The organism is Robiginitalea sp. (genome assembly GCF_982776155.1).
In genome coordinates this window covers 312,464-425,719 of record NZ_CEXZKX010000003.1, presented here as the reverse complement: position 1 = coordinate 425,719, position 113,256 = coordinate 312,464, and the positions used below count along the sequence as shown (strand labels likewise).

The 113,256-nt window shown below is 56.1% G+C and carries 109 protein-coding genes and 2 tRNA genes (1 of these 111 running past the window's edge); 61 read left to right on the top strand and 50 right to left on the bottom strand.

Features of this window, described 5'->3' with window-relative positions:
- Positions 1–77 precede the first annotated feature (77 nt).
- From AC3DKS_RS07705 to AC3DKS_RS07645, 13 genes are all read right to left on the bottom strand, one after another.
- Positions 78–160, bottom strand: a tRNA-Tyr gene (locus tag AC3DKS_RS07705).
- 26 nt (positions 161–186) lie between these two features.
- Positions 187–260: transfer RNA gene (locus AC3DKS_RS07700), tRNA-Thr, on the bottom strand.
- Between the two features lie 87 nt (positions 261–347).
- Entirely contained in the window at positions 348–665 is a 318-nt protein-coding gene (gene hpf, locus AC3DKS_RS07695; RefSeq protein WP_041327308.1) for a ribosome hibernation-promoting factor, HPF/YfiA family, read from the bottom strand.
- A 21-nt stretch (positions 666–686) separates the two neighbouring features.
- Positions 687–1,580, bottom strand: a complete 894-nt coding sequence (locus AC3DKS_RS07690; protein WP_272607448.1) for a tyrosine-type recombinase/integrase — start codon at positions 1,578–1,580, stop codon at positions 687–689.
- 84 nt (positions 1,581–1,664) lie between these two features.
- Entirely contained in the window at positions 1,665–1,859 is a 195-nt protein-coding gene (rpsU, locus tag AC3DKS_RS07685; RefSeq protein WP_015755621.1) for a 30S ribosomal protein S21, read from the bottom strand.
- 68 nt (positions 1,860–1,927) lie between these two features.
- Positions 1,928–3,067: an acyl-CoA dehydrogenase family protein gene (locus AC3DKS_RS07680; RefSeq protein ID WP_041327912.1), complete on the bottom strand. Its 1,140-nt coding sequence runs from the start codon at positions 3,065–3,067 to the stop codon at positions 1,928–1,930.
- A 30-nt stretch (positions 3,068–3,097) separates the two neighbouring features.
- A complete protein-coding gene (locus tag AC3DKS_RS07675; protein ID WP_272607449.1) occupies positions 3,098–3,856 on the bottom strand; it encodes a ComEA family DNA-binding protein in 759 nt (252 codons plus the stop codon).
- 28 nt (positions 3,857–3,884) lie between these two features.
- Positions 3,885–5,951, bottom strand: a complete 2,067-nt coding sequence (locus AC3DKS_RS07670) for an amino acid carrier protein (RefSeq protein ID WP_272607450.1) — start codon at positions 5,949–5,951, stop codon at positions 3,885–3,887.
- A gap of 91 nt (positions 5,952–6,042) precedes the next feature.
- Positions 6,043–7,053, bottom strand: a complete 1,011-nt coding sequence (locus AC3DKS_RS07665) for a potassium channel family protein (protein ID WP_015755625.1) — start codon at positions 7,051–7,053, stop codon at positions 6,043–6,045.
- Positions 7,054–7,055: 2 nt separating this feature from the next.
- Positions 7,056–7,283, bottom strand: a complete 228-nt coding sequence (locus AC3DKS_RS07660; RefSeq protein ID WP_015755626.1) for a PspC domain-containing protein — start codon at positions 7,281–7,283, stop codon at positions 7,056–7,058.
- A gap of 27 nt (positions 7,284–7,310) precedes the next feature.
- Complete coding sequence (locus AC3DKS_RS07655; protein ID WP_041327914.1) at positions 7,311–7,622, bottom strand: rhodanese-like domain-containing protein; 312 nt, start codon at positions 7,620–7,622, stop codon at positions 7,311–7,313.
- A 141-nt stretch (positions 7,623–7,763) separates the two neighbouring features.
- The gene (locus tag AC3DKS_RS07650) at positions 7,764–8,369 is read right to left on the bottom strand and encodes a thioredoxin family protein (RefSeq protein WP_272607452.1); all 606 of its coding nucleotides are present in this window, start codon (positions 8,367–8,369) and stop codon (positions 7,764–7,766) included.
- Positions 8,370–8,379: 10 nt separating this feature from the next.
- A complete protein-coding gene (locus AC3DKS_RS07645; RefSeq protein WP_272607453.1) occupies positions 8,380–8,925 on the bottom strand; it encodes a TlpA family protein disulfide reductase in 546 nt (181 codons plus the stop codon).
- Between the two features lie 132 nt (positions 8,926–9,057).
- Here AC3DKS_RS07645 and AC3DKS_RS07640 point away from each other — a divergent pair, with 132 nt between their 5' ends.
- The 12 genes from AC3DKS_RS07640 to AC3DKS_RS07585 all read left to right on the top strand — a co-directional run bounded on the left by AC3DKS_RS07640 (position 9,058) and on the right by AC3DKS_RS07585 (position 19,328).
- Entirely contained in the window at positions 9,058–9,504 is a 447-nt protein-coding gene (locus tag AC3DKS_RS07640; RefSeq protein WP_015755630.1) for a MarR family winged helix-turn-helix transcriptional regulator, read from the top strand.
- Between the two features lie 4 nt (positions 9,505–9,508).
- Positions 9,509–10,165 (top strand): NAD(P)H-dependent oxidoreductase, encoded by a 657-nt coding sequence (locus AC3DKS_RS07635; protein WP_015755631.1) that lies wholly within the window; start codon positions 9,509–9,511, stop codon positions 10,163–10,165.
- A gap of 47 nt (positions 10,166–10,212) precedes the next feature.
- Positions 10,213–10,803, top strand: coding sequence for a YceI family protein (locus AC3DKS_RS07630; protein ID WP_015755632.1), 591 nt, complete (start codon positions 10,213–10,215; stop codon positions 10,801–10,803).
- A gap of 259 nt (positions 10,804–11,062) precedes the next feature.
- On the top strand, positions 11,063–12,460 hold the full coding sequence (locus tag AC3DKS_RS07625; protein ID WP_272607455.1) for an anthranilate synthase component I family protein: 1,398 nt from the start codon (positions 11,063–11,065) through the stop codon (positions 12,458–12,460).
- A gap of 1 nt (position 12,461) precedes the next feature.
- Positions 12,462–13,031, top strand: a complete 570-nt coding sequence (locus AC3DKS_RS07620) for an anthranilate synthase component II (RefSeq protein WP_015755634.1) — start codon at positions 12,462–12,464, stop codon at positions 13,029–13,031.
- The gene (gene trpD, locus AC3DKS_RS07615) at positions 13,028–14,029 is read left to right on the top strand and encodes an anthranilate phosphoribosyltransferase (protein WP_272607456.1); all 1,002 of its coding nucleotides are present in this window, start codon (positions 13,028–13,030) and stop codon (positions 14,027–14,029) included. The genes AC3DKS_RS07620 and trpD overlap by 4 nt, the downstream gene beginning before the upstream one ends.
- Positions 14,026–14,811: an indole-3-glycerol phosphate synthase TrpC gene (trpC, locus tag AC3DKS_RS07610; protein WP_272607457.1), complete on the top strand. Its 786-nt coding sequence runs from the start codon at positions 14,026–14,028 to the stop codon at positions 14,809–14,811. The genes trpD and trpC overlap by 4 nt, the downstream gene beginning before the upstream one ends.
- Entirely contained in the window at positions 14,808–15,470 is a 663-nt protein-coding gene (locus tag AC3DKS_RS07605; protein ID WP_272607458.1) for a phosphoribosylanthranilate isomerase, read from the top strand. The genes trpC and AC3DKS_RS07605 overlap by 4 nt, the downstream gene beginning before the upstream one ends.
- A 50-nt stretch (positions 15,471–15,520) precedes the next feature.
- Complete coding sequence (gene trpB / locus AC3DKS_RS07600; protein WP_272607459.1) at positions 15,521–16,714, top strand: tryptophan synthase subunit beta; 1,194 nt, start codon at positions 15,521–15,523, stop codon at positions 16,712–16,714.
- Between the two features lie 10 nt (positions 16,715–16,724).
- Positions 16,725–17,513 (top strand): tryptophan synthase subunit alpha, encoded by a 789-nt coding sequence (trpA, locus tag AC3DKS_RS07595; protein WP_272607460.1) that lies wholly within the window; start codon positions 16,725–16,727, stop codon positions 17,511–17,513.
- 103 nt (positions 17,514–17,616) lie between these two features.
- Complete coding sequence (locus AC3DKS_RS07590; protein ID WP_272607461.1) at positions 17,617–19,122, top strand: M20/M25/M40 family metallo-hydrolase; 1,506 nt, start codon at positions 17,617–17,619, stop codon at positions 19,120–19,122.
- Positions 19,123–19,193: 71 nt separating this feature from the next.
- Positions 19,194–19,328: a hypothetical protein gene (locus AC3DKS_RS07585; RefSeq protein WP_015755641.1), complete on the top strand. Its 135-nt coding sequence runs from the start codon at positions 19,194–19,196 to the stop codon at positions 19,326–19,328.
- A 112-nt stretch (positions 19,329–19,440) separates the two neighbouring features.
- Here AC3DKS_RS07585 and AC3DKS_RS07580 read toward each other — a convergent pair whose 3' ends face one another.
- The gene (locus AC3DKS_RS07580) at positions 19,441–21,987 is read right to left on the bottom strand and encodes a phosphoenolpyruvate carboxylase (RefSeq protein ID WP_015755642.1); all 2,547 of its coding nucleotides are present in this window, start codon (positions 21,985–21,987) and stop codon (positions 19,441–19,443) included.
- A 149-nt stretch (positions 21,988–22,136) separates the two neighbouring features.
- Entirely contained in the window at positions 22,137–22,805 is a 669-nt protein-coding gene (locus AC3DKS_RS07575; RefSeq protein ID WP_272607462.1) for a uracil-DNA glycosylase family protein, read from the bottom strand.
- 240 nt (positions 22,806–23,045) lie between these two features.
- Here AC3DKS_RS07575 and AC3DKS_RS07570 point away from each other — a divergent pair, with 240 nt between their 5' ends.
- Positions 23,046–23,174 (top strand): 30S ribosomal protein THX, encoded by a 129-nt coding sequence (locus AC3DKS_RS07570; protein WP_015755644.1) that lies wholly within the window; start codon positions 23,046–23,048, stop codon positions 23,172–23,174.
- A 79-nt stretch (positions 23,175–23,253) separates the two neighbouring features.
- On the opposite strand, the gene yaaA is transcribed toward AC3DKS_RS07570, so the two are convergent.
- From yaaA to AC3DKS_RS07555, 3 genes are all read right to left on the bottom strand, one after another.
- On the bottom strand, positions 23,254–24,015 hold the full coding sequence (gene yaaA / locus AC3DKS_RS07565) for a peroxide stress protein YaaA (RefSeq protein ID WP_015755645.1): 762 nt from the start codon (positions 24,013–24,015) through the stop codon (positions 23,254–23,256).
- Between the two features lie 91 nt (positions 24,016–24,106).
- The gene (locus tag AC3DKS_RS07560) at positions 24,107–25,138 is read right to left on the bottom strand and encodes an RluA family pseudouridine synthase (RefSeq protein WP_015755646.1); all 1,032 of its coding nucleotides are present in this window, start codon (positions 25,136–25,138) and stop codon (positions 24,107–24,109) included.
- A 2-nt stretch (positions 25,139–25,140) separates the two neighbouring features.
- Positions 25,141–25,728: a PASTA domain-containing protein gene (locus AC3DKS_RS07555; RefSeq protein WP_015755647.1), complete on the bottom strand. Its 588-nt coding sequence runs from the start codon at positions 25,726–25,728 to the stop codon at positions 25,141–25,143.
- 92 nt (positions 25,729–25,820) lie between these two features.
- Here AC3DKS_RS07555 and AC3DKS_RS07550 point away from each other — a divergent pair, with 92 nt between their 5' ends.
- The 5 genes from AC3DKS_RS07550 (at position 25,821) to AC3DKS_RS07530 (ending at position 31,520) form a co-directional block, all read left to right on the top strand.
- On the top strand, positions 25,821–26,810 hold the full coding sequence (locus AC3DKS_RS07550; protein ID WP_272607463.1) for a D-alanine--D-alanine ligase: 990 nt from the start codon (positions 25,821–25,823) through the stop codon (positions 26,808–26,810).
- Between the two features lie 27 nt (positions 26,811–26,837).
- On the top strand, positions 26,838–27,290 hold the full coding sequence (gene coaD / locus AC3DKS_RS07545; RefSeq protein ID WP_015755649.1) for a pantetheine-phosphate adenylyltransferase: 453 nt from the start codon (positions 26,838–26,840) through the stop codon (positions 27,288–27,290).
- Between the two features lie 187 nt (positions 27,291–27,477).
- On the top strand, positions 27,478–29,325 hold the full coding sequence (locus tag AC3DKS_RS07540) for a PAS domain-containing sensor histidine kinase (RefSeq protein ID WP_474732456.1): 1,848 nt from the start codon (positions 27,478–27,480) through the stop codon (positions 29,323–29,325).
- Positions 29,312–29,716, top strand: coding sequence for a response regulator (locus AC3DKS_RS07535; protein WP_015755651.1), 405 nt, complete (start codon positions 29,312–29,314; stop codon positions 29,714–29,716). Before AC3DKS_RS07540 ends, AC3DKS_RS07535 begins: the two co-directional genes overlap by 14 nt.
- A gap of 58 nt (positions 29,717–29,774) precedes the next feature.
- Positions 29,775–31,520, top strand: a complete 1,746-nt coding sequence (locus AC3DKS_RS07530; RefSeq protein ID WP_015755652.1) for a M14 family metallopeptidase — start codon at positions 29,775–29,777, stop codon at positions 31,518–31,520.
- Positions 31,521–31,606: 86 nt separating this feature from the next.
- Here AC3DKS_RS07530 and AC3DKS_RS07525 read toward each other — a convergent pair whose 3' ends face one another.
- Positions 31,607–32,209, bottom strand: a complete 603-nt coding sequence (locus AC3DKS_RS07525; RefSeq protein WP_272607465.1) for an NUDIX domain-containing protein — start codon at positions 32,207–32,209, stop codon at positions 31,607–31,609.
- 7 nt (positions 32,210–32,216) lie between these two features.
- Here AC3DKS_RS07525 and pyrE point away from each other — a divergent pair, with 7 nt between their 5' ends.
- On the top strand, positions 32,217–32,858 hold the full coding sequence (gene pyrE / locus AC3DKS_RS07520) for an orotate phosphoribosyltransferase (protein ID WP_015755654.1): 642 nt from the start codon (positions 32,217–32,219) through the stop codon (positions 32,856–32,858).
- Between the two features lies 1 nt (position 32,859).
- Positions 32,860–33,252, top strand: a complete 393-nt coding sequence (locus AC3DKS_RS07515) for an SRPBCC family protein (protein WP_015755655.1) — start codon at positions 32,860–32,862, stop codon at positions 33,250–33,252.
- A gap of 21 nt (positions 33,253–33,273) precedes the next feature.
- On the opposite strand, the gene AC3DKS_RS07510 is transcribed toward AC3DKS_RS07515, so the two are convergent.
- Positions 33,274–34,041 (bottom strand): biotin--[acetyl-CoA-carboxylase] ligase, encoded by a 768-nt coding sequence (locus AC3DKS_RS07510; protein WP_015755656.1) that lies wholly within the window; start codon positions 34,039–34,041, stop codon positions 33,274–33,276.
- An 89-nt stretch (positions 34,042–34,130) separates the two neighbouring features.
- Here AC3DKS_RS07510 and rsfS point away from each other — a divergent pair, with 89 nt between their 5' ends.
- From rsfS to AC3DKS_RS07480, 6 genes are read left to right on the top strand one after another with little or no spacing between them, the layout of a single operon-like run.
- Positions 34,131–34,505, top strand: coding sequence for a ribosome silencing factor (gene rsfS, locus AC3DKS_RS07505; RefSeq protein WP_015755657.1), 375 nt, complete (start codon positions 34,131–34,133; stop codon positions 34,503–34,505).
- 6 nt (positions 34,506–34,511) lie between these two features.
- Positions 34,512–36,602 (top strand): ATP-dependent zinc metalloprotease FtsH, encoded by a 2,091-nt coding sequence (gene ftsH, locus AC3DKS_RS07500; protein WP_272607466.1) that lies wholly within the window; start codon positions 34,512–34,514, stop codon positions 36,600–36,602.
- A gap of 50 nt (positions 36,603–36,652) precedes the next feature.
- Positions 36,653–37,267 carry an LUD domain-containing protein gene (locus AC3DKS_RS07495; protein WP_474731552.1) on the top strand — a complete coding sequence of 205 codons (615 nt, stop codon included), beginning with the start codon at positions 36,653–36,655 and terminating at the stop codon, positions 37,265–37,267.
- 2 nt (positions 37,268–37,269) lie between these two features.
- Entirely contained in the window at positions 37,270–38,073 is an 804-nt protein-coding gene (locus AC3DKS_RS07490; RefSeq protein WP_015755660.1) for a phosphatidate cytidylyltransferase, read from the top strand.
- Positions 38,063–38,734, top strand: a complete 672-nt coding sequence (locus tag AC3DKS_RS07485; RefSeq protein WP_015755661.1) for a phosphatidylserine decarboxylase family protein — start codon at positions 38,063–38,065, stop codon at positions 38,732–38,734. Before AC3DKS_RS07490 ends, AC3DKS_RS07485 begins: the two co-directional genes overlap by 11 nt.
- Positions 38,724–38,987 (top strand): acyl-CoA-binding protein, encoded by a 264-nt coding sequence (locus AC3DKS_RS07480; protein WP_015755662.1) that lies wholly within the window; start codon positions 38,724–38,726, stop codon positions 38,985–38,987. Before AC3DKS_RS07485 ends, AC3DKS_RS07480 begins: the two co-directional genes overlap by 11 nt.
- Positions 38,988–38,989: 2 nt before the next feature.
- Here the strand turns inward: AC3DKS_RS07480 and AC3DKS_RS07475 are convergent, their stop codons facing one another.
- The 5 genes from AC3DKS_RS07475 to AC3DKS_RS07455 form a co-directional block, all read right to left on the bottom strand.
- The gene (locus AC3DKS_RS07475) at positions 38,990–39,751 is read right to left on the bottom strand and encodes a creatininase family protein (protein WP_015755663.1); all 762 of its coding nucleotides are present in this window, start codon (positions 39,749–39,751) and stop codon (positions 38,990–38,992) included.
- Between the two features lie 87 nt (positions 39,752–39,838).
- Positions 39,839–41,107: a sterol desaturase family protein gene (locus AC3DKS_RS07470; RefSeq protein ID WP_015755664.1), complete on the bottom strand. Its 1,269-nt coding sequence runs from the start codon at positions 41,105–41,107 to the stop codon at positions 39,839–39,841.
- A gap of 211 nt (positions 41,108–41,318) precedes the next feature.
- Complete coding sequence (locus AC3DKS_RS07465; RefSeq protein ID WP_148214398.1) at positions 41,319–41,954, bottom strand: leucine-rich repeat domain-containing protein; 636 nt, start codon at positions 41,952–41,954, stop codon at positions 41,319–41,321.
- Positions 41,955–42,043: 89 nt separating this feature from the next.
- On the bottom strand, positions 42,044–42,754 hold the full coding sequence (locus AC3DKS_RS07460) for a response regulator transcription factor (RefSeq protein ID WP_015755666.1): 711 nt from the start codon (positions 42,752–42,754) through the stop codon (positions 42,044–42,046).
- Positions 42,735–44,018: a sensor histidine kinase gene (locus AC3DKS_RS07455; protein ID WP_431170874.1), complete on the bottom strand. Its 1,284-nt coding sequence runs from the start codon at positions 44,016–44,018 to the stop codon at positions 42,735–42,737. The genes AC3DKS_RS07460 and AC3DKS_RS07455 overlap by 20 nt, the downstream gene beginning before the upstream one ends.
- A 281-nt stretch (positions 44,019–44,299) precedes the next feature.
- Here AC3DKS_RS07455 and AC3DKS_RS07450 point away from each other — a divergent pair, with 281 nt between their 5' ends.
- Complete coding sequence (locus tag AC3DKS_RS07450) at positions 44,300–45,472, top strand: hypothetical protein (RefSeq protein WP_202944102.1); 1,173 nt, start codon at positions 44,300–44,302, stop codon at positions 45,470–45,472.
- A gap of 100 nt (positions 45,473–45,572) precedes the next feature.
- Here AC3DKS_RS07450 and AC3DKS_RS07445 read toward each other — a convergent pair whose 3' ends face one another.
- The gene (locus AC3DKS_RS07445) at positions 45,573–48,203 is read right to left on the bottom strand and encodes a valine--tRNA ligase (protein WP_015755670.1); all 2,631 of its coding nucleotides are present in this window, start codon (positions 48,201–48,203) and stop codon (positions 45,573–45,575) included.
- A gap of 199 nt (positions 48,204–48,402) precedes the next feature.
- On the opposite strand from AC3DKS_RS07445, the gene AC3DKS_RS07440 reads away from it, so the two are divergent.
- Entirely contained in the window at positions 48,403–48,789 is a 387-nt protein-coding gene (locus AC3DKS_RS07440) for a DUF1573 domain-containing protein (RefSeq protein WP_015755671.1), read from the top strand.
- A gap of 152 nt (positions 48,790–48,941) precedes the next feature.
- Here the strand turns inward: AC3DKS_RS07440 and AC3DKS_RS07435 are convergent, their stop codons facing one another.
- A complete protein-coding gene (locus AC3DKS_RS07435) occupies positions 48,942–50,291 on the bottom strand; it encodes an aspartyl protease family protein (protein WP_015755672.1) in 1,350 nt (449 codons plus the stop codon).
- A 158-nt stretch (positions 50,292–50,449) separates the two neighbouring features.
- Between AC3DKS_RS07435 and AC3DKS_RS07430 the strand changes: the two genes are divergently transcribed.
- The 9 genes from AC3DKS_RS07430 to AC3DKS_RS07390 all read left to right on the top strand — a co-directional run bounded on the left by AC3DKS_RS07430 (position 50,450) and on the right by AC3DKS_RS07390 (position 59,306).
- Positions 50,450–51,649, top strand: coding sequence for a pyridoxal phosphate-dependent aminotransferase (locus AC3DKS_RS07430; RefSeq protein ID WP_015755673.1), 1,200 nt, complete (start codon positions 50,450–50,452; stop codon positions 51,647–51,649).
- Positions 51,639–52,652, top strand: a complete 1,014-nt coding sequence (gene murB, locus AC3DKS_RS07425; protein WP_015755674.1) for a UDP-N-acetylmuramate dehydrogenase — start codon at positions 51,639–51,641, stop codon at positions 52,650–52,652. The genes AC3DKS_RS07430 and murB overlap by 11 nt, the downstream gene beginning before the upstream one ends.
- Positions 52,653–52,877: 225 nt before the next feature.
- Positions 52,878–53,444 carry an RNA polymerase sigma factor gene (locus tag AC3DKS_RS07420; protein WP_015755675.1) on the top strand — a complete coding sequence of 189 codons (567 nt, stop codon included), beginning with the start codon at positions 52,878–52,880 and terminating at the stop codon, positions 53,442–53,444.
- On the top strand, positions 53,441–54,199 hold the full coding sequence (locus AC3DKS_RS07415; RefSeq protein WP_015755676.1) for an anti-sigma factor: 759 nt from the start codon (positions 53,441–53,443) through the stop codon (positions 54,197–54,199). The genes AC3DKS_RS07420 and AC3DKS_RS07415 overlap by 4 nt, the downstream gene beginning before the upstream one ends.
- Before the next feature lie 74 nt (positions 54,200–54,273).
- Positions 54,274–54,474 (top strand): hypothetical protein, encoded by a 201-nt coding sequence (locus tag AC3DKS_RS07410; protein ID WP_015755677.1) that lies wholly within the window; start codon positions 54,274–54,276, stop codon positions 54,472–54,474.
- A gap of 47 nt (positions 54,475–54,521) precedes the next feature.
- Positions 54,522–55,097, top strand: a complete 576-nt coding sequence (locus AC3DKS_RS07405; protein ID WP_041327314.1) for an RNA polymerase sigma factor — start codon at positions 54,522–54,524, stop codon at positions 55,095–55,097.
- A 53-nt stretch (positions 55,098–55,150) separates the two neighbouring features.
- Entirely contained in the window at positions 55,151–56,029 is an 879-nt protein-coding gene (lipA, locus tag AC3DKS_RS07400; protein WP_272607467.1) for a lipoyl synthase, read from the top strand.
- 53 nt (positions 56,030–56,082) lie between these two features.
- Positions 56,083–57,093, top strand: coding sequence for a type I glyceraldehyde-3-phosphate dehydrogenase (locus AC3DKS_RS07395; RefSeq protein WP_272607468.1), 1,011 nt, complete (start codon positions 56,083–56,085; stop codon positions 57,091–57,093).
- Positions 57,090–59,306, top strand: a complete 2,217-nt coding sequence (locus tag AC3DKS_RS07390) for a hybrid sensor histidine kinase/response regulator (protein WP_272607469.1) — start codon at positions 57,090–57,092, stop codon at positions 59,304–59,306. The genes AC3DKS_RS07395 and AC3DKS_RS07390 overlap by 4 nt, the downstream gene beginning before the upstream one ends.
- 58 nt (positions 59,307–59,364) lie before the next feature.
- On the opposite strand, the gene lpxK is transcribed toward AC3DKS_RS07390, so the two are convergent.
- Positions 59,365–60,354: a tetraacyldisaccharide 4'-kinase gene (gene lpxK / locus AC3DKS_RS07385; RefSeq protein ID WP_272607470.1), complete on the bottom strand. Its 990-nt coding sequence runs from the start codon at positions 60,352–60,354 to the stop codon at positions 59,365–59,367.
- A 53-nt stretch (positions 60,355–60,407) separates the two neighbouring features.
- On the opposite strand from lpxK, the gene AC3DKS_RS07380 reads away from it, so the two are divergent.
- Complete coding sequence (locus AC3DKS_RS07380; protein WP_272607471.1) at positions 60,408–61,502, top strand: Nif3-like dinuclear metal center hexameric protein; 1,095 nt, start codon at positions 60,408–60,410, stop codon at positions 61,500–61,502.
- Positions 61,503–61,507: 5 nt separating this feature from the next.
- Entirely contained in the window at positions 61,508–62,290 is a 783-nt protein-coding gene (locus tag AC3DKS_RS07375) for a zinc ribbon domain-containing protein (protein ID WP_272607473.1), read from the top strand.
- A gap of 54 nt (positions 62,291–62,344) precedes the next feature.
- Here the strand turns inward: AC3DKS_RS07375 and AC3DKS_RS07370 are convergent, their stop codons facing one another.
- Entirely contained in the window at positions 62,345–63,712 is a 1,368-nt protein-coding gene (locus tag AC3DKS_RS07370) for an FAD-dependent oxidoreductase (protein ID WP_272607474.1), read from the bottom strand.
- 129 nt (positions 63,713–63,841) lie between these two features.
- Between AC3DKS_RS07370 and AC3DKS_RS07365 the strand changes: the two genes are divergently transcribed.
- Genes AC3DKS_RS07365 through AC3DKS_RS07355 form a run of 3 tightly spaced genes read left to right on the top strand, consistent with a single transcriptional unit; the run spans position 63,842 to position 67,052 of the window.
- Entirely contained in the window at positions 63,842–64,126 is a 285-nt protein-coding gene (locus AC3DKS_RS07365; protein WP_336298660.1) for a DUF2256 domain-containing protein, read from the top strand.
- Positions 64,123–65,523 carry a DASH family cryptochrome gene (locus AC3DKS_RS07360; protein ID WP_272607475.1) on the top strand — a complete coding sequence of 467 codons (1,401 nt, stop codon included), beginning with the start codon at positions 64,123–64,125 and terminating at the stop codon, positions 65,521–65,523. The genes AC3DKS_RS07365 and AC3DKS_RS07360 overlap by 4 nt, the downstream gene beginning before the upstream one ends.
- Positions 65,520–67,052, top strand: a complete 1,533-nt coding sequence (locus AC3DKS_RS07355; protein WP_272607476.1) for a cryptochrome/photolyase family protein — start codon at positions 65,520–65,522, stop codon at positions 67,050–67,052. Before AC3DKS_RS07360 ends, AC3DKS_RS07355 begins: the two co-directional genes overlap by 4 nt.
- 188 nt (positions 67,053–67,240) lie before the next feature.
- On the opposite strand, the gene AC3DKS_RS07350 is transcribed toward AC3DKS_RS07355, so the two are convergent.
- Positions 67,241–67,789, bottom strand: coding sequence for a ClpP family protease (locus AC3DKS_RS07350; RefSeq protein ID WP_272607477.1), 549 nt, complete (start codon positions 67,787–67,789; stop codon positions 67,241–67,243).
- Between the two features lie 111 nt (positions 67,790–67,900).
- Between AC3DKS_RS07350 and AC3DKS_RS07345 the strand changes: the two genes are divergently transcribed.
- The gene (locus AC3DKS_RS07345; protein ID WP_272607478.1) at positions 67,901–68,581 is read left to right on the top strand and encodes a hypothetical protein; all 681 of its coding nucleotides are present in this window, start codon (positions 67,901–67,903) and stop codon (positions 68,579–68,581) included.
- A gap of 71 nt (positions 68,582–68,652) precedes the next feature.
- Here AC3DKS_RS07345 and AC3DKS_RS07340 read toward each other — a convergent pair whose 3' ends face one another.
- Both AC3DKS_RS07340 and kynU read right to left on the bottom strand, forming a co-directional pair.
- Positions 68,653–69,822 (bottom strand): MFS transporter, encoded by a 1,170-nt coding sequence (locus tag AC3DKS_RS07340; protein WP_272607479.1) that lies wholly within the window; start codon positions 69,820–69,822, stop codon positions 68,653–68,655.
- Positions 69,823–69,874: 52 nt separating this feature from the next.
- Positions 69,875–71,170 (bottom strand): kynureninase, encoded by a 1,296-nt coding sequence (gene kynU / locus AC3DKS_RS07335; protein WP_272607480.1) that lies wholly within the window; start codon positions 71,168–71,170, stop codon positions 69,875–69,877.
- Between the two features lie 175 nt (positions 71,171–71,345).
- On the opposite strand from kynU, the gene AC3DKS_RS07330 reads away from it, so the two are divergent.
- Complete coding sequence (locus AC3DKS_RS07330) at positions 71,346–71,987, top strand: O-methyltransferase (RefSeq protein ID WP_272607481.1); 642 nt, start codon at positions 71,346–71,348, stop codon at positions 71,985–71,987.
- Here AC3DKS_RS07330 and AC3DKS_RS07325 read toward each other — a convergent pair.
- The 6 genes from AC3DKS_RS07325 to AC3DKS_RS07300 all read right to left on the bottom strand — a co-directional run bounded on the left by AC3DKS_RS07325 (position 71,941) and on the right by AC3DKS_RS07300 (position 77,573).
- Positions 71,941–72,522, bottom strand: coding sequence for a phosphatase PAP2 family protein (locus AC3DKS_RS07325; protein WP_272607482.1), 582 nt, complete (start codon positions 72,520–72,522; stop codon positions 71,941–71,943). The genes AC3DKS_RS07330 and AC3DKS_RS07325 overlap by 47 nt on opposite strands.
- Before the next feature lie 5 nt (positions 72,523–72,527).
- Positions 72,528–72,800, bottom strand: a complete 273-nt coding sequence (locus AC3DKS_RS07320; RefSeq protein WP_272607663.1) for a Sec-independent protein translocase subunit TatA/TatB — start codon at positions 72,798–72,800, stop codon at positions 72,528–72,530.
- A gap of 92 nt (positions 72,801–72,892) precedes the next feature.
- Positions 72,893–75,202, bottom strand: a complete 2,310-nt coding sequence (locus tag AC3DKS_RS07315) for a M1 family metallopeptidase (protein ID WP_272607483.1) — start codon at positions 75,200–75,202, stop codon at positions 72,893–72,895.
- A gap of 62 nt (positions 75,203–75,264) precedes the next feature.
- Positions 75,265–75,786 carry a DUF6702 family protein gene (locus AC3DKS_RS07310; protein WP_272607484.1) on the bottom strand — a complete coding sequence of 174 codons (522 nt, stop codon included), beginning with the start codon at positions 75,784–75,786 and terminating at the stop codon, positions 75,265–75,267.
- A gap of 232 nt (positions 75,787–76,018) precedes the next feature.
- On the bottom strand, positions 76,019–76,759 hold the full coding sequence (locus AC3DKS_RS07305; protein ID WP_238528079.1) for a carboxypeptidase-like regulatory domain-containing protein: 741 nt from the start codon (positions 76,757–76,759) through the stop codon (positions 76,019–76,021).
- Between the two features lie 61 nt (positions 76,760–76,820).
- Positions 76,821–77,573, bottom strand: a complete 753-nt coding sequence (locus AC3DKS_RS07300) for a carboxypeptidase-like regulatory domain-containing protein (protein WP_272607485.1) — start codon at positions 77,571–77,573, stop codon at positions 76,821–76,823.
- A gap of 317 nt (positions 77,574–77,890) precedes the next feature.
- Here AC3DKS_RS07300 and AC3DKS_RS07295 point away from each other — a divergent pair, with 317 nt between their 5' ends.
- From AC3DKS_RS07295 to AC3DKS_RS07265, 7 genes are all read left to right on the top strand, one after another.
- Entirely contained in the window at positions 77,891–81,820 is a 3,930-nt protein-coding gene (locus tag AC3DKS_RS07295) for a beta strand repeat-containing protein (RefSeq protein ID WP_474731570.1), read from the top strand.
- A 1-nt stretch (position 81,821) separates the two neighbouring features.
- Positions 81,822–82,967, top strand: a complete 1,146-nt coding sequence (locus tag AC3DKS_RS07290) for a T9SS type B sorting domain-containing protein (RefSeq protein ID WP_041327317.1) — start codon at positions 81,822–81,824, stop codon at positions 82,965–82,967.
- Between the two features lie 160 nt (positions 82,968–83,127).
- A complete protein-coding gene (locus tag AC3DKS_RS07285) occupies positions 83,128–86,985 on the top strand; it encodes a beta strand repeat-containing protein (RefSeq protein ID WP_474731572.1) in 3,858 nt (1,285 codons plus the stop codon).
- Positions 86,986–86,989: 4 nt separating this feature from the next.
- The gene (locus AC3DKS_RS07280; protein ID WP_015755704.1) at positions 86,990–88,159 is read left to right on the top strand and encodes a T9SS type B sorting domain-containing protein; all 1,170 of its coding nucleotides are present in this window, start codon (positions 86,990–86,992) and stop codon (positions 88,157–88,159) included.
- Positions 88,160–88,282: 123 nt separating this feature from the next.
- Entirely contained in the window at positions 88,283–89,026 is a 744-nt protein-coding gene (locus AC3DKS_RS07275; RefSeq protein WP_272607488.1) for a M15 family metallopeptidase, read from the top strand.
- Positions 89,027–89,067: 41 nt separating this feature from the next.
- Entirely contained in the window at positions 89,068–89,829 is a 762-nt protein-coding gene (locus AC3DKS_RS07270) for a M48 family metalloprotease (RefSeq protein ID WP_272607489.1), read from the top strand.
- A gap of 176 nt (positions 89,830–90,005) precedes the next feature.
- Positions 90,006–90,173: a DUF6747 family protein gene (locus AC3DKS_RS07265; RefSeq protein ID WP_187289176.1), complete on the top strand. Its 168-nt coding sequence runs from the start codon at positions 90,006–90,008 to the stop codon at positions 90,171–90,173.
- Positions 90,174–90,285: 112 nt separating this feature from the next.
- Here AC3DKS_RS07265 and AC3DKS_RS07260 read toward each other — a convergent pair whose 3' ends face one another.
- Positions 90,286–90,681 carry an ankyrin repeat domain-containing protein gene (locus AC3DKS_RS07260; RefSeq protein ID WP_272607491.1) on the bottom strand — a complete coding sequence of 132 codons (396 nt, stop codon included), beginning with the start codon at positions 90,679–90,681 and terminating at the stop codon, positions 90,286–90,288.
- A gap of 258 nt (positions 90,682–90,939) precedes the next feature.
- Between AC3DKS_RS07260 and gpmI the strand changes: the two genes are divergently transcribed.
- From gpmI to AC3DKS_RS07240, 4 genes are read left to right on the top strand one after another with little or no spacing between them, the layout of a single operon-like run.
- Positions 90,940–92,463 (top strand): 2,3-bisphosphoglycerate-independent phosphoglycerate mutase, encoded by a 1,524-nt coding sequence (gene gpmI / locus AC3DKS_RS07255; RefSeq protein ID WP_272607492.1) that lies wholly within the window; start codon positions 90,940–90,942, stop codon positions 92,461–92,463.
- Positions 92,460–93,068, top strand: coding sequence for a thioredoxin family protein (locus AC3DKS_RS07250; protein ID WP_272607493.1), 609 nt, complete (start codon positions 92,460–92,462; stop codon positions 93,066–93,068). Before gpmI ends, AC3DKS_RS07250 begins: the two co-directional genes overlap by 4 nt.
- Positions 93,069–93,096: 28 nt before the next feature.
- A complete protein-coding gene (map, locus tag AC3DKS_RS07245) occupies positions 93,097–93,921 on the top strand; it encodes a type I methionyl aminopeptidase (protein ID WP_272607495.1) in 825 nt (274 codons plus the stop codon).
- 5 nt (positions 93,922–93,926) lie between these two features.
- Entirely contained in the window at positions 93,927–94,724 is a 798-nt protein-coding gene (locus AC3DKS_RS07240; RefSeq protein WP_272607496.1) for a class I SAM-dependent methyltransferase, read from the top strand.
- Between the two features lie 32 nt (positions 94,725–94,756).
- Here AC3DKS_RS07240 and AC3DKS_RS07235 read toward each other — a convergent pair whose 3' ends face one another.
- The 8 genes from AC3DKS_RS07235 to AC3DKS_RS07200 all read right to left on the bottom strand — a co-directional run bounded on the left by AC3DKS_RS07235 (position 94,757) and on the right by AC3DKS_RS07200 (position 102,373).
- Positions 94,757–95,731: an FAD:protein FMN transferase gene (locus AC3DKS_RS07235; protein WP_272607497.1), complete on the bottom strand. Its 975-nt coding sequence runs from the start codon at positions 95,729–95,731 to the stop codon at positions 94,757–94,759.
- A gap of 70 nt (positions 95,732–95,801) precedes the next feature.
- Entirely contained in the window at positions 95,802–96,158 is a 357-nt protein-coding gene (locus tag AC3DKS_RS07230; protein ID WP_272607498.1) for a Na(+)-translocating NADH-quinone reductase subunit F, read from the bottom strand.
- A 61-nt stretch (positions 96,159–96,219) separates the two neighbouring features.
- Positions 96,220–97,527: an NADH:ubiquinone reductase (Na(+)-transporting) subunit F gene (gene nqrF / locus AC3DKS_RS07225; RefSeq protein WP_015755715.1), complete on the bottom strand. Its 1,308-nt coding sequence runs from the start codon at positions 97,525–97,527 to the stop codon at positions 96,220–96,222.
- A complete protein-coding gene (gene nqrE, locus AC3DKS_RS07220) occupies positions 97,528–98,310 on the bottom strand; it encodes an NADH:ubiquinone reductase (Na(+)-transporting) subunit E (RefSeq protein ID WP_015755716.1) in 783 nt (260 codons plus the stop codon).
- A gap of 26 nt (positions 98,311–98,336) precedes the next feature.
- The gene (locus tag AC3DKS_RS07215) at positions 98,337–98,984 is read right to left on the bottom strand and encodes an NADH:ubiquinone reductase (Na(+)-transporting) subunit D (protein ID WP_015755717.1); all 648 of its coding nucleotides are present in this window, start codon (positions 98,982–98,984) and stop codon (positions 98,337–98,339) included.
- A 1-nt stretch (position 98,985) separates the two neighbouring features.
- Complete coding sequence (locus AC3DKS_RS07210; RefSeq protein ID WP_015755718.1) at positions 98,986–99,735, bottom strand: Na(+)-translocating NADH-quinone reductase subunit C; 750 nt, start codon at positions 99,733–99,735, stop codon at positions 98,986–98,988.
- A 3-nt stretch (positions 99,736–99,738) separates the two neighbouring features.
- Entirely contained in the window at positions 99,739–101,016 is a 1,278-nt protein-coding gene (locus tag AC3DKS_RS07205; RefSeq protein WP_272607499.1) for an NADH:ubiquinone reductase (Na(+)-transporting) subunit B, read from the bottom strand.
- A 4-nt stretch (positions 101,017–101,020) separates the two neighbouring features.
- On the bottom strand, positions 101,021–102,373 hold the full coding sequence (locus tag AC3DKS_RS07200) for a Na(+)-translocating NADH-quinone reductase subunit A (protein WP_272607500.1): 1,353 nt from the start codon (positions 102,371–102,373) through the stop codon (positions 101,021–101,023).
- Positions 102,374–102,526: 153 nt separating this feature from the next.
- Between AC3DKS_RS07200 and AC3DKS_RS07195 the strand changes: the two genes are divergently transcribed.
- The 4 genes from AC3DKS_RS07195 (at position 102,527) to pruA (ending at position 107,050) form a co-directional block, all read left to right on the top strand.
- Positions 102,527–103,771, top strand: coding sequence for a type IX secretion system plug protein (locus AC3DKS_RS07195; protein ID WP_049764905.1), 1,245 nt, complete (start codon positions 102,527–102,529; stop codon positions 103,769–103,771).
- A 30-nt stretch (positions 103,772–103,801) separates the two neighbouring features.
- Positions 103,802–104,941: a DUF3667 domain-containing protein gene (locus AC3DKS_RS07190; protein ID WP_041327929.1), complete on the top strand. Its 1,140-nt coding sequence runs from the start codon at positions 103,802–103,804 to the stop codon at positions 104,939–104,941.
- 5 nt (positions 104,942–104,946) lie between these two features.
- A complete protein-coding gene (gene apaG, locus AC3DKS_RS07185; protein ID WP_015755723.1) occupies positions 104,947–105,333 on the top strand; it encodes a Co2+/Mg2+ efflux protein ApaG in 387 nt (128 codons plus the stop codon).
- An 88-nt stretch (positions 105,334–105,421) separates the two neighbouring features.
- A complete protein-coding gene (gene pruA, locus AC3DKS_RS07180; protein ID WP_015755724.1) occupies positions 105,422–107,050 on the top strand; it encodes an L-glutamate gamma-semialdehyde dehydrogenase in 1,629 nt (542 codons plus the stop codon).
- 431 nt (positions 107,051–107,481) lie between these two features.
- On the opposite strand, the gene rsmG is transcribed toward pruA, so the two are convergent.
- Positions 107,482–108,120: a 16S rRNA (guanine(527)-N(7))-methyltransferase RsmG gene (gene rsmG, locus AC3DKS_RS07175; protein WP_015755727.1), complete on the bottom strand. Its 639-nt coding sequence runs from the start codon at positions 108,118–108,120 to the stop codon at positions 107,482–107,484.
- Between the two features lie 102 nt (positions 108,121–108,222).
- Between rsmG and AC3DKS_RS07170 the strand changes: the two genes are divergently transcribed.
- Both AC3DKS_RS07170 and AC3DKS_RS07165 read left to right on the top strand, forming a co-directional pair.
- Positions 108,223–109,326, top strand: coding sequence for a fatty acid desaturase family protein (locus AC3DKS_RS07170; RefSeq protein WP_015755728.1), 1,104 nt, complete (start codon positions 108,223–108,225; stop codon positions 109,324–109,326).
- A gap of 15 nt (positions 109,327–109,341) precedes the next feature.
- Complete coding sequence (locus AC3DKS_RS07165; protein ID WP_015755729.1) at positions 109,342–110,529, top strand: pyridoxal phosphate-dependent aminotransferase; 1,188 nt, start codon at positions 109,342–109,344, stop codon at positions 110,527–110,529.
- A 233-nt stretch (positions 110,530–110,762) separates the two neighbouring features.
- Here the strand turns inward: AC3DKS_RS07165 and AC3DKS_RS07160 are convergent, their stop codons facing one another.
- Entirely contained in the window at positions 110,763–112,253 is a 1,491-nt protein-coding gene (locus AC3DKS_RS07160) for a TrkH family potassium uptake protein (RefSeq protein WP_015755730.1), read from the bottom strand.
- 1 nt (position 112,254) lies between these two features.
- Positions 112,255–113,256, bottom strand: the 3' portion of a protein-coding gene (trkA, locus tag AC3DKS_RS07155; RefSeq protein WP_015755731.1) for a Trk system potassium transporter TrkA. The gene runs 348 nt beyond the window's last position; the window shows 1,002 of its 1,350 coding nt (coding positions 349–1,350); its start codon lies off the right edge, out of view; it ends in the stop codon at positions 112,255–112,257.

Below are 113,256 nucleotides of genomic sequence, written 5' to 3'. Positions count from 1 at the left end.
CCTCATCCTCTTATATCAGAACTCAATGAACGCTAATCAAAAGCGAGCTCTTGACACCCACTTTAAGAATTTCTTTGTGGGGAGAGCAGGATTCGAACCTGCGAAGGTGAAAACCAACAGATTTACAGTCTGTCCTCGTTGGCCGCTTGAGTATCTCCCCGAACCCTAGAAATTTAAGAACTTACGAGCCGATGGAGGGACTCGAACCCACGACCCCGAGATTACAAATCACGTGCTCTAGCCAGCTGAGCTACATCGGCTTAATGGGCCTTTTTTAAGCATAAAAAAGTCCGCTATTTCTAACGGACTGCAAATGTAGATAATTATTTATTTAATCAAAACTATATTTATAAAAATTTTAGGGAGGAATACGCCCTGGGTTTGCGCTTCTTTTTGACCAGTTTCCGCTCCAGGGAACTGCAGGCAGAATCGACTGCTTCCTCAAAGGATTTACACTGCTTTTTCACGACGAAGGTATCTTTGGGAACCTGCATTTTAATCTCTGCTACCTTGTTCTCCTTTTCGCTGATGTTCTCCACCTTCAGAAACACCTCGGCCCGGATGACCCGGTCGTAAAATTGTTCGAGTTTGTCGAGCCGGCGCTGGGTGAATTCCAACAGTTTACCATCGGCGTTAAAATTGACGGATTGTGTGGTCACATGCATACGCGTTGATTTTGATGGTTCTTACTTTGTTTTGTTCCTCGGGTGCGAAGTACCGTGGATCCGTTTCAGCTCGGCAATGCTATTGTGCGTATAAACCTGCGTGGAGGCCAGTGAAGAGTGTCCCAAAAGTTCCTTGACGGAATTCATATCGGCTCCCTGGTTTAGTAGATGAGTAGCGAAGGTATGCCTGAGGATGTGCGGGCTCCTTTTGGACTTCGCGGATACCATACTAAGGTATTTATTTATAATTCTATAAACAAGATTTTCATATAATTTATTGCCCCTGGAAGTGAGGAAGAGATGCGGTTCCGAACCGGATTTGAAGTGGGCGCCCCTGAGCTCCAGGTAGGCCCGGATTTCACGTACAATCCCCGGTAGGAGCGGCAGGATACGCTCCTTGTCCCGCTTCCCGGTAACCCGCAGCGTCCCCTGTTCCAGGTCTACGTCCCCGAGCTTTAATCCAATGAGTTCGGCCCGACGCATCCCCGTGGTATAGAGGAGTTCCACAACCAGTTTGTCCCGATGGGCCTCATACCCTTCCGATGGCTCCCATTCGCCCAGCAGGCCCTCCATTTCCGACTCGCTGAAGGGGATTTCCACCCGGCGCGGGGTTTTCAACGGCTTGTGGGCGGCCAGCGGGCTCGCGTCAATGCGGCCCTGCCGAAGCTGGTATTTATAATAGGATTTCAGGGAGGCTACCTTCCGGTTCACCGACCGGTTGTTCAGGCCGGATTCCATCAGGTGGATGATCCAGCTGCGGATCACGGGGTACGGCTGGTCCGCCAGGGCAAATTCCCCCTGTTCCTCCCGGCAGTATTCCGAAAATGCCTCCAGGTCGGCCAGGTAGGCCTTCACCGTATGGGCGGCATACTTCTTTTCCAGGGTCAGGTATTTGGCAAACGCCTCCAGGGACATGGATTAAAGATACGAAAGGGGCGGGTACAAAAAAACGACCCGGGCCAAATGGTCCGGGTCGCGATATTGCTTGCTGAGTGGATCCTAGTATTCTTCCTGGTCCCTCAGACTTTGGATATATTCTGCTTTGAGCACTTGCTGGCGGCGTTCTACCGAAGGCTTGGTAAACTGCTGCCGCTTCCGCAGCTGGCGCATGGTACCGGTCCGGTCGAATTTCCGCTTAAAGCGCTTGAGCGCTCGGTCGATATTTTCTCCTTCTTTTACAGGTATAATTAACATGGGCTACAACCTCCTTTCTTTTGGGATTCGGGCTGCAAATATACAGCCATTCCCCGGAAACTTCCTAGTTATTTTAAAAGATTCTTTGAGATGACCACTTTCTGTATCTCCGTAGTCCCCTCCCCGATGGTGCACAGTTTGGCATCCCGGTAGAATTTTTCCACGGGAAATTCACGAATATACCCGTATCCCCCATGGATCTGCACCGCCTCGTTAGCCACCCGCACACACACTTCCGAAGCGTACATCTTGGCCATGGCGCTCTGTTGGGTTACCGGTTTACCCGCATTTTTCAAAAACCCCGCTTTGTGGACCATCAATTCAGCCGCCTCGATTTCCGTGGCCATCTCAGCGAGTTTGAAGGAGATGCCCTGGAATGCGCTGATGGGCTTGCCGAACTGCACGCGTTCCTTGGAGTATTTCAGGGATGCCTCAAAGGCTCCTTTGGCAACTCCCAGGGAGAGTGCCCCGATGGAGATGCGGCCTCCGTCCAGGACCTTCATGGACTGGATAAAGCCTTCCCCTACCGGCCCGAGCCGGTTGCCGTCCGGGATGCGGCAATCCTCAAAAATCAATTCGGCGGTTTCACTGGCGCGCATGCCGAGCTTATCCTCTTTCTTGCCGCTGGAGAACCCCGGGGTACCCTTTTCCACCACAAAAGCCGTCATGCCCCGGCTGTCTCCTTTCTCCCCGGTCCGGGCAATGATTACCGCCACATCGCCGCTGATCCCGTGGGTGATAAAATTTTTGGCACCATTGAGAACCCAGTGGTCACCGTCCTTTTTAGCCGTGGTATTCATCCCGCCGGCGTCCGACCCTGTGTTGTGCTCGGTCAGGCCCCAGGCACCGATCCATTCGGCAGTGGCTAATTTAGGAATCCAGCGCTGCTTTTGCTCTTCGTCCCCAAAAAGCAATATATGGTTCGTGCAGAGCGAATTGTGGGCGGCCACTGACAGGCCGATACCCGGGTCCACCTTCGAGATTTCCTCGATAATGGCGATGTATTCGTGGTACCCCATCCCGGAGCCACCCAGGGCTACCGGTACCAGCACCCCCATAAATCCGTATTCCCCGGCTTTCTTGAAAACCTCCACGGGAAACGTCTGGGAAGCATCCCATTCCATTACGTGGGGACGGATGAACTGTTCCGCAAAATCCCGCGCAGATTCGGCCACCATACGCTGGGTTTCGGAATATTCAAAATTCACACTATCAGTGGATTCGGCGATCATAGCAATTCATTGTTTTTCAAGGGACAAATATAACGCTATTCTCTCAATTCGCCCGCCTGGAATACTGCCGATCTCCCGGAGCTCCTCCAGGGATTCGTAGGGACCCAGGGTATTTCGGCGGGCCACGATATCCCGGGCCATTTGCCAGTCCAGGTACACCAGTGCAGCCAGTTCCTCAACGGTGGCATCGTTGATATCTATGCGTCGTACCGGCGGGGGTTGCACCACCCGGAACTGCAGGGCGGCACGCCTGGCCACCTCCGGGGGGAGCCCGTATACGTCGTAGAGCTGCCCGGCGTGCTGGAAGCCGCCAAGGGCATCTCGGAACTTTACGATCCGGGCAGAAAGGACCGGACCAATCCCGCGGACGGCCTGCAAATCCGATGCGCTGGCCTGGTTCAGGTCCTGGAAACGGTTGGGTTTTGCCTCGTCCCGGCCCGGCGGGCGGACCCGGAGGGTGGAGGTGTCTGAATGGGGTACCCGTACTGCGGAGGCGTCCGGATGGCGTTGCCGTACCGCGAAGCTATCCGGCTTGCCGGCAATCCGGTAGAGGGCCGATGTAACCGGGGTGTCGGGGATTCGGGTAAAGGGGGTGTCGGGGACTCGGGTAAAGGTGGTGTCGGGCCCGGCGGCGACCGGAAACCCGGCACCCCACCCGGGCGCCGAGCGGCGGGCGCATTCCAGCAGCAGCATCAGGCACATGAAATAAAAAATCCCACTCCGGATGCGTTGATTGCTTCTGAAGTGGGATTCGGGTCGCCTCATCCGCCAAATGTACGGACGCGGCCTGCCCCTATTCTGCAGTCTGCTTCCGGAACAACTGGTTGCTTTTGAGTTTTGTCATGTATTCGCGCAGGTCTCCCCGTACTTCGCCGGACATGATATACAATCCGATAATGTTCGGGAAGGACATGGCCAGGATCATCATATCCGAAAAGTCGAGTACGGCCCCGAGGCTCACTGAAGCCCCGATGACCACAAACACCAGGAAAAGCGATTTGTAGACCATCTCGGATTTCTTGCTCTTCCCGAAAAGGAACGTCCAGGCGCGCATGCCGTAATAGGACCAGGAAATCATGGTGGAAAAGGCAAAGAGGAATACCGCGATGCCCAATACGTAAGGGAACCAGGAAATCTGGCTGCCAAAGGCATCGGACGTAAGCTGTGCGCCGGCCATACCTTCCACTTCGTGCATCCCGGTAAAAATCAGTACGAGCGCCGTCAGCGTACAAACCACCACCGTATCGATAAACGGTTCGAGCAGGGCTACAAAGCCCTCAGAAGGCGGGTGGTTGGTCTTGGCGGCGCTGTGCGCGATGGCTGCCGACCCCACACCGGCTTCATTGGAGAACGCCGCCCGCTGGAAGCCTACGACCAGCACACCGATGATTCCCCCTTTAAGGGCTCCCGGGTTGAAAGCGCCATCCACGATGGCGGAAAATGCCGGTCCGATATTTTGTATGTTCATAATAATGACCGCCAGGGCTGCAACCACATAGATGGTCGCCATGAGCGGGACTACCTTGCCGGTTACCTTGGCGATGCTCTTGATTCCGCCAATGATGACCACGCCCACCAGGATGGCCGTCACCACGCCAAACCAGAAGCCGTTCCCCTGCAGGACCGAGAATTGTCCGGCCAGTTGCTCAAACGACTGGTTGGCCTGGAACATATTCCCCCCGCCGAAGGAGGCGCCCACTGCCAGGACGGCGAATACCATAGCCAGCACCCGTCCAAGGCCTTTGAGATTCCTTTTTTCCAGCCCGTACCGCAGATAATTCATCGGACCCCCGAAGACCCGGCCGTCCGGGAGGATATCCCGGTACTTCACGCCCAGGGTACACTCCACGAACTTGGAGGACATCCCGAGGAGGCCGCAGATAATCATCCAGAAAGTCGCCCCCGCTCCGCCAAGGGAAACCGCTACGGCAACTCCGGCGATATTACCAAGCCCGACGGTGCCCGATACTGCGGTTGCCAGTGCCTGGAAGTGGGTGACCTGCCCGGGCGCGTTCGGGTCATCGTATTTTCCGCGCGCAAGGTCCAGGGAATGCCGGAAGCCCCGGATGTTGATAAAGCCCATGCGGATGGTGAAAAAGGTGGCCCCCAGTACGAGCCAGATCACAATAAACGGAATGCCATTGGTAATCGGGTCGCCATTCGGGTGTGCAATTACCACGGGTTCATCGTATTCCACCTGGGCCAGGTAGTGGGCCCCCTGTTCGATAATGTGCTCCGGGTTATCGGGATTGTAGATCACCTTCCCTTCGCCCACCAGGTGTTTCAGGGCACCGCTGGCGTCGGCGGTAATGGTCTGGTCCGGGCCATTGTCCCGCGCTATCACGGCAATCGGTTCACCTTTCCGGACTTTTTCCCCTTCGGCCTTCAGCCACTCTTTAAGGACGTACCGGTCGGTTACGTCTGGCGACCAGCCGGGGATGCCGATATTCTTGACGTCGGCATATACCACCGGGTCGTACAGGCCGAGAGCGGCGAACGGATCCCAGAAAAGCACGGATCCCAGGGCGTTGACCGCCGGTGTCATCGTGCCGTTGAATACTTCCGTGATCGCCTCGGTGGGGACGGTGTATTCCGCGGTTGCCGAGTTCCCCTGCGAATCCGTTACGACCACGGAGTAAGGCACGCCTTCGGTGAGCCCGGTAGACCGGTCCGAGGTAAGCGGGGTCTCCTGGTTGCTCCACCGGTAGGTGTACGGCGCCGTACCACCGGAAACGGTTACCCGGATGACCCCGTCGTTGATATTGGATGACGGGTTGTTGATGGTCCCCCGGAGTTCGAGTTCCTGGGCGGTTATCCCCAGGGATGTCATGCAGATCAGGAGGGAAAGTAAATACTTCATATTCGGTAGGGTGAGTTAGTGTGGTTTGAATTTTTCGGACCGCGGCAATATCCTAAAAATTAGGATGCCGTCCAAATATTATCCCCGGGGTTCAGCCGATGTGAAACATCTCGTTGAGCTTGCGGATCTGTTCCGGACGGCCCAATACGATGACCTTGCTCTTGGGTTGCAAGGGGAGGTCCGCTTCCGGGTTGATGATATAGTTGCCATCGGGTTCGATATACCCGATAATCGTACATCCCGTTTTCCGCCTGAGGTCCAAATCGCGAAGCGTATTGCATTCCACCTGGTTGCGAAAATCCTCAATCCCGACTTCTTCCAGGTTTGTCGTGTGCTCGCCTTCCATGGAAAGCTGGTCCATGAAGGTAATCAGGTCCGGCAGCACCACCAGGGATGCCATGTGATCTCCGCCGATCTTGTCCGGCATGATCACCTTGTCAGCGCCTGCCAGTTGCAGTTTTTTGACCGAGGAAATCTGCGAGGCGCGGCTGATGATGGTGAGGTCCGGGTTCAACTGGCGGGCCGAAAGGACCACAAACAGGTTGGCCGCGTCGTCCGGGAGGGTGGTAATCAGGTACCGGGCGCGTTCCACCCCGGCCTCCTGCAGCACCTCGTCCTCGTTGGCATCCCCTTCCTGGAACAGGATGTCGTCCGTTTCGTACTTCTCGATAATGGTTGGATCCCGCTCCACTACGACAAAGGGCTGTTTGTAATTCTGCAGCCGCTGCGCGGCCTGGGAGCCGTTCCGTCCGTACCCGCAGATGATCACATGGCGCTCAAGTGCATCGATTCGCTGTTTCACTTTTTTCTTCTTTAGGATTTGAAGGGAATTTCTCCCGAGGATATACTCGGTAATCACAGAGATCGCAAAGGCAAAGATAAAGACGCTCGATACGATCAGGATAACCGTAAAGAGTCGTGCCTCCGTATCCAGCGGGCGCACCTCCTGAAAGCCCACCGTGGTCACGGTGATGATGGTCATGTACAGGGACTCGCTCCAATTGAACCCGGCGACGTAACGATACCCGAACAGCCCGAATAGCAGCACGAGGAGCATCAGCGTCAGCGCCAGGTAAATCTTGGACCGGAAGAGCTTCAGCATAGTCAGAGGTCAAATACGGAGGTTCGTTTGGTGTACACCAGATCCTTGATCCTCAGCCAGAATGCGAGGAAGAGATAGAGGGCAAATCCAAAGCCCAGCGTAACAAACGTCAGGTAAATAAAGGAGGTCCGGACCACCCGGGTACGGATGCCCAGGCGCTCGGCTATGCGGCGGCAGACTTCAAATCCCCGCTTTTGGAAATAATACAGTGCCGTGTAAAAAAGGTTCACATGCTAAAAATAGCACATTCCGAACAATTATTCGGTTACCTCCCCGTCCCACTCGAGCATCCCCCCTACCAGGTTGTAGGTACGCTCAAAGCCCTTGCTTTGCATCAGGGAGCAGGCCTGGCCGCTGCGGTTCCCGGAACGGCAGTACACGTAATAACTTTTGGATTTATCCAGTTTTTCCACTTCGTCCAGGAACCCCTGTCCGCGGTATATATCGATCTGGATGGCCCCGGGGATGTACCCCTCCTCCATCTCTTCGTCGGTCCGGACATCCAGGATGACGGCATCCGGGTCGGATTCCAGTTGTTCCCTCCAGTCTTCTTGGGTAAGGTCTGCCATACGGTGTTTTCTGTTTTTGGAGTCGCGCATTCCAGAAAACCGGGGCGCGCGAATTCCCGGCAAAAATACGGATTTTGGACCAAATGCCCGCCGGGTCGCCCGAAACTGCCTCCGGGCCCCGTGCGGCTACCTCAACTATTCTCAGGCCTTGATGCTGCACCCGATTGCCCGGGTGGTTTCAGTTGGCACGGGTTGTCCGTTGAGCAGGGCGTCCACGGCAGCTTCCACGTAGGGCGTTTCCACGGCCGAGGCATCCCGGTAATTGTCGTCGACGGCTCCGATATAGCGTACAATATGGTCGGAACCGCTGCGCTCCAGCAAAAAGACGTGGGGGGTGCGGGTGGCCCCGTAAAGCGGGTAGATTTCCTGTTCCTCGTCGAGCAGGTAGGGAAAGGAGAAGCCTTTTTCCTTTGCCCGCAGGGCCATCTTTTCAAAGCTGTCCCCGGGTTGTATCTCCGGGTTATTCGGGTTGATGGCAATCACGGGGAAACCCCGGTTCGCATACTTCGCATTCAACGCCTCGATCCGATCCTCGTAGGCCTGGGCATACGGGCAGGTGTTGCAAGTGAACACAACGATAAAGCCCTTAGCCTCCGGGTAATCGCTGAGGCTGACGCGATCGCCGCCAACGGCGGGCAGTTCAAAATCCGTGGCCTTGTCCCCTACGGAATATCCCTGTGATAATACTGCCTGGAGCGGAAAGAGGAGCAAGCCAAATAAAACGAGAAGGTGTTGCAGTGTTTTCATGCTATTTGATTTAATCGTTTAAAAAAGATTGAACGACCGACTCGAGTTGTGGGCCGTCAAATGTTTGTTCGTAGAATTCGCGGCGGTTTGCGGAATAGATCAGGGTGGCCGGGATGGCGCCGGACCATTCCTGAGAAACCCGGGGGATCCAGTCGTTTTGCCGGGGGTCGTCCAGGACCACCACCGGGCTTTCGATTCCCCGTTTTTCAATAAAGGCCGGCAGGCGCTTTTCCCACATGGAAGGCATATCCAGGCTCACCAGGGTAACCTCCACGCCCCGGTCGGCATATTCCCGGCGGATTTTTTCAAAAAAGGGAAGTTCCGCAATACAGGGGGCACACCAGGTGGCCCAGAAATTGATGATCCGGACCTGGGTGCCTTCCTGATGGAATAACGGCTCCAACTCCTCAAAGGCCAGCACGGGAATCGGTCCGGATACCGTTTCTACAGTTGTCTTGGGGGATCCTGTCAACCAGCTGAAATCTCCCTGTTGGGCATACAGCCTACCTGTAAGTAACATGAGTATCAGCAGAGGCAATAAACGCAGATGTACCATACCGAATTTGATTCCCTTAAAATTAACCACAGGGTCTCCCCCCTATGGAACGTTTAACAAAATTTTAGCTTGCCGCAGGTTGGAGTCCTTTGATTTATGTTATATATTTGTATATACAAATGTTGTAGTGACATGAATGTAGAAGCAATTATCAAAACGGCTACCCTTCCGCCCCGGCGGCGCACCATGATCCACCTGATGCTCGTGAACAACCGGATTGGCGAGGCCATGGCACAGACATTGAAACCGTTCGGCCTGTCCATGCAGCAATTCAACGTACTGCGAATCCTGCGGGGTCAAAAGGGGCAGCCGGCCAATATGCGCACACTCAATGAGCGGATGGTTTCCAAGATGAGCAATACCACCCGTTTGGTCGATAAATTAATCGCCAAAGGCCTGGTAAGGCGCAATGTCTGCCCGGAAAACCGACGCAAGGTGGAAATATTCCTGACCGATACGGGGAAGGAACAGCTGGAGGACATGTCCGCAGCTGTAGACGCCCAGGAGCACGCGCTGATGGAGAACTTCTCGGATGATGATCTGCGCCGTTTAAATGAATTGTTGGACTTAATAAAATAAAACCATGCAAACCAGCACACAGACAGAAATAGAAACTTATCTCGATTCGCTGAACTGGCGTTATGCCACCAAGGAATTCGACCGGGATGCAAAACTCCCGGAACCCGTCCTGGAAGGATTGCTGGAGGCGGTTCGCCTCAGCGCTTCCTCCTATGGGTTGCAACCCTATGAAATTCAGGTAGTCTCCGATCCGGAAGTCCGTCAAAAATTGCGCGCCGCCGGCTGGGACCAGTCACAGATTACGGATGCTTCCCATCTTCTGGTCTTTACATACAAAACGGATTTCGGCCCGGAACTGGTAGAAAGCTATATCGACCGGGTATCAGAAACCCGGGGTGTCGAAAAGGCCAAACTAAATGGCTACTCAGACTTTATGAAGTCGAAACTCATGGACCTGCCCCGGGAACAAAAATCCAACTGGACGGCCCGTCAGGCGTACATCGCCGTGGGCAACCTGCTTTCAGCTGCAGCTGTGGCCCAGGTAGACGCCTGCCCCATGGAAGGCTTTGACCCGGTTAAGGTGGACGAAATCCTGGACCTTGGTTCGCGCAACCTGAGCGCCGCAGCCCTGGTGGCCCTGGGCTACCGGTCCGAATCGGACGCTACCCAGCATCAGAACAAGGTTAGGCGTACCCGACAAGAACTTTTTACACACATTTAATCAATTTATTAACAACTATTTATTATCTCAAAAACAGAAACAACACCATGAAAAAGAACCTTTTTGCCCTGACCCTGGCTGTGGTTACCACTACAGCTACATTAGCCACAGAACCCGCAGCCGACGAGACCAAAACCGTCGATGCAAAGGCGAGCACCGTTACCTGGAAAGCCTACAAGGTAACCGGTTCCCACACCGGGACCGTTGCCCTGAAGTCCGGTTCCCTCATTTTTGACGGGGACAAGCTTACCGGAGGCGAATTCCAGGTAGACATGACCACGCTGACTGCAACGGACCTCGAGGGGGAATACCGGGATAAGCTCGTCGGGCACCTGAAGTCCGATGATTTCTTCTCAACGGAGAAATACAACACCTCAAAACTGGTTTTCACCCAGGTAAAATCTACCGGGAAAAATTCCTATGAGGTAACCGGGAACCTCACCATCAAGGGCATCACCAACCCCGTGACCTTTGACCTGTCCGTCTACGGAAGCAAGGCTACTGCCAATGTAAAGGTAGACCGGGCGGCGTATGATATCCGCTACGGATCCGGCAGTTTCTTCGACAACCTGGGCGACAAGACCATTTACGACGAGTTCGACCTGGTCGTCGACCTGGAATTCGCAACAGCGAGCTAATCTGTAGGACGAGCACATGCAGTTTAAAATAACTGACTGTTAAACGCCGGGGTCCGCTCCGGCGTTTTTTTTGAAACGGGGTTTGCCAATACCGAATTCCTTTCTATATTTGACTCCGATGAAAACATTGATTACAACAAACTGGTGGTGGGTTTCTGATCGCGGAACGTCGTGACCTGAGCCCCCCTGTGTTTGTCCACCATACCTAAGGCTTGTCTGTCACGACAGGCCTTTTTTAATTTTTGTCAACAAGCTCAATATGGCATACGAACTGCATACACACCACAAGAAAATCCTCGCGGACACCCTGACGCCGGTGAGCGTCTACCTGAAGGTACGCGACCGGTTCCCGGGCAGCCTCCTGCTGGAGAGCAGCGACTACCACGCCAACGACAATTCGTTTTCCTATATCTGCTGCAACCCGATTGCCTCCATCCGGGTACAGCACGAGACGATCTTCCTGGAATACCCGGACGGGAAACGCGAACAGCGCCCCGTGGGCCCGGATACGGATATCCCGATGGAAATACATGCATTTGCGGCCCGCTTCCGGGCGGAGTCTTCAAATTTCAAGTTTATCAACAACGGGTTGTTCGGCTACATGGCCTATGACGCCGTCCGCTATTTTGAGGATATTTCCATTGGCAGGAAACCGGATTCCCCGGATATCCCCGATATCTACTACGCGGTTTACCGGAACATCATCGCCTTTGACCACTTCAAAAACGAAGCCTACCTGTTTGCCCATTCCCGCGACGGGAAAAACAATATACCCGAATTGGAACAGCTACTGGCCGTACAGACCTTTGCTTCGTACTCCTTCCGCAAGGAAGGCGAACGGCAAACAAACCTGGAGGACGCCGAATACCTGGAGCAGGTGGAACTCGCCCGCAAGCACTGCGGCCGGGGAGACGTATTCCAGCTGGTCCTCTCCCGGCGTTTCGCCCAGGGTTTCAAGGGGGATGAATTCAACGTGTACCGGGCCCTGAGGTCCATCAATCCCTCCCCCTACCTGTTCTACTTTGACTACGGGAGTTTCAAGATATTCGGCAGTTCCCCGGAAGCCCAGCTGGTCGTAGGGGATGGCAAGGCGGAAATCCACCCGATCGCCGGGACGTTCAAACGCACCGGGAACGACGAGGAAGATGCCCAATTGGCCCGGGAGCTCGCGGCCGACGACAAGGAGAACAGCGAACACGTCATGCTCGTGGACCTCGCCCGGAACGACCTGAGCCGCAACGGGAATACCGTGCAGGTGGAAACCTACCGGGAAGTCCAGTATTTCTCCCATGTCATCCACCTGGTTTCCAAGGTTACCGGGCGCAAGAAACCGGAAATCCCGACGATGAAGGTGGTTGCCGACACCTTCCCGGCAGGGACGCTCAGCGGCGCGCCCAAGCACCGGGCGATGCAGTTGATTGAACAGTACGAAAAAACAAGCCGGACCTATTACGGGGGGGCCATCGGATTCATGGCCTTTGACGGCGATTTTAACCACGCCATCATGATCCGGACCTTCCTGAGCCGGAACCACACGCTGTATTTCCAGGCCGGGGCCGGGCTGGTCGCGGCCTCGGACCCGGAGGCGGAACTCCAGGAGACCTACAACAAACTCGGGGCCCTGAACCAGGCACTCGAAATCGCCGAAAACCTCTGATATGAAAAAGGTACTGGTAATCGATAATTACGACAGCTTCACTTACAACCTGGTCCACTATCTGGAAGACCTCGATTGCGAGGTACACGTGTGGCGGAACGACAAGTTCGACCTGGAGGATGCCGGGGCTTTTCACCATATTGTCCTGTCTCCCGGGCCGGGGATACCGGATGAGGCCGGGTTGCTCAAGCCGCTCATCGAGAAATATGCCCCCACCCGGCGTATTTTCGGGGTCTGCCTCGGACAACAGGCTATTGCGGAGGTCTTCGGCGGCAAGCTCATTAACCTGGACCGGGTTTACCACGGGGTGGCCTCCCCTATCGATATTACGGTCCCGGACAGCTTGTATCGGGGCATGCCCGCCAGCATCGAGGTTGGCCGCTACCACTCCTGGGTGGTGGACCCGGACCTGCCCGATTCCCTGGAGGCAACCGCCTTTGACGGGAATGGGCAACTCATGTCGCTCCGGCACAAAACCTATGACGTGCGCGCCGTGCAATACCACCCGGAATCCGTGTTGACGCCCAGGGGCAAAGATATCCTCTCCAACTGGTTAAATTCTGAAGCATGAAAGAGACACTGAACAAACTCATCGAACACCGGATGCTGGAGCGGGCCGAAGCCCGCCAGGTCCTTGTGGACATTGCCGGGGGGCAGTATAACACAAGCCAGATTGCAGCCTTCCTGACCGTGTTTATGATGCGGAGCATCCGCACGGAAGAACTCGAAGGTTTCCGGGACGCCCTCCTGGAACTCTGCCATAAGGTCGACCTGGGCGGACATGAGCCCATCGACCTCTGCGGCACCGGGGGGGACGGCAAGAACACCTTCAACATCTCCACCCTGGCCTCCTTCGTAACGGCAGGTGCCGGGATTCCGGTGGCCAAACACGGGAATTACGGGGTGTCCTCCCAATGCGGCAGCAGCAACGTCCTGGAATTTTTGGGCGTGCGCTTCAGCAACGAGCAGGACTTCTTAAGGCGTTGCCTGGACCGGGCGGGGATCTGTATCCTCCACGCCCCGCTTTTCCACCCGGCCATGAAAAACGTGGCACCCATCCGGAGGGAACTCGGGGTGAAGACCTTTTTCAATATGCTGGGGCCCATGGTCAACCCGGCATTCCCGAAATACCAGATGGTTGGGGTGTTTAACCTGGAACTCGCCCGGATGTACGGCTACCTGTACCAGAATACGGACAGGACGTTCAGCATCCTGCACGCCCTGGATGGGTATGACGAGATTTCCCTGACGGGCCCGGCCAAGGTAATCCGCAACGAAAGCGAGGAATTGCTCTACCCGGAAGACCTCGGGCTGCGGGCCCTGGAGGCGGAGTCCATTTACGGGGGGGAGAGCATCGAAGAGGCGGCAGGGATCTTCCTCCAGGTACTCCAGGGCCGTGGGAGCGAGGCACAACAATCCGTAGTCTGCGCCAACGCGGCAGTCGCGATTTCCACGGTGGAGGGCGGATCGATGGCCGCCGCCTACGAGAAAGCCACAGAATCCCTCAAGAGCGGGAAAGCCCTTGAAGCCCTGAGGGAATTACAGGAACTAAGCCGGATTGCGCCATGAATATCCTGGACCGAATTGCAGCGACCAAGCGGGAGGAAATTGCCCTGAAACAACAGGTGGTGCCCGAAGCCCGGCTTCGGGATTCCGCCCTGATGCAGCGGGAACCGGCTTCCATGAAAGCCTCCCTCTCCGCCCGGAGTTACGGTATCATCGCCGAGCACAAGCGCAGGTCGCCCTCCCGTGCGGTAATCAACCAGGCGCTCACCGTCCAGCAGGTGGTCCGGGGCTATACGGCAGGAGGAGCCGGTGCGGTTTCCGTACTGACGGACGGGACCTATTTCGGCGGGTCCCTGGAAGACCTGTTGCTGGCCCGGGCCGTAACGGACCTGCCCCTGCTTCGCAAGGAATTTATCCTGGAGCCCTACCAGGTACTCGAGGCGCGGGCCCACGGAGCAGATGCCATCCTGTTGATAGCCGCCCTGCTGGAACCCGGCCAAATCGAAGCCCTCGCCGGCCAGGCGCAGGAACTGGGCATGGAGGTCCTCCTCGAGGTACACGACCGGGAGGAACTGGACAAATCCCCCCTGGGCTCGGCCGATATGATCGGGGTCAACAACCGCAACCTGAAAACCTTTGAAGTAGACCTGGCCACCAGCCACAGCCTGGCGGGCCTCATCCCGGACACGGCCCTGCGCATTACCGAAAGCGGCCTGGGGAAGCCCGGGGAGCTGCGGGAGCTGCGGGATTCCGGTTACCGGGGGTTTTTGATGGGGGAATCTTTCATGAAACAGGACGACCCGGGCAAGGCACTTAAAGCATTTCTCAAAACCCTGGAAGCATGAAACTCAAAGTCTGCGGCATGAAGGAGAATACCGGCGAAATCGCCCGGCTGGAACCCGATTACCTGGGATTCATTTTCTGGAAGGGATCGTCCCGGTATTACGACGGGGAACCTCCCGGTACGGCGGCTAAAAGCCCCAGGCGCGTGGGGGTGTTCGTCGATGCAGACCCGTCCGATATCCTGCAGCGTACCCGCGATTTTGACCTGACATACATCCAGTTGCACGGCTCGGAAACCCCCGGGTACTGCAGCAGGCTGAACGCATATCTGAAAGACGCATTGGCCCACCCTCCTGGTCTGATCAAGGCCTTTGCCGTGGGGGTCGATTTTGACTTCAAACCCCTGGAGGCGTACCGCCCGAGCTGCGAATATTTCCTTTTCGACAGCCGCGGACCGCTGCCGGGAGGCAATGGCACGGGCTTTAACTGGGAAATCCTCCGGGGTTATCCGTACGACACCCCGTTTTTCCTGAGCGGCGGCATCGGACCGGATTCCCTGGAAGCGCTTGAGGCGTTCGCCGCATCTGCTGCCGGTGCGCATTGCCATGCCATTGATGTAAATAGTAAATTTGAAATCGCCCCGGGAAAAAAAGATGCAGGGAAAATTCAGCGATTTATGGCGGCCAGCCCGTGGCTTTGGCAAGGCAGCGCCGGACAGTGAAAACAACGGCCAGTTGCCTTCTCGCAAATGGCAAACAAAATTGCAAGAAATTGGAAACAAGTAAATACAAAGTAGATGCACAAGGGTTTTACGGGGAGTTTGGCGGCGCCTTTATCCCCGAGATGCTCTACCCGAATGTGGAAGAATTACGGGAGAATTACCTGCCCATCATCGAATCGGAGGAATTTCAGTCCGAATTCCGGAAGCTGCTTCGGGACTACGTGGGAAGGCCTACCCCCCTCTACCTGGCCCGTCGTCTCTCCAGCGCGTACAAAGCCCGGATCTACCTCAAGCGGGAAGACCTTTGCCACACCGGGGCCCATAAAGTAAACAACACCATCGGACAGATCCTGCTGGCAAAAAAACTGGGAAAAAAACGGATCATTGCGGAAACCGGGGCCGGCCAGCACGGCGTGGCGACGGCTACCGTCTGCGCCCTGATGGGGCTGCCCTGCGTGGTCTATATGGGCGAAGTGGATATTGCCCGGCAGGCGCCCAACGTAGCCCGGATGAAACTGCTGGGGGCCGAGGTACGGCCGGCTCGATCGGGAAGCCGCACCCTCAAGGACGCCACCAATGAAGCCATTCGGGATTGGATCAACAACCCTGTGGATACGCATTACATCATCGGGTCCGTAGTGGGGCCGCACCCCTACCCGGATATGGTAACCCGCCTGCAGGCAGTCATCTCGGAGGAAATACAATCTCAATTGCAGGGGGCCGAGGGACGCCCGGACCCGGATTACCTGATTGCCTGTGTAGGCGGCGGCAGCAATGCGGCTGGCACCTATTACCATTACCTGGACAGGGAGCACGTCCGGATCATTGCAGCAGAAGCAGCCGGGAAGGGGGTGGAAACGGGCGAAAGCGCCGCTACATCCGCCCTGGGCCGGCCTGGCATCATCCACGCGAGCAAGACTTTGCTAATGCAGACGGACGACGGCCAGATTACCGAACCCTATTCCATCTCGGCAGGCCTGGATTACCCGGGTGTGGGCCCCCTCCATGCCCACCTCTTCCAAACCGGACGGGCCCGCTTTATCCCCGTCACCGACGACCAGGCCATGGAAGCCGGTCGTGAACTCGCCCGGCTGGAAGGCATCATCCCGGCAATCGAAACCTCCCATGCCCTGGCAGTCCTCTCCCAGGGCGCTGTCCCGGAAGGATCCCTGGTAGTGATCAACCTCTCCGGAAGGGGTGACAAAGACCTGCAAACATATATCGACCATTTTAAGCTCGCCTAATACCCCCTACATGAAAACCGCATTACCACCCGTATCCGACAGGCTGAAAAGCACCCTGGAAAAACCGGGGAAACTCGTCTCAATCTATTTTACGGCCGGATACCCCGAGCTCGGGGATACCGTCCCGATCCTGCGGGAATTGCAGGCAGCCGGGGCCGATATCGTCGAAATCGGGCTGCCATTCAGCGACCCGCTGGCGGATGGGCCCACCATACAGGAAAGCTCCACGGCAGCTTTAAAAAACGGCATGCACACGGCCCGCCTGTTTGAACAGCTGCGGGGTATCCGGGAAGAAATCCACATCCCGTTGATCCTGATGGGATATTTCAACCCGGTGCTGCAATTCGGGGTGGAGGCGTTTTGCCAAAAATGCCAGGAGGTGGGTATCGACGGGTTGATTTTGCCGGACCTGCCCCTGGAGATCTACCAACGGGATTACCAGCCTTACTTTGAAGCCGCCGGTTTGAGCATGGTGTTTCTGATCAGCCCGCAGACCTCTGAAAAACGGATCCGTCAAATCGACGCGGCTTCCGGCAGTTTCATCTATATGGTGAGCTCGGCGAGCACCACCGGGGTCCAGGACAGTTTCGGCTCGGGGCAACAAGCCTATTTTAACCGGATTGCCGGCATGAACCTCAGCTGCCCGCAATTGGTGGGCTTCGGTATCAGCGACGCCGGGAGTTTCCGGGCTGCCACGCAAAAGGCAAAAGGCGCGATCATCGGATCGGCATTTATCCGGCTCCTCACCGAGAAGGGGATTCCGGGTATCCGCGATTTTGTGAAAGGGTTGAGGGGGTAACCGGGATCTTCGGACAACCCGGGCGGAATGGGTGGTCCAAACGTGCGGTTATTTGTCGCACTTGTGGTAAATTGAACCCGCCATACCCTTAAAACGCCAAATCATGAAATTCCGCCTGCTCCTCCTGCTGATCCTGTTCCAGTTTTCCGTCCGCGGACAGGACGAAGCCCTGCTGAAAACCCAGGTACGGCATACCATCGACGAACTCGTCCAGTTCATCGCCATTCCGAACGACGCCCTGGAACACGCCGATATCAACCGGAACCTCACCTGGCTTACCCGGGCGTTTTCCGAGCGGGGTTTCAACACGAGCATCCTCCCCACCGAAGAAGAGTCCCTGTTCTTTGCCGCCCTGCCCATGGAAGACGGCAAACCCACCCTGCTCTGGTACATGCATTTTGACGGGCAATCCGTGGACCCTTCCCAATGGGACCAGCCGGACCCCTACAAGGTGGTGCTCAAGGCGCCTTCGGGGGAGGGGTGGGAAACCCGGCCGATGAGCGAACTCAGCGACGACATCCCCTACGACTGGCGCCTGTTCGGGCGTTCCGTATCGGATGACAAGGGCCCGATTATCATGATGCTCAACGCCATCGACCTGTTGAAAAAACAGGGAACCTCCCTGCCCTACAACATCAAGGTCATCCTGGACGGGCAGGAGGAGCGCAGCAGCAAGCCCCTGCCCAAAGCAGTGGAAACATACCGGGAACTCCTGCAGGCCGATTACCTGCTGATTGCGGACGGCCCGGTCCACTACTCGGGCAACCCCACCGTGGTATATGGCTGCAGGGGAATAACCACGATGACCCTGACCACCTACGGCCCGGTGCTCCCGCAACACAGCGGCCATTACGGCAATTATGCCCCGAACCCGAATTTCCAGCTGGCGGAGATCCTGGCGAGCATGAAAGACCGGGAAGGACGGGTACTGATCCCGGGATATTACGACGGCATCAGCCTGAGTGAGGCTGAAATGGATATCCTCCGATCCGTCCCGGACGAGGCCTCATTGATCAATGGGAACCTCCAGGTCGCCGAACCGGACCAGGTGGGCAGCTTTTACCAGGAAGCCCTGCAATATCCCTCCCTGAACGTTCGCGGCATGGGCTCCGGATGGATCGGATCCGGGGCGCGAACCATCGTACCTGCCACTGCCACAGCCGAAATTGACATTCGCCTGGTCCCTGAAACGGACGGGAAACGGATGAAAAAGCTGGTCAGGGACCACATTGCCAGCCTGGGATACCGGATAACGGAACAGGAGCCGGATGCCGGGATGCGCACTACCCAATCCCATTGGGTGCGGGTTACAGAAAGTGAAGTCACTGATGCGTTCCGCACCCCCCTGGACAACCCCTTCGGGATGCACCTGGTCTCCCTGCTGGGGGAAACCTTTGAAAAACCGGTGGTTCAGATCCGAATTGCAGGGGGTACCGTCCCGATCGCCCCGTTTGTCAACGCCCTGGATATCCCGGCCTTCCTCCTGCCCCTGGTCAATCCGGACAACAATCAGCACAGCCCCAATGAAAATCTGGAAATCGGACAGATCGCTTACGGACTCCGGGTTTTTGAAGTGATCCTCAGCACGCCGCCTCCCGGGGGATTTTAGCAGTTTTTAACGGTTTTTCTCAACCTAATTACCTATATTAAAGATAGTTAACTAGAAAAAAGAGAAAGACCATGAGTGATAGAAGAAAGTTTAAGAGAAAGAAAGAACAACACAACCCGGCCAATCCCACGGGAAATACAAATATCGACACAAATACCTTTGATATAGACGAATCCACCATCAAGGATCAACAGAACAAGAGCTGAGCGGTTAACCTGCCGCCCGGCGAACCATGAAAAAACCGGAGTTTCTCGCGAAACTCCGGTTTTTTATTTGCATCCCGGTACCGGAAAACCGTTAAATCGGCGTGTCCCTGTGTCAGGCTGAGTTCCGGCTCGCATTGATATTGCCGTAGAGGGAGCGGGTCACGATCTTTTCGTAGAGTTCCTTCCGGTCCGTGCCCTCGGCAATTCGATGCAGGGCGTATTGTTGGATAACCAAAAGGGGCAGCACAATGTTCTCGCGAATTTTCACGGACTCCCGGGAAACCGACTCATTTTCCATCAGGACTTTGTAGCCGGAGAGCTGCAGGAGCATCTGTTTTGAGAGCTTATACTCCCGGTACAGCATCTCCCAGAACCCCTTATAAACCTCGTCCTCCTTCATATAGCTGGTGAGTTCAAAATAACATTTGGTGAGACTCATCATGCTGTTGAGCATCAGGGCCCGGAAGAAAGCAACCTCCTTATACATCTTCTTGAGTTCGGGCATCCGCCCCTCGTCCTTGAGTTGTTTCAGGGCCGTCCCAATGCCATAGTAGCCGGGGACATTCTGCTTGAGCTGGCTCCAGGAACCGACAAACGAAATGGCCCGCAGGTCGGAGAATTCCAGCTTCGCTTTATTGCCCCGTTTCCCGGGGCGGCTGCCGATATTGGCGTTTGAATAATATTTCAGCGTGCTCCGATTTTCCAGGTAAGGCAGGAAGAGCTCGTGCTGCTTGAGGGCATTGTATTTTTCAAAACTCAGCTCGGACAGGGTTTCGAGCAAGTCCCGCTGGGATTTGTCGATGACGTTCTCCTTGCCGAAGATTGTGTTTGAAAGGCCTGCAGTCAGCAGCTGTTCGCTGTTATGCATAAACAATTCCTTGGTGCCGAAGGTACTGGTAATAGTCTGCCCCTGTACGGTCAGCTGGATTTCGTGGTTGGCGATGGCCTTGGTCTGGGCTGCATAAAACCGGTGGGTTTTGCCGCCGCCCCGGGCGGGCGGGCCGCCGCGGCCGTCGAAGAATATCGCCTTGATCTTGTTGCGCCGGCAAACACGGGAAAGGGTTTCCTTGGTTTTGAATATCGACCAGTTGGCCTTCAGGTACCCCCCGTCTTTGGTCCCGTCCGAAAACCCGAGCATAATGGTCTGCAGGTCCCGCCGCTGGGCCACATGGGCCCGGTATTCCGGCAGGTCGAACAGGGTTTGCATCACGGATTCCGCCTCGGCCATCCCCTTCATGGTCTCAAAGAGCGGGATGATATCGAAGGTCAGGTCCCGGTTTTTCCAACCGGACCAGCGCAACAGCCCGAACACAAAGAGGACGGAGAAGATATCCTCCGAGTTGCTGATGATATACCGGTTACAGCCGTCTTCCCCGTTTTTGCGCTGGATCTCCTCGAGCTGTGCCATATTGACCAGCGTATCCTTCACGATGGGGTCGTCATAGGCCGACGGGTCGAGTTCCAGGGATTCCCGGGTCAGCAACTCCACCAGGCGCTCCTCCGGTAATTCGTCCAGGGATTCTTTAATGAGGCCATGGTGCCGGAGCACCGTCTCCACCACCTGGTAGTGCTTGCTGTGATCCTGGCGGATATCCAACGTGGCGAAGTGCGTTTTAAACAATCGCACCTTGTCGATAAAATGGTCGAGTTCCTTCAGGTAAAGCCCGTAGTAGTCCCGTACGAGGATTTCCCGGATTTCCCTCAGGGTTTCGATCATCTCCTCATAAGACAGGGTTTTACTCGTATCGAACATGGCCACATAGGCCTTGCCCCGCAATTGCTGCATTTGTTCCTGTACCCCGCGGAACGAGATGCGCTTCTGCAGGGTTTTCAGGTCGTTGTAATAACATTTCATCAGGGTGGTGCGGAGTTCGTCGGCCACGTCCATGGTGATATCCGCGGTGACATAGGGGTTCCCGTCCCGGTCGCCGCCCGGCCAGAAGCCCAGCTTGATGATGTCCGGGTTGTCGTACGCGTCGTTTTCGATACTCCCCTTGATATACGCATAGAGGTCTCCGACTGCCTGGTAGTAAACATGGCGAAGCGTATAGATGATGTTTTTGGCCTCGTCCAGGGGAGTCGGCTTTTTACTGTTGATCAGGGAGGTAAGGCCCAGCTGCTGGAGGGTCACGTCGATCTCGTCGATCTTGTTCTCCAGAATCAGCGTGCGGAGCTCGGCGATGATGTCCAGTACGGCCGGCGTGTAAAACTGCGTCGGGTGGGCCGTCAGGACGATACGGGCGCTGAAGGATTCCAGCTTTTTAGACACCTTGTCCCAGCGCTTGTTCTTTTTGGCCAGCTGGAAATAGTCGCGGATGGACAGGGAATCCGTGTGCACGTGGAGCCTGGGGAAAGCGGCATCCTCCACGCTGTCGTAGAGCACCACCTGGCGTTCCACGTACTGGATTATCCGAAACATCAGGTCGATGCGCTCCTTCTCGTCTGTCGCCTGGGTAAAATTCTCAAAGAAATCGTCGAGGATTTCCGTCGGGTTCTTCCCCGATTTGAGCCCGCGATCACATTGCTGAAACAAAAGTGGGATATAGATGCCCACATTTTCCCCTTCCGTATAGGGCAGGTTCAGGAAGAGGCTGTTATAGATGTTAAATTTATTGCGTACGGATTTTTTGAATTCTTTCAGTCGTTCGACCTGGCTCATAGTAATTTCTCTGATTAATTCCCGGCCTGCCGATGGCTTCGATGCCGCCGGCAGATACCGTAAAGTTCCTGAATTGGCCGGGATATTCAAGGCATTCCCGGCCCGAATAACAAAATATGGCAACACGTACACAAAACCAACAAAATCCGCTAGAAAAACGGTTCGTATTGCTCCACCCTGAAGTCCAGGGTGGTATAGGCAGGATCGGCCGCTTTTCGCGACTTGTACGCCGGCATGCTGCCTACGGCCCGGTTGGCAGAACCGGAAGGCGCAGTAAGGGAAACCGTCCGGATTTCCCGGTTGGAACCGCCCTTACCGGGCAGGACGAACCGGTGGATACGGGGAACCTGGTCCACCACCGAACTGAGCCTGAGCCCCGAATCGGCCAGGTGCCTGCGGAAGAGGTATTCCGGGCCATTCTTGCTGTTGCCACCCGTAAAGAGGAGGGTATCCACCGACGGGAATTGCCGCAGCAGTCCGGTCAGGTCGCGCAGCCGGATCTCCCGCATCCCGGTGTCCGAGGCATCCACCTTTTCCCGGCGGGCACGGTCTACAATATCGCAAATGCCAATGCCGCGGGCCATCAAAAAGCGCTTTCTCTGGTCGATAGCCTCTGCCGTATTCTCGAATTTTAGGCCCAGGTTAAAAATCCGATCCAGGATGGGCCAGAGCTGGCCGTCGCGGCTGCCGTAGCAAAAATCCACATCCCCCGGCAGCAATTCCCCGGTGGTAAACCGCGGCGGCGGCAGCGTACCCACTACCCAGCGCGTGGCTCGCTCAAATACAAAAGGCGGGTATGGATGGACGTGCTCAAACATGTTCCGGGGATTTACCTTCAGCCGGGCATTCTTCATTGGGGGGCAGCCGGCATTCTTCATTGGGGGGCAGCCGGGCATTCTTCATTGGGGGGCAGCCGGGCATTCTTCCTTTGGGGGCAGCCGGCATTCTTCCTTTGGGGCGTATTATTTCAGCCGCCAATTTCCTTAAGCGAGATCGCGTTGCCCCGCTTGACGGTTCCTCTCAAATTGCCTAAATTAGTAGGAACAAACTACGCGACAATGGGCAAGGGAGACAAAAAGACGAAAAGGGGTAAAATCGCCAACAAATCCTTTGGCGCCAGGCGCCCCCGTAAAATCCGGAAAAAAACTCCGGTAGAGGAAAAAATCAATATCAAGGGCAAATCCTGACAGCGGGTTCGCAGGGGGCTCCTCCGGGATGCTTCCCAGGCCTGAGCCTGCGCCGGTACGACGGTACCGGGCCCTCCTTTCATCGCACAAAAACGGGCTGGTCTTCCCGCAGGGTGTGTTCCTTGCTGTACTGGTAATCGTCGTAATCGAATCCCAGCAATCCTTCCGGCCGGTCGATCCCCTGATCCAGGATGTACCGCACCATGGAACCCCGCGCCTTTTTGGCAAAGAAACTGATGATCCGGAGCTTGTCCTTGCTCCAATCCTTAAAAACCGGGGTTACCACCGGGGCTTTGAGGTTCTTGCTGTCCAGGGCGCTGAAATACTCCTTACTCGCCAGGTTGACCAGTACATCCCCCTCCGCCATTTCCGAATTTAACTGGTCGGTGAGTTTTTTCTTCCAGAACTCATACAGGTTCTTTTTCCTCCCCAACCGCAATTGGGTGCCCATCTCCAGGCGATACGGCTGGATCAGGTCCAGCGGACGGAGCAGGCCGTAGAGACCGGAGAGAATCCGGAGCTTCTCCTGGAGGGCGTCCAATTGACCGGGTTCCAGCGTGTAGGCGTCGAGTCCCTGGTAGACGTCCCCGTTGAACGCGAATACCGCCGGGCGTGCATTCCCGGGTGTAAACGGGAGGGAAAATTCCTGGTTGCGGGTCCAATTCAATTCGGAGAGTTCCTGGGATATGTCCATCAGGCGCGCCAGGGAGCGCGGTTTTTTCTTGGCCAGCACTTTATTGATCCGGGCGGCTTCCTCGGTAAACCGGGGTTGCGAATACCGCTCCGTGGGCAGCCCGGTTTCAAAATCCAGGGATTTGGCCGGGGACAGGACAATTTTCATAGCGTTCAGTTTTGGGGGTTAAAAATACAAAGCAGAGGTGAAATGGGTAAGCGCGTACCAGGGATGTTGTTTATACCGCCATCGCCTGCTTCTATTCCAGGCGGTGCTTTGCGTAGTCCCGCCATTTGATAATACAGGCCGCCATATCTTCAGGCACCGGGGCCTCAAAATCCAGCTCCTTCCCGCTCAGCGGGTGGGTAAAGCCAAGGGTCCTGGCATGTAGGGCCTGACGGGGCAGGATCTTGAAGGCGTTCTCCACAAACTGTTTGTACTTGGTAAAAGAAGTCCCCTTGAGGATGCGGTCGCCCCCATAGCGGGAGTCGTTGAAGATTGTATGGCCAATGTGCTGCATATGGACGCGGATCTGGTGGGTCCGTCCGGTTTCCAGCCTGCAGGAAACCAGGGTGACATACCCCAGGCGTTCCTCAACCCGGTAATGCGTCACGGCCTCCTTGCCCTGGGAGCCGTCCGGGAACACCTGCATCTGCAGCCGGTTTTTCGGGTTCCTGCCGATAGGCCCCTCCACGGTGCCCGAATCGTCGGCAACATTCCCCCAGACCAGGGCCAGGTACTCCCTCCGGGTGGTCTTGTCGAAAAATTGCCGGGCCAGGTTGGCCATGGCGGCTTCCGTCTTGGCAATGACCAGCAGGCCGGAGGTCTCCTTGTCGATGCGGTGGACGAGGCCCGGGCGATTATCCGAATTTAACGGAAGCTGGTCCAGGTGGTGGACCAGGGCATTGACCAGGGTACCGGTATAATTTCCGTGGCCCGGGTGGACCACCATCCCGGCTGGCTTGTTTACCACCAGCAGCACCTCGTCCTCATAGACGATATCCAGCGGGATGTCCTCGGGCAACAAGAGGTTCTCGTAAGGCGGGTGTTCGAACAAAACGCGGATCGTATCCCCGGGTTTGACGCGGTAATTTTGTTTGATCACCTGTTCGTTGGCCCGGATATTGCCGTCCCGGGCCGCCTGCTGGATCTTGTTGCGGGTGGCGTTCCGGATGCGGGTCATCAGGAATTTGTCTACCCGGAGGGGTTTCTGGCCCGTATCCGCGGTAAAGCTGTAATGCTCAAATAATTCGTCTTCTTCCGGGTCTTCCTGTTGGGAGTGCGCTGCCATGCTCAATCGGATTCCGATTGGATCCGGGCCTGATCCGGGATATTCCCGTTGCCGCAGATCAGTTCTACCCGGGAGGTTTTCGGTAGTTTGTCGCCCGGGTTGATGTATTTGCCGTCGTGCCGGATGCGATAGACCATATCCTTGCCCAGTTCGTCGATGTAGGTGACGCGTTCCACCTCCAGGCCAACGGCCCGCAACATGGACTCCGCATTGCGTTGGGTTACCTGGATGATGTCCGGGACGCTGACTTTCTTGTATCCCGACGGGTTCACCGTCACGTAGATTTTCCGGTTCTCCTTGACGCGGTTGCCCGCCGGCGGGTTTTGCTCGATAATCGAAAACCGCGGGTACTCCGGGTCAAAATTGGCAGAGTCCACCACCTCGTAACGCAACCCGGCTGCCTCTACCGCCTGGCGCATCTCGGGAACGGACATCCGCCCCAGGTCGGGTACCTGCACAAACTCCCCGTGGCGGGTAGTGCTCTCGAGCCACTGCAGCGTCACAAAGGAAATCACCACGACCGCCACCAGGGCGAGTGCCAGGTTGATCAAAAATACCCGGGAGCGTAGAAAATTCAGGAAGTTGCGCATACGGTTCTTATTAACCCCACAAATATAGGAAACCCGCCTGTTTTTTAATTAAATTGGGCCGGTCTTACGATCAATTTAACGCAATCCACAGCATGGGATCCACCAAAAAAATTGCCGTGATCATGGGCGGCTATTCCAGCGAATACGAAATTTCCCTGAAAAGCGGGGAGGTTGTCTGCAAGTGGCTGGACCGCGATCAATACGACCCGTACCGCATCCTGATCCGCCGCGATAAATGGGTGATGCTGGGGGATTCCGGCCGGGAATACCCCGTCAGCCGGCACGACTTCAGCGTCGAACTGGAGGACGGCACACTCCGGTTCGACTGCGTCTTTAATGCCATACACGGTACCCCGGGGGAAAACGGTCTGATGCAGGCCTATTTTGAATTGATCGGCATGCCCCAGACTTCCTGCGGTTTTTACCAGGCGGCGGTTACCTTTAATAAACGCGACCTGCTGGGTATCCTGAAATCCGCCGGGGTGGCGGCTGCCCGGTCCTACCACCTGGACAGGGGCCAGGAGCTCAACCAGCAGGCCATCCTGGATGCGGTGGGCCTGCCGTGTTTTGTAAAGGCCAACCGGGCGGGCAGCAGTTTCGGGGTGAGCCTGGTTCGGGAAGCCTCCGGCCTGCAGGCCGCTGTTGAAAGCGCCCTGAAGGAAGACGACGAAATCCTGATCGAAGCAGCCCTCCAGGGCACCGAGGTCTCCGTGGGGGTGATCCGCTACCAGGGGGCCACCCGCGTACTGCCCATCACCGAAATCGTTTCGGAAAACGATTTCTTCGACTACCAGGCCAAATACGAAGGCAAGTCGCGGGAAATTACCCCGGCACGGATCCCGGAAGACACTGCAGAAAAAGTTCGGGAGCTCGCGGCGCGGATCTACGACCGGCTCCGGATGACCGGGTACAGCCGCTCGGAGTTTATCCTGGTGGATGGGGAGCCCCACTTGCTCGAAGTAAACACCACCCCCGGGCTTACCGAGGCGAGCATCCTGCCCCAGCAGGCCGCCTGTGCCGGCATCTCGCTTACCGAACTGTTCGGGAGCGCCATTGCGGACGCTTTGGACAAAAATGGTTAGCTTTAAACAACCAAACTGCAAACCGGCATGAAACGCGCTGTCTTTCCGGGGTCCTTTGACCCGATCACCCTGGGGCATTACGACATTATCCAACGGGGCGTCTCCCTTTTTGACGAGTTGATCATCGCCATTGGGGAGAATGCTGAAAAATCCTATATGTTCGGACTCGAACAGCGCATGGATTTTATCCGGGAGGCGTTCCGCGATACGCCGGCCATCAGCGTACAATCCTACAGCGGGCTCACCGTGGACTTTTGCCGGAAGGTAGACGCCGGGTTCATCCTTCGCGGCCTGCGAAATCCGGCCGATTTTGAGTTTGAGAAAGCCATCGCCCATACCAACCGGAAGCTTTCGGAGATCGAAACCGTTTTTTTGCTCACCTCTTCCGGAAAATCCTATATCAGTTCGTCCATTGTCCGGGATGTCATCCGCAATGGCGGTGACTATACCGGGCTCGTACCGGATACTGTAAGATTCTGACGCCCGGCACCTGTGCAAATCCTGATACCGGGTCCGGTCGAACCTGAAACACGGGCCGGATCCCAGGAATACAGGGACGTCCAACCCCATAAATAGACCGCCTCACCACGAATTGGGGGCAGTTCACAACAATACTTGCACATATAATAGGAATCCCAGTATTTTCGTAGGAAATATCTGATGAGTTTTGAAGGAGACGCAAGTACACGCACAGAGTTTTCTGATTTCACAAATACCCAGCCCTACGGCATTCCTCAATCGGGACCTCGAAGTGGTCCACGCATCGGATACCTTTATCGAGACTTTTCATTTCGACAAAAAAAACCTGTTTGGACGTAGGATTTCCGAAGTCCTCCCCCAGGCCCCGGAACACCTGATCGGCGTCATGCAACGCTGCCTGAAGGGAACCGACGGCAAAAAAGGCATCGACCGCTTTGTGACCTCCGACAACGAGGAACACTGGTACGAGTCGAGCAATACGCCCTGGTACGACAAAAATGAAAACGTCATTGGCGTTATCCTTCAAATTACCAACATCACCGACCGGATCCAAAAGGAACTCCAGTACGAAAAAACGCAAATCCTTTTGGAAGCCAAGGCGGTGAATGCCCGCATCGGCAGCTGGGAATACAATGCCTTTACGGAGAAACTCTGCTGGTGCCCGATGACCCGCAAAATCCACGAGGTCCCGGACGACTACGAACCAACAATTGACGACGGCATTGAATTCTACAAGGAAGGCTATTCGCGAAATGCAATCTCCATGGCGGTATATAAGGCGATGGAAACCGGGCAACCCTGGAAGGAAAAGCTGAAAATCGTTTCCCGAACCGGAAAGGAACTCTGGGTAATCGCCACCGGGAAGCCGCTCTACAAGGACGACATCTATATCGGGCTGATCGGGACCATCCAGGACGTTACCGAAGCCAATATCTCCCACCAGCGGTCTACGGAGAGCGAAAACCTGCTGCGAACCGTGGTAGACAACCTCCCGCTTAACGTCTATATCAAGGACCTGGAATCCCGGAAAATCCTCGTAAACAAGGCGGAATGCGCCTACCTCGGGGTATCCGACGCGGATGAACTGCTCGGAAAATCAGACTTTGAACTCTACAACCGGCAAATTGCCCAGGAATCGCGGGACGAGGACCTCTTTGTTATGAACAACGGTACCCCTTTACTGGGTAAGGAGACGATTTCAGTCCGCAAGGACGGGAAAGTCACCCACTTCCTAAGTTCCAAGATCCCGCTTTTTGACGAAGACGGCGAGGTCTACGGCCTTCTGGGCCTCAGCATGGATATTTCCGACCTGAAACAAAAGGAATCCGAATTGCGGCAACTGATCGACGTTTCCTCCCAGCAGAATAAAAAGCTCGTGAATTTTGCGCACATCGTCTCCCATAACCTCCGGTCGCACAGCGCCAATTTTTCGATGCTGCTGGATTTCCTTTCCTCCGAACCCGACGGGGAGGAACGCAACCGGATCCTGGGCATGCTCAACAATGCTTCGGACAACCTGCTGGAGACCCTCGAAAACCTCAACGAGGTGATCGCCATCAATACAAATGTGCGGATGGAAAAGAAGGAGGTCCGCCTGTACCGGGCGGTACACGCTGCCCAACAGCACCTGTCGGAATTCCTGAAATCCCACAATGCCAAAGTATTCAACGAAATCCCGCCGGAGGCTGTCATGCGTGCAATCCCTACCTACCTGGACAGTATCCTGATCAATTTTATCACCAACGGGGTCAAATACCGGCACCCCGAACGGGTACCCGAAGTGCGTCTCTCCTATGAAAAATCCGGGGGGCAGGACGTCCTGGTGATTTCGGACAACGGACTGGGGATCGACCTGAAAAAATACGGGGACAAGTTATTCGGCATGTACAAGACATTCCACAACCACCCGGAAGCCCGGGGTATCGGTTTGTATATCACCAAAAACCAGGTGGAGGCCATGAACGGCCGGATCCAGACCAGCAGTACGGTCGGGGAGGGTACGATTTTTAAAATTTTCCTGGATGAACAAGGTTGACCAAATCTTTATTATCGACGACGATCCGATCACAGTTTTCGGGATCCGTAAAATGCTGATGGCCCTCGATGCGGCGGCAGCGATTGACTCATTTGCCAACGGGCAGCTGGCCCTGCAGAAAATTGAGGAATTGCTCGAACAGGGCGGCAACCTGCCCGACGTGGTTTTCCTGGACATCAACATGCCCATTATGGACGGCTGGCAATTTTTGGAGGCTTTTATCCAATTGCCCTGTCCGCGGCCCATCCGCATCAACATCGTCACTTCTTCCATCGACCCGAACGACCTGGATCGATTTGAAAACTTCAAGACGCGCACCAGCCATATCCTGGAATACCGGAACAAACCCATCCGCCTCAGCGACCTGGAGGAAATTACACGGGCCGCATAGGGAACGATATTTGACACCTTATTTGGTACCTTTGCCGTAAACTACAAATCGGCAATCCATGCGGACTTTACAGTGGTGCCTGCTGGCATTGGCAATCCTTACGGCGGGATGCGAAAAGCAAGCCGAAGACGCCCGGTCGGAATTCCCCACGCCTTTTGAATCCGGCGACGGGAATACCACGGCGACCTACGCCGAAACCATTGATTTCTACCTGCAACTGGCCCGGGAATACCCGGAAGTAAACGTACAGACCCTGGGTGCTACCGACAGCGGCAAACCCCTTCACCTGGTGACCTATAGCCCCGAAGGGGATTTCAATTTTGAGCGCCTGCGCCGGGAGCATGCCATTTTATTGATCCTCAACGGCATCCACCCGGGTGAAAGCGACGGGATCGACGCCAGTATGCTGCTGCTGCGCGACCTGGCGGCAGGCAAACTACAAGTTCCTGAAAAACTGGTGGTTGCGGTAATTCCCGTATATAACGTGGGGGGAGCGCTCAACCGGAACAGCGGTTCGCGGGCCAATCAAAACGGGCCGGCATCCTACGGGTTCCGGGGAAATGCGCGCAACTACGACCTCAACCGGGATTTTGTAAAAATGGATACCCGGAATGCCCGGACATTTGCACAGATTTTCCATCTGGTTGAACCGGATTTCTTTTTGGACAACCACGTGAGCAACGGGGCGGATTACCAATACACGCTTACCCACCTTTTCACACAGCACAACAAACTCGGGGGGCCGCTTGGGGGGTACCTGGAAGACAGCCTGCGAACCGCACTCGAAACATCCCTTGCGCGCAACGACTGGGAGATTACTCCCTATGTAAATGTATTTAACCGCCCCCCGGAGTCCGGGTTCAGCCAGTTTATGGACTCCCCGCGGTATTCCACGGGGTATGCCGCTCTTTGGAATACGCCCGGGATGATGCTGGAAACCCACATGCTCAAACCCTATGACCAGCGGGTTGCCGGAACCTACGCCCTTATGGAGTCGTTGATGGCACTGGTGGCGGAACGGCGCGAAGCCCTCCGGGAGCACCGCGGGCAGACAAAAGCGTCCTGGGTACCCGGCTCCGGCTACCCGCTGGGCTGGAAAGCAGACAGTACGCAGTTCCGGATGCTCGATTTCAAGGGATACCAGGCCGATACGATTCCCAGCGCGGTTAGCGGGCAACCCCGGCTTCAGTATGACAGGAACCGCCCCGTGGAAACCCGGGTCCGGTATTACAACCAGTTCCGGCCCACGGACTCGGTGCGAATTCCCGAGGCCTACATCATCCCCCGTCAGTGGACCCGGGTGGTGGAGCGCCTGGAGTGGAACAACATTCGCTACCGGGCCCTGGAGCGGGATACCACCCTGGGGGTTACCTCCTATCGCATCGCGGATTACAGCACGTACCAGCAGGCCTATGAGGGGCACTACCCGCATTACGCCACAAGCGTAACCGCCGATACCGTCAGGCGGGATTTCCACGCGGGCGACCTGGTGGTCCCCACCGACCAGCCCGGGGTGCGCTATCTCCTGGAAACCCTGGAGCCCATGGCGCCGGATTCATTTTTCAATTGGAATTTCTTCGACACCATCCTCCAGCAAAAAGAGGGGTTCTCCCCCTACGTCTTCGAGGAGACTGCAGCGGAACTCCTGGCCGGCGATTCCCTGTTGCGGAAAAAATTCCAACGCATGCGGGATTCGGTCCCGGGCTTTGCCGATTCCGGCTACCGCCAGCTCAATTGGATCTACATGCAGAGTCCGCACTACGAAGCAGCCCACCTGCAGTATCCGGTATACCGGCTTGAATAGTTTTGTAAATAAACTGGGGTCCGCGGATGAAAGGGTTTCCCCGGGACAGTTTCAGCGAATTTTCCGGGCCGGAAGCTTCCTGCGGATCAGAGGCTTTCCGCAGGCGGTTCAAACAGGATGCGGATATTGATATAGGATTTCTTCAGCGCTTTCTGAATCTTCCGGGGCTCCTTCCATTTGACTTTCTTGATCCCCTCGCTTTTCTGGCCCTTCAATTTGCCGGAATAATCCGTTTTCATAGCGTACCAGTGCACTTCCTTGAGGTGGTATTTCCCCTTGCGCTTGAAGACGTGGTAGGTGGTGCGCAGATGGTTTTCGATTCTCAGGCCCTTGACGCCGGTTTCTTCTTTTACCTCCCGGAGGGCGCACTCCTCCAGGCTTTCCTTTTTCTTGATCTTCCCCTTGGGTAAATCCCACTTTTTGTTCCTGTAGATGAAAAGGACCTTTCCCTGCGGGTTGGTCACCACGCCTCCGGCCGCCACGGTGAGCGGGATCTTGGCCGCGAACTTATTGAGGATCTCCTCGATGTTCGGGTGGTAGATAAAGGCTTTGCTGAGTTTTTTCTTCGAAAGGGACTCTACGGCAGTCTGCACTGCGTCGTCATTCATCATAAAGTATTCCCCTTCCGCGGACTCCACGATTTTGTCTGTCAAAATCAGGGGCCTTTCATTCACAAAAACTTTATACATTTACAGCATGGTTTTAGATGATGAAACGGCTCGGAAAACCGCAGAGCTGCTGCTGCAAATTAATGCAATAAAATTAAAACCTGAAAATCCCTTTACCTGGGCTTCCGGGTGGAAATCCCCTATCTATTGCGACAACCGCATTGTACTGTCCTACCCGGATATACGGGAGTACATCGCCGGGCAACTGGCGCACCAGCTCACGGAACAATACGGGCGGCCGGACCTGGTGGTGGGGGTTGCCACAGGCGCCATCGGCATCGGTATGCTGGTGGCCGAAAAACTCGGGTTGCCCTTTGCATACGTCCGTCCCGAACCCAAGTCGCACGGGCGGCAAAACCAGATTGAGGGCCAGGCTACAACCGGCCAGCGCGTCGTGGTGATCGAAGACCTGATCAGCACCGGCAAGAGCAGCCTGAACGCCATCGCGGCCCTGGACAAGGCCGGGTTGCAGGTTTTGGGTATGCTGGGTATTTTCAGTTATGGCTTTGACGTCGCGGCGGAAAATATTGCCAGGCGGGGCATCCCGGTCCATACCCTCAGCACTTACGGCCACCTGATTGGCCTGGCATCCGAATCCGGCTACATCCAGCCGGACCAGATGGAAACCCTGCGCGAATGGCGCAGAAACCCCCAAGAATGGAACAACTGATATGTATTTAGAATCACCCGCCGTACAGCTCGAGAAAGGCCCGGAGGCCACGTTTGCCTTCCTGAGCGACCTATCGAATTTTGAACAACTCATGCCTGAAAACATCCAGACCTTTGAGGTACTCGGGCCGGATACTTTCCGCTTCGCGCTGAAGGGCATGCCGGAAATCGTCCTGGAACGAAAATCCGAAGACCCCCCCAACCAGCTGGTTCTCGGGGCGGCCAGCGACAAACTCCCGTTTACCCTGACGGCAGATATTCGGGAAATTTCCGCAGGGAAGAGCGAGGTCCAACTTACATTCGAAGGGACCTTCAACGCGATGATGGCCATGATGGTTAAGGGCCCTATCACGAATTTCCTGGGTACATTGAGCACCAACCTGGCCCGGGTTTGATACCGGGGGAACCCCCAGCCCTTACCGGGCTTCCGGGCCGTAGTGCAACCGGATCTCCTTAAATCCAAAGGCCCGGACCTGCCGTTCGCCGGTGGCAACCAGCAAGCGGCCTTCCGCATCCACCCCCTGTATGACACCCGCAAAGAGACCGCGGTCTGCCGTACTGAATTTGGACTCGGCCCCTTTCCTGAAAAGGCGGGCCTCATAGCGGTCGTGCAGCGACCCATAGCGCAAGGGCGGCTCCGGCGAAGGCTGCGACTCCAGACCTGACAGCTCTTTCCAAAGGGCCTCCTGGAGACGGTCCAGGAGCTGGTCCCTGTCCAGGTTGCGACCGGCCCGGACAGCCAGGGATGCGGCAGCCGGCAGGCCGGGGAATGCCCGCTGGTTCACGTTGAGGCCGATTCCGACGATGCTGTGGGTGATCCCGCCGGATTGCAGGGCATTTTCGATCAGGATTCCGCAGACCTTATACGGACCTGACAGAATGTCGTTCGGCCATTTTACAGAAATTTCGGGGATTTCCAGGGCGTCCAGGACGCTGACTATCGCCAGGGATACCGCCATATTCAGCCGAAAATGCTCCCGGGCAGGAAAGCCTGAAAATCGCTTCAGAATACTGAATGTCAGGTTTTTACCCTCCTCTGATTTCCAACCGGACCCCCGCTGTCCCCTTCCCCTTGTCTGCACCCCGGCAGAAACCAGCGTGCCGTCGGGCAATTCGCGTTCTCGCAACAATCGCTTTAAATAGGCGTTTGTGGAATCTGTGGCAGGGAGTTTGATTCGTTGCATAGGGGCCGGCAGGGCCGTGAAGCTTATGTTAAAAACAGTGCCTAAAAAAACAAAAAAATAATAACTTTGTAGAAACCTAAAACTTTTGGATGACGAAAAGGGAAGCAAGTGCAGATGAATTGATTGCCTTAATTTTACATGGAATAGAAGAAGTAAAAGGATTAGATATAAACCTGCTCGATTTAAGGGCCATTGACAATACGGTTTGCGATTATTTTGTGATTTGCAACGGAACCTCCAACACACATGTCAATGCCATCGTAAATTCCATTCAGAAAACAGTTAGCAAAGCTATTAATGACAAGCCCTGGCATGTAGAAGGTTCGGAAAATGCCGAATGGGTGTTGATGGACTATGTAAATGTCGTCGTCCACGTGTTCCAGAAGCACGTTCGGGAGTACTATGATATTGAGGGACTTTGGGGAGATGCCAAGGTGACGCTCGTCGAAAGCAGCTACAACTAAGAAACAATGGCAAAAGACAATAAAACCCCCCAAAAAAAGCCGCGATTCAGTTCCTGGTGGATATACGGTTTAATCATCGTATTCCTCATCGGCTTCCAGTTCTTCGGTAGCGACAGCCTGTCGCCCACCAGTAAAACGACTACGTCGGAACTTCAGGAATTTCTCCGGAACGGGGATATCGATAAAATTCTGATCATCACCAATACGCGTCAGGCACGGGTATACCTCACCGAGGAAGCCATGACCAAGGACGTGCACCGGGATGTATCCGACCAGCCCTTCTCCCTGAGTTCGGGCAGCGTCCCCCAGTACGTGCTGGACTACGGCGACCTGCAGAACTTCGAGAACGACATCAAGAAAATCAAGCAGGAGAACAACCTGGACACTGTTGTGGACTACGATACGGAGTCCAATGTGTTTATGGAACTCCTCCTGACCATCCTCCCCTTTGTCCTGATTATCGGGATCTGGATCTATCTGATGCGCCGGATGTCCGGCGGGGCCGGTGGCGGTGCCGGCGGCCAGATATTCAATATCGGGAAATCCAAGGCCAAGCTCTTTGACGAGAAAACCGATACGCGTACCTCCTTCAAGGATGTAGCCGGCCTGGAAGGCGCCAAGGAGGAAGTGGAGGAAATTGTGGAATTCCTGAAAAACCCGGATAAATACACCTCCCTGGGCGGGAAAATCCCGAAAGGGGCCCTCCTCGTGGGGCCGCCCGGAACCGGAAAGACCCTCCTGGCCAAGGCCGTTGCCGGCGAAGCCAAAGTGCCCTTTTTCTCCCTGTCCGGATCGGATTTCGTAGAGATGTTTGTCGGGGTCGGGGCCTCCCGGGTCCGCGACCTGTTCAAACAGGCCAAAGACAAATCGCCGGCTATCATCTTCATCGATGAAATCGACGCCATCGGCCGCGCCCGGGGTAAAAACAACTTTACCGGATCCAACGACGAACGTGAAAATACGCTGAACCAGCTCCTGACGGAGATGGACGGGTTTGGCACAAATACGAACGTGATCGTACTGGCCGCCACCAACCGGGCCGATGTGCTCGATAAAGCGCTTATGCGGGCCGGGCGGTTCGATCGGCAGATCTACGTGGACCTGCCGGATATCCGGGAGCGAAAAGAGATTTTTGAGGTGCACCTGCGCCCCATTAAGACGGCCGAGACTCTGGACCTGGACTTCCTGGCCCGGCAGACGCCCGGTTTCTCGGGGGCGGACATCGCCAACGTCTGCAATGAAGCCGCACTGATCGCCGCGCGGAAGGAGCGCAAGGCGGTGACCAAGCAGGACTTCCTGGACGCGGTGGACCGGATTGTCGGCGGGCTTGAGAAGAAAAACAAGATCATCACCCCGGAGGAGAAAAAAACCATCGCCTACCACGAGGCCGGGCACGCCACGGTGAGCTGGATGCTGGAGCACGCCGCCCCCCTGGTAAAGGTGACCATCGTCCCGCGGGGGCAATCCCTGGGGGCAGCCTGGTACCTGCCTGAAGAACGCCTGCTGGTTCGCACCGAACAGATGCTGGACGAGATGTGTGCCACCCTGGGAGGACGCGCTGCGGAAAAAGTGATCTTCGACAAGATTTCAACCGGGGCGCTCAGCGACCTGGAAAAGGTGACGAAACAGGCGCGCGCCATGGTTACCATCTACGGGTTGAACGAAGCCATCGGCAACCTGACGTATTACGATTCTTCCGGGCAGAACGAATACGGGTTCACCAAGCCTTACAGTGAGGAAACCGCCCGAAAAATCGACCAGGAAATTTCCCGGATTGTCGAAGCGCAGTACGCGCGGGCCATCGATGTCCTCAAGAAGAACAAGGACAAATTAATTGAACTGGCCGAGCGTTTGTTGGACAAAGAAGTTATCTTTAAGGAGGATTTGGAAAAGATCTTCGGGAAGCGCCCGTTTGAAAAATTCGACAAGCTCGGGCAGGAGAAAACCCTCGATGCGCCTGACGCGGGCGACAAGGGGGCTGCGGAGGCTGACGGTTCGGAGAGCGACGCGGAGCCCAAGGCTTCAAAACCGGCCGGCGGCAAGGATCCCGAATCACCGGAAGAACAGGAGGAGAAGACCGTTGAAAAAGAGAATTAAGCGGTCGTACGCGGGTGCCGGTGCGGTAGCCGCAATACGAATATCAGTTCATGGGGCTATTTGATAAACTTTTCGGAGGAGGAAAGAAGAAGAAGCGTTCCAAGGAAACGGTTCAGACACGGGGCGTGCATATGCCCGATTTGCAAATTCCGGTCGACGAGAAGTTTACGATTCAGTTCAAGAAAAACGGCGGCAAATTTATCTATTGCGATAATTTTGAGGAGGTCCGGGAAGCCCTGAAAAACATCGTGGAGGAGAACCAATGGCAGGAGGCCTCTTTTTTTGTGATGAACCCCACCCTGGAGGAGCGGTTTAAAAACGAAAACCTCCGATTTTCATCCAAAAGCGCCCAAAGCGGGGTCTTTTTTACCACCTGCGAACACCTGGTGGCCCAGAACGGGTCCATCCTGGTTTGCTCCAACCAGTTGCTGGAGAAGAAGCTGGGCGAACTCCCGGAAAACATCATCGTCTTCGCCACCACCAGCCAGCTGGTGGAATCTATTGGGGAAGGCCTCAAAATCATCAAGAAAAAGTACAAAAATCGAATCCCGGCGAACATCACCACGCTGAAACACTTCCAGCCAACCACCGAAAACGCCAAGGATTTTCTCACCTACGGCAGTAGTTCAAAACACCTGTACCTGCTCTTATTGGAGGATCTGTAGCCATGAGGGAGGTATTCAGACGCCTGATCACGGGCGTACTTTACGTTTTACTCCTGCTCTCCGCGGTCTTCCTCAGTTCGGACGCCTTCGATTTCCTCTTTATGGTCTTTGGCCTGGCCTGCCTCTACGAATACAAGCGCCTGGTGCTCCTCAGGGGATATTACATCTTTATCGCCTACCTGGGGCTGTGGTGGGTGTTTATCTACCTGACCCGGGACGTAATACTGATCCGGCTGCTGCTCATGCTGACCCTGGTTGTGAATATTACCCTGATGGCCTGGCTGTACAGCAAACGCAAAAACCCCTTTACCAATTTGCAGAAGTTCCTCGTCGGGCTTTTTTATATCGGCGGGGGCTGCATTTTCCTGACCATGATCCCCTACAAGGACGACGTTTTTGCCAAATACCTGATAACGGGTATTTTTATCCTGATCTGGGTGAACGATTCCTTTGCCTACCTGGTGGGCAAAACCATCGGCAAACACAAGTTGTTTCCCTCTGTATCGCCGAAAAAGACGATAGAGGGGACCCTCGGGGGGATGGTATTCGCAATAGCCGCTTCGGCCCTACTGGGATACCTCACCCCGGTACTGCACACCTGGGAGTGGGTGGTACTCGGGCTCGTGCTGGTCGGCATGGGGACCTACGGCGACCTGATCGAGTCCCGGTTGAAACGCGCAGCCGGCATCAAAGACAGCGGGGCCATCCTGCCCGGACACGGGGGGATGCTGGACCGCCTGGACAGTTTGGTATTTGCCGCGCCTTTTGCATATTTGACATTATTAATTCTCAGCTATGTTTCATAGGGAAGGCCAACGGATTATCCTGATCACCTTTGTGCTTTGTGCACTACTGGCCGTCGTGGCCGAACACCATGTCGTATCGGCCCCGTGGCGTATCGGGGTACAGGTTGCGGCAATTGTCGTCCTGATCCTGATCCTGCAGTTTTTCCGAAACCCCAGGCGGATAGCCCCCAAAAACTTTGATGAAATCCTCGCCCCGGTAGACGGGAAGGTGGTGGTAATCGAAGAAATCGAAGAGAAGGAATATTTCCGCGACCGGCGCATCCAGATCTCCATCTTCATGTCGCCCATCAACGTGCACGTAACCCGATATCCGGCCAGCGGGGTGATTACCTACTCCAGGTACCACCCGGGCAAATACCTGGTGGCCTGGCACCCGAAATCGAGCGAAGAGAACGAGCGGACCACCGTGGTGATCCGGACGCCCAAATTCGGCGAAATCATGTATCGCCAAATTGCAGGAGCCATGGCCAGGCGCATTGTGAATTATGCAGAAGAAGACGAAAGCGTTCAGCAGGGCGAGGATTCGGGTTTTATAAAATTCGGCTCCCGGGTAGATGTGATCCTGCCCCTGAACAGTACGATAACCGCCAGGCTTCAGCAAAAAGTCCGCGGCGCCCAGACGTGTATAGCAACCCTACCACAACAACGGGATGATGAGTGAAGACCTCCATACGCGGTTCAGGCAGGCAGTTGACCGCGTCAACAGCTATACCAAGCCCCTGCCGGCTGATTTCCTGTTGAAACTCTACGCCTACTACCGCATAGCCAACAAGGATTACAGCCATCCCGGGAGTAAAAAGCCCCTGATCAACGCCTTTAAGGCCAACGCACTCATCCAGGCCCGGAACGTTACCCCGGAAGGGGCTATGCAGGCCTATATCGACCTGGTGCAACGCGAATTGCCCAAAGAGTAGCGCTACCCGTACATATCCGCCGGATCGGCCCGGGAGAGTTCCAGCAGGAATGCGCCGATCTTCCGGCTTACGTCCCTGAAAAACCGGGCACCCTTTTCCGCGGATGCCGCTGAAGGATCCCCTACCCCGGTATCCGCACTCACTTCGGACCATTTTCGTTCGGCCCAGGCCCAGTCCTGGTTGAGCCCCTCGATACGGAATTTCCGGGAAGCCCCGTCCCCCCAGGATTCCCTGGGAAGTACCAGGTCCGGCCGAAGGTGCAGCATCAGGCTGGTTTCCGCCTCATCGGCATGGTCCCCGGGGGCTTCCCAATACGTCTCCCGATCCATCGCCCGGAACCAATTGGTCATGCATACAAAGAGGTCCGGGTACCTCAGGCCGAGTTCCCGCAGGAGGGCTTTGAAATTATTCCCGCCATGACTGTTGAACACGACCAGTTTTTGAATGCCATGGCGGTGGAGGGTAGCCGCCACATCATCCAGTATGGCGAGCTGTGTGCTCGGGTTCAGGTTCATGTCCAGGTAGATGTCCGCCTGCCCGGTATTGACCCCGAACGGAATGGTCGGCAGGACCACCACCCGGCCACCCGCTTCCCAGGCATGAGCGGCCGCTGCCGCAGCCAGGGCATCCGCTTCGTAGTTATCCGTCCCGTAGGGCAGGTGGTAATTGTGGGCTTCCGTGGCTCCCCAGGGAAGGATGGCCAGGTCAAACCGGGTCTCCTTCAGGGCCTTCCAATTCGTTTCTGCAAGTATATAGGGTCGCATATTCGTTGAAATTTTAAATGTAGGGGTTGAGCGGATGGTTCGGAAATTGTCACCCCGACGTTTCATCCTTTTTATTTTCTGCCCGGATCAGTACGCCAGGGGCGCATCCCTCGCAGGCCGGGTCCGGGTACCGAAATAAATGCCCCCGGCCAGGGTGATGCCAAAATATACGGCCACAGCCGTACTGCCCAGGGCCCAATACGCATCGAGCCCGAACCAGTCGCCGGTCCTGTAGATAAGCCACCCGCCGGCCAGGGCGCGCAAAACTTCAATCAACGGGGCAAACCGCTGCCCGTCCATCAGGGCGGTAAACCCGAAGATTCCCGCAAACAGGAGCCCGCCCGAAAGCAGGAGTCCGGAAGACCCGATGGAACCGAAATTGTAAAACATAAAAATGAGCAACGCCAGGGTAACGGCCAGTTGAAATATCACATAAGCTTTCAGCAACGGGCCCGCAGGGGTATCGTACCGGCGGAAATTGTAAACGTCCGTAATCCCCTTCCGGGGGTACTTGACGGCTACATCAGCCGGTCGCCAGCCCGTGGGCATAAACCAGATGCGGAATTTGTCCCGGAGGCTCCGCGTACGCCAGGCATCGGCCAGCAGCCTCCCGAGATGCTGGAAGTTGATCAGGATCGGATTCCAGGTGGCGGCGGGCTTCAGCACGCCGTACTGGGGCGGGACATCCGGCAGCTCTTCCTGAAAGGTCCCGAACATCCGGTCCCAGACGCAGAGTATCTGCCCCAGGTTCTTATCGATGTACTCCGGGTTGATCGCGTGGTGAACGCGATGCTGGGACGGGGTTACGATCACGTATTCGAGCCAGCCCATCTTCCCGATGTGCTGGGTGTGGTACCAGAATTGCGCAAAGAGGTGGATGGGCGCCAGGATGGCGATTACCTGTTCGGGGACCCCCAGGATCGCGGCCGGCAGCAGCAGCAGGGAGAAATAGCCTACCAGGTTGGAAATCGGTTGGCGCAGGGCGCAGGCCAGGTTGAATTCTTCGCTGCTGTGGTGGATGACGTGTTGGTTCCAGAACAGGTTGACGCGGTGGCTCAGGCGGTGATTCCAGTAACCGGCAAAATCGATGGCGAGAAAAGCCACCAACCAAACACCCCAACTTGCCCGAATCTCAATGAGCGCCAGGTGTTCCAGCAAATACGGATAGGATACCAGGACGACCACCAGCCCCAGGGAATCCTTGACCACATTGGTCAGGCCCGAACTGATGCTGCTCACGGTATCCATCAGCTTGTATTTCTGGTTCCGGGTCCAGGCCCCGTAACCGATTTCCACTGCCATCAGCAGCAGAAAAAAAGGGATTGCATACAACAGGGCGGTGGCATAGGCCTCCATTAATACTCGGTTTTTCCTAAAAATAGGCATTCTCTCAGAATCCGAAAGGAACGGGGGGCACAAACCGGAATGTTATTGGACTGAACGCTTTGGGCGCATTACCGGTTGCTACACAACCGTTGGGCGTGATTGACAAATCGGCCCGGATGTAGTCAGCTAAAGCGCGAGGATCCCCGTATACCCAACGGAAATTTCGGACAGTCTCCGAAAATTACGGACAGTCCTCACTGTATTCGGCCGTGGCGTCCTTTGACCAGTTCCCAGGTATATTATCCAATTGGACTGCACTGACCTGGATACAGTTAAGCGGATTGCCCTCGGCGGCCATTGTGTTCAAATCTGGAAAGGCGGAAACATCCAGCCGACTGATTTGGTTATTGGCGAGGGTCAATAATTGCAATCGCGTATAGGTACTCAGCGAGATAGACTCCAATTGGTTTCCGGACAAACCGATTTTTTCAATTTCCGTGTTTTGGCCGATACTCAGTGAAGTAATTGCATTATTTTCTGCCCAAATAAATAGCAGGGACGTGTTGGCTGAAAGATCGAGATTTTCCAGGTTATTTCCACGAACGGATAAATTCACCAACTCCTTAAAATCCTCAATACCGCTGAGATTCTCGATTTCCCGGTTATCCAGGTTCAAGTCTTCCACGAATGCAATAGCCGATGTTCTGACGTTCCCGTCAACAGTATCATCATAGCCCAAATTAACCAGCGCAGCTTCAAAACGGGCATCCGGGATTTCGGTCAGTGGATCGGGCGGATATTCGGTAGAAACTTCTTTTTCATCGTCGCTGCACCCCAAAATCAGCACAGCTGGCAGGATCATCCAAATCTTTCGCATTTTTTATTTACAAAATACGGATTTAGCGTCAATTCTTCCAGCTAAGGCCTGGGGTTTCCGGAACCTCATTTTTTTTGCGATTCTTCCCCTCAGCGATCCCCGTTGCCCGGGATCCTGAAAATAAAACCCTGCCCGTGGATGTTTTCGATTTTCAGGGAGTCGTCCGCATCCAGGAGTTTGCGCAGGCGGGTAATGAAGACATTCAGGCTCTTCCGGTTGAAATAGTCGTTGCGGCCCCAGATCCTTTTGAGGATTTCCCCATGGGTGCAAAGCCTGTTCCGGTTCCGGGCCAGGTGGGCGAGCAATTCGCTTTCCCGATTGGTCAGCGACCGTTCTTCCCCGTCGATAAGCAGCTTCTGGTTCAGGCTATCGAAGGTGTACCGGCCCAGTTTCAGGGTGGTTTCCGGCTCGGCGCCGGATACCGGCTCCAGGCGGGACAACAGCGTTTCGATCCGGACGACCAGTTCTTCCTCGTCTATCGGTTTTTTGAGGTAATCTACGGCCCCCACCGAAAATCCCTTGAGCACGTCGATCTTCATGGAACGGGCCGTGAGGAAGATAAAAGGCAGGCCCGGGAAGCGATCGTGGATTTGGCGGCCCAGGGTAAACCCGTCGGTGCCGGGCATCATGACGTCGAGGATGACCAGGTCAAAGGCCCGTTGCTCCAAAAGCGGCATCACCTCGGAAGGGGCCTGGATCCATCGCAGGTCAAAGCCCTTCATCCCCAGGTATTCCGTTAGCAGGTACCCCAGGGAGGTATCGTCCTCTACGAGCAGCAATTTATAGGTTTTCGCTTCCATGGTTCGATAGTGGTAATTCGATGGTTATTTCGGTCCCCCGGCCGGGTTCGCTTTCAACGCGGATCTTCCCGCGGTGCCGGTCGACCACTGTTTTGACATAGCTCAGCCCAAGGCCGTAACCGCGAACCTCCTGCCGGTCCCCCTCGGGGATCCGGTAGTACTTCCTGAAAATGCGCCTCTGCTCGGCTGCGGCCATGCCCGGGCCCTGGTCCTTTACCGAGATGAGCAGCCTTCCCGAATCCCTGCGTGCTTCGAGGTGTACCGGGCTGCCCTTCCCGTATTTGCGCGCATTGTCCAGCAGGTTGCTCACCGCATTCTCCAGGTGGAAAACCGATCCGTTCATCTGCAGGGGGCCGTCCGGGAGGGTATGGGTAAACCGGATGCCCTCCAGGTCGCAAAGCGCCACGAACTGCTCGCATTGCTGCCTGAGCGCCGGTGCCAGGTTTATGGGTTCCATGGGGATGGACCCGGAGGCCCGCTCCAGGTTGCCGAGCTCGAGTACCTGGTCGATATGCCCGGAAACCCGGGCGGTTTGCTGCAGGATGGTGTCGGCCAGGGGCTTTTCCTCTTCCGGCAGCTTTTCCCGGAGAATCTTGGCGGCCAGGCTGATCGAAAATACCGGCGTCCGCAATTCGTGGGTCAGGTTGTTGATGAATTCATGGGTGGTGGTAATGGTCCGCTCCTGCCAGTAATAGGTTCGCAAAACCCAGAGCACGGCGATCAGGATCCCGGCCAGGAAGAGCAGGCTCGGAAAGGTCAGCCCGTTGAGCTGCAGCAGGAAATAGGTGGTCAGGTCGGCAAACTGCAGTTGCAGGATCAGCCGTTGCCCAACCCGCTCGGGCAGGTAGCCGTCCAGTTCTATGGGATAGGCAGACCGGGGGTCCGGCCTGCGATTGCCTGCGGCCGACGCGAGATAGTAGCTGCTGTCCCGGGTCATGAGCTCAAAGGTGAAATCCGCATCAATTTCATTGTCGATCAGCTTTTCTTTCAGGTAGTCCTCCAAAAAATGCCTGGAGGCATCCCGCATATGGTCCATCCCGGTGTTAAAGCGCGTACTGTCGCGCTCCAGGACACTCCCCAGCAGATACGTCAGCTGGTTGTTAGCGTAGAGCCCGCTCCGGATATCCGCCCCGGCATCGGAAATCTGCCGGGCGAATTGCAGCCGCGCCAGGCTCAGCCCGATGCGCAGATAGCGGTACTGGACAAAAGCCAGCCCGCCGATGGATATCACAAAAAGTGCTATAAAGAGAACTCTCCTGTTCAAAATGCTCCTACAAAAAAGGCGAATTAATCGTTACCGGCGGAACCGTTAATCCGGGTTTAACTTCATTAACCTTTCGTTAATCCAATTAACCCCATCCCAGCCGCCGGGATACGGGGCATCCCCTAGATTTGCCCCGGTTAAAGGTAGCACTTTCTCCAGGGTCTTGCCAACCAAAGGCCCGGACACCGCCCCGGCCTGCATGACAATTACCAGTCTGCCGCGGGAGGCTGAACAAACGCTGCCGGAAACCCATACAAACAACCGAAAGCAATTAAATACCCATGAAACAAACACCCGTCACCACAATGACCCAACATTCCTTACGCCGCTTGTCACCGGTCCTGGTATGCCTGGCCATGCTGATCCCTTCCCTGGGTTCCGCCCAGGGTTGCGTCGCAATCCGGCACTTTTCGAGTTGTACCGGCACACATCCGGAGAACAACATCCTCGCGAAGGGCGGATTGATGCTCAGCGCCAATTACCGGTATTTTAAATCCTTCCGCCATTTTCGCGGCACTGAGGAAGAACCGGACCGGGTGGCTAACGAGACCGAGGTGATCAACCACTCCCACGCCTGGGATTTTGTGGCCACCTACGGCATCTCAGACCGCTGGTTTGCCAGCCTGGTGATCCCTACGGTAATCAACACCCGCTCCTCCCTGTACGAACACGGGCGGGATCAGCGCAACACCACCTTTTCCAGGGGCCTGGCGGATATCCGGTGGAATGTCGGTTACTGGCTGCAGGATCCCGCTTCGCTCCCCAAAGGGAATGTCGCCATCGCCCTGGGGATGAAACTGCCAACAGGCAACTACCAGGCCACCGATATTTTCTACAATGTCGGGCCCGAAGGCGGCCCGGAGGTGCGTCCGGTAGACCAGTCCATCCAGGTAGGCGACGGGGGTTTTGGGGTTACTGCCGAAATCCAATTCTATCGGGAACTCAGCCCGTCCCTTTTCCTGTACGGAGGGGGATTTTACCTGTTTAACCCCAGGGAGACCAACGGGGTACGGACCTTCCGGGAAACCCTGAGCCCGATCCTGCAAAACGAAGCCGTCATGTCCGTCCCGGACCAGTATTCCGTTCGCCTGGGCCTGAGCCACCCCTTTTCCCCTGCGATTACCGGATCGCTCGGGGCGCGGTTTGACGGGGTACCCGTAAAAGATGTTATTGGGGGGAGCGGCGGTTTCAGGAGGCCCGGGAACGTCCTGGCCATCGACCCGGGCCTCACCTACACGAGCGGCCCGTTTGCCCTGAGCCTGAGTGTGCCGGTTGCCGTCCGCAGGGAGCGGCCCCAGAGCCTGACCGACCTGGAAACCCAGGAAGCGACCGGCCAGCCCCGCGCCGGAGATGCCGCCTTTGCGGATTATGTAATCAATGTGGCAGTAGCGTATCGTTTTGGCGGATCCGGCGTGAAACTGGACCCGGAAAAGCAGGATCCTTTTAACCGGTAGATATTCGTTTACCCATGGGTTTATTCTAACCCACTTGGGCTTGTTGATAACCGCCTGGCTTCCCGGATAGCCAACTTCATGCACTTGTCAGGCCAGCGGCCTATTGCAGGTTGGCGAGGCTTTTCTCGAGGGTTTCGATCTTCGCTTCGGCATCCGACGCCTTCTTTCGCTCCAGGGCCACAACTTTTTCCGGAGCATTGCCCACAAACCGGTCGTTGGAGAGCTTTTTCCTCACGGATGCCAGGAAGCCCCGGGTATATTCCAGTTCCTCCCGGATCTTCCGGATTTCCTCCCCCACATCCACAGCGCCTTCCAGGGGGATGAAATACTCGTTGCTGCGAACCCGGAAGGACAGGGCTCCTTCAGGGGGCTGTTCGCAATAGACGGGCTCTTCCACGTTGGCCAGTTTCCGGATCAGCACATCCCATTTGCGCGGTTGGTTTTCCTCGTCGAGCACGTGGAGTTGCAGCGCTTCCTTAAAGGGGATGTTCTTGTCTTTCCGGATGGTACGAACGCCGGAAATTACCCCCGAGGCAAATTCAAATTCCGCGAGCAGAGCAGGGTCCGCGTCGGGTGCCTCGGGCCAGGAAGCGACCACCAGGGCCTCCCGGGGAGACCGCTTGGCGATATGTTGCCAGACCTCCTCGGACAGGAAGGGCATAAACGGGTGCAGCAGCCGCAGGTTGTCCTCAAAGAGGCCGATTACCTCGGCGTAGGTTTTCCGGTCTATGGGCTCCCCATAGGCGGGTTTGACAATCTCCAGCAGCCAGGAACAAAAATCCTCCCAAAGCAGTTTATAGGTGGCCATCAGCGCATCGGAGATTCGGTATTTTGAAAAATGATCTTCAATTTCCGCCAGGACGGCAGAAAACCTTGCCCGATACCAGGAAACCCCCAGGGCGGCCGACTCGGGCTGCTCCCGGTCCGCCACCTCCCAACCGCGGACCAGACGGAAGGCATTCCAGATCTTGTTGGCAAAATTCTTCCCCTGCTGGCAAAGCGACTCGTCGAACAGCAGGTCATTCCCGGCCGCCGCGCTCAGCAACAGCCCCACCCGCACGCCGTCGGCCCCGAACTCGGATATCAGCTCCAGGGCATCCGGGGAATTCCCCAGGGATTTGGACATCTTCCGGCGCTGTTTATCCCGGACCAACCCGGTCAGGTAAACGGTTTCAAAAGGGCGTTCCCCCCGGAATTCATACCCGGCAATAATCATCCGGGCCACCCAGAAAAACAGGATGTCCGGTCCGGTAACCAGGTCGGTGGTCGGGTAGTAGTAGGACACTTCCTCGTTTTCCGGTTCCAGGATCCCCCCGAACACGCTGATCGGCCAGATCCAGGAGGAAAACCAGGTGTCCAGCACATCCTCGTCCTGCCGGAGGTCGTCGGGTTGCAGGGACGGGTTCCCGGATTGTTCCCGGGCCTGCTCCAGGGCCTCCGCGGGCGTTGCCGCGACGACGAAATCTGCCTGCCCCGGCCCGTAGTACCACGCCGGAATGCGCTGACCCCACCACAACTGGCGTGAGATGTTCCAGTCGCGGATATTCTCCATCCAATGCCGGTAGGTATTCTCAAACTTTGAGGGTACCAGGCGGACGTCGCGGGTCTCCAGTACGGCTTTAAGCGCGGGTTGTGCCAGCTCCTCCATCCGGAGGAACCACTGGTCGGACAACCGGGGCTCAATAACAGCCCGCGTGCGTTCGGACGTCCCGACCTTGTTGGTATAGGGTTCGGTTTTCACCAGGTAGCCCTTCGCCTCCAATTCCTTTACGATAGCCTTGCGGGCCTCGAACCGGTCCATACCCTGATAGTGCAACCCATGGGCGTTCAGGGTGGCATCCGGGTTAAAAATATCCACGATTTCCAGGCCGTGCTTCTCCCCGAGTGCATAATCGTTTTCATCGTGGGCCGGGGTGACCTTCAGGCAGCCTGTACCGAATTCCATAGTGACGTACTCATCCGGGATTACCGGGACCTCCCGGTCGCAAATCGGCACCCGCACGCGCTTGCCATGCAGGTCCAGGTAGCGTTCGTCTTCGGGGTGTACGCATACCGCCGTATCACCCAGGAGGGTTTCGGGGCGGGTGGTGGCTATCACTACGCGCGATTCGCTGCCCACCACCGGGTAAGCGATGTGGTAGAGGAAACCCTGGCGTTCCTCGTAATTCACCTCTTCGTCCGAGAGGGTGGTCCGGGCTTCCGGATCCCAGTTCACCATCCGGTACCCCCGGTAGATCAGGCCTTTTTTGTATAGGTCTACGAAAACCTGCAGCACGGACGCCTCCATATCGGGATCCATGGTGAATTTGGTGCGTTCCCAGTCGCAGGAACAACCCAGCTTTTTCAATTGCTCCAGGATAACCCCCCCGTAATTGTGGGTCCAGTCCCAGGCGTGCTTCAGGAATTCCTCCCGGCTGATGGAATCTTTGGAAATTCCTTCGTCCCGAAGTTTGGCAACGACCTTGGCCTCCGTTGCGATGGAGGCGTGGTCCGTACCCGGTACCCAGCACGCATTCTTCCCCATCATCCGGGCCCGGCGCACCAGGACATCTTGGATGGTATTGTTCAACATATGGCCCATATGGAGGACCCCGGTGACATTGGGCGGCGGGATTACCACGGTATAGGGTTCCCGCTCATCCGGGACAGAGCGGAAATATTCGTGCTCCATCCAATAGGTATACCATTGTTTTTCAACCCGTTGCGGGTCGTATTTTGAGGGGATATCCATTATTTTGGTATGGTTTTTGATCTAAGGGGGCGGACGGTTTGCGGAGCGGGGAAAATACCGGGTAATCCGGCCTGCCGCCCGAAAATTGTCAGCAAGATTAAATACGAAACAAAAATAAGTAACGTTAGTAGATAACAAAAGAATTTTGGATGTTCCTGCCTCAATGGCTACATTTGAAGTTCACCCAAAATGAACCACAATGAAAAAAGTAGTAATTCTATTGTTTGTAGGCCTACTGACTTGGAGTGTTTCCGCACAGGAAAAAACTGCAAAGATCGAATTCAAGACAGAAACGGTCGACTACGGTGAGATTGACAAGGGAAGCGACGGCCTCCGCGTATTTGAATTTACGAATACCGGCAATGCACCCCTGGTCATCAGCAAGGTGAGTTCCAGCTGCGGATGTACGATCCCCAAGAAGCCGGAAGCCCCCATCATGCCCGGGAAAACCGGGGAAATCCAGGTAAAATACGACACGAATCGGGTAGGTCCGATCCGCAAGGCGATTACGGTGATTTCCAATGCGGACACCCCGACGAAGATTCTGAAGATAAAAGGAACCGTTAAAGGCGTTGAAGGGAAGTAAAAATTACGATTTGAACCTCGAGAAAATCCCCCGGAAAAACCGGGGGATTTTTTTTGTGCATCCCGGGATGCCCGGTGCGCCTGCCGTAGCGGGAAATAACCGGCCGGGAACCGGCCACCTTAGCCCGCCTATTCAAAGAGTACCCTCCCCGCCTATTCAAAGAGTTCCCTCAGGGTAAAGGAAAATAGCAGGTCCCGGTTGTAGCGCTCAATGAGCAACCGGATCCGCTTCCCCTTCTTCTCGTTGATCATCTTCATGATTTCCTGCAACTTGTATCGGTGCACGGACTTGCCGTTCACCGCCAGGATCACATCTCCCTGCCGGAGGCCAACTTCCTCGGCCGGACTGCCGGCACGGATGGCGGAAACGACGATCTCGGGCACCAGGCTCAGGCGGGTTCTCTGGGAAGTCAGTATCTGGACCGTACCAAAGGTGTCTTCTTCATCCTGCTGCACCACGCCCCGCGAATCTGTAATGCGTTCGGCGATATAGCGGACCCCGGCGTGCTCGAGTTCAATCCCCGCCAGGTTGAAATGGAAGGGGTCGCGGAAATGCGCATTCGGTTTGAGAGTCAGCTCCCCGCTCGGGTAGTTGAACACCATGTTGAAGCGTTTGAGCAACTCCCCGCCGATACTGCCATCCCGGTCACCCAGGTTTGGGAGTGCCCTGAAAGAATCCAGGTAGGGGAAGGCCGCTTTTGCGTCGTTGAGGACAAAGTCGCCGACCCGGATTTGTTTGACCTTGGTCCGTTTCCCGTAGATGGTACCGCTCAGCCCTTTGCCCAGGTAATCTTCGTAATGTTTTTCCGGTATGTAGAGCCCTTCGTCGTCATCCCGGAACAACCAGAGCGCATCGCTGCTCCCGGTGTCCATCAGGAGCTTGACATCCAGTTCCTCCCCGTCTTCCAGGGTGACGCCCCCGCTGACATAGGCCTTGTTCCTGTCGATGGTGATCGGGACGGTTACCTCCCGCGACCGGTTCCTGTGCCTGTAGGTGGCCGGGTTGTGAAACCGGATGAACTTCCTGCCGTAATTGACTTCCACCACGTGGTCCCGGAACAGGTCGTACCCGATGATTCCGTGGATGGTAATGCCCAGGGAAGGCGAAAAATTCATTTCCCTGTCCAGCACCACGTACAACTGCTGGCCGGGATTTACCAGACCCTTTAATTTGAAAATATTGCCGGTGGAACGCAACGCGTCGATAGGGTCGCCCGTTCCCAAACCGCGGATCTGGATTTTGGCAACATTTCGGAGCTCTATGGAGTCCTGGTCGGCAACGTTGAAGAGGATGGGTTTGTTCACGCCCGTGTCCAGGATAAAACGCAGCGGGGTCCCGTTGACTTCAAGGGGGATAATCATCAGGTTATTCACCAATTCGAATGGGATCTTCGGGCTTTTTTTCCGGCCGTCCAGCAACTGGTAATGCTGCGCCGCCCCCCGGAAACAGCAGAGTACTATCCCCAGAAGCAACCCGATCCGCGCATATCGTACAAGCTTCATTACCAGTGGTGTATCTCTTAAAGTTACTAATTTATCGGACACCGAAGGCTTTTTTAACATCCCCTTAGGCCCCCTCCCTTCCCACAGGATGCGATTGGGGTTGCGGGGACCGAATGGTTTTCCCATTTTTGTGGCAGAAGCAGAAACCCTACCCTATTATGCCCACTCTCTCCAAAAAAGGCCAGGCCATGCCGGCCTCCCCGATCCGCAAGCTCGTGCCCTATGCCGAGGCAGCGAAAAAAAGCGGGGTGGAAGTCATCCACCTGAATATCGGGCAACCGGACATCAAGACACCGTCCCAGGCCCTGGAGGCTGTCCGGAATTTCCGGACGGAGGTGCTGGAATACAGCCGTTCCGAGGGGAGTGAATCCTACCGGGCCAAACTCGCCGATTACTACGGGAAACAGGGCATCGCGGTTACCCGGGAACAAATCCTGGTCACCACGGGGGGGTCTGAAGCCCTCTCCTTTGTAATGAGTTGCGTGGCCGACCTGGGAGACGAAATCATCATCCCGGAACCATTCTACGCAAACTACAACGGATTTGCCACGGCCACCGGGGTAACGGTGGTTCCGGTGGCATCCGGCATTTCGGATAACTTCGCCCTACCCCCTATTTCGGACTTCGAATCCTATATCGGACCCCGGACCCGGGCCATCCTGCTGTGCAATCCGGGCAACCCAACGGGGTACCTCTATTCCCCCGAGGAAATCCGATCGCTGGCGGAACTCGTACGCCGGCACGACCTGTTCCTGATTGCCGACGAGGTTTACCGGGAATTTGCCTACGACGGAAAAAAACACTATTCCATCCTGCAGGAACCCGGGCTGGAGGACAACGCCGTGGTGGTGGATTCGGTTTCCAAAAGGTACAGCATGTGCGGGGCGCGGATCGGTTGCATCATTACCCGGAACGAACAGCTCATGCAGGCGGCCCTGAAATTTGCCCAGGCGCGGCTGTCCCCGCCTACGTTCGCCCAGGTGGCCAGCGAGGCGGCCCTGGATACGCCCCCGTCTTATTTTGAAGCGGTCAATGCCGAATATACCCGCAGAAGGGATGTGCTCCTGGAAGAACTGGGCAAGATCCCCGGGATTCTTGTGGCCAGGCCCCAGGGGGCCTTTTACTGCATGGTGGAGTTGCCCATCCGGGATGCCGACCACTTTGCCCAATGGCTGCTGGAGGAGTTCAGGCTCGAGGGGGCCACGGTGATGCTGGCGCCCGCCGCCGGCTTTTACGCGACGCCGGGCCTGGGGGAAAACCAGGTGCGCATCGCCTACGTACTCGAGGAAAACCAGCTTCGGAAGGCGGTGAGGATACTCGCGGCAGCCCTCGAAAAATACCAGGCGGATGGTCATTGAACGCAACGTATCCCTGAAAGGGTTCAATACCTTCGGCATCGATGTCCCCGCCAGCCATTTTATCCGGGTAGACAACCTGGAAACCTTCCGGCAGGCCATAGCCGAACCGGACCTCCCCCCTCCTTTTATCCTCAGCGGAGGCAGTAACCTGCTGCTCACGGCCCCATTGGAAGCCCGCGTACTCTATATGGATACATCGGGCAAGGAAGTGCTGGACCAGGACGCGCACTCGGTTACCCTGCGCGTAATGGCCGGGGAAAACTGGCACGAGCTGGTGATGTGGACGCTGGAGCAGGGTTATGGCGGCCTGGAAAACCTCTCCCTGATCCCCGGGAAAACGGGGACGGCCCCCATCCAGAATATCGGCGCCTACGGGGCCGAGATCCGCGACGTACTCGTTGAACTCGAAGCCGTGGATATCCAAACCGGGGAGCCCCGGGTGTTCAGCAACGCTGCCTGCCGCTTCGGCTACCGGGATTCGGTCTTCAAACGCGAGCTGAAAGGACGCTACGCCATCTGGTCGGTCACCCTCCGGCTGACCCGCTCCGGGCACGAGATCCGGACGGGCTACGGAGACATTGCGGGCTGGCTGGAGCGGGAAGGCATCGAGGCTCCCGGGCCGCCCGAAGTTGCGCGGGCAGTTATCGCCATTCGAAAGAGCAAACTGCCGGATCCTGCCGAACTGGGAAACAGCGGGAGCTTTTTTAAGAACCCGGTTATTGGAAAGTCCCAATTTGAAAATCTCCGCACGCGCTTCCCGCAAATGCCGGGATATCCGCAGGAAAACGGGGACGTTAAGGTGCCGGCTGGCTGGCTCATCGATTCGCTCGGGTACAAGGGGCATCGCCAGGGCGATGCGGGCGTCCATAAAAACCAGGCGCTCGTCCTGGTCAATTACGGGGGAGCCTCCGGGAAAGAAATACTGGCCCTGGCGCGGGAAATCCAACAAGCAGTCCGGGATACGTATGGAATACAGATCGAGCCAGAAGTGAATATCTTGTAAGTTCCCCTGAAAATAATAACCCCCGCTGCGGGATCCGAAGCGGGGGCTAAACCAAACCAAACTAACCAAACATTACGTACGGCATGAAGTTCCCGTACGTCGAACTAATTCAAAAGTGAAAACGCCGGAGAACAAAAATTCTTAACTTAGCGTTTCCCTATATACGACAAGGCTATAGGGTTTGGATGCCGGGCAATATGCTTTTTTCCGGCCATCGCCCAAATCATGAGCACATTACTCGAAAAACATATAGTTGAACTGCTCCGGGAGGGCGATGAAAAGGCCATCGGCCTGCTCTATGAGCACTATGGGGACACGCTCTACGGGGTTGCCCTGAAGGTGGTAAAAAACGAAGAACTCGCCCAGGACGTGGTCCAGGAGAGTTTTGTGAAGATCTGGAAGAAATCCCATACCTACGACGCTTCAAAGGCCAAACTGTTTACCTGGCTATTCCGGATTACCCGCAACGCGGCCATCGACAAACTTCGCAGTTTGAGTACAAAGTCGGATAAGGAAATCCAAATAGACGTTTCGGACGTATATACAATAGGTGTGGACGGGGTGAACCCCGAATTGATGGACATGCAAAAACACCTCGGGAGTATTGAGCCCAAGTACCAGGTGGTGCTGGAGGCCCTCTTCTTCCAGGGAATGACCCAACAGGAAGCCAGCGAGGAACTGGATATCCCGCTGGGAACCATCAAATCGCGGCTCAAGATCGGCCTGAGGGAACTCAAGAAGATCTACGGCCCGGCCGTAATGATCGTTTATTGTTTATTGCAAGCGTTATGAAAGAAAAAATACAACAGTTTTTGGAGTCCGACCTGCTGGAGCAGTACCTGCTGGAAACTACGGGTCCTGAGGAAAGCGCCCGGGTGGAACGCTATATTGCGATGTACCCGGAGGTGCGCGACAGTTACCTGGAGTTGCAGGAAAACCTGGAAGCCTACGCCAAACTGCATGCCGTCCGCGCCCCGGAGGGCCTGCGCGAGCGCATCCTGCAACGCGTCCGGAATGAGCGGGCAGGTCGCCGGCGCTTTATGCGGTACGCCGTGGCAGCCAGCATTGCCGCCCTGTTCTTTGCCGGGGCGTCGTTCTGGTTTTACAACCAGAACCAGAACCTGCAGGTGGAAAACGACCTGGTCAACAATAAAATCCGGGTACTGGAAGCCGATATGAAGGAGCAGCTCGAGGATGTCCGCAACCAGTTTATCGTACTGAACAACCCGGGAACACGGAAGTTCATGGTTAACGGCAACCAAAAAGCCCGGGAACTCAAGGCGATTGCCTACGTAAACCCCGTGAAGAAACTCTCCTATATCAACGTGAGGAAACTCCCTAACCTGCCCGAAGACAAGGATTACCAGATGTGGGCCGAAGTCAATGGGGAAATGGTCAATTTGGGGGTCATCCGCAACTACGAAGACAAGGACAAACTGATGGCATTGCCCTACGGCGAGAAGGGGCTGAGTTATATCACCATCGAACCCAAGGGAGGCAACACCACCCCCTCCGTTCAAAATATCGTGGCGGATTTTTCCTACTGAACCCCAACGGAACGAATAGCCCGGGCCCCTTGTAAAAGGGGCTTTTTTTATATCTTTGTACCAAATTGGAATCCATGAAACTCATCCTGCTGACTATCGGATTGCTGGCACTTGCCTTTGCGGGTATCGCCATCAAGATATGGGCCAGGAAAGACGGTGCCTTTGCCGGCACCTGTGCCAGTCAAAACCCCCATCTGAACAAGGATGGCGAGGCGTGCGGCATGTGCGGCAAACTGCCTTCGGAACAAGAGTGCCGGCAGCAGGCCGACGCCTGACCCGTTGACCGCATCCCCCAGGATTCCCCAGACCCCCAAGCATCCCTTTGCATACGGAGAAAGACATACTGCTACAGACTATCGATAAGGCGCGCTCGGGTAGCCAGGTGGCCTTCAGCCAGCTTCTCGACGCCTACTGGCAGGAGGTGTACCATTTCCAACTGGGCAGGACGCAGAACGAGAACGACGCCGAGGATATTGCCATTCAGACCTTTGCCCGCGCCTTTGACAAACTGGACACCTACGACCCCACCTACGCCTTCAACACCTGGCTGATTACCATTTCCAAGAACCTGCATATCGATTTGCTGCGAAAACGCAAACGCAACATCCTGGAAGGCACGGACAACAGCCACAGCGATGCGGTAAAACGCGTCCTGGACGACGCCCCGACGGCAGAGGACCAGCTCATCATCGAGCAGGACCTGAAAACCCTGTTGCAGTATATCCGGAAACTCAAGCCGGGATACCGGAGTGTCATCGAATTGCGGTTCTTCCAGGAGATGAGTTATGCGGAAATCGCCTCGGCCCTGGATGAGCCGATCGGCAATGTAAAGGTGCGGCTGCTCCGGGCCAAGAAGTTGCTGGCCGGGCTCATAGCCCGGGATAAGGGAAACAGCTGAAGGGGTACTGGAATAGGCCTGATTTAGTTCGTATATTTGCTTAAAATTTCGCTATGAGCACCACCGCGGTACCCAAAACTGCCGAAACGACCAAGGGAAAGCCCAAATGGCTCCGGGTCAAGCTGCCAACTGGTAAGAAGTACACCCAGTTGCGCAAGCTTGTGGACACCTACGACCTGCATACCATCTGCACCTCGGGCAGTTGTCCGAATATGGGGGAATGCTGGGGGGAAGGTACGGCCACGTTCATGATTCTGGGCAACGTGTGTACGCGTTCCTGCGGTTTCTGCGGCGTAAAAACGGGCCGCCCCTCCGCGATTGACTGGGCAGAACCCGAAAAAGTGGGCCGTTCCATCAAAATCATGGGGATCCGACACGCGGTAATTACCTCGGTAGACCGGGACGACCTGAAAGATATGGGGTCCATCCTGTGGGCGGAAACCGTCAAGGCCATCCGCAGAATGAACCCGGATACGACACTGGAAACCCTGATCCCCGATTTCCAGGGGGTGGAACAACACCTGGACCGTATCCTGGAGGTAGCCCCTGAGGTAATATCCCACAATGTGGAAACCGTCCGGCGATTGACCCGGGAAGTCCGGATACAAGCCAAATACGACCGCAGCCTGGGTGTCCTGAAATACCTGAAGGACCAGGGTGCCAACCGGACCAAATCCGGGATCATGCTCGGGCTGGGAGAAACAGAGCCCGAAGTGCTGCAGACCCTGGAAGACCTGCGGGAGGCCGGGGTTGACGTGGTCACCATCGGACAGTACCTGCAGCCCTCCAAACGCCATTTGCCCGTAAAGGAATTCATTACCCCGGAGCAATTTGACAAATACCGGGAGGCCGGCCTGGCCCTGGGCTTCCGGCACGTGGAGAGTGGGGCCCTGGTCCGCTCGTCCTATAAAGCGCACAAGCACATCCATTGATGCACCTTACCGGTCCGGAATCCCGGCAGGAAAGGGAAAACCCCCTGAAAGCCTTGAAGAAAATCACCATCGGAATCAACGGGTTCGGCCGGATCGGCCGCACGCTCTACCGTCTGCTGGAACCCGTCCCCCATATGGACGTCGTGCTGGTGAACGACCTGGCAGATAGCCGTACCCTGGCGCACCTCCTGCGCTATGACAGCATCCACGGCCCCCTGCCCCACCCCGTTTCCGTTACAGATCGGGGGTTCCGGATGGGCAATACGGAAACGGCGCTGACCAATTTCGGCGAGCCCGGCCAGATTCCCTGGGGGGAATACGGGGTTGACCTCGTGGTAGAGGCTACCGGACGCTTTAAAAACCGCAAGTTCCTGGAGGACCACCTGGCGCAGGGAGCCCGGAAAGTCCTCTTGTCGGCCCCGCCGGAGGATGCCGACATCCCCATGGTCGTTTACGGCATCAACGACCACCTGCTATCCCCGGAAACAGCCATTTTCAGTTGTGCCTCCTGTACCACCCACAGCGCCGCGCCGCTGATCAGCGTGCTGGACGGGCTGTGCGGGATCAGGCAGGCCTATATCACCACCGTTCACTCCTATACCTCCGACCAGAGCCTGCACGACCGGCCGCACAGGGACCTGAGGCGGGCCCGCGCCGCCGGGCAATCCATCGTTCCCACCACTACGGGCGCTGCCAAGGCCCTCACCCGGATTTTTCCGCATTTGTCCGATGTAATCGGGGGTTGCGGCATCCGGGTACCGGTCCCAAACGGCTCGCTTACAGACATCACCGCCCACGTGCGGAACCCGGCGTCCATTGCGGAAATAAATGCTACATTTAAGAGAATTTCGGAAAATGAGCTTCAAAACATCCTTTTTTTCACGGAAGACCCGATAGTTTCAGTCGATATAAACAATAGTTGTTACTCCTGTACGTTTGATTCTCAGATGACTTCCGTGGTTGGCAACATGGTGAAGGTCATCGGATGGTACGACAATGAAACCGGTTATAGCAGCCGGGTTAGGGATTCGATCCAGTTACTGATAGAGCGAAACTTTATTTGAAACGCCTGTTACGACATACGATTGCGTTTATTTTCCTGGTTTCCTGTCTTTTGGCGGGCTGGGGACTCCATGCCCAGCTGCCCGTGCAGGAAACGCGGGAATTCGATGTCTTTATCAACCAGGCGCGCACCTACTGGAACCGCGACGACCTGGAACTTGCCCTGGAGGAACTCGACAAGGCCGCCGAATGGGCCGAGGAGCAACAGAGCGAGAAAGATCTGATAGACTGCTACCACTATTTTGCGTTGATTTACCTGGACCTCAACAAGGAGGAAACCGCCCAGTTCAACAATGGTCGCGCCGCCCTGATGCTCGATGAAATCGAATATCCTTACGGTACGGCGGTCCACTACTATATCAACGCGAAAATCCTGTATTCGGAAGGGAACTTCTTCCAGGCCATCTTTCAGCTCAATGAAGCCCGGCAACGCACCAACGACCGGAACCTGCTCAACCGCATTACGCTTCTGGAGGCCGATAACCTGCGGAGTATCGATAAATACGAGCAGGCAGAGACCAATTACAACTCCCTGCTGGTCAATACCGACCCCTATGAACGCGAATTTTTGCGGGCCAGGGCCTATCTGGGCCTCGCCCGGCTCGACCTGGTGCAGGAATTGCTGCCCGAAGGCATCGAAAATGCCCAAAACGCATTGAGTATTGCGGAATCCAACGGGTTTACCACGGAATTTATCCAGGCCAACGAGTTGCTGGCCAACATGTTCGAACAAACCCGGCAATTCGACCAGGCCCTGGCTTCCACCAGGAACCTGATGCACTTCAAGGATTCCGTGCGGGGCATCGCCAGGGAAAAAGCCCAGCTGGAAACAGCCGATAGGATCCAGACGGAGTACATGAGCAAGGAAATCCAGCGGCAGGACGAAGAAATCCAGGAACTCAGCGAATCCGCCAACCGGTCGGAACTCACGGCCATCCTGTCGTCCGCCTTTTTAATCATTATTTCCCTCCTGGCCGTATCCCTCTACCGGAACAACCAGATCAAACTGAAGACCAACGATTTGCTGCACACCAAGAACCGGGAGCTGCACGCCGCCCGGGATGCTGCGGTCCAGGCCATGGAAGCCAAGACCAACTTCCTGTCTACGGTCAGCCACGAGCTGCGGACACCCCTGTACGCCGTTACGGGGCTCACCCACCTCCTGCTGGAAGAAAACCCGAGCAAAGAACAGCAGGAGCACCTGAAAGCGCTCAAATTTTCGGGGGATTACCTGCTGAACTTTATCAATGACATCCTGCAGATCAACAAAATCGACGCCGACAAGCTGGAGATGCTGGAAGTGGAATTCAACCTGAAGAAGATCCTCACCGAGGTGATGAATTCACTACAGCAAACGGCCAAGGAAAGCAAAACGGAAATGATCCTGGATTTCGACCCCGAAATCCCCTCCCACCTGATGAGCGACCCGGTGAAGCTCTCCCAGATATTTATGAACTTGATGGGGAATGCGCTGAAGTTTACCAAGAACGGGGAAGTCCTGGTGCTGGCCCGCCTGGTGCGAAAAGAGGACGACAGGGCCCGGGTGTACTTCGAGGTACGGGATACAGGTATCGGCATCAGTGAAGAAAAGCAGAAAACCATCTTTGACAGCTTTGAGCAGGGATCCATCCAAATCAACCGGGAATACGGGGGAACCGGCCTGGGGCTTACCATTGTAAAGAGCCTGCTGGGGCTTTTTGGCAGCACCATCCAGCTGGAAAGCACCCCGGGGCAGGGCAGCTCGTTCTTCTTTGAGCTCGACTTCAAATGCAAGGACGATTTGGTGGACGACGTGCCTTTCGAAGTGACCCAGAAAGAGTACGACTTCAAGGGCCTCCACCTGCTGATCGTGGAGGACAACAAGATCAACCAGGTGATTACGCGGAAGATGCTGGCCAAAAAGGATATTACCTCGGATATCGCCAACAATGGCACCGAGGCCATCCAACTGGCGAGTTCCAACTCCTACGACGGTATCCTAATGGACATCCACATGCCGGGAATCAGCGGCGTGGAGGCCACCCAGGAAATCCGCAAATTCGACCCGGAAACGCCCATCATCGCATTGACGGCAATTTCCCTGGACGACAGCCTGGAAGCCTTTTATGCCGCAGGTTGCAACGACGTGGTGACCAAGCCGTTCAAACCCGAGGTGTTCTACCAGAAGATCGGGGAGAATATCCTGGAGCCCAAAATGCGCAAAACGCTATCCTGAATTCCATGCGCCGGAGCACCATGCCCGGAGCCCCGACCTCGTTGTTCCTGTGGCCTCCCTAAAGCGAGTCGATAAATTCCATCAGCACCTTTTCATCCGCCTCCCCGAACTGGTGCGCCACACCGATGACCCAATGTCCCGTCAAATCGCTGCCCAGGCGGGCGGCGTCCTTCTCGGTGGTCAGGATCCGTTTCCGGCTGCGCAAGGCATCGATTTCCCGGGGTGAGAAGCGGTGGTGGTCCGGGAACTCCATGTGCTCAAAAACCAGGTCCAACTCCTTCAGGTGGCGCACCAGCGGCTCTGGGTTGGCGATACCGGTTACCAGGGTAAACGGTTTTTCCCGAAGCTGCTCCGGGGATACCACACGCCCCGCCGAATCCCTGACATCCGAATAGTCCAGGCGGGCAAAAACCACGCGCTGCCCGGCCTCCGGCCGAAGCCTGCGGGTAATCTCCGCCCGGGTTTCCGGATCCGGCAATTCCGGGCATTTGGTCACCGCGATGATCCCGGCGCGCCGGGCCTGGGATTTGTGGTCCCGCAGGTCCCCGCTCGGCAGGTACCCCTGGTCCGGGTAGAGCGCGCCCCAGCAGGTAAGCAGGATGGACCCGGCCGGGCGGACTTTCCGGTGCTGGAATCCGTCGTCCAGGATAATCAGGTCCGGGGAGGCCTGGCGGGTGAGTTTACGGATGCCCCTTCGGCGATCGGCATCCACGGCAACGGTAACCCGCGGGAATTTCAGGGCAATCTGTGCCGGCTCGTCCCCCAGGTCGTCGGCCGGGGTATCCGGGCCTGCCAGGACAAAACCCCGGCTCCTGCGCCGGTACCCCCGGCTGAGTACGGCTGCCCGACGCGCCTGCAGGCGGCGCAGTACCCATTCCACCATAGGCGTCTTCCCGGTGCCCCCCACACTGAGGTTCCCGATACAAAGCACCGGGGTCGCGAACGACTCGGACGCACACCAGCCCCGGTCGTAGCACAGGTTCCTGAGCCATACCGCGGCGGCGTATACCAGTGAAAAGGGCCAAAGCAGCTTGCGGATTACCTCCATAGGAGCGAAAATAGTTTATTTATCTTTGAACAAACCCATAAACCCACCGACGGATGACCGTAAAAGAAATAGCCGATTGCCTGGAAGAACTGGCGCCCCTGCCGTTCGCGGAAGACTTCGACAATGTCGGGTTGCTGGTGGGGGACCCCGGGCGGGAAGTCACCGGGGTCCTCGTCACGCTGGATACCCTGGAAGCCGTTGTGGAGGAGGCTGTTGAAAAAGGCTGCAACCTCATCGTCAGCTTCCATCCGATTGTCTTCAAGGGGTTGAAAAAGATCACCGGGGCCACCTATGTGGAACGCGTCGTGACAAAGGCGATTGAAAACCGCGTGGCCATCTATAGCATGCATACTGCGCTGGACAATGTCCTAAGCGGGGTCAACGGGCGAATCTGCGACGTACTCGGGCTGGACAACCGCGCCGTCCTGATCCCCTCAAAAGGGAAGCTGCGCAAACTCACTACCTACGTGCCCGAATCGGGCCGGGAAGCGCTGCTGCAGGCATTGTTTGACGCCGGGGCCGGACAGGTGGGCAATTATTCAAATTGCAGTTTCAGCAATACGGGAGAGGGAACCTTCCTGCCGGGGGCGGATGCCAACCCCACCATCGGATCCCGGGGCAACCTCCACCGGGAGCCGGAATCCCAGTTGCACCTTACTTTTACGGCAAACCGGGAACAGCAGGTGCTCAGGGCCCTGCGCGAAAACCACCCGTACGAGGAGGTGGCCTATGAAGTGACCGCCCTGGAGAACAGCTACCAACAGGTGGGGATGGGCATGGTGGGATCGCTCAAGCAGGCGTTGGACGAAAAGCAATTCCTGGACCTGCTCAAAAGCCGGTTCGGCACGCCCTGCATCCGCCATTCTGATTTTACGGGAAAAAAGGTGCAGCGGGTTGCCGTACTGGGGGGCAGCGGGGCCTTTGCCATCGGGGCGGCACGGGCAGCCGGGGCCGATGCCTACGTAACCGCCGACATCAAATACCACGAGTTCTACCAGGCGGCCGGGGAGCTGCTGCTGGCAGATGTCGGGCACTATGAAACTGAGCAGTTTACAAAAAACCTGCTGCACGATTATCTTACAGAAAAAATTCCTAATTTTGCGATCTCTTTATCCGGGACCCGAACAAATCCCATCAACTATTATTAGACAATATGGCAACAAAGACAGAAGTGACGGTAGAAGACAAACTGAGAGCCCTCTACGACCTGCAACTCATCGACTCGCGGATTGATGAAATCCGCAATGTCCGCGGGGAGTTGCCCCTCGAAGTGGAGGACCTCGAGGACGAGGTGCTCGGGCTGAAGACCCGTGTGGACAAGCTCAAAACAGATGTCGAAACCATCAACTACGAGATCACTGCCAAGAAAAATATGATCGAGGATGCCAAAGCCCTGATCAAGAAATACGCCGAACAACAGAAGAACGTCCGGAACAACCGGGAGTTCAACTCCCTGTCCAAAGAGGTGGAGTACCAGGAACTGGAAATCCAGCTGGCCGAGAAGCACATCCGGGAATTCAAGGCCCAGATTGAACAGAAAAAGGAAGTGATTTCCGAGACCAAGGAGAAACTTTCCGAACGGGAATCCCACCTGAAACACAAGAAAAGCGAACTCGACGCCATCCTGGCCGAAACCGAAAAGGAAGAGAAGGCGCTGATCGCCAAGTCGGAGGAATTTGAGAAGCAAATCGAAGACCGCCTGGTCTCCGCTTACAAGCGGATTCGCGGCAGCGTCAAGAACGGCCTGGCCGTAGTCCCGATTGAACGGGGTGCCTCCGGCGGATCTTTCTTTACGATCCCCCCGCAGGTACAGGTGGAGATCGCCTCCCGCAAAAAAATCATTACGGACGAACACAGCGGCCGTATCCTGGTAGACCCGGCCCTGGCCGATGAAGAGCAGGAGAAAATGAAAAAGCTGTTCGAGAAGATCAAATAAGAAGGCCCTTCAGGCCGCAGGCTTAAAACCACTCCTAATAACCGGGGTGGTTTTTTATTTGCCGGCTGTTACCGGCTGCTCATCCAGAAGTTCGAGGATCCGGTTGGTGACCTCCGGGCTGTCCCAGCGGTTTTCCAGGTCCGGCATCTGCATCACCTCCCGCATAATGGCTTCCTGTCGGTCGCCCATGGCCAGGGCTTCCGCGTAGGGACGGTCCGAAAATGTAACCCGGGAATAGGCCGGGATCCATTTATCCGGGTAGGCATTCGCAAAATGGCGCTCAATTTTCTTCTGCAGCAAAAATTCCGGATCGGCCGTCCGGGAGCTCATTTCCACGAAATTCCGGTAACTCAACTCGGCAATGGCGTCGGCATTCGGTTTGCGCCGGGCCTGATATTCGGAGAACACCCGTTCCCAATCCTCCCCGTGCCGTTCCATCAAGCCGGTCAGCACGGTAATATCCTCAAACCCCGCATTCATGCCCTGTCCGTAGAAAGGGACAATGGCGTGGGCCGAATCGCCTACCAGGGCCACCTTGTCCCAGTACGTCCAGGGATAGCAGCGGATCGTGACCAGGGCGGAGGTGGGGTTGCGGAAAAAATCCCCCGTCAGGTTCTCGATATCCGGGGTAACTGTCGGGAAATACTTACGGAAAAAGTTCCGGGCATCGTCCCGGGTCTGAATCTTCTCAAAGGACACCTCCCCCTCAAAAGGCAGGAATAGCGTACAGGTAAAACTGCCGTCCAGGTTGGGCATGGCGATAAACATAAACCGGCCCCGCGGCCAGATGTGGAAGGAATGCCTGTCGAGTTTGTGGGTCCCGTCCGCATTGGGCGGGATGGTGAGTTCCTTATACCCCACATCGATAAAATCCTGGGAATAATCAAAACGGCTGCGTCGCTGCATCTTGTGCCGGATTCTGGAAAATGCCCCGTCACACCCAAAGACATGGTCAAAGGCGTATTCCTCCCACTCCCCTTTCTCGGTTTCCCCCGTAAAGAGGCGCGCGGTGGGCAGGTCCACATCCCAAACCTTTTCCGAAAAGCGAAACCGGGCACCGGCTGCTTCGGCCAGGTCAATCATCCTGCGGTTGAGTACCCCCCGGGAAATGGACCAAATGGCCTCCTCCTCCTTGCCGTACTTCTGGTAGTACACCGGTTCATCCACCACGTGCATGGCGCGCTGGTATAGCGGGATGGCTATTTTCCGCACCTCCTCTTCTATCCCTGCCTGCCGCAGGGCCTTCCAACCCCGGTTACTCATCGCCAGGTTAATGGAACGACCCGAAAATTCCACGGTGCGGATATCGGGCCTGCGGTCAAAAACGGTCACCCCGTGACCGGCTTTCCGCAAAAAGATCGCCAACAGCGACCCGACCAGGCCGGAGCCGACTATGGCAACCTGTTTCGGTTTTTTAGACATATACACGGGTTAGCAGGCTAAAGTTACTAAAACCTGCCGGTTTCATGCCCTTCCCGCCCGATCCACTAGTTATTTAGGGAAATCCTAACACTGCTTTGTTTATTTATTTCGTAATTTTATTAAACATTTATGCGCTCAAAGACCACCCTCCCCGAAAAATTATGCCCGGTGTGCCTGCGCCCTTTTAGCTGGCGAAAAAAATGGCAGCGCAATTGGGAATCCGTCAGGTATTGCAGTACCCGTTGCCGCAACAACCGGGGACGGGTCAACGGCAGCCAGGGACGTGTCGGTGCGGGCAACGGCAGCCAGGGACGTATCGGTGCGGGTAACGGCAGCCAGGGACGGAACAACGGCAGCACGAGTGAGATCAATCCCGGGCGGGAAATCCGCACACAAAAAACGATGAAACGATGAATACTGCCCTCTATTGGTTCCGCAACGACCTGCGGGTTGCCGACAACCCGGGCCTGCTGGCAGCCTGCCGCAGCCAGCGTGTGCTGACGGCCTATTGCTTCGACCCCGAGGAATTCCGCGAAGGGGATTACGGTATCCCGCGGATGGGGTCCTACCGGACGGCTTTCCTGCGGGAATCCGTCCAGGCGCTGCAGGAGCAACTCCAGGGCCTGAATATCTCCCTGCATATCCATTTCGGTTCACCCGGGGACATCCTCCCGGGGCTCATCAGAAAATACGGCGTCACCGAGCTGCACCTGCAGCGGGAATGGACCCGGGACGAATGCCTGGCCCTGGAAGGGGTCCGCAAGCGGCTGCCTTCCGGGGTGGCAGTCCACGAATATTACCAGCAATTCCTCTTCCATCCGGATGATGTGCCATACAATACTTTCGACGACATCCCGGACGTATTCACCGGCTTTCGGAAAAAATGCGAAAAACGCGTCACGGTTCGGGAGCCGGAAAATGCGCCAGCCCGGCGGGAAACCCTCTATGCGCCTGCTGAAAACAGCGACCTGCCCGGGTGGGAGGCCTTTGGGATGGAACCTCCCAGGGCCGATTCCCGGACGGCCTTCCCATTCCGGGGCGGGGAAGTCGCAGCCTGGGACCGCCTGCAGGAATACTTTTGGGAAACTCGGTTTTTGAGCACCTACAAACGCACGCGCAACGGGTTGGTCGGCACCCGCTACAGCACCAAGTTTTCCCCCTGGCTGGCCAACGGCTCCCTGTCTGCCCGGCAAATCTACCGGCAGGTGCAGCGCTACGAGCGGGAAGTGGAAAAAAACCGGGATACCTACTGGCTGATCTTTGAACTGATATGGCGCGATTATTTTAAGTACGTTTCCCTGAAACAGGGCCCGAAACTTTTTGCACCCGGCGGCATCCGCGAGGTGGAAAGGAACTGGGGAAACTCTGCGGAGGCTTTTGCCCGCTGGACGCGAGGGGAAACCGACAGCGAATTTATCAATGCGAACATGCAGGAGCTCCTCCGCACCGGTTGGATGAGCAACCGGGGCCGGCAGAACACGGCGAGCTACTGGTCACAGAACCTGGGGCAGGACTGGCGACTTGGAGCCGCCTGGTTCCAGTACCTGCTGCTGGACTACGACGTCCACAGCAACTGGGGAAACTGGATGTACAACAGCGCCGTCGGCAACGATCCCCGGAACCGAAAATTCAACCTGGAACTGCAGGCTAGCCGGTATGACGCTTCGGGAAAATTCCGGCGTCTCTGGCTGCAAGCTTCCCTTTTCGACGCCTCTCCCCCGGCACCCGGGGACCTGCCCACTCCTGCCGGGTTACAGGCCCCACCGGCCGAGGGGCTTCCGATTCCGTCAAAATCCAAAAATCACCCATGAGAACTGTACGGCTCATCCTGGGCGACCAGCTCAACGCCAAACACAGCTGGTATGGCAAAACAGACCCGGAGGTGGTTTACCTGATGGCCGAGATGCGCCAGGAAACCGATTATGTAAAGCACCACATCCAGAAGGTCCTGGGCTTCTTTGCCTCCATGCGGAATTTTGCCGGGGAACTGGAGGAAAAAGGCCATCGGGTGCGCTACTTCAGGATTTCCGATACCGACAACCCCGGGAAGCTGCCAGAACTCATCCGGCAGGTCCTCGAGGAAGAGGGGGCCGACAGGTTCGAATACCAGTGGCCCGACGAATACCGCCTGGACGAGCAGCTCCGGGACTTCTGCCAGACCCTGGACTGCCAGACGGAGGCGGTGGATACCGAACATTTTTACACGGATCGATCGGAACTCGCCGAATTTTTTGAGGGGAAGAAACAATGCGTCATGGAACCGTTCTACCGCATGATGCGCCGGAAATACGATGTATTGATGGAAGGGGGGGACCCGCTGGGCGGCCGCTGGAATTTTGACGGGGACAACCGGAAGAAATGGAAGGGGGAGCCCGAAATCCCCCACGAACGAGGGTTTCGCAAAGACCTGATTGACCTGGAGCGGGAAATCCGGGACGCCGGGGTGGAAACCATCGGGAATGTGGATGCAGGCAGCTTTAACTGGCCCACCTCCCGGGCAGACGGCCTGGCCATGCTCCGGCATTTCTGCGATTCCCTGCTTGTGCACTTCGGGGATTTCCAGGATGCCATGCATACCGGGGAAAAATACCTGTTCCACTCCCGCCTGTCATTTGCATTGAATACCAAGATGCTATCCCCCCGGGAAGTGGTGGAGAAAGTGGAGGCCGTCTATCGGGATGACCCCGAGGCCATCCACCTGTCGCAGGCGGAAGGCTTTATCCGCCAGATACTCGGGTGGCGGGAGTTTATGCGCGGGATGTATTGGAAGGAAATGCCCGGGTATGCAAACCGCAACGCACTCGGGAACGAGAATCCGCTCCCGGACTTTTACTGGACGGGCGAAACAAAGATGAATTGCCTGTCACACGCCATCCGCCAAAGCCTGGATACTTCCTATGCCCACCATATCCAGCGGCTGATGATCACGGGCAACTACGCCCTGCTCACCCAAACGGACCCGGACCAGGTGGATGCCTGGTACCTGGGCATCTACATCGACGCCATCCAATGGGTGGAACTGCCCAATACCCGGGGGATGAGTCAGTTTGCGGACGGGGGGCTGGTGGCCACGAAACCCTATGTGAGCAGCGCCAATTACATCCGGAAAATGAGTAATTATTGCAGTGGTTGCCAGTACAAGGCCTCTGAGAAAACCGGGGATTCCGCCTGTCCGTTCAATGCGCTTTACTGGAATTTCCTCGATGCCAAAAAAGACCTGCTTGCGGGCAACCCGCGGATGGGGATGATGTACCGGCTACTGGAGAAAATGGATGCCGACCAGCTGGAAGCCCTGAAAAAACGAGCTGCCTCCATTATAGCGCATCCGCAGCGCTATTGAGTTCGTTTCCGGCCGGTTTTCACAATTTCTTAACCGTTTGGCGGCAACCGGGACCCCTGATGCCTTCGTATATATACTAGAAATCAACGCTTCGGCGACTCTATATATGCAAGAAAAGACCTTCCAGGCAGCTGCCCGGAAGGTCTTTTCGATTTCCGGCCTTTCGCCGGTGGGATTCCTTAGCCGTTCTAATCCAGGATGGCGTCCACGATACCGTATTCCACGGATTCCTTGGCGTCCATCCAGTAATCCCGGTTAAAATCCTTCATAATCTTTTCAAAGGGCTGCCCGCAGTTTTCCGCCAGGATCTGCGCCCCGATTTCCCGGGTTTTTAAAATTTCCTTTGCCTGGATTTCAATATTGGAAGCCTGACCCCGGGCGCCGCCGCTGGGCTGGTGGATCATCACCCGCGCATGGGGCTGTACAAACCGGCGTCCCTTCTTACCGGCCGACAGGAGGATGGACCCCATGGAGGCGGCCAGGCCGGAGCAAATGGTCGAAACCGGGCTTTTGAGCGAGGCGATGGTATCGTAGATTGAAAATCCGGAGGTTACGTACCCGCCCGGACTGTTGATATACAACTGGATTTCCTTGTTGTTCTGGAGATCCAGGTACAAAAGCCGGTCGATAACGTGTTTTGCCGAGTCGTCGTCTACCTGGCCCCAGAGAAAAACTTTCCGTTCCTCCAGCATCCGTGCATCGATCTGTTCCTGAATCTTTCCTTTTTTTGCGCTCATAGACCGTTATGGGTTTAGGGGCAAAAATAATCAAATTATCACAATACGGGCAGGCATCCCCCTCCCCGATTTCCGCCCAAAATGGCCTATATTTGAATTAAACCAATTGCCATGATTTTCAGAGTCCTGTTCGTGTGCTGCCTCCTGCTTGCAGGAGCCTGCAAAGAATCCCCCGAAAAACAAGCCGATGCGGTGCCGGAAACGGCCCCCACCCCGATGGATGACCTGGACCGCCTGGCGGCGGCCCACGGATTCGCAAACTGGAAAGATGTGTCGGAAATCCGGTTTACCTTCAACGTGGACCGGGATACCTCCCATTTCGAACGCCGTTGGATCTGGAACCCGGCCGAAAACCGGGTCACCCGGATTATGGGTTCCGATACGCTGACCTACCTCCGCTCCGAGGTGGATTCCACCCTGATGCAGGCAGACGGCGGCTTTATCAACGACAAATACTGGATGCTGGCTCCCTACCAGTGGGTCTGGGACCGGGAGAGCATTGAGTGGGAAATGGACCCTGCGGCACCCGCGCCGATTTCCGGGGATACAATGCCCAAGCTAACCATCGTCTACGGGAATGAAGGCGGCTATACCCCGGGGGATGCCTACGATTTCTATATCGGGCCGGATTCCCTGGTGGCGGAATGGGTTTTCAGAAGGGGTAATCAACCGGAACCGAACCTGGCGGCCACCTGGGAGGAATACCAGGACCACAATGGGCTCAAAATAGCGACCCTGCACCAGAACCCTCAGGGCTTTAAACTGTATTTTACGGATATCGAAGTGGAGTAATTAATCGTCCCGGCAGTCTGCGGTTCGGGCTTTGTCATGCCACCCGGGTTGCCTGCCGCTCGCGCTTGCTCCTATTGCCCGGATCCCTGCGGACCCTTTCCCCCGTTTTTCAGAATGCCGGTGGCCAACAGGACCAATGCGGCACAGCCCAGGAGTACCCAGAAACTCATGCGCAGGCCAAAGGCCTCGGCCAGGTAGCCGAGCACGGGGGGCGCCGCCAAAAAACCGGAGTACCCGGTACCGGCTATAAACGCCACCCCCTGGGAGGAATCCACCCCCCGGACATTCCCGCCAATCCGGAACAATTCCGGGATGATCACCGAGAAACCGAGCCCCACCAGGGCAAACCCCGCCAGGGTCGCAAATGGATGCGCCCATAATACGGAGAGGTACCCCAGGACGGCAATGGCGCTGCCAGCGGCCACGATGCGTACCGACCCGATGCGGGCACTGATGCCGTCCCCCAAAAACCGGCCCAGGGTCATGGTTACTGAAAACGCCAGGAAGCCGCCCCCCCAGAGGTACTCGGGCGAGCCTACAACTTCTTTCAGGTACAGGCCGCTCCAGTCTACCACGGCGCCTTCGCCTCCCATGACCACAAAGGAGATGATCCCCAGTAGCAGCAGCGGGCGAAAGAGTTTCAGGCTGAAGCCGTCCTTCTCCACCGGGGCAGCCGTAATTTTCAAATACTGCCGGCGCAAGCCCGCATTGACCAACAACACCAGGAGGATGATCCCGGCCATATGCAGGGCCGGACTGTCAATCACCGGGATCAGGAAACTGCCCAGGCCGGCCAGGACGCCCCCCAGGCTAAAGAACCCGTGGGCGGCCGACATAAAGTTTTGCCGGTCCTCCTTTTCGATTTCCGTCACCAGGGTATTCATGGCGATATCGGTAAACCCGTTGGAAAGGCCGAAAAAAAACAGGGCTGCCACCAGGGCGTAGTAATTGGGGGCGATCAGGGGGAAAAACGCAAAAAAACTACTGGCCAGGACCCCGATCCAGGTAGCGCGCCCCACCCCCAAACGGTTGATGATCCGCGCGGCCACCGGGAATACGGTAAAAACCCCCAGGCTCAAAAAGAAAATGGCCAGGCCGAGGTCTGCCTTGTCGATCCCGAGACGGGACTGCACGGTAGGGATATAGATGGCCCAGGTGCCGAACCAGATATTCAGGCTGGCAAAAACCCAGGCAGGTGCCAGGTAGCGCGGGCTGGTCAAAATCAGGCGAAGGGACTTCATGGGCTCTGCTTCGAAAACGGCGGCAAAATACTTCGAAAATCCGAGAGTAGGCTCAGCTACTTGCCGGGGCCCCTGCCGCAGACCCTTTCTGTATCCCTTCTTTTAATATCTGTCCGAAACGGTACATGTCCAAAAAGGAACAGTAAAACGGGGCAGGCGCCAGGCGGATCACGTTGGGCTCCCGCCAGTCCGGCAGCACCCCGTGGTCCATGAGGTAATCAAAGAGCGGCCGGCCTTCGCCGTGCAGGAACACGGACAACTGGCAACCCCGGTCTGCCGGGGTGATGATTTCGAAGCGGCTGTCCACCTCTTTGTCCACCTCCCGTAAGATGAATTCCAGGTAGCCGGTGAGCAGGTCGCGTTTGGCGATCAGGGCCTCCATCCCCACCTCGTCAAAGAGTTCCAGGGAAGCCAGGTACGGGGCCAGGGCCAGGATGGGCGGGTTGCTCAGCTGCCAGGCATCGGCCGTGGGCATGGGGTCGAATTCGGGCTGCATCAGAAACCGCGTTTCCTTCCGCGTTCCCCACCAACCCTCAAACCGCCGGATGTCCCTCCGGTCCAGGTGTCGCTGGTGGATAAATACCCCGGAGGCGTTCCCCGGGCCACTATTCATGTATTTGTAGCTGCACCAGGCGGCAAAGTCCACCCCCCAGCCATGGAGGTCCAGCCAGACATTCCCGGCTGCATGGGCCAGGTCCCAGCCCACAATCGCACCGGCCGCCTGCCCCGCACGGGTAATGGCTTCCATGTCCAGGACCTGTCCGTTGTAATAGTTCACCCCACCCATCAACACCAGGGCCAGGGAATCCGAATGTTCTTCTATGGCGGCGAGGATATCCTCCGTCCGCCAATGGTGTTCGCCCGGGCGTTTCCGGACTTCTACAAGCGTCTCGGCGGGGTCGTACCCGTGGAAACGCAACTGGCTTTGCAACATGTACTGGTCAGACGGAAAGGCTTTCTCCTCGCAGAGGATCTTAATCCGTTTGCCCTGCGGCCGGTAAAAGGAAACCATCAGCAGGTGCAGGTTCACCGTAAGCGTATTCATCACGGTTACCTCCCCGGGTTTCGCCCCGACAATCTTTTCCAGGTAGGGCGCAAGCTGCTCGTGGTATTCCCACCAGGGGTTTTTTGCCCGGAAATGGCCCTCCACGGCGAGTTCCTCCCAATCGGTCAGTACCTCCCGGACCTTGCCGGCCGCCTTCCGCGGCTGGAGCCCCAGGGAATTCCCGGTAAAATAGATGATTTCTTTTCCGTTGTGCCGGGGGAAGAGAAAGGCCTCCCTGTAGCGGCCAAGCGGGTCTTCGGCATCCATTTTCCTGGCAAAGGCCTCGGTATTCTCGAATCTCATAGGGCGTCTGGTTCTTTACCTTCAAAAATACGAGGAAGTTGCCGATAAACAGCGGCCGCGGAATTCGGGCGGTTGGGACCTCCCTCTGCGGTTGGGGTCTCCGCCAATCCCTGGGGCCTCCCTCTGCGGTTGGGGCCTCCCCCGGCGGATTTCGTATTTTTGCCAAAAACGAAACATGCACTTCCTCTCCCGGGAACTCGAAGCCTATATTGCCGCCTCCAGCGAGCCGGAACCCGAACTCCTTGCGGAACTTACGCGGGAAACCCACCTGAAGGTCCTGCGGCCCCGGATGATTACCGGCCACCACCAGGGCCGGGTCCTTAGCCTGTTCTCCCGGCTGATGCGCCCGGACCGTATCCTGGAAATAGGCACCTACACCGGGTATTCTGCCCTGTGCCTGGCCGAGGGCCTGGCCAAAGGCGGGCAATTGCACACCATCGACAAGAACGAGGAACTCAGCGGCATGCAGCGGCGGTATTTCGACCGGAGTCCCTACGGCGACCAAATTATCCAGCATACCGGCCTGGCCCTTGAGGTATTGCCCGGGCTCAAACAACACACCTTCGACCTGGTTTTTATAGACGCGGAAAAAGAGGAGTATGCAGATTACCTCGAAGCCATTATACCGCTTACGCGGAGCGGGAGCCTGATCCTCCTGGACAATGTCCTCTGGTCCGGCAAGGTCCTGGACGATTCGGCCAATGACCGGGTAACCGATTCCCTGAAAAAACTGAATGCCGCCCTGCCAAAGGACCCCCGCCTGCAGGTGGTCATGCTCCCGATTCGGGACGGCCTGACGGGATGTATGGTGCGGTAAGGCGGTAAATCCGGTAAAAGCCCCAGCCCGTCAGGAAACCGACGCCCGCCCCTGCCAGGATGTCCACCGGGTAGTGAACCCCCACATAGATCCGGCTGAAGGCGAACAACAGGGGCCAGATGTAAAAGACATACACCCACCGGTACTGCTTGCGGAGGAAAAGCACCATCAGCGTGGTTACCGAAAAGGAACTGGCTGCATGGCCGGAAAAAAAACTGAAGTTTGCCGGGCTCCTCAAGATTCGGATAAGCGTGTTGATATCCTCGTTGTTGTTGGGGCGCAGCCGGGCCACGTACTCTTTGGTAAAATCCGTGAACCAGACAATCCACAGGACGAGCAACAGGGTAATGCCGCACATGAGCAGCGCCTGCCGCAAGGGGAATTTCTTGAGGATCAGCAGGAAAAAAAGGACAAACAGCGGAATCCAGGTATCGATATCGGTTACCCCGGACCAAAACGCGTCATAGCGTTCTATCCCGAGGCCGTTCAGGTAGATAAAGGTTTCCTGATCCCACTTGAGGATGCGTTCCAGCATAGGGCTTACTTGCGGCGGATGGTCCCGCCTACGTCGTCGATGTTCTTCTTGACGTCCTTGAGGTCTTTCTCAATCTCCTTGGTAAAGGAGGTGTCGATTCCCTGTTTTTCCGCGCTTTTGTGGATCTCGCGCTTGATGTCGTCGGTTGCGTCTTTGAGCTGGCGCATACCCTGACCCAGGCCTTTGGCAATCCCCGGGATTTTATCCGCTCCAAAAACCATCACCACGATAAAGAGAATAAAGAATATCTCTGCCCCGCTTATAAATAAGAAATGCATTGCCATACCACAAATATACGTAAGTTTCGCAGCCCGCATAAAAAAAGTCCCGGTTCGCAGGCCGGGACTTTTTTATACATTCCAACGGGGGATCAGCCTTTGATCTCTTCCTTGAATTGCTCAAATTCCGACGGCGACTGGTCCTTGGGCCAGCTGTTGTTGTCCGTGTCGATATCTGCGGTTTCCGCATCCGGGTCTACCACGATACCCACGAGTTCCTGCTGGGAGGAAATCACCCGGCTCACTTCGGCATCGCTCCGCCTCCAGATCTCCGGAGGGTAGGTGACGCGCTCCGTAGACCCATCCGCATAGGTGTATTCCACGATCAGCGGCATGGGGATCCCACCCGGTTTCTCAAAGGTCACCTCGTAGAAATACTTCGGCTCCTCCACCTGGGCGCGTTGCTCGGGCGTCATGTTGTCCATCAGGAATTCAGACAGGGGCTGGGAGATCTCGGAAGGTTTCTTCCCCTTGAGGTCCGGGTCAAAATCCTCGCTGTCTTCCTCGGCCAGGTATACCAGCGGGGGCAATTGGTCTTCGGTGACCCCGTTGTTGGCCATGTATTCCCGCATCTGCTGGGTGGGTTTGTCCGAGACGTAGTATTTCTTAACTCCCTTCACCCCGATATCCACATAATCGGTGGTGTAGAACCAGGACCTCCAGAACCAGTCCAGGTCTACTGCCGAGGCGTCTTCCATGGTCCGGAAGAAGTCCTCGGGGGTCGGGTGCTTGAATTTCCAGCGCTGGGCATAGGTCTTGAAGGCGTGGTCGAAGAGTTCCGGCCCCATGACGGTTTCCCGCAGGATATTCAGGGCCGTGGCCGGTTTGGCATAGGCGTTCGGCCCCAGCTGGTAGACATTTTCCGGGTTGGACATGATCGGGGCGATGGTGCTCTGGTCGCCGGCCATGTATGGCACAATGGCCGCAGGCGCCCCCCGCCGCGACGGGTATTTTTCATTCGGGGCGATCACCTGGGGGAATTCCTTGCCGAACTCCTGCTCGGCCAGGTATTGCATGAAGGTGTCGAGGCCTTCGTCCATCCAGCCCCATTGCCGCTCGTCCGAGTTGACGATCATCGGGAAAAAGTTGTGCCCCACTTCGTGGATGATCACCGAGATCATCCCGTATTTGACGCGGTCCGAATAGGTGCCGTCCGGGTTCGGGCGCCCGTAGTTCCAGCAGATCATCGGGTACTCCATCCCCTGGTTCTTGGCGTGCACTGAAATCGCCTTGTGGTAGGGGTAGTCGAAGGTATGGTCCGAGTAGCTCTTAAGGGTACTCGCCACTACCTTGGTGGAGAGTTCCTCCCAAAGCGGGTTCCCCTCTTTCGGATACATGGAAACCGCCATAACGTCTTTGTTCCCGATTTTCACAGCCATCATGTCCCAGATAAACTTCCGGGAAGTGGCAAAACCAAAGTCCCGTACGTTTTCGGCCTTCAGCTTCCAGGTCTTGGTCTCCTTGGAAAAGCCCTTTTCAGCCGCCTCGGCTTCGGCCTGGGTAACGATCATCACGGGCTCGTCATAGCTCTTTTTAGCCTGCTCATAGCGCCGCATCATTTCTTTGGAAAAGACTTCCTTGTGGTTCTGCAGTACGCCGGTTCCGTCCAGGACGTGGTCGGCGGGCACCGTAATATTCACCTCGTAATTCCCAAAGGGCAGCGCAAATTCGCCGCTTCCCCAGAACTGGTGGTTCTGCCAGCCCTCCACATCGCTGTAAACGGCCATCCGAGGGAAAAACTGGGCAATCACATAGGCCCGGTTCCCGTCTTCCGGGAAATATTCGTAGCCGGAGCGCGCCCGGTTCACCGTGTGGTCCGGGATGTTGTACCACCACTTGATGGAAAAGGATACCTGCTCCCCGCTCGCCAGCGGCTCGGGGATGTTTACCCGCATCATCGTCTGGTTGATGGTATAGGGGATTGGCTTGCCGGAGGCGTCCCGTACGTATTCGATGTTGAAGCCGCCATCAAAGGGTTCCCCGAGGTATTCGCCGGCAAACGAGCCGGTGCGGTAAGCCAGGGGTACCCCGTTCCCGTTGCGCAACGGCGACTTGGAATCCTTGGCGCGGACATTTTGGTCCAGCTGTACCCAAAGGTATTCGAGCTCGTCCGGGGAATTGTTGTGGTAGGTAATCGTTTCTTCCCCGTAAATACGGGCATTTTCATCATCCAGGCGGATGTCCATTTTGTAGTCGGCCTGCTGCTGGTAGTAATCCGGGCCGGGGGCTCCGGAGGCCGAACGATACGTGTTCGGCGTTGCGAATTCCTGGTAGAGTTGCCGGAACTTGCTCTGGTTGGTATGGCCGGGCTCCCGCTCTTTTGACTGCTCTTCCTGCTGGGCAAAAACGACGGCCCCGCAAACAAACAGCACGGCGGATAATACATACTTGATTTTCATCATGGTTTACGCTAAATTTTTGATCCGCGAAAAATAACTTTTTTGGCGCGAATCGTTACAAAAGCTTATAAGTTTAACATTCCTTTATTATTCTCCCGGATCAGCACCACACTGCGCTTTTTGCCCAGTACCTTGAAGTGGACCAGGTTCTTTTGTTCGTTGAAGAGATCCGTGAGGATTTCGTTCTGCAACCCCACGGATTCCAGGTCTTCCCGGGGAACCCCGGTGACCTCGATAAAACACAGGATCAGGTCCTTGTCGTACTTTTTCCCCAGGAAGGTATAGGCCCGCTCCTCCCCGTTTACAAACACCCGGAACTTGGAATTGAAATAGCGTTCTATATACCCGGCGGCAGCCTCCGGCTCGTCTTCCGTGGCCAGGCGGGCGTCAAAATCGTACCGCGTTTTGAGCAGGTTGTCCAAATCGTCGATAAAAATCCGGCTGATGATCTGCAGGGACTCGTCCGATTCCGAATACTCCACATTGGTGACGCTTACGTAGAACTTGTGCGCCGCCGTAAAGGAAGTTAGCAGCAAGGCGAGTATCAGGAATCCAACTGTCGGGAGTTTGGAGTATTTGATTTTCATGGTGTTATTTATCAGATTCAGGCCATAACTTTTCAGGTTCAGGCCACAACTTTTCAGGTTCGGGCCATAACTTTTCATGTTCGGGCCACAGCTACACTTGCTACAGCTACACTTTCTGCGAAAACAGACACACTTTCTGCGAGATCCGTTTTCGAGGGGCCGCCACCCTGCCGGCAGGGCCGGCCGGCCTATCCGGAACAAAACCCGTGCCAGGCCTTATCCCTGCCAGGGGTCATTCCCGGGAAGGCGGGTCTAAATTATTGTATTTCCGGTATTCTTCGCCTTTTCGCCTGAGAAAAGCCCATACCCGCAGGCGGTCGCCGGAATCCGCCACGGGGTCAAAAAGGGAGTCTACCTCGCAGAAATACATAAAATCCGGCAGGCGCTCCAGGGGCACCCCGAGTTCCCGGGTAAGCACGCTGTCCGGGAACTGGGCACGCATCTCCAGGGATTTCCGGTATTGGCGTTCAAAAGCGAGTTGCTTTTTCAGCCTTTTGGTCCGCCCGGTAAAATAATTCAGGATCGGGTTCAGGGGAACAATGCCTCCCCCGGTTGTGGCCTCGTGGATTTTTTTTTCGGTCTGCGTCCAGGGCCGCCGGTACGCATTGGGCAACCCGAGGCTGTATTCGGTAACCGTGCGGTCTTCCGGCAAACGGTCCAGGTCCGCGTCCAGGTCCCCGCTCAGGTCGTAGGGGCGCACCACCACCTCATCGAGTTCGTTGACAAAGGGTTCCATGGGCACCTCCAGGCGGATGGCGGTGAGCATATCGGCGCGCACCTCCAGGGTTTTTCGTTTATATCGGACGGCCGAAAACAGCAGTGTGTCGCCCGGGGCAGCATCGATCCGGAAGTACCCCCCGGAATCCGAGATCACCGCCTTCTCCCGGCTGAGGTTCAGCACGTGGACATCCGCGATGCCTTCCGACCCCTCATAGACCCGTCCGCGGAGTTCCGATTGCCCACGGGCAGACACGCCGGCCAGGAAAACCCCCAGGAAAAGGATTCCAATTGCGAAGTAACGGGAAAAAGGGTCTTTAGTCCTGCAGTACGGTCTTTCGGAACGTCTCACTCTGGTCTACCAAGAAATCTATCAGTTCAAATTCGCGATCCCGCCGAAGGAGCGTGCGCGAAGGCAGTTGGGCATCTACAAAGTCCAGGAAATCCGGGATCTGCGCCTGGGGGATCCCCAGGTCTCTCACAAAGAAGGCATCGTCGTAGATTTGCCGGATCACCGTGCTGGCCTGTATAGCCGGTTGTTCTTCGCCCCGGCTTTTCAACCCCCCGGTTAGCAATTTGAAGATATTTACAAAATTCAACCCGTATTCCATGCCGCGGACCGTCGGGTCCAGGGCGGTGTTCTGGATCTCCGTGGTCTCGTCCGTATCGTAGTCGAAACCCTTGAAGTCCTCATTGCGCAGTCGCAGAAACTCCTGCTGCTCTTCCGGGCTGACGGTTACCTCGTCCAGCTCGGTGACCTTCTCGGTGACCTCCACGACCATGCGGTTGCGCCGAATCACTTCCTCGTCCACGGGCACCTGCTTAAACTGGTAGGCCAGGGCGATGAAATAGAGCGTATCCCCCAGTTTGGCCGGGATGGTAAACTGCCCGTTGTCGTCGGTGGTGGTGGCGGTGCCAGCCCCGGCATTCAGGACGTTCTCCCCGGGAACCGGGGTATTCCGGTACAGGACGGTGCCTCGGAGGAGCTCCCTGTCATCGTCTGTGTCGTCCTGGGCGGCCAGGGGGAGTACCCCCAGCAGGAGGAAGGCCAATATGCAGGTATTTTTCATGGAATGTGTGTCTCAAATAAAGATAAAGAAAGTGCATGAGGGAATAAAATAAAACCCGGCAGGCATAAACTTATGTTAATCTCAACGAATATGGGCGCTCAGGCAACCGAAATCAGGCTCCCAGGCCCCGTTTCCCTGCTTGCCCCGTGCAGGCCGCACCTGCACCTTGGGGCACCCGGGCGGGCAGCGACCCCATTCAACGCAAAAACCGGCACTTGCGGCTAAATTCTGTGCGCATTACCCCCAGAGTATTATTTTTGTTTGATTGGGTCTATTTGCAATGTCCGCAGCGCCCAACCCCATAAAAACGACGACCGATGAACAAACGACGAATTCTGCTGCTAACCGCCCTGTTCGGCGGGCTGAGCCTGACGGCCCAGGTAAAAATTGGCGACAACCCCCAGACCATCGACCCGGGATCCCTGCTGGAACTCGAAAGCACGGACAAGGCCCTGGTGATTACCCGCGTAACCGATGCGCAGATGAATGCGATCAATGCGCAACAGGGGGCCGTGGTTTACAACACGGACGGCGGCTGCATCTATTATTTTGACGGGGCGGCCTGGATCAACATCTGCGAATCCCTGGGGCTCCAGTTTACCGCGGATGCCATTGTGAATTCGGCCCCGACCATCGTCATTACCGAAAACGGGGACATCGTAAACTTTGAAGTGGGGGAAATCCGGAGCGAAAACATCCTGGACTTCAGCATCGGCAGCCAGGACATCCAGGACAATTCCATCAATTCGGACAAACTGGCGCCGGGCTCCGTGGGCGCCGAAGAGCTGCAGGACAACACGGTGACGGACCGGGTTATGGATTATTCCGTGGTGACCCTGGCCGATTTTACAAACGATGCCGGCTACCTGGTATCCGGCGACATTATCAGCGACGACGACGGGAACGACCTCTTCCCGGGCACCGACTCCGGGGTCTTCTACGACGACCAGTTCCTGCAGGATGCCATCGATTTGAATACGACGTTGCTGAACATCAAAGAAAACCTATCCAACAAATCGACGGATATCAACCTGGGGACCTCCAACACCCTGTACCCGACGCAAAACGCGGTTAAAACCTATGTGGACAATCAACTCGGCGGGGCCTTCCAGGACCTGACCTTCAACGCCAACCTCCTGGGCATTACCGGGGGAGCGACAACAGTGGACCTGACCCCGTACCTGGACAACACAGACGATCAGAACGCTTCAGAGGTGCCATTCACGCCCTACCTTACTGTCAACAGCACGAATACGCAGGCAGCGATCCAGGAATTGAAGGACGAATTGGACAATGTAAGCGCCGGAAGCGGGACCACCGAGCTGGCCGACCAGGTGACCATTGTCGGCGACGGTTCAGCGGGCAACGAGTTCGAAGTTGCCGACCAGGGGATCACTCCGGTCAAGATCGCCCCGTCGGCCACCAACGGGCAAGTACTGACGACAACGGGTGGTAATGTCGTATGGGCAGACCCGGCAGGAGGCGGGAACACGACCGACGAATTAGTGCAGGCATTCGAAATTAACGGTATCAACCTGGAACTCACCGATGCGGGCAATACCTTCCAGGTTCCCGTAGCAGACCTGGGGACCGATGACCAAACGGCCGGGGAGGTAGGATTTACCCCCTACCTGACTATCGGGGCCAATAACGTACAGATTGCCATTCAACAATTAAAAGATGAATTGGATGCCGGGGGCGGCGGAACCCAAAATCTCACCAGCGTCCTGACGTTTGGGAATGATGCCGGAGGTACCGGGATCATAAACCTCCCGGACCCGACCCTGGCACAGGATGCCGCAACGAAGGCCTATGTGGATGCCGTTGCGGGCGGCGGTGCCGTAGAGGTAGCCGACCAGGTAACCATCACCGGCGTGGGAACTGTAGGCGATCCCTTCAAGGTAGCCGACGGAGGGGTGGGCACAACCCAACTGGCCGATGCTGGGGTTACGGGCGCCAAAATCGCACCCGGGGTGGACGGCGAAGTATTGACTACGGTTGGAGGGATTGCGGTCTGGTCCGCTCCTTCTGCAGGTGGTGTTACCACTGACGGAACCACGATTGAAGGTGATGGGGACGTGACCCCGCTTTCCGTTGTTGCCGGCGGCATAAGCGCCAATGAACTGGCAGATGACGCAGTGACTACCGCCAAAATCCTAGACGGCCAGGTCCAGACCCCAGATCTGGCCGATGCCGCCGTTACCGCAATAAAAATCAACCCGGGGGCCGACGGACAGGTTCTTACCACTGTTGGAACTACTACAGTTTGGGCGGACCCGGCGGCAACCGGCGGGGCTGTCACCGCAGATGAAACAACCATCACCGGTGATGGGGATGCCACCCCACTCTCCGTACTGCCCGCGGGAATAACCTCGAACGAATTGGCAGATGACGCCGTGACCCCGGCAAAATTGCTAGCGGGAAATGATGACGAAGTCCTGTTAAGCAGCGGAGGCGCCGTTGCCTGGACGCCCCTGGCCGGCCTGTCGCACAGCGATGAGCCCACCGGAATCTTTTTTGGGGACGGTTCCGGGGCGCCCGTCACGAATGCCCCGAACTTCTTCTGGGATCCGGCCCTGCGAGTTGGTTTTGGAGGTTTGGGTATCGGATTGGAGGCTACTTCCCACGCAGATATTGCGAAGGTGCAAATTTCCGAGCGCCTGCCCCCAAGTGCCATGACCTATCCGCTGCACATCAACAATACATTCGGCAATGATGGCTCTAATGTGGGCATCCTTTTTGGGACTAGCACAAATACCGCCGTAGCCAAAGGCGCCATTGTATACGAGCGCGACCAGAGCCTTTTTAACGGTCGCGGGGACTTCCACATCTTGCAAAATCAAACCAATACCATTGGCGCGCTGCCCACAATCGCAGATGCTGTTTTTACGGTGACTTCTATTGGAAATGTAGGTGTCGGGACACCAGCACCACAGTCTAAATTAGATGTCGCCGGCGCTACACGAACTCAAAGCCAGGAGCTTCTTGGTGGTATCGTTGATAATGCATTAAGCAATGGAACTCCTGGCGACGTATTAAGCATTGACGGGGGCGGCCAGGTGGTTTGGGCTACAGCTTCAGCAGGTTCTGTTTCTACTGACGCCACGATTTCAGGTGATGGGGCAGGCACTCCATTAGGAGTTGCAAATGACGGGATTAATTCCGCCCGGATTCTTGACGGGGAGGTAAGTACGCAAGACATAGCCAATAATGCCATTACTACTGGGCTCATTCAGGATGGTCAGGTTCAAACAGCTGATATAGCCGATAACAATGTTACACCGGCAAAAATTGAAGAAGGTGCGGCGGGCGAAGTCCTTACCACCGACGGGAGCGGGGATGTGGTTTGGGCTGCCCCGGCAGCTGGGGCCGTAGGAACAGATGCGACAATTGATGGAGATGGGACCGTTGGAAATGAACTTAGTTTGGCTGACAACGCTGTTACATCGACTAAAATAGCTGATGGAGCTATTATTGGAGGAGCACTAGGTGCCATAGCTGACAACTCGATCACTGCTTCTGACTTGGCACCCGATTCAGTTGATTCTTCTGAACTCCGTGCAGATTCCGTAGGAGAATCTGAATTGGGAAGCGACGCGGTTACTACTATCAAAATTCAAAATGAAGCAGTTACTCCGGCAAAAATTGAACCGGGTATCAATGGAGATTTTCTAGCAACAGTTGGAACTTCCGTCGCTTGGATTAATCCATTATCCGGAACTGCGGGCTCAGTTTTCTTTTCTGATGGAACTGGGTTGAATGAAGATAATCTTAATTTATTTTGGGATGATACTTCAAATGAACTAGGAATTGGCACAAATACACCAAATGCACTTCTTCATGTTGCCGGTGATGCACAAATTGATGGCAACTTAGTAGTAACAACAATTAACGGTTCACCTTTCCCCGACTACGTCTTCCAATCCTATTTCACCGGGGCTTCCGAACTCAAGCCGGATTACAAAATGCCCAGCCTGGATGCAGTTCGTGAATATGTGGAGAAAAACCACCACCTCCCGGGTGTAACCTCAGCGGCGGAAGTTGCTGAACAAGGCGGTATCATCCTCAATGAGGCCACTACACAAAACCTCGAAAAAATCGAAGAGCTCTTTTTGCACACCATCGAGCAGGAGGCCAAAATACGGTCCCTGAAGGAGGAGAATGCGTCCCTTGCCACAGAATTGGAGGACCTCAAGGCGCGCATGGCGCGCATCGAGATCCTGCTGTCTAACCAAATCGAGGAATAGGATGCGCCTGATCTGCACATATTGCCTCCTGTTAATGGGCAGCGGCCTCTTGGCCCAGCCCGCCCTGCAGCACTATGGGAACATGCAGCTGCACGGCGGGGCCCAACTGGGGCTGCACACCAACCTGGTGAACCAGGCGCCTTTTGACCAGAACCTGGGGCTGCTCGGCTTTTACGGGTCCACCCCCCTGCGGGTCAGCGGGGGGTTCGCGCCGGGGGCTTTTGACGTGGAGATTGCCAATGATGCCGGCGTGGACCTGGACCTGCCGATTTTTATCGCCAATAACCTGAACTTTATCTCGGGGGATTTCCGGACAGACCGGACGCTGGCAGACCAGTATATCGGGCTCCTGCAGGATGGCTTTACCGTAGGGGAATCCGATGCCTCCAAGGTGGACGGCTTTGTGCAGGGGGTCCAGCAACCCGCCTTTGTATTCCCCGTGGGCGATGCCTCCCAATTGCGGGCCCTCACCTACCAGGCATCCGGCACGGTACCTGTGGCCCGATGTGCCTATTTCCGGGAGGACCCTACCGTCACCACCCCTTACGGATTTTTTAACCCGGACCTCCGGCCGCGGACCATCGAGGCCGTTGGCCAGAATGAATACTGGCGTTTGGAGGGTGCGGTTTCCGGGACGGTTACCATCAGCTGGAATCCGCAAAGCAATATGGCCGGAATTGCCACAGACATAAGCCAGATTGTTATCCTGGGATGGAATAAATCCGGGGGTCGGTGGATTTCCCTCGGCACATCCAGTGTGGCGGGCGACCTGATGAACGGATTTGCGGTTTCCGAACCCTTTGTCCCGGATGATTTCCACGTGATTACCTTTGGCAGCCTCTCTGAAATCGAAGAGGTGGCTTCCCTGCCCAACTACTACGTCAGCCCGAACGATGACGGCATCAACGATTTCTTGCAAATCGACGAGCTGGCCGACTCCCCCAACAACCAACTTCGAATCTACGACCGCCGGGGCCTGCTGGTTTTTACCCAGGACAATTACACGGACCAGTTCAACGGCATTTCCAATGTGGACGGTCTGGTTTTTGACCGTGATGCCGGCCTGCCGGAAGGCGTGTACTTCTACGTGGTCCGCCTCCTGGACCTGGGAACCGAATATCAGGGTTTTTTGTACTTACGCCGATAGGTTTCGAATCAGCAGCATGTCGTTGTAACGCCTGATTTTTCAGGTGTTTGAAGCGATATGCCATCTTCACAACACTTAGCCGTTACTTCACAACAATTCTTTATGACCTGGGCCCGGTCGGATATAACTTTAGTTCACAAAACCCGAATTGGACCTCGTCATGAGCAAAAAATACCTACTTATCCTATTCTTGTTTTCGGCATTTGTCGGTTCCTCCCAATTAAAAGTGGGGAATCGGCCGGAGCAAATCCACCCGAATTCCGTCCTGGAACTCGAGGGATCGGATAAAGCACTTGTACTTACCAGGGTGACGGACCTGCAAATGCAATCGATGAAACCGCTGCACGGTGCAATTGTCTATAACACCGATCAGAAAGCGCTCTATTATTTTGATTCCACCAAATGGAAGCCTGCCGGATCCGGTGGGGACACTACTGATATCCGATTTGAAAATAATGACGACGGCACTTTCACAGTATACTTTGAGGACGGTCGTAGTTTTACCTCGAATGTCCAGGCCGGGCCCGTTGGACCACAGGGACCCGAGGGGCCCCAGGGCGACCAGGGAATCCCCGGTCCGAAAGGGGATCCCGGCGACCCGGCATCAGACGACCAGGCACTTAACCTCTCCGGCAACACACTAACCCTGGAGAACGGAGGCACCGTAGACCTTACTGCCTACCTCGACAACACGGATGACCAGCAAATCACCGATTTCAGCATTTCAGGCAACGTCCTGACCCTGACCCTGGAAGACGGCGGCAGCCAAACCGTGGACCTTTCCGCTTACCAGGACAATACCGACGACCAGGCCCTGAGCCTTTCCGGGAATACCCTGACTCTGGAGGACGGAGGTACCGTGGACCTTTCCACCTACCTCGATAACACGGACGATCAGCAAATCACCGATTTCAGCATTTCAGGCAACGTCCTGACCCTGACCTTGGAAGACGGGGGCAGCCAGACCGTAGACCTATCCGCCTACCAGGACAACACCGATGACCAGGCTCTGAGCCTTTCTGGGAATACGCTGACCCTGGAAGATGGCGGGACTGTAGACCTTTCCACCTACCTCGATAACACGGACGACCAACAAATCACAGACTTCAGTATTTCCGGAGACGTCCTGACTCTGACCCTCGAAGACGGGGGCACTCAGACCGTGGACCTTTCCGCTTACCAGGACAATACCGATGACCAGGCGCTTAGCCTTTCCGGGAATACGCTGACCCTGGAAGATGGCGGGACTGTAGACCTTTCCACCTACCTCGATAACACGGACGATCAGCAAATCACAGACTTCAGTATTTCCGGAGACGTCCTGACTCTGACCCTGGAAGATGGCGGCACCCAGACCGTGGACCTTTCCGCTTATCAGGACAATACCGACGATCAGGCCCTTACCCTGTCCGGCAATACGCTGACTTTAGAGGACGGAGGCACCGTAGATCTTACGCCTTACCTTGACAACACAGACAGTCAGAATATCTCGCTTTCAGGTAACACTTTGACGTTGGACAATGGAGGCACCGTTGATCTTACCGCCTACCTCGACAACACGGATGACCAGCAAATCACCGATTTCAGCATTTCAGGCAACGTCCTGACCCTGACCCTCGAAGATGGAGGCACCCAGACCGTAGACCTTTCGGCTTACCAGGACAACACCGATGACCAGGCGCTGAGCCTGTCTGGGAATACGTTAACCCTGGAGGACGGGGGCACTGTTGACCTTTCGACTTACTTGGATAACACCGATAGCCAGAACATTTCGCTTTCGGGCAACACATTGACCCTCGATAACGGAGGGACTGTAGACCTAACTGCCTACCTCGATAACACCGACGACCAGCAAATCATCGATTTCAGCCTGGCTGGAGATATCCTGACCCTGACCCTGGAAGACGGGGGCACTCAGACCGTAGACCTATCCGCTTACCAGGACAACACCGATGACCAGGCGTTGAGCCTGTCCGGCAACACATTGACCCTGGAAGATGGCGGGACTGTGGACCTAACTGCCTACTTGGACAACACCGACGATCAACAAATCACAGACTTCAGCATTTCAGGCAACGTCCTGACCCTGACCCTCGAAGACGGGGGCACCCAGACTGTGGACCTTTCCGCTTACCAGGACAACACCGATGACCAGGCCCTGAGCCTGTCTGGGAATACGTTAACCCTGGAGGACGGGGGCACTGTTGACCTTTCGACTTACTTGGATAACACCGATAGCCAGAACATTTCGCTTTCGGGCAACACATTGACCCTCGATAACGGAGGGACTGTAGACCTAACTGCCTACCTCGATAACACCGACGACCAGCAAATCATCGATTTCAGCCTGGCTGGAGATATCCTGACCCTGACCCTGGAAGACGGGGGCACTCAGACCGTAGACCTTTCCGCTTACCAGGACAACACGGATGACCAGGCGCTTAGCCTTTCCGGCAACACATTGACCCTGGAAGATGGCGGGACCGTGGACCTTTCGACTTACTTGGATAACACCGATAGCCAGAACATTTCGCTTTCCGGCAACACATTGACCCTCGATAACGGAGGCACCGTAGACCTAACTGCCTACCTCGATAACACGGACGATCAGCAAATCACCGATTTCAGCATTTCAGGCAACGTCCTGACCCTGACCCTCGAAGATGGAGGCACCCAGACCGTAGACCTTTCGGCTTACCAGGACAACACCGATGACCAGGCGCTCAGCCTTTCCGGGAATACGCTGACCCTGGAGGACGGAGGTACCGTGGACCTAACTGCCTACCTCGACAACACGGATGACCAGCAAATCACAGACTTCAGTATTTCCGGAGACGTCCTGACTCTGACCCTCGAAGACGGGGGCACCCAGACCGTGGACCTTTCCGCTTACCAGGACAATACCGATGACCAGGCGCTCAGCCTTTCCGGGAATACGCTGACTCTGGAAGATGGGGGCACTGTTGACCTTTCCACCTACCTCGATAACACGGACGATCAGCAAATCACCGATTTCAGCATTTCAGGCAACGTCCTGACCCTGACCCTCGAAGATGGAGGCACCCAGACCGTAGACCTTTCGGCTTACCAGGACAACACCGATGACCAGGCGCTCAGCCTTTCCGGGAATACGCTGACCCTGGAGGACGGAGGCACCGTTGATCTTGCGCCTTACCTTGACAACACAGACAGTCAGAATATCTCGCTTTCAGGTAACACTTTGACGTTGGACAATGGAGGCACCGTTGATCTTTCCGCCTACCTCGATAACACGGATGACCAACAAATCACCGACTTCAGTATTTCCGGCAACGTCCTGACCCTGACCCTGGAAGACGGGGGCACCCAGACCGTGGACCTATCCGCTTATCAGGACAACACGGATGACCAGGCGCTCAGCCTTTCCGGGAATACGCTGACTTTAGAGGACGGAGGTACCGTGGATCTTTCGACTTACCTGGACAATACCGATGATCAGAACGCCACAGAAGTACCCTACGACAATACGACGTCAGGACTTGGGTCTTCCAATGTTCAGGAGGCGCTGGACGAAATTGCAACAAACCTTCCCAGTATGCAGCCACGTGTCTGGATGGGGGCCATTCGCATTACTTCGAGCGGCACGATGGATGTAACGGGCATCCCTTTCCAACCCACAAGCATCAGCTTTTCGGCTCATGCCAATGTGGAGAACTTTAATCTGGATTCTGACAATGGTACGCGCAACAACGACTCGGGCATCAGTAACGCATTCGGAACCATGAACGGTTTTGTTCAGGATACCGGCAGTGGTTTGAACCAGCAGGTGATCTACGTTGGGGGAAGTGGTAACTCAATCAACGATATTTCCCGATTCGCCTCCAACTCGCACTGTATTGGCCTGCGTTACAGCAACCAGAATGGTGACAAGCTGGGGCTTACCAGGGCTCGTGTTACCCAAATGAATTCCGACGGCTTCCGTTTGATTACGGACAATTATGCAGAAGACGTTGTCATCCTTTATCAGGCATATCGTTAATTCCATGAAGGTTTTGCCGACATATTTTATTCTCCTGCTCGGGGCCTTCCTCATGCCATTGGCCGGGATAGCCCAATCGGGTATTGCCAATCACGGAGCCATGCAACTCCACGGGGATGGATCCGCGGGTTTCCATGCCGATTTCCAAAATGACGGGCCCTTTGAAAACCTGGAGGGGCTGGTGGGTTTCTACAATGAAACCGGCTCCCTGAAGGTGTCTGGCGGCCATACCCCGGTATTGTTCGATGTTGAGTTTTCCGCTGTTAAGGGGGTTTACCTGGAAACGCCCGTAGAAGTAGGCAACAATGCCAACCTGGTGCACGGGAACCTGAAAACTTCCCGCAGCACCCCGGAAAACTATCCCGTATTCGATTTTGATTCCTTCTACACGGGCGAAAGCAGCGTGTCCAAAGTGGACGGATATGCCGCCCTGCAGAACAAACAGGACTTCGTTTTCCCGATTGGCGACATAGACCGGTTGCGACCCCTGAAAATTCAATCCCAGGCTATTAACGCCCGTGCCACAAGCGCGTATTTTGCCGAGGACCCACAGGCCCCCGTTAGCCTGAATGGCCGTTTTGACGTGGGGTCTACCGTTGATCCCGGCCTGCGGGTGGGTCGCAGCGAGTTCTGGACGCTGGACGCCGATATCCCCTCCCGGGTAACCCTGACCTGGGACGTATACAGCAATGTGGCCGGGGTGGTAAAGTTTTTCGGGGACTTACGCGTGGTGGGTTGGAGCCGGGAAAAACAAGCCTGGGTAAACCTGGGCAATACCGCCGTGGAAGGCGGCCGCGACTACGGTTCGCTCACCTCCGATTATTTTGTGCCCAGTGAATACGAAATAATTACCATTGGCGGGACGGGCGAATCCGAAAACTACCGGACCGTGGAATTGGACAATTACTACCTCTCCCCCAACGGCGACGGGGTCAATGAAACCCTGGAAATCGAGGCCGCCCGGGAAATGCCCGGGAACAATTTGCAGATTTACAATCGCTACGGTCAGCTGGTTTACCAAAAGGATAATTACACAGGTGGTTTTGACGGGCAGTCGAATACCGATCTGGTCGTTCAACGCCAATCCGGGCTGGAACCGGGTATCTACTTCTATATCATTACGTTTCCCGAACTCCGGGAGCGGCACCAGGGGTATTTCTACCTCAACGATTGATGGGGCTTGGGACCTGCTGGTGAATTGCAGGAGTACGGTGTATCTTGAAACCGGGCGGGCGGGGCCACCCCCGGAAAATCCCAAAATTAAGTACCTTAGTACCCGGGCTTAATCCCCCACAATATGAAAAGACGCACCTTTATCCGAAACAGCGGCATGGCGGGCCTGGCACTGGGCCTGCCCATATGCGGCTTTCCGGCCCATACCGCAAGTGGCCAGGACTATTACACGCCGGAAGAACTCATGGGCAAGACGGACCTGGAACTTTTCGGGGAAGGGATCAATCTCCGCAAGGAAGCCCATGAAGCCTTTGTGCGGATGAAGCGGGCTGCCTACCAGGACGGGATCGATATTTCCGTGGTGAGCAGCTACCGGAATTTTGAACGGCAGCGCGCCATTTTTGAACGCAAATACATCGCGTTTACAGACGAAGGGCTGGAACCCCTGGAAGCGATCGACAAGATCATCGAATACTCTACCATCCCGGGGACCAGCCGCCACCACTGGGGTACGGACGTAGACCTGATCGACGCTTCGAAGCCGGCGGACGGGGACGTCCTGGTTGCCGACAAGTTTGAATCCGGTGGGCCGTTTGAAGATTTTAAAACCTGGATGGATGCCAACAGCGAATCCTACGGCTTCTACCTCGTATACACAGACAACCCCCGGAGGCGCGGCTTTAAATACGAGCCCTGGCATTACTCCTATGCCCCGATTTCCCGGGACATGCTCGCGGAGTACCGGCGGCTGAACCTCATCCGCCTGATGGAAGAAGAGGATTTCCTGGGAAGCGAGCACTTCACAACGGGTTTTTTGCGCACGTATTTTACCGACAACATCCTGGATATCAACCCGGACTTGCTTTAGGGAATTTTGTATTTTACCGGTAACAACCCATCCGATACTCCATGAGGCGAGGCAATTGGAAAATCCGCATATTCATCGGCCTGGCCATTGTGGCCTTTGCCTTTATCCAGCGTTGTGGCGACCAGGAAGAAAATCCGTATACCGGCCGGACCCAGACCATCAATATGTCGGCACAGCAGGAAATTGCCATCGGCCTGCAATCGGCCCCGGAAATAGCACAGCAACACGGCGGCCTCTACCGGGACAACCGGCTGCAGAGCTCTGTGGACGCCGTCGGCAACCGGCTGGTGGAAAGCAGTATCGCAGAGGAAACCCCGTATCAATACGAGTTTCACTTACTTGCGGATGAGCAGACGGTCAATGCCTTCGCCCTGCCGGGCGGGCAGATTTTTATCACCTATGCGCTTTTCTCCCGTCTGAACGAAGCCCAGCTGGCCGGGGTCCTCGGCCACGAAATCGGGCATGTCATCGGCCGGCATTCCGCCGAGCGCATTGCCGAGACGAATTTTTGGAAAACGCTGTCGATGGGAGCCTCCGTGGGTGCGGACATGGGGAACGTTGTAGCCGGGATCGGGCAAACAACACTGCTTACCAACGGTCGGGACGACGAACTCGAGAGCGACGAACTCGGCGTGTTGATCATGCTACAGGCGGGATACGACCCGGAAGAATTGATCCGCGTGATGGAAATCCTCAAGGACGCCTCCGGCGGGAACCGCGTCCCGGAATTCCAGAGTACCCACCCGGATCCGGACAACCGGATCGAACGGATTCGCAAGGCCATCGAGAAATATCGCAGTTAATCGAATTAAACGGGCATTAATCGGGTGGCCGGGCTTTTTTGCTATCTTTACGTACTCCCGAATCTTTGTGATCCATTTTACCTTTTGCGCTTGAAGCGAGACATGGCAAAGGCTGAATGCGTTCATTGCCCCGATTTAACCCTTATAGCTTTGATTTATTTAATAAACGAGACTATATGGGAACACTATTGCATTTTAAGGAATTGTACATGCACGCCTTCGACGGTTGCAAACCGTCTTTCGTAGTCGTGCTGCTGAAGGGTTATTCTGTTTTTTGCGCCCTGATGCTGACCATGGCATTGTATGCCTTTATCTACCGGGCGTTAACCGGCTTCGATTTCTGACCGGCCGCCCGCGGACTCTTTTACCAGAACACGAAAAGCCACAGGCTTTGAAAATGAAAACCCCGGCCATGAGCGCCGGGGTTTTTTGATTGATGAGTAAACTCCTTCTGTCTCACGCTTTTTTCGCCTGCCGCAGGACCTGCATGGCCTCGGTGGCGTTGGATAATTCGGCATATTTCATCGCTGAGTGCCCCTTGTCGCATCGGATCGTCGGGTCGGCCCCGTTTGCCAGGAGCATTTTCAGGATTTCCGGTTGGTTGTAGCGGGCCGCAAAAATTACCGGGGTCTTCCCGAGGGATTTGCGGTTTACATCTTCGCCCAGTTGGATCATTTTTTCCACTGTGGCGGCATCCCCATTCATGATGGCTTTGCAAAACGGGGTGAGCCCGGAAACGGCCAGTTCGGTTTCCGGTACGGGATCTGTCGGAGCCAGGGAATTGCTCATGGCTGAGAGTTGGGCGGCAGTAAATAAGGCAAGCACTGCAGCCATTGCTGAAGATGTCTTCATAACGCGTCGATTTTTGATTGATGATGAATAATAAATACGTACTATATAAATATAGACGAATCCTATGCGTAAGTGTTTCAGGATTAACAGTTAAATAACGAAACTTTAACATCCCGACAGGGTCCCCGGCGGCGGCCGCAGCCCGGTGCCGGGATTGTTTTTGCAGCCCGGTCCGAACAGGCGAAAGAAATGCCCCAAATAGTGGCAAAGCTTCCGATTTCCCCCTATTTTTAAGGCCGCATTGTAAAACCGCAGCTGATGAATTCCAAAGCCATACTGATGATCCTGGACGGATGGGGAATCTCCCCGGACCCAAAAGTCTCCGCCATTGAGCAGGCCGACACCCCGTTTGTAGATTCCCTCTATGAGAAATATCCCCACGCCACGCTGCTTACCGATGGCATGCATGTGGGGCTGCCCGACGGGCAGATGGGGAATTCCGAAGTGGGCCATATGAACCTCGGGGCGGGCCGTATTGTCTACCAGGATCTGGCCAAGATCAACCTGGCGGTTTCCAACAACAGCCTCAAGGATGCCCCGGCATTGAAGGAAGCTTTCCGGTATGCCGTTGAAAACGACAAACCCGTACATTTTCTGGGACTCCTTTCCGACGGAGGCGTACACAGCCATATCGACCACCTGAAAGGCCTGATCCGCGCGGCCGACGAAGCAGGGGTTCCCGCTTCCTATGTCCATGCGTTTACCGACGGACGCGACGTGGATCCAAAAAGCGGGGTGGGCTTTGTACGAGACCTGATGGAATTTGCCCGGCCTACGCGCACCAGGCTTGCCTCCGTGGTAGGGCGGTATTTCGCCATGGACCGGGACAAGCGATGGGAACGCGTCAAAAAGGCGTATGACCTGTTGGTCAACGGCACGGGGACGGCCACGGACAATCCGGTTGCCGCCCTGGAGGCCAGCTATGCCGCGGGAACCACGGACGAGTTTGTGGAGCCCATTGCGGTTGCCGGGCCAGACGGCAAACCCCTGGCGCAGATCCGGGACGGGGACGTGGTGGTCTTTTTCAATTTCCGTACAGACCGTGGCCGGGAGCTGACCCTGGCATTGAGCCAGGAGGCTTTCCACGAACAAAACATGCACCCGCTCAAGTTGCACTACGTGACGATGACCAATTACGACGATACATTTAAAGACGTCCATGTGGTCTACGACAAGGAAAACATCAAGGATACGCTCGGGGAAGTTCTCGCCCGGGCCGGAAAGAAACAGATTCGGATTGCGGAGACCGAAAAATACCCGCACGTCACCTTCTTTTTCAACGGGGGCCGGGAAGCGCCTTTTGAAGGGGAATCCCGGATCCTCTGTCCCTCGCCCAAGGTAGCCACTTACGACCTGCAGCCAGAAATGAGCGCCTACGACATTCGAGACGCCATCCTCCCGGAACTGGCCAAAGGCGAAGCGGATTTTGTCTGCCTGAACTTCGCCAACCCGGACATGGTGGGGCATACCGGCGACCTGCAGGCTGCTATCAAAGCCTGTGTGACGGTGGATGCCTGTGCCCGGGACGTAATCACCGCCGGCCTGGAGAACGGGTATACCACCCTGGTGATTGCCGATCACGGCAACTGCGACACCATGGTAAACCCGGACGGCAGCCCCAACACCGCCCACACCACAAACCCGGTGCCGCTGATCCTGGTGGATCCCGACCGAAAATCCATAAAATCGGGGGTCCTCGGCGACATGGCCCCGACCATCCTGGAGATCATCGGCGTTGCGCAACCCGAACTGATGACCCAGAAATCCCTATTGGTTTCATGAAGCATCTGACCCTCCCCCGAATGGTTACACGGAACTCCCTTGCACGGGCTCTGACGTCCCTGCTCACTCCCACGTACCTGCTGCTGGCGGCGTGTACGGTCCTGCTGGCCGGTTGCAAGGCCCAGCCCGCCCACACTGCGGTCCGGATGCCGGACCAGGGGACTGAAATCCTGGTGGGTACCGCGGCCATTGATTCCCTACACGCGCAGCCCTTTGCCGGGTGGTATGAGCCCAATCTGGCCGCCTACGAGCCGGACCCTGAAAAAATTGCCGAACTGGAAGACCTGTTGGAAGGGATCGACATTACGCTGTTTATGGGTACCTGGTGCGAAGACAGCCAGCGGGAAGTCCCCCGGTTTGTAAAGATCCTCGAAAAAGCCGGCTACCCGGCCGACGAGGTGGAACTGATTACCATGACCCGGGAGAAGGATACCCCCCAGGGCTACGAAGAGGGGTTTGGAATCATCAACGTTCCCACGTTTATCTTTTACCGGGACGGGGAGGAACTGGGGCGGATTGTTGAATATCCCATCGAAGGCCTGGAAACCGATATGGTGAAAATCCTCAGCGGGGCGCCCTACCGCCACGCCTACGACTGGGATTAACCGGCAGGACTTCCTATCTTTGCACCCTATGTCTGCGATTCAAATCAAATCGGCCGAGGAAATTGAACTCATGCGCGAGAGCGCACTGGTCGTTTCCAAAACACTCGGGATGCTGGCCGCCGAGATCAAACCCGGGGTTACCGGGCTCCAGCTCGATAAACTGGCGGAAACCTTTATCCGCGACCAGGGAGCCGAACCGGGGTTCCTCGGCATGTACGATTTCCCGAACACCCTGAACATCAGCCCGAATGCCCAGGTAGTCCACGGCATTCCCAACGATACGCCTTTTGAGGAAGGGGATATCATATCGGTGGATTGCGGGGCATTGAAAAACGGATTTTACGGGGACCATGCCTATACGTTCCCCATTGGGGAGGTGGCCCCGGAAACCCTGAAATTGTTGGAGGTCACCAAGGAATCGCTCTATGTGGGCATCCGGGAATTCCGGGCCGGCAACCGCGTAGGCGATGTGGCCTGGGCCATCCAGGACCACTGTGAAAAACACGGATACGGCGTGGTGCGCGAGCTGGTAGGGCACGGGCTGGGACGCAAACTGCACGAAGCCCCGGAGATGCCCAATTACGGCAAACGCGGCCGCGGAAAAAAGTTTGTAGACGGAATGGTGGTGGCCATCGAGCCGATGATCAACAGGGGTACCCGCCGGATTCGGCAACTCCGGGACGGGTGGACCATCCTCACGGCCGACGGCCAGCCAAGCGCCCACTTTGAGCACGATGTGGCGCTGATTGACGGGAAGCCGGAACTGCTCTCCACGTTTGCCTATATCTACGAGGCCCTGGGGATTGAATCGGACGAGGAAACGGCCTTTCGGGCCGCCCCGTTAACTACCTGAGGGTTGTGAAGCGGCTCTTTAAATGGGCCCTGGGCATTTTTCCCAGGCCGGTGCTGATCCGACTGAGCTTTGCAATCCGCCCCGTATTGTCGCTGCTCCTGAGGGGCAACCGCTACACCGACCCGATCGACGGAAAAAGTTACCGGACCTTTTTACCTTACGGCTATGAAAAACCGCGGGAAAATGTCCTTTCCCCATCCACGTTATCCCTGGAACGCCACCGGCTCCTGTGGCTCTACCTGAAGCAGGAGACGGATTTTTTTACGGCGCCGCTGCGGTTGCTTCACTTTGCCCCCGAACAGGCGTTTCACCGGCGCTTCCGCCGGATGCCCAACCTGGAGTACACCACCACGGACCTGAATTCCCCCCTGGCGGACGTCAAGGCCGATATCTGCCAGCTGCCCTTTAAAGACAATTCCTTTGACGTTATCCTCTGCAACCATGTCCTGGAACACATCCCGGACCACCGCCAGGCACTTTCCGAATTGTATCGGGTGATGAAACCCGGGGGGTGGGGGGTCTTCCAGGTCCCCCAGGATTTGGATCGGGAAACGACTTTTGAGGACGCGGGCATTACCGACCCGCAGGAGCGGCGTCGGATCTTTGGCCAGTACGACCACGTCCGGGTATACGGCCGCGATTATTTCGATATCTTAAGGCAGGCCGGTTTTATGGCCGAAGGCGTAGACTATACGCGGGGGTTTACACCCGAACAACTCGAGCGGTACCGGCTGGCTCCCGGGGAACTGATCCCCCTGGTGCGCAAACCCGTCGGGGAAGCAGGCGCTTTGGGAAAGGCGTAAACTGCGGGCGTATTTAACCGGATAGAAAGGGGTCAGCGTGCGATTCGGGAGCGGAATCCTTCCGTGACAAACTCCCGGGTATTCCCCTCCGCGTCCAGGTAGATGATATAGGCCTCCAGGTCCCCGGAATTATCGAGGAGTTCCCGGCTGGCTTCCAGGTCCATGGCCATAAATGCCGTGGCATAGCCGTCTGCCACCATACAGGTGGGCGCTATCACCGAAACGGCAAGGATATTTGAATCGCGGGTAAACCCGGTAAGCGGGTCGATGGTATGCACGTAGCGCCTGCCCGTTTGCGGATCTTCCCGGAATTTCCGGTAATTGCCGGAGGAGGCCATTGAAGCGTCCTCGAGTTCTACCACTTGTTTGATCCGGCGCCCCCCGGAAGCTTCCGGATCGTCGATACCCACGCGCCAGGGCTGGCCCTTTTCCGGCTGCCTGCCCCGGGTGCGCACCTCGCCCCCCACTTCCACCAGAAAATGTTCGGAGCCGGCCTGCTCCAAAAGCAGGGCCAGGCGGTCGATGGCATACCCCTTGGCGATGGCGTTGAAATCCAGGCGGATGCCGGGGGTCTCCTTGCGAATGCGGTTCCCCGGGGTCAGTGTGATTTTGTGCAGGCCCACGTATTGCCTCAGGCTATCCACGGTGGTACTGTCCATTTCCATTGCCTCTCCCGGGCCAAAACCCCAGGCGTCCACCAGGATGCCCACCGTGGGGTCGAAGCGGCCCCCTGTAGCCTGGTGGATTTCCCGGGAGGCTGCGAGGACTTCCCGGAACATTTCGTCTACCACCACGGTCGTATCCCCCTCGTTGATGCGGGAAATGTCCGAACCGGGCAGGTAGGTGGACATGGACTGGTTCAGGACGGCGAACACCGAATCGATCTGTGGCCCGAGGTCTTCCCGGTCTGCTCCGAATACGGTGATTGCATAGGTAGTCCCCAGGGCCTGTCCCTGGTAATCCTGTCGTTTTAACTCCGGGGCGGAACATCCTGACGCGGCTGACAAAACCAAACAAACCGCTGCGGAACACAGCGATGCGGCTAAGTGGCGGAAACCGGCCTCCCTCCGGGGATCCCTAAATTTCGATAAGGCCTTCATAGTCCACGATGTATTTTTCATTCAAAAATACCGGGGCATTCCGGTCTGCGGCATTCGATAGCCCCACCCCGGCATAGTAGGTTCGCGCCTCGAATTTCTCGGCATGGGTCTTAACCCGGGCCATCAGGCCCACATCGTATTCCCGCGGGTTGTCCGGATAGGCCACGGGCCGCACCACGATAAAGTGCAGTACTTTTTCCTTCAGGCAGACAAATTGCGGGTTTTTGCCGGGCTTGCTGTTGACCCCCATAAACTCATAGCCGTCGGCTTCCAGTTCCCGCCCCACGATGTTCATCGCCAGGTTGTGCAATTCCTGCTCGGTGAGTGCTTGCATTTTTTATCGTATAAAAAAACCGATATGCAGCATATCGGTTTTAATATGAATTCGTACGGGATTATCCCCCGAAATCGTCAAAGCGGATATGCTCGTCCGGGATTCCGAAATCTTCTCCCATCTTCTGCACCGCCTTGTTCATCAGGGGCGGGCCGCAGAAATACAATTCGATGTCTTCGGGTGCCTCGTGGTGGTCCAGGTAGTGCTCGATCACACAGTTGTGGATAAAGCCCACAAACCCGTCACCCGGGGCATCGATATTTTCCTTCACCTTCCAGTTGTCCTCTTCCAAAGGCTCGGAAAGGGCCATGTAGAATTTGAAATTCGGGAATTCCTCCTCGAGTCTCTTAAAGTGGTCGATATAGAAAAGCTCCCGCTTGGAGCGGCCACCGTACCAGTAGGTCACCTTCCGGTTGGTCTTCAGGGTCTTGAAGAGGTGGTAGAGGTGCGAACGCATCGGCGCCATCCCGGCACCCCCGCCCACATAGAGCATTTCGGATTCCGATTCGTTGATGAAGAATTCCCCGTAAGGGCCTGAAATCGTCACCTTATCCCCGGGCTTGCGGGCAAAGATATAAGACGAAGCGATTCCCGGGTTCACGTCCATCCAGCCGTTCTTGGAACGGTCCCAGGGCGGGGTGGCGATCCGCACGTTCAGCATGATCTCGCGACCCTCTGCCGGGTAAGAGGCCATGGAATAGGCGCGCTCCACCGTCTCCGGGTTTTTCATTACCAGCGGCCAGAGGCCGAATTTATCCCATTCCGTCTGGAACTTGTCCGGCGTCTCGTGTTCCTCCGGGTGGGCCGTGATGTCGATATCCTTATAAGGCACCTCGCAGGGTGGGATCTCGATCTGGATATATCCCCCCGCCTTGTAATTCATGTCCTCGGGGATTTCCACTACGAATTCCTTGATAAACGAAGCCACATTGTAGTTCCGCACCACGGTGGCCTCCCATTTTTTGATCCCGAAAACCTCTTCGGGGATGGTGATTTCCATGTCCTGCTTCACCTTCACCTGGCAAGCCAGGCGGGCCCCCTCATTGAGTTCCCGCTTGGAAAAGTGGGGCGTTTCGGTAGGCAGCGCTTCCCCTCCGCCGGAGAGGACATGACACTCGCACTGGATGCAGGTACCTCCGCCACCGCAGGCGGAAGGCAGGAAGATCTTCTTGTTTCCCAGGGTCGACAGCAGGGAACTTCCCGACGCCACCTCAATCTCCTTCTCCCCATTGATCTTGATAGTCACGGGCCCGGAAGGGGACAGCTTCTCCTTGGTAAAAAGCAAGAGGGATACCAACAGCAGCACCAGGATCAGAAAGGCGATGATGGTAATGGTGATGGTCCCGAGGGTACTTGTAGCTAGAATCATTTACTCGTTATTTACAACGTCGTTATACGAAAGGACTTGTTCTTCTTCGCGGCTGGGTTGTTCCAGATTGTCGGCAGCTGCTTCGGTGCCGGGCGTTTCTGTGTTTTCAGGTTCCCTGATGGTTTCCACGGCCATCTCTTCGGCGGCATCTGCGGTTTCGTCCCCCCCGGTGAGCATCCCCCCGAAACTCTGGAATCCGATGCCCATCAGGCCGGTGATGATAAAGGTGATCCCGAGCCCGCGCAGGGGCGGCGGCACATTGGAATAACGGATCTTTTCCCGGATGGCGGCGATGGCCAGGATGGCCAGAAACCAGCCAATCCCGGAACTCACCCCGTAATTGAAGGCCAGCCCCAGGGTGGCGATCTCCCGGGCCTGCATAAAGAGCGAACCGCCCAGGATGGCGCAGTTCACCGCAATCAGCGGCAGGAAAATCCCGAGGGAGTTATACAGGGATGGCGAAAATTTCTCCACCACAATCTCCACGAGTTGTACCATGGTGGCAATCGTGGCGATAAAGAGGATAAAGGAGAGGAAGCTCAGATCGTAGTCCGCGTATTCCGGCCCCAGCCAGGTAAGCGCCCCGGGTTGCAGGAGGTACTGGTCTAACAGCCAGTTCAGCGGGACGGTTACGGCCAGTACAAAGATGACCGCCGCCCCCAGTCCCACAGCCGTGGAGACCTTCTTGGAAACCGCCAGGTAGGAACACATCCCCAGGAATACGGCAAACACCATATTGTCGATGAAGATGGACTTGAAAAATAATTCTACGTGCTCTAACATAATCCGTTCAATTCAGTATTTCCCGATCAGTTCTCTTCGATGAGCGACCGGTTCCGGGAGCGCTGCACCCAGATAATGATGCCCACCACAATCAGGGCGGCAGGCGGTATAATCATAAACCCGTTGTTTTCGTATCCGATGGAATACACCCCGGTCTTTGCAATCGGGTCGCCCAGCACCTTGAAGCCGAACAGCGTCCCGGACCCGAGCAATTCCCGGAAAAACCCGACGATGACCAGGATCACCCCGTAGCCCAGGGCGTTCCCGATGCCGTCCAAAAAGGACTTCCAGGGTCCGTTCCCCAGGGCAAAGGCCTCAAAGCGGCCCATGATGATACAGTTTGTGATGATCAGGCCCACAAAGACGGCCAGGGTCTTGCTCAGTTCGTAGGCAAATGCCTTGAGGACCTGGTCTACGATGATCACCAGGGTGGCCACCACAATCAGCTGGACGATAATCCGGATCTTGGAGGGAATGATATTCCGCATCAGGGAGATCACCACGTTCCCGACCCCGAGGACGAAGATCACCGACAAGGCCATCACGACGGAGGGCTTCAGCTCGGCGGTAATCGCCAGGGCGGAGCAGATCCCGAGTACCTGGATGGTGATCGGGTTGTTGTCCGCGAGCGGGTCGAGGATCAGGTTTGTGTCTTTTTTGCTCAGTAATGCCATATTATTGCGTGCTTATGGATTGGAGATAGTCTTTGTAGAGGTTCACCGTTTCCGATATCATGGCAGAAACCCCGTTGCCGGTAATAGTGGCCCCGGCAAGCGCATCTACCTGGTTGTCATCCTTGTCCTGGTTCAGCGGGTCGTTGTTGCCCTTGGCTACTTCGATCCCCGCATAACGGGTGCCGTCCAGGATGGATTCCCCGGCGAAGTCGTCCATAAAGTAGCGCGCCTTGATATTGGCGCCCAGGCCGGGTGTTTCCCCTTTGTGGTCAAAGTACACCCCCTGGACCACCAGGTTGTTATCCAGGGCGATGTGCCCCCAGATAGCATCCCAGAGCCCCTTCCCGTACATGGGGATGATGTAGAAGGTCTTCCCGTCCTTCTCCCCGATCATCACCGGCAAACTCGGGGTATCCCCGGATTTGGCAATGGCCAGTTGTTTTTTCATGTCTATCAGGTAGGCTTCATCGTCTTCGGCAATGGAGTCGCCCTTGATGACGAGCTGCCGGGTAATGTACTGCGAGAAGACCTCCTCCACCTCTTCGGTGGAAATGAAATTCACGGAACCTTCGTCCTCATTTTCATTGACCCCCATGGCGTAGAGGATGTTCTGCTGCTTCTCAAAACGCTCGTTCTCCTGGATGCGCGGCTTCAGGGCAGATGCCAAAAAGGCCAGGATGGAACCCACCACTACCACCATGCCGGTGGCAAAGAGGACGGTGTAAACGTTTTTGTCGGTATTGATTGCCATATCTTATGCGGTTTCTGCTTGCAGTTCTTCGGCCTTTCCATCCGTGGTACGGGGGAAAATACGGGCCGTCTTGAGTCGTTTCATGCGCTTTTTCACATTGGCGCGGATTACATAGTGGTCGATGGTGGGCGCAAATACGTTCATCAAAAGGATCGCGAGGAAAACCCCTTCCGGATAGGCCGGGTTGAATACCCGGATCATTACGGAGAGGAATCCGATCAGGAACCCGTAGACCCATTTGCCGCGATTCGTTTGCGACCCGGTTACCGGATCGGTGGCCATATACACAATCCCGAAGGCCAGCCCCCCGACAATCAGGTGTTGCCAGAATTCAAAGCTCATCAGGCTGTAAAAGCGGCTGCTCTCGGTTACCCAACCGGCATCGGCCACCCCGTTGAAGATCAGGCCCATCACCAGGGCCCCGATCACGGCGCTCAGCATGATGCGCCAGCTGGCGATCTTGGAAAATACCAGGAACAGGCCGCCCAGCAGGATCAGGAAAGCCGATGTCTCACCCACCGACCCCGGGATAAATCCAAAGAACATATCGGCCGTACTGTAGCCGTGTTCGGCGTTTTGCGCCAGGGACCCCAGGATGGTTTCCCCGGAAATCGCGTCGGCCGTACCGGCGCGTTCCACGGCTTCGTGAACCCATACCTTGTCCCCGCTCATCCAGGTTGGATAGGCAAAGAACAAAAAGGCCCGGATGGTCAGGGCGGGGTTCAGGATATTCATCCCGGTCCCCCCGAAAACCTCCTTGCCGATCACCACCCCGAATACCACGGCTACCGCCAGCATCCACAAGGGGGTATCCACGGGAACGATCAGCGGTACGAGCATCCCGGTTACCAGGTAGCCCTCCTCCACTTCGTGGCCTTTGATTACGGCAAAGATGAACTCCACCAGCAGGCCGACCCCGTAGGATACGATTACCAGCGGGATCACCTGGGTAAAGCCCAGCCAGAAATTCTCCCATGTCAGGAAGTTCCCGAACAGGTCCAGTTCCCTGGGGGCCCCGTTGGCAGCCTCGATGGCCGCGTAATGCTGGTATCCGGTATTGAAGAAGGAGAACAACAGCACGGGGATCAGCGCCATGATCACCGTATTCATCGTCCGCTTCAGGTCGTCTGCGCCCCGTACGTGGGCCCCGTTGTGCGTGGTCTCGTCCGGGGTGTACAAAAAGGTGTGGAAGGCATTGAATGCCGGCGCCACCTTCTTGCCCCGCAAGCGGTGCTTGATGATGTGGAGGCGTTTCTTCAGTGTCAGTCTCTTGTCGCTCATATCGCTATCCTATTTCTTTATGCAGCAGGTCGAGTCCCTGCCGGATGATCTGCTGGTGCGGTTGCTTGGAGATGCAGATAAACTCGGTCAGCGAAAAGTCCTCCGGGGACACTTCGTAGAGGCCGAGCTGTTCCATCTCGTCGATATCCTGGACCATACAGGCTTTGAGCAGTTGCATGGGGTAGATATCCATGGGGAAGACCTTCTCGTACTGGCCGGTAACCACAAAGGCCCGGTGTTCCCCGTTTGTATTGGTATCCAGGTCGTATTTTTTCCTGGGGTTCAGCCAGGAAAACGTCAGTGCCCGGGTGGTGGAGATCTTGTCGAAAACCGGCTTGTTCCACCCAAATAATTCGTAGTCGTCCCCCTCGGGGATCACCGTTACGGTGTTGTTGTAAAAACCGAGATGGCCATCCGGGCGGGACTTGCTGCCGGTAAGCACATCCCCGTTGATCACCCGGATATTCTTCTGGGTGACGCCGCTGGCGTACAGGAAGGTGGAGATTTCCGCCCCGATCCGCGTGGTGTAATACTGGGGTTTTTTGACCCCGGAACCGGCCAGGGCCACCACGCGTTGCGGGTTGTATTTCCCGGTAAGCAGCGCTTCCCCGATAATGACCAGGTCCTGGGGGGAAAGCGTCCAGACGCGTTCGCCCTTGTTGATCGGGTCGATCCGGTTAATCTGCGTGCCCACCAGGCCGGCCGGGTGCGGCCCGCTTACCCGGTGGATTTCGATATCCTTCAGCCCGTTGAAAATATTGTCCTCTCCCTTGCCGACACCCACGCGCACCTTACCGGGGGTGAGTTTGGAAAGGGCCGTCAGGGCTGCCTGCAGTTCGGCTTCCCTGCCCTTGAGGGAATAGTTGATGTCCGCTGCCAGGGGAGCGGTGATATAGGCCGAAATAAAGATGGCCTTCGGGACCACCTCCGGGTCCGCAATCCGATCGTAGGGACGCTGCCGGATAAAGGGCCAGCAACCTGTTTGCAACAGGAAATTCCGGATGGCCTCCGCATCTGCCTTTTCAGGATTCAGCGGGGTGTGCTCGAGGGTTTTCTGCTCCTTGTCCGCGAGGATCCGAAGGGTCAGGATTCGGCGGCGCGCGCCGCGTTCAATTTCGACGAGTTCCCCGCTGACCGGAGAACAGAAAAGCATTTCCTCGATATCCTTGTTGTAGAAAAGCGCCTCCCCGGCTTTGACCTCAGCACCCGTTTTCACGAGCATCTTAGGGGTCAGGCCATGGAAATCATTGAGGTTAATGGCGTAAACGTTACTGGAAACAGCTTTGGAAGTCGAAGGTTCTGCAGCGCCGACGAGGTTGATGTTCAACCCCTTTTTTATTCGGATGTCAGTTGACATATGATCGTGGACCTTTGGTTATAAAAATGTGCGCCCAAAAATACTACTTAAAAGAAAGTTATCATAATTATTACCCCTTTTTTTGGGCATTCCGCCCGGGGCGAATCGGCGGGCATGGTTTTTGTTTACCTTTGCCCCAAAATTACGCCCCGCATGCCGTTGAAACTTAAACAAATCCCGCTGTTTTTATGGGGTTTCGGATTGCTCGCCCAGGTCCAGACCGAAGTGGCCCCGCCCGAACATATCCGGTCGGTGATTTTCAAGGGGCCCACCGACGACCAGTTCCCGATTGTCCGGCTGGGGGAACCCATCCTCCTGGAGTTCGACGACCTCTCGGCCAGCGAGCAGGACTTCTACTACCGCATCATCCACTGCGACTACGACTGGCAGCCTTCACAGCTGCTTAAATCCCAGTACCTGGACGGGATCGACAACCAGCGGATCATCAATTACGGCAACAGTTACAACACGCTCCAGCCCTACTCCAACTACCGGCTGCAACTGCCCAATGAGCAGGTGCGGCTCCGGGTCAGCGGCAATTTTGTCCTGGAGATCTACAATTCGGCCGGCGACCTGCAGTTCTCCCGGCGGTTTGTGGTCTATCAGGACCAGGTGAGCGTCCCGGCCGTGGTGCGCCGCTCCCGGGATTTTAAATTCCTGACGGAAAAACAGTCCGTGCAGTTCAGCGTCATCCCCTCGGGAGTCCAGCTGATCAACCCCAAAAAGGAAGTCCGCGTGGCCATCCTCCAGAATTTCCACTGGCCCACGGCGCGATACGACATCCCGCCCCAGTTCACCATCGGGAATGAACTCGTTTACAAGTACGACCAGGAAACCGCATTTTTTGGTGGGAACGAGTACCTGAATTTCGACACGAGCGACCTGCGGACCCCCACGGCGGCCATCTCCCGGATCGGCTTTGAGGACCTCTACCAGCACTACCTCTTCCGGGACGACTACCGGTACGACGAGCCCTACACGTACTTCCCGGACATCAACGGGGATTTCCGGGTCCGCACGCTACAGGGACAGGACGACTCCCGGGAAGGCGAATACACCCGGGTGCATTTCCGGCTGCCCTACGAGGAGGTACTCGCAATGGACAAGGTCTACGTCTTCGGGAAATTCAACAACTACGAGATCGGGGAAGAAAACCGGATGACATTTAACCGGGAAACGGGCGACATGGAACTTTCCCTGCTGCTCAAACAGGGGTTCTACAACTACAAATACGTTTTGGAGCGGGAGGACGGGACTGTGGAACTCAACGCCGTAGGGGGGAATTTCCACTTTACGGAGAACACCTACACAATACTGGTTTATTATCGGAATTTTGGGGATATTTATGACAGCGTAATCGGGGTGGGTACCGCGAATTCGCGGACCATCAGCAACTAACCAATAGCTTTGACCAGCCAGGAAGACCGTATGGAAACAAAGCCGGCCAGATACGGGGGGAGATACAAACTGAAATACCGGGGCACGGAGTGCCTGAACTGCGGGTTCCAGCTGGATATCAGCGACCGCTTCTGCCCGAATTGCTCTCAGGCGAACAGCACCAAGAAACTGACCCTGAAGGATTATATCGAAGAGTTCTTTGCCAGTTTTATCGACTACGATTCCCGCCTGCTCAAGACCGTCAAAGCGCTGCTGCTGCGCCCGGGGGTAATCACTTTGGACTATGTGGCCGGCAAGCGCCAGCGCTACACAAACCCCTTCCGCTTCCTCCTGAGCCTGGCATTTATCTATTTCCTGCTGATGAGCCTGAGCGGCGATTTTACGGCCCTGGACCGATTTAACCTGGACCAGCGTACCCGCGACGCCGAGGTGCCGGATATGTCCTTCAACTTTGAACTGGACAGCCCGGAAGAAGAGCAGGCCCTGTCCGTGCTGGATTCACTGGGGATGCGATCCGGGGATTCCCTGAATTTCGGGGCCGGGATCAACGCGGCCAAACGGCGGAAGGATTCGCTGATCCAGGCAGACCCAAAAGCCTATTTCGCCGGGGTGGACGGTAGTTTTTTCGGGCGTGTGGGCACCAAGAGCGATGCGTTTTTAAACCTGATCCGCAAGGATACTATTTACACCTTCGACGAGGCCCTGGAGCGGTACGAGGTGGAGGACACCCGGGAGAACCGGATCAGTTTCAGCACGGCCCGCTCCCTGAAACGCGCTTTGGAGCGCCCCGGGAGCTTTTTGAGCGACCTGTTGGCGCGGCTGCCGTTCGCCACTTTTTTCTTCCTTCCGGTCTTCTCCTTGTTCATTACCCTGGCGTACATCAGAAAAAAATACACCTACACCGATAATCTGGTTTTTAGTTTCCACATTCAGTCCCTGTTCTTTATCTTGCTCATCATTGGTTATTTGATTGACAGCCTGATAGGGCTCGATATCTACTGGTTGTGCTTTATCGCATTCGCCGTGTATCTTTTTGCAGCGATGCGCAAATTTTACAGGCAGGGGGTATTTAAAACTATCATAAAGTACCTGTTTCTCAATACCATTTTTGTTATTTTAGCTACCATGACCGCGATAGCTCTGCTAATTGGAAGTGCGGTCACCTATTAGAGATCATGTTTACGCAAGTCACCAAAGGGATAAAGATTTCAGTCGATACGAGTTTTGAAGGCACGTTCTTCAAGAACTACAAGATGCATTTTGCCTTCGGCTACACGATCACCATTGAAAACCAGAGTAAGGATTCCGTTCAGCTCACCTCCCGTCACTGGAAGGTTTTTGACGCCCTGAGCGATATGGAGGTTCTGGATGGCGAAGGCGTGATCGGCAAAAAACCGGTCATCCGCCCGGGCGAATCCCACACCTACAGTTCCGGCTGCCTGCTGGCTTCCCCAATCGGCGCCATGAAGGGCCATTACAACATGGTGAATTTTGCGTCTACCGAGAAATTCCGGGTCTACGTACCCACCTTCAAACTGAGCGCCCCCTTCGCACTCAATTAAACCGGGATCCGGCCGTCCCGCTTGTTTTTTTAAGGCTAAGCCATTTTGTACCTTTGACGGAAATCTATAAACCGCAAAAAAATACACTATGGCGAACGGATTTTTCAGAGTCCCCCCGGCGTATAACGAACCGGTAAAAAGCTACGCCCCCGGCTCCCCGGAACGGGAGGCAGTCCTTAAGCAATACGATGCGTACTACAACAGCAACAGAGATATCCCGCTGACTATCGGCGGGGAGAAAGTGCGCACCGGCAACACCCGGCCGATTGCCCCGCCCCACGACCATCAACACCAGGTAGGCCAGTACCACCTGGCTTCCGAAAAAGAGGTGCGCCAGGCCATCGACACGGCCCTGGCCGCTCGCGCCTCCTGGGCGGCCCTCCCCTGGGAACAGCGGGCCTCGGTCTTTTTAAAAGCTGCCGAACTCATCGCCGGGCCCTACCGGGACCGGATCAATGCGGCAACCATGATGGCCCAGTCCAAAACCGTCCACCAGGCCGAGATTGACTCCGCCTGTGAGCTGATCGACTTTTTGCGTTTCAATGCGGAATTCATGAGCCAGATCTACCAGGAGCAACCGGAATCCTCCGAAGGGATCTGGAACCGGGTGGAATACCGCCCGCTCGAAGGCTTTGTCTATGCAGTCACCCCGTTCAATTTCACGGCCATCGCCGGGAACCTGCCGGCCAGCGCGGCCATGATGGGGAACGTGGTGATCTGGAAACCCAGCGACCACCAGGTGTTCTCCGCCCAGGTCATCGTGGATATCTTTGAGGAAGCCGGCCTGCCGGCCGGGGTGATCAACTGCATCTACGGCGACCCGGCCATGATCACGGACATCCTGCTCGCCCACCCGGAATTCTCCGGCATCCACTACACCGGGTCTACCGAAGTGTTCAAGGGCATCTGGAAAAAGATCGGGGATAACATCAACACCTATAAAACCTATCCGCGCATCGTGGGTGAAACCGGGGGCAAGGATTTTATCATCGCCCACCCCACGGCCAACCCGCGCCAGGTGGCCACAGCCATCACACGCGGGGCGTTTGAGCTGCAGGGTCAAAAATGCAGCGCCGCTTCCCGGGTATACCTGCCCAAATCCATCGCAGACGACGTGCTGGAAGGGGTGAAAAAGGACCTTAAATCGATAAATAAACCCGGCTCGCCTGCCGACCTGAGCAACTTTGTGACGGCGGTAATTCACGAAGGGGCCTTTGACAAACTCGCCGGTTACATCGATCGGGCCAAATCCGACGAAGACGCGGAAATTATTGCCGGTGGCGGGTACGACAAATCGGTCGGGTATTTTGTGGAACCCACGGTGATCCTCACCACGGACCCGCATTACGTGACCATGGAAACCGAACTCTTTGGCCCGGTGGTTACCGTTTACGTCTACGAGGACGCAGATTGGGACACCACCCTGGAACTGGTAGACCAAACCTCGGAATACGCCCTGACCGGGGCCGTGATTTCCGGCGACCGCTATGCGATACAGCAGGCCACGCGGGTACTGGAGAATTGTGCGGGGAATTTCTACATCAACGACAAGCCCACAGGGGCCGTGGTGGGGCAACAGCCGTTTGGCGGTGCCCGGGCCTCCGGAACCAACGACAAGGCAGGTTCCGCCCAAAACCTGATGCGCTGGGTATCTCCCCGGCTGATCAAGGAGACCTTTGTGAGCCCGGAAGATTACCGCTACCCTTTCCTGGGGTAGTTCCCGGACAAGTATACGGTTGAATCCAGCCGCACATACTGACGCATAACAATGCAAAGCCCCGGTGTTCCGGGGCTTTTTTTGGTATTTGGTTGCGCAACCCGCAGGGTATGAGGTACTAGGACCTATTACCTGGACGTATTACCTGCAGGGTATGAGGTACTCGGACGCGCTACCCGCTGGGTTTGCGGAATTTGGACAGGCCATCGCCCGGGACATACTTTCAATGTAAATTTAACGTTATTAATTTGTAAATTAATGTTTAACAAACGTACTTTTACACTATGAAGTCCCAGATGCACATCCCTGAGAAAGAGGCAATAGCCAAAACGTGGGCCGAAAAGGTATTTGAGCGGATGCGTCATTACGCCAGGTGCTGCCGGCACACTTACCGCACGATCCTGAATACCTGAAACCCCCGGGAACCGGGCTTACCGGCACGCTGTTTCCGGCAGGTACACCACTTGCTTTGTTTCGAAAAACGGGTCCTGAAAATAATCGGACAATGGATAGGTACGGGCCTGCGGGTACGGAGCCAGCTCCTCGGACAGGTCCCCGCCTTTCAGGTACAGGATGCCGTTGGCCAGCCCGCCGGGTTTCCCGCCCGGGCGCAGGCGGTCCCGGGTCCAGAGCACAAAGGTGGGCATGGCGGCTACCGCCCGGCTCACCACAAAATCGAACGAACCCTTCATCGCCTCCGCCCGGACCTGCCGGGCCGAAGCATTTTCCAGCCCGAGCCCCTCGATTACATCGTTGACAACCCGGATTTTCTTCCCGATGGCGTCTACCAGGGTAAACTGAACCTGCGGAAAAAGAATGGCCAGGGGGATTCCCGGGAACCCGCCGCCGGTACCCACGTCGAGCACCTCCGTCCCGGGCAGGAAGGAATGCACCCGGGCAATGCCCAGGGAATGCAGTACGTGGCGCAGGTAGAGCTCGTCGATATCCTTGCGGGAAACCACATTGATTTTCCGGTTCCAATCGGCGTATAAATCGCCGATCCGGAGGAACTGGTCTTTCTGGGTATCGGATAAATTGGGAAAATTTTGGAAGACCGTTTCGGCTGTCATTGGTATCTTTGTACTTCGAATACAAATTTACGATATTCACGGGCAGACCAAAACATGCGGTTTACCGTTATAATATCAATAGAAATCAAGGAGCCTCTACTCATGTCTGAAAACGCCATTCGATTCTCCCGCACTGAATCCCCCCAATTTTTCCGAACGCTGAACAAGCGCGTAAACGCCTATTTTAAAGAAAACGGTTTGAAAAAAACCGGCAACTGGCAACTCTACCTGAAAACGGCCGTGATGTTTTCCCTCCTCCTGGCCCCGTATTTCCTGATCCTGACCCTCGGGCTGCCCACCTGGGCCAACCTGTTGCTCACCATGCTGATGGGCGTGGGGATGGCCGGCGTGGGGATGAACGTCATGCACGACGGCAACCACGGCACCTATTCCTCCCGTAAATGGATCAACAAGCTCATGGGCGGCAGTATTTACCTGCTGGCCGGGAACGTATACAACTGGCAGGTACAGCACAACGTCCTGCACCATACCTATACGAATATTCACGAGCACGACGAAGACCTGGAAGCCGGACGGATTCTGCGCTTTTCAAAACACGCCAAATGGCATCGGTTCCACCGGTTCCAGCACTATTATTCGGTCTTCCTCTACGGCCTGCTCACTTTTAACTGGGCCATCACCACGGATTTTCAACAGATGTACCGCTACACCAAGCGCAAGCTCGCCTACGGCAAGTTTCCCAACCCGGTTCTGAACTGGAGCGTGCTGGTCATCACCAAGCTCATCTACCTGTTTATATGGATCGCCCTGCCGATCATCATCATGGACATCGCCTGGTGGAAAGTGGTCCTCGGCTTCTTTATCATGCACTATGTGGCCGGTGTCATCCTCAGCGTGGTTTTCCAGCTGGCGCACGTGGTAGACCACGCGGACATGCCGCTGCCGGAAAAAGACGGCACCATGAAAAACAGCTGGGCCATCCACCAGTTGCGCACCACCGTTAACTTTGGTACGCGCAACCGCATTGTCAACTGGTTTACGGGCGGGCTCAACCACCAGGTGGAGCACCACATCTTCCCGAATATTTCCCACGTCCACTACACAAAAATTTCCAAAATTGTGAAACAGACGGCACGGGAGTTCAATTTGCCCTACAACGAATATAAAACTACGCGAAAAGCTATAATTTCGCACTTCAGACACCTGCGGGAACTGGGGAAAAAACCCTCCCTGCAACTACAGTAAATACGCAGCAGACTTATGAAGCAATTTCTCTCCGACCGGATCAACAACATGGCCACGTCGGCCACCCTGGCTATGGCCGCAAAGGCCCGGGAACTGAGACAGGAAGGAAAAGACATCATCGGCCTGAGCCTTGGGGAACCCGATTTCAACATTCCGGAATTCATCCGGGAGGCGGCCAAAGAGGCCATCGACCAGAACTACAGCAGCTATTCTCCTGTAGACGGCTATGGCGATTTAAAACAGGCCATTTCCAGGAAATTTGCCCGGGACAACGGCCTCCAGTACGGCATCGACCAGATCGTAGTCTCCACGGGCGCCAAGCAGTCGCTTGCCAACGTGGCCATGGTAATGCTCAACGAGGGGGATGAAGTGATCCTCCCCGCCCCCTACTGGGTGAGTTATTCAGACATTGTAAAACTCGCAGGCGGCGTGCCGGTGGAAGTCCCCACCAGTATCGACACGGATTTCAAGATGACCCCGGACCAACTGCGGGAGGCGATTACGCCCCGGACCAAAATGATCTGGTACAGCTCGCCCTGCAACCCGAGCGGCTCCGTATACAGCAAACCCGAACTGGAAGGCCTCGCTGCCGTATTGCGGGAACACCCCGGGATCTTTGTGGTGTCCGACGAGATTTACGAACACATCAATTTCCGGGAAGGCCATGTGAGCATGGCCGGCCTGGAGGGTATGTACGACCGCACGATTACCGTAAACGGGGTTTCCAAAGCCTACGCGATGACCGGTTGGCGGATTGGCTTTATCGGGGCGCCGGCATGGGTGGCCAAGGCCTGTACGAAATTCCAGGGGCAGATCACCAGCGGGGCAAACGCCATCGCCCAGCGGGCAACCATTGCCGCCCTGGATGCCCCCATTGAGAAGATCCGGTACATGATCGATAAATTCCACGAGCGGCGGGACCTGATCCTGGAATTGCTCGGGGAAATCCCCGGGTTCAACCTGAACGTGCCGGAAGGGGCCTTCTACGTATTCCCGGACATATCATCGTATTTCGGGAAAACCCTGGGCGGGAAAACAATTGCCAACGCCTCGGATTTTGCCCTCTACCTGCTCGAAGCAGCCGGGGTGGCAACCGTAACCGGCGAGGCCTTCGGCAACCCGAACTGCATCCGCATTTCCTATGCGGCTTCCGAGGAGGAGATCCGGGAAGCGGTGCGCAGGATGCAGGAAGCCCTGGCTTAGGGAATCTTCTGCTCAGGCATCCCTCCGGGCGTCTTTGGTAAAACACAGCAGCGCTACGTTCAGGAAAGACATCCATAAGAGCGGAGAAATGGGCCAAAAAATGCAACTTCCAGCTTCAGCAAAACGCGTAAGCCCCGGGAGCGAGCTGGCCAAACCCCGTTGACACGGAAAGAAACTCCGGATAGATCGGCTCCCGGCCGAACGGACCGGGACGACCAGACCCCGCACCTACATCAGGTTCGCTTCCAGAAGTAAGGTGTCAGCAGGATCAGGACGGTAAACAACTCGAGCCTCCCTGCCAACATCAGAAAGCCGCACCACCATTTCCCGAGCGCCGGCAAACCGTTGAAGTTGCTCAGGGGGTGCAGCGAGCCAAAGGCCGGGCCCACATTCCCCAGGGAAGAAGCCGCCCCCCCGATGGCGGATACAAAATCCAGGCCGAGCAGGCTTAAAACAAGCGCGCCGATGATAAACAGGAGCATATAGAGGACAAAGAAGGCGATGATGTTGTAGACAATGTGTTCGGTCACCGTCTTGTCGTTGTACCGCACGGGGATGATGGCGCTCGGGTGGAGCGTCCGCTTGAACTCGAGCAAGCCGTTTTTGATGATCAGGATATGCCGCATGATCTTGATGCCCCCGGCCGTGGAGCCTGCGGATCCCCCGGCAAACATCAACCCGAAAAAGAACACCGTCAGGAAGGGCGTCCAGTTGGTAAAATCGGCGGTGACAAACCCCGTGGTGGTCACTACGGCCACTACCTGGAAAAGCCCATGGCGGAAGGCGCTTTCCCCGGCACCCCAGACCATCGGGTGGTACTCCGACTCGGGCACGTCGGCCCGGAAATAAATCACCAGGGCCGCCATGATGGCAAACACCACAACCATCAGGCCGAATACCTTGAATTCCTCGTCCCGCAAAACCTTCTGCACCCTGCCCTTGAAGGCAAAATAACTCAACACGAAATTGGACCCTGCCAAAAACATGAAGACAATGATGATATACTGGATGAGCGGCTGGCTGTTCCAATAGGCGATACTGGCATTTTTGGTGGAAAACCCGCCGGTTGAAAGCGTGGCCAGGGCGTGGTTGATGGCGTCGAAAAAGGACATCCCGGCCAGGCGGAGCAACAGCGTTTCCGCCAGGGTATACCCCACATAGATCAGCCAGAGCCGTTTGGCGGTATCCGTAATCCGCGGGTGGAGCTTATCTCCCGTGGGCCCGGGCGCCTCGGCGGCAAAGAGCTGCATCCCCCCGATACCCAGCAGCGGCAGGATCGCAATGGCCAGGACGATGATCCCCATGCCCCCGATCCAATGCGTCAGGCTTCGCCAGAAGAGGATGCCCTCGGGCAGGCGTTCAATGTCGTCCAGGATGGAGGCCCCGGTAGTTGTATAGCCCGAAATCGTTTCGAAAAACGCATTGGTGACATCCGGGATCGCCCCCGAAAAGAGGTACGGCAACACGCCGGAGACGGACATCACGATCCACCCGAAGGTCACGATGATATACCCCTCCTTCCGTTTAACTTCCTTTTTATGGCCGCGCGTAAAGTACATGGCCACCGTGCCCGCAAAGAGCGTGGTGATGGCAGCCAGGGAAATCTGGTAGGTGACCCCGTCCTGGTAAATCCCGCTCACCAGGGCCGCCAGCAGCATGAACCCGCCGTTGAAAAGCAGGAGCAACCCCATCAGGTGCAGAATAATCCGCGTGTTCAGGGACATATCACAGGAATAGTTTTTCTACTTTGGGGATGGCACTCGGCAGGCAGCAAACCACAACCCGGTCGCCCTGCCGGATCCGGAAATCCCCCAGGGCGATAATCCCCTCCCCGGAGCGGATCACCCCACCGATGATGGCCTCCCGCGGAAAATCGAGTTCCTTGATCAGTTCGCCGTTGACCTCCGAGGTCTCGTTCACCACGAATTCCAGGATTTCCGCATTCAGGTTGTTCAGCCGGGTAAGGGCCACCACCTCCCCCTTCCGGATGTGGCGGAAAATATTGTTGGCCGCCAGCAGTTTCTTGTTGATTAGCGTATCCACGCCGATGGAATGGGATAGCTGGAAGTAATCCATATTCTCCACCAGCGCGATGGTCTTTTTGATGTTCTTGGACTTGGCCACCAGGCAGCTCATGATATTGGTCTCCGAATTCCCGGTGACCGCGATAAACGCATCCATGGATTCGAGCGACTCCTCCTCGAGCAGCTCCACATTCCGGCAATCCCCGTTGATGACCAGGGCGTTTGGCAGCAAATCCGCAATATCGAAAGCCTTGGTTTTGTCCTGCTCTATGAGCTTTACGTTGAATCGTTTCTCGCAGAGGTCGCGCGCCGCTTTGACCCCCACCTTGCTCCCGCCCAAAACCATGACGTTGCGGATCTCCTCCTTCTTTTTCCCGGTGAGCTTGTAGAGTTCGTCCACCCCTTTGCGGTCCGTGATAAAGTACACCTGGTCCTCTTCCCGGAACTCGGTGTCCCCCCGGGGGATCAGCGTATACTGGGTCCCGCGCCGCTGCAGGGCGATGGGCATAAAATGCAGTTCGGGAAAGACCCGGGCAGCCTCCTTCACCATTTTTCCGATAAAAGGCGCCCCCCTGGGCAGGGATACCCCCACCATGATCAGCAGGCCCTCCTCAAACTCGTACGTGTCGTTAAAGGCGGACTGGTTCAGGAGTAGCTGAATCTCCGCAGCCGCCAGCTCTTCGGGCGATATCAGCTCGTCTAT

Excerpts from the sequence above, each read along its gene's own strand:
- AC3DKS_RS07415 (WP_015755676.1), top strand. The coding sequence starts at position 53,441 with ATGAAAGAAAAAATACAACAGTTTTTGGAGTCCGACCTGCTGGAGCAG.
- AC3DKS_RS07355 (WP_272607476.1), top strand. The coding sequence starts at position 65,520 with ATGAGAACTGTACGGCTCATCCTGGGCGACCAGCTCAACGCCAAACAC.
- AC3DKS_RS07325 (WP_272607482.1), bottom strand. The coding sequence starts at position 72,522 with ATGCTGGAACGCATCCTCAAGTGGGATCAGGAAACCTTTATCTACCTG.
- AC3DKS_RS07215 (WP_015755717.1), bottom strand. The coding sequence starts at position 98,984 with ATGGCATTACTGAGCAAAAAAGACACAAACCTGATCCTCGACCCGCTC.
- AC3DKS_RS07630 (WP_015755632.1), top strand. The coding sequence starts at position 10,213 with ATGAAAAAGAACCTTTTTGCCCTGACCCTGGCTGTGGTTACCACTACA.
- AC3DKS_RS07590 (WP_272607461.1), top strand. The coding sequence starts at position 17,617 with ATGAAATTCCGCCTGCTCCTCCTGCTGATCCTGTTCCAGTTTTCCGTC.
- AC3DKS_RS07350 (WP_272607477.1), bottom strand. The coding sequence starts at position 67,789 with ATGAGCGCAAAAAAAGGAAAGATTCAGGAACAGATCGATGCACGGATG.
- AC3DKS_RS07330 (WP_272607481.1), top strand. The coding sequence starts at position 71,346 with ATGCACTTCCTCTCCCGGGAACTCGAAGCCTATATTGCCGCCTCCAGC.
- AC3DKS_RS07555 (WP_015755647.1), bottom strand. The coding sequence starts at position 25,728 with ATGCGCAACTTCCTGAATTTTCTACGCTCCCGGGTATTTTTGATCAAC.
- AC3DKS_RS07170 (WP_015755728.1), top strand. The coding sequence starts at position 108,223 with ATGTCTGAAAACGCCATTCGATTCTCCCGCACTGAATCCCCCCAATTT.
- AC3DKS_RS07550 (WP_272607463.1), top strand. The coding sequence starts at position 25,821 with ATGGGATCCACCAAAAAAATTGCCGTGATCATGGGCGGCTATTCCAGC.
- AC3DKS_RS07490 (WP_015755660.1), top strand. The coding sequence starts at position 37,270 with ATGAGGGAGGTATTCAGACGCCTGATCACGGGCGTACTTTACGTTTTA.
- AC3DKS_RS07655 (WP_041327914.1), bottom strand. The coding sequence starts at position 7,622 with ATGGCAGACCTTACCCAAGAAGACTGGAGGGAACAACTGGAATCCGAC.
- AC3DKS_RS07465 (WP_148214398.1), bottom strand. The coding sequence starts at position 41,954 with ATGCGAAAGATTTGGATGATCCTGCCAGCTGTGCTGATTTTGGGGTGC.
- AC3DKS_RS07160 (WP_015755730.1), bottom strand. The coding sequence starts at position 112,253 with ATGTCCCTGAACACGCGGATTATTCTGCACCTGATGGGGTTGCTCCTG.
- AC3DKS_RS07690 (WP_272607448.1), bottom strand. The coding sequence starts at position 1,580 with ATGTCCCTGGAGGCGTTTGCCAAATACCTGACCCTGGAAAAGAAGTAT.
- AC3DKS_RS07560 (WP_015755646.1), bottom strand. The coding sequence starts at position 25,138 with ATGGCAGCGCACTCCCAACAGGAAGACCCGGAAGAAGACGAATTATTT.
- AC3DKS_RS07510 (WP_015755656.1), bottom strand. The coding sequence starts at position 34,041 with ATGCAACGAATCAAACTCCCTGCCACAGATTCCACAAACGCCTATTTA.
- AC3DKS_RS07480 (WP_015755662.1), top strand. The coding sequence starts at position 38,724 with ATGATGAGTGAAGACCTCCATACGCGGTTCAGGCAGGCAGTTGACCGC.
- AC3DKS_RS07165 (WP_015755729.1), top strand. The coding sequence starts at position 109,342 with ATGAAGCAATTTCTCTCCGACCGGATCAACAACATGGCCACGTCGGCC.
- AC3DKS_RS07470 (WP_015755664.1), bottom strand. The coding sequence starts at position 41,107 with ATGGAGGCCTATGCCACCGCCCTGTTGTATGCAATCCCTTTTTTTCTG.
- AC3DKS_RS07585 (WP_015755641.1), top strand. The coding sequence starts at position 19,194 with ATGAGTGATAGAAGAAAGTTTAAGAGAAAGAAAGAACAACACAACCCG.
- AC3DKS_RS07285 (WP_474731572.1), top strand. The coding sequence starts at position 83,128 with ATGAGCAAAAAATACCTACTTATCCTATTCTTGTTTTCGGCATTTGTC.
- AC3DKS_RS07675 (WP_272607449.1), bottom strand. The coding sequence starts at position 3,856 with ATGAGGCGACCCGAATCCCACTTCAGAAGCAATCAACGCATCCGGAGT.
- AC3DKS_RS07580 (WP_015755642.1), bottom strand. The coding sequence starts at position 21,987 with ATGAGCCAGGTCGAACGACTGAAAGAATTCAAAAAATCCGTACGCAAT.
- coaD (WP_015755649.1), top strand. The coding sequence starts at position 26,838 with ATGAAACGCGCTGTCTTTCCGGGGTCCTTTGACCCGATCACCCTGGGG.
- AC3DKS_RS07320 (WP_272607663.1), bottom strand. The coding sequence starts at position 72,800 with ATGCATTTCTTATTTATAAGCGGGGCAGAGATATTCTTTATTCTCTTT.
- AC3DKS_RS07210 (WP_015755718.1), bottom strand. The coding sequence starts at position 99,735 with ATGGCAATCAATACCGACAAAAACGTTTACACCGTCCTCTTTGCCACC.
- lipA (WP_272607467.1), top strand. The coding sequence starts at position 55,151 with ATGAGCACCACCGCGGTACCCAAAACTGCCGAAACGACCAAGGGAAAG.
- rsmG (WP_015755727.1), bottom strand. The coding sequence starts at position 108,120 with ATGACAGCCGAAACGGTCTTCCAAAATTTTCCCAATTTATCCGATACC.
- rpsU (WP_015755621.1), bottom strand. The coding sequence starts at position 1,859 with ATGTTAATTATACCTGTAAAAGAAGGAGAAAATATCGACCGAGCGCTC.
- AC3DKS_RS07340 (WP_272607479.1), bottom strand. The coding sequence starts at position 69,822 with ATGAAGTCCCTTCGCCTGATTTTGACCAGCCCGCGCTACCTGGCACCT.
- apaG (WP_015755723.1), top strand. The coding sequence starts at position 104,947 with ATGTTTACGCAAGTCACCAAAGGGATAAAGATTTCAGTCGATACGAGT.
- ftsH (WP_272607466.1), top strand. The coding sequence starts at position 34,512 with ATGGCAAAAGACAATAAAACCCCCCAAAAAAAGCCGCGATTCAGTTCC.
- AC3DKS_RS07365 (WP_336298660.1), top strand. The coding sequence starts at position 63,842 with ATGCGCTCAAAGACCACCCTCCCCGAAAAATTATGCCCGGTGTGCCTG.
- AC3DKS_RS07640 (WP_015755630.1), top strand. The coding sequence starts at position 9,058 with ATGAATGTAGAAGCAATTATCAAAACGGCTACCCTTCCGCCCCGGCGG.
- AC3DKS_RS07570 (WP_015755644.1), top strand. The coding sequence starts at position 23,046 with ATGGGCAAGGGAGACAAAAAGACGAAAAGGGGTAAAATCGCCAACAAA.
- pruA (WP_015755724.1), top strand. The coding sequence starts at position 105,422 with ATGGCGAACGGATTTTTCAGAGTCCCCCCGGCGTATAACGAACCGGTA.
- hpf (WP_041327308.1), bottom strand. The coding sequence starts at position 665 with ATGCATGTGACCACACAATCCGTCAATTTTAACGCCGATGGTAAACTG.
- map (WP_272607495.1), top strand. The coding sequence starts at position 93,097 with ATGTCTGCGATTCAAATCAAATCGGCCGAGGAAATTGAACTCATGCGC.
- AC3DKS_RS07375 (WP_272607473.1), top strand. The coding sequence starts at position 61,508 with ATGGCAACAAAGACAGAAGTGACGGTAGAAGACAAACTGAGAGCCCTC.
- AC3DKS_RS07625 (WP_272607455.1), top strand. The coding sequence starts at position 11,063 with ATGGCATACGAACTGCATACACACCACAAGAAAATCCTCGCGGACACC.
- AC3DKS_RS07450 (WP_202944102.1), top strand. The coding sequence starts at position 44,300 with ATGAAACAAACACCCGTCACCACAATGACCCAACATTCCTTACGCCGC.
- trpD (WP_272607456.1), top strand. The coding sequence starts at position 13,028 with ATGAAAGAGACACTGAACAAACTCATCGAACACCGGATGCTGGAGCGG.
- AC3DKS_RS07230 (WP_272607498.1), bottom strand. The coding sequence starts at position 96,158 with ATGCAAGCACTCACCGAGCAGGAATTGCACAACCTGGCGATGAACATC.
- AC3DKS_RS07360 (WP_272607475.1), top strand. The coding sequence starts at position 64,123 with ATGAATACTGCCCTCTATTGGTTCCGCAACGACCTGCGGGTTGCCGAC.
- AC3DKS_RS07440 (WP_015755671.1), top strand. The coding sequence starts at position 48,403 with ATGAAAAAAGTAGTAATTCTATTGTTTGTAGGCCTACTGACTTGGAGT.
- AC3DKS_RS07300 (WP_272607485.1), bottom strand. The coding sequence starts at position 77,573 with ATGAAAAATACCTGCATATTGGCCTTCCTCCTGCTGGGGGTACTCCCC.
- trpC (WP_272607457.1), top strand. The coding sequence starts at position 14,026 with ATGAATATCCTGGACCGAATTGCAGCGACCAAGCGGGAGGAAATTGCC.
- AC3DKS_RS07525 (WP_272607465.1), bottom strand. The coding sequence starts at position 32,209 with ATGTATAAAGTTTTTGTGAATGAAAGGCCCCTGATTTTGACAGACAAA.
- AC3DKS_RS07310 (WP_272607484.1), bottom strand. The coding sequence starts at position 75,786 with ATGAAAATCAAATACTCCAAACTCCCGACAGTTGGATTCCTGATACTC.
- AC3DKS_RS07650 (WP_272607452.1), bottom strand. The coding sequence starts at position 8,369 with ATGAAAACACTGCAACACCTTCTCGTTTTATTTGGCTTGCTCCTCTTT.
- AC3DKS_RS07280 (WP_015755704.1), top strand. The coding sequence starts at position 86,990 with ATGAAGGTTTTGCCGACATATTTTATTCTCCTGCTCGGGGCCTTCCTC.
- AC3DKS_RS07445 (WP_015755670.1), bottom strand. The coding sequence starts at position 48,203 with ATGGATATCCCCTCAAAATACGACCCGCAACGGGTTGAAAAACAATGG.
- trpA (WP_272607460.1), top strand. The coding sequence starts at position 16,725 with ATGAAAACCGCATTACCACCCGTATCCGACAGGCTGAAAAGCACCCTG.
- AC3DKS_RS07485 (WP_015755661.1), top strand. The coding sequence starts at position 38,063 with ATGTTTCATAGGGAAGGCCAACGGATTATCCTGATCACCTTTGTGCTT.
- nqrF (WP_015755715.1), bottom strand. The coding sequence starts at position 97,527 with ATGATTCTAGCTACAAGTACCCTCGGGACCATCACCATTACCATCATC.
- AC3DKS_RS07205 (WP_272607499.1), bottom strand. The coding sequence starts at position 101,016 with ATGAGCGACAAGAGACTGACACTGAAGAAACGCCTCCACATCATCAAG.
- AC3DKS_RS07290 (WP_041327317.1), top strand. The coding sequence starts at position 81,822 with ATGCGCCTGATCTGCACATATTGCCTCCTGTTAATGGGCAGCGGCCTC.
- AC3DKS_RS07410 (WP_015755677.1), top strand. The coding sequence starts at position 54,274 with ATGAAACTCATCCTGCTGACTATCGGATTGCTGGCACTTGCCTTTGCG.
- yaaA (WP_015755645.1), bottom strand. The coding sequence starts at position 24,015 with ATGAAAATTGTCCTGTCCCCGGCCAAATCCCTGGATTTTGAAACCGGG.
- AC3DKS_RS07190 (WP_041327929.1), top strand. The coding sequence starts at position 103,802 with ATGGAAACAAAGCCGGCCAGATACGGGGGGAGATACAAACTGAAATAC.
- AC3DKS_RS07295 (WP_474731570.1), top strand. The coding sequence starts at position 77,891 with ATGAACAAACGACGAATTCTGCTGCTAACCGCCCTGTTCGGCGGGCTG.
- gpmI (WP_272607492.1), top strand. The coding sequence starts at position 90,940 with ATGAATTCCAAAGCCATACTGATGATCCTGGACGGATGGGGAATCTCC.
- AC3DKS_RS07605 (WP_272607458.1), top strand. The coding sequence starts at position 14,808 with ATGAAACTCAAAGTCTGCGGCATGAAGGAGAATACCGGCGAAATCGCC.
- AC3DKS_RS07460 (WP_015755666.1), bottom strand. The coding sequence starts at position 42,754 with ATGGAAGCGAAAACCTATAAATTGCTGCTCGTAGAGGACGATACCTCC.
- AC3DKS_RS07475 (WP_015755663.1), bottom strand. The coding sequence starts at position 39,751 with ATGCGACCCTATATACTTGCAGAAACGAATTGGAAGGCCCTGAAGGAG.
- lpxK (WP_272607470.1), bottom strand. The coding sequence starts at position 60,354 with ATGGAGGTAATCCGCAAGCTGCTTTGGCCCTTTTCACTGGTATACGCC.
- murB (WP_015755674.1), top strand. The coding sequence starts at position 51,639 with ATGGTCATTGAACGCAACGTATCCCTGAAAGGGTTCAATACCTTCGGC.
- AC3DKS_RS07435 (WP_015755672.1), bottom strand. The coding sequence starts at position 50,291 with ATGAAGCTTGTACGATATGCGCGGATCGGGTTGCTTCTGGGGATAGTA.
- AC3DKS_RS07495 (WP_474731552.1), top strand. The coding sequence starts at position 36,653 with ATGGGGCTATTTGATAAACTTTTCGGAGGAGGAAAGAAGAAGAAGCGT.
- nqrE (WP_015755716.1), bottom strand. The coding sequence starts at position 98,310 with ATGTTAGAGCACGTAGAATTATTTTTCAAGTCCATCTTCATCGACAAT.
- AC3DKS_RS07530 (WP_015755652.1), top strand. The coding sequence starts at position 29,775 with ATGCGGACTTTACAGTGGTGCCTGCTGGCATTGGCAATCCTTACGGCG.
- AC3DKS_RS07370 (WP_272607474.1), bottom strand. The coding sequence starts at position 63,712 with ATGTCTAAAAAACCGAAACAGGTTGCCATAGTCGGCTCCGGCCTGGTC.
- AC3DKS_RS07260 (WP_272607491.1), bottom strand. The coding sequence starts at position 90,681 with ATGAAGACATCTTCAGCAATGGCTGCAGTGCTTGCCTTATTTACTGCC.
- kynU (WP_272607480.1), bottom strand. The coding sequence starts at position 71,170 with ATGAGATTCGAGAATACCGAGGCCTTTGCCAGGAAAATGGATGCCGAA.
- AC3DKS_RS07200 (WP_272607500.1), bottom strand. The coding sequence starts at position 102,373 with ATGTCAACTGACATCCGAATAAAAAAGGGGTTGAACATCAACCTCGTC.
- AC3DKS_RS07620 (WP_015755634.1), top strand. The coding sequence starts at position 12,462 with ATGAAAAAGGTACTGGTAATCGATAATTACGACAGCTTCACTTACAAC.
- AC3DKS_RS07535 (WP_015755651.1), top strand. The coding sequence starts at position 29,312 with ATGAACAAGGTTGACCAAATCTTTATTATCGACGACGATCCGATCACA.
- AC3DKS_RS07275 (WP_272607488.1), top strand. The coding sequence starts at position 88,283 with ATGAAAAGACGCACCTTTATCCGAAACAGCGGCATGGCGGGCCTGGCA.
- AC3DKS_RS07195 (WP_049764905.1), top strand. The coding sequence starts at position 102,527 with ATGCCGTTGAAACTTAAACAAATCCCGCTGTTTTTATGGGGTTTCGGA.
- AC3DKS_RS07250 (WP_272607493.1), top strand. The coding sequence starts at position 92,460 with ATGAAGCATCTGACCCTCCCCCGAATGGTTACACGGAACTCCCTTGCA.
- AC3DKS_RS07645 (WP_272607453.1), bottom strand. The coding sequence starts at position 8,925 with ATGGTACATCTGCGTTTATTGCCTCTGCTGATACTCATGTTACTTACA.
- AC3DKS_RS07270 (WP_272607489.1), top strand. The coding sequence starts at position 89,068 with ATGAGGCGAGGCAATTGGAAAATCCGCATATTCATCGGCCTGGCCATT.
- AC3DKS_RS07380 (WP_272607471.1), top strand. The coding sequence starts at position 60,408 with ATGACCGTAAAAGAAATAGCCGATTGCCTGGAAGAACTGGCGCCCCTG.
- AC3DKS_RS07575 (WP_272607462.1), bottom strand. The coding sequence starts at position 22,805 with ATGTTTGAGCACGTCCATCCATACCCGCCTTTTGTATTTGAGCGAGCC.
- AC3DKS_RS07345 (WP_272607478.1), top strand. The coding sequence starts at position 67,901 with ATGATTTTCAGAGTCCTGTTCGTGTGCTGCCTCCTGCTTGCAGGAGCC.
- AC3DKS_RS07670 (WP_272607450.1), bottom strand. The coding sequence starts at position 5,951 with ATGAAGTATTTACTTTCCCTCCTGATCTGCATGACATCCCTGGGGATA.
- AC3DKS_RS07315 (WP_272607483.1), bottom strand. The coding sequence starts at position 75,202 with ATGATGAAAATCAAGTATGTATTATCCGCCGTGCTGTTTGTTTGCGGG.
- AC3DKS_RS07265 (WP_187289176.1), top strand. The coding sequence starts at position 90,006 with ATGGGAACACTATTGCATTTTAAGGAATTGTACATGCACGCCTTCGAC.
- pyrE (WP_015755654.1), top strand. The coding sequence starts at position 32,217 with ATGGTTTTAGATGATGAAACGGCTCGGAAAACCGCAGAGCTGCTGCTG.
- AC3DKS_RS07635 (WP_015755631.1), top strand. The coding sequence starts at position 9,509 with ATGCAAACCAGCACACAGACAGAAATAGAAACTTATCTCGATTCGCTG.
- AC3DKS_RS07420 (WP_015755675.1), top strand. The coding sequence starts at position 52,878 with ATGAGCACATTACTCGAAAAACATATAGTTGAACTGCTCCGGGAGGGC.
- rsfS (WP_015755657.1), top strand. The coding sequence starts at position 34,131 with ATGACGAAAAGGGAAGCAAGTGCAGATGAATTGATTGCCTTAATTTTA.
- AC3DKS_RS07665 (WP_015755625.1), bottom strand. The coding sequence starts at position 7,053 with ATGCTGAAGCTCTTCCGGTCCAAGATTTACCTGGCGCTGACGCTGATG.
- AC3DKS_RS07515 (WP_015755655.1), top strand. The coding sequence starts at position 32,860 with ATGTATTTAGAATCACCCGCCGTACAGCTCGAGAAAGGCCCGGAGGCC.
- AC3DKS_RS07430 (WP_015755673.1), top strand. The coding sequence starts at position 50,450 with ATGCCCACTCTCTCCAAAAAAGGCCAGGCCATGCCGGCCTCCCCGATC.